This is a genomic window from Streptomyces sp. JLBT605, from assembly GCF_058215555.1.
Genome location: NZ_CM177087.1, coordinates 3,181,792 through 3,296,113 on the forward strand (window position 1 = coordinate 3,181,792; position 114,322 = coordinate 3,296,113).

General features: G+C 71.6%; 99 protein-coding genes, 5 tRNA genes and 4 pseudogenes (2 of these 108 running past the window's edge). 63 read left to right on the plus strand and 45 right to left on the minus strand.

From position 1 onward, the window contains the following. Both AC4BDD_RS13735 and AC4BDD_RS13740 read right to left on the minus strand, forming a co-directional pair. Positions 1-665: the beginning of a family 2 encapsulin nanocompartment cargo protein terpene cyclase gene (locus tag AC4BDD_RS13735; protein WP_490691287.1), read on the minus strand. Its footprint begins 1,726 nt before the window's first position; 665 of the gene's 2,391 nt are visible here — the first part of the coding sequence; its start codon is at positions 663-665; its stop codon lies beyond the left edge, outside the window. 171 nt (positions 666-836) lie between these two features. Further along, entirely contained in the window at positions 837-1,223 is a 387-nt protein-coding gene (locus AC4BDD_RS13740; protein ID WP_490691288.1) for a VOC family protein, read from the minus strand. A 144-nt stretch (positions 1,224-1,367) separates the two neighbouring features. Between AC4BDD_RS13740 and AC4BDD_RS13745 the strand changes: the two genes are divergently transcribed. From AC4BDD_RS13745 to AC4BDD_RS13755, 3 genes are all read left to right on the plus strand, one after another. After that, positions 1,368-2,021: a TetR/AcrR family transcriptional regulator gene (locus AC4BDD_RS13745; protein WP_490691289.1), complete on the plus strand. Its 654-nt coding sequence runs from the start codon at positions 1,368-1,370 to the stop codon at positions 2,019-2,021. A gap of 118 nt (positions 2,022-2,139) precedes the next feature. Then, on the plus strand, positions 2,140-2,733 hold the full coding sequence (locus tag AC4BDD_RS13750; protein WP_490691290.1) for an HhH-GPD-type base excision DNA repair protein: 594 nt from the start codon (positions 2,140-2,142) through the stop codon (positions 2,731-2,733). A 131-nt stretch (positions 2,734-2,864) separates the two neighbouring features. After that, positions 2,865-4,397 carry a M28 family metallopeptidase gene (locus AC4BDD_RS13755; protein WP_490691769.1) on the plus strand — a complete coding sequence of 511 codons (1,533 nt, stop codon included), beginning with the start codon at positions 2,865-2,867 and terminating at the stop codon, positions 4,395-4,397. A gap of 71 nt (positions 4,398-4,468) precedes the next feature. On the opposite strand, the gene AC4BDD_RS13760 is transcribed toward AC4BDD_RS13755, so the two are convergent. Next, on the minus strand, positions 4,469-5,872 hold the full coding sequence (locus AC4BDD_RS13760; RefSeq protein ID WP_490691291.1) for a helicase HerA-like domain-containing protein: 1,404 nt from the start codon (positions 5,870-5,872) through the stop codon (positions 4,469-4,471). 88 nt (positions 5,873-5,960) lie between these two features. Here AC4BDD_RS13760 and AC4BDD_RS13765 point away from each other — a divergent pair, with 88 nt between their 5' ends. Both AC4BDD_RS13765 and AC4BDD_RS13770 read left to right on the plus strand, forming a co-directional pair. Further along, the gene (locus AC4BDD_RS13765; protein WP_003986294.1) at positions 5,961-6,257 is read left to right on the plus strand and encodes a type II toxin-antitoxin system VapB family antitoxin; all 297 of its coding nucleotides are present in this window, start codon (positions 5,961-5,963) and stop codon (positions 6,255-6,257) included. Positions 6,258-6,436: 179 nt separating this feature from the next. Then, positions 6,437-7,072: a LytR C-terminal domain-containing protein gene (locus tag AC4BDD_RS13770; protein WP_490691770.1), complete on the plus strand. Its 636-nt coding sequence runs from the start codon at positions 6,437-6,439 to the stop codon at positions 7,070-7,072. Between the two features lie 202 nt (positions 7,073-7,274). On the opposite strand, the gene upp is transcribed toward AC4BDD_RS13770, so the two are convergent. Next, positions 7,275-7,910, minus strand: a complete 636-nt coding sequence (gene upp, locus AC4BDD_RS13775) for a uracil phosphoribosyltransferase (RefSeq protein ID WP_490691292.1) — start codon at positions 7,908-7,910, stop codon at positions 7,275-7,277. Between the two features lie 182 nt (positions 7,911-8,092). Between upp and AC4BDD_RS13780 the strand changes: the two genes are divergently transcribed. From AC4BDD_RS13780 to AC4BDD_RS13795, 4 genes are all read left to right on the plus strand, one after another. Further along, positions 8,093-8,275, plus strand: a complete 183-nt coding sequence (locus AC4BDD_RS13780; RefSeq protein ID WP_490691293.1) for a hypothetical protein — start codon at positions 8,093-8,095, stop codon at positions 8,273-8,275. Positions 8,276-8,424: 149 nt separating this feature from the next. After that, on the plus strand, positions 8,425-8,949 hold the full coding sequence (locus AC4BDD_RS13785) for a tRNA adenosine deaminase-associated protein (protein WP_490691294.1): 525 nt from the start codon (positions 8,425-8,427) through the stop codon (positions 8,947-8,949). A 105-nt stretch (positions 8,950-9,054) separates the two neighbouring features. Continuing rightward, positions 9,055-9,555, plus strand: a complete 501-nt coding sequence (gene tadA / locus AC4BDD_RS13790; RefSeq protein WP_490691295.1) for a tRNA adenosine(34) deaminase TadA — start codon at positions 9,055-9,057, stop codon at positions 9,553-9,555. A gap of 60 nt (positions 9,556-9,615) precedes the next feature. Then, positions 9,616-9,702: transfer RNA gene (locus AC4BDD_RS13795), tRNA-Ser, on the plus strand. Positions 9,703-9,768: 66 nt separating this feature from the next. Here the strand turns inward: AC4BDD_RS13795 and AC4BDD_RS13800 are convergent. Next, on the minus strand, positions 9,769-9,951 hold the full coding sequence (locus AC4BDD_RS13800; protein ID WP_490691296.1) for a hypothetical protein: 183 nt from the start codon (positions 9,949-9,951) through the stop codon (positions 9,769-9,771). Between the two features lie 499 nt (positions 9,952-10,450). Between AC4BDD_RS13800 and AC4BDD_RS13805 the strand changes: the two genes are divergently transcribed. After that, positions 10,451-10,687 carry a hypothetical protein gene (locus AC4BDD_RS13805; RefSeq protein ID WP_490691297.1) on the plus strand — a complete coding sequence of 79 codons (237 nt, stop codon included), beginning with the start codon at positions 10,451-10,453 and terminating at the stop codon, positions 10,685-10,687. A 45-nt stretch (positions 10,688-10,732) separates the two neighbouring features. Here AC4BDD_RS13805 and AC4BDD_RS13810 read toward each other — a convergent pair whose 3' ends face one another. Beyond that, a complete protein-coding gene (locus tag AC4BDD_RS13810; RefSeq protein WP_490691771.1) occupies positions 10,733-11,389 on the minus strand; it encodes an alpha/beta hydrolase in 657 nt (218 codons plus the stop codon). 210 nt (positions 11,390-11,599) lie between these two features. On the opposite strand from AC4BDD_RS13810, the gene AC4BDD_RS13815 reads away from it, so the two are divergent. The 5 genes from AC4BDD_RS13815 to AC4BDD_RS13835 all read left to right on the plus strand — a co-directional run bounded on the left by AC4BDD_RS13815 (position 11,600) and on the right by AC4BDD_RS13835 (position 14,987). Further along, entirely contained in the window at positions 11,600-11,734 is a 135-nt protein-coding gene (locus tag AC4BDD_RS13815; protein ID WP_490692015.1) for a hypothetical protein, read from the plus strand. A 53-nt stretch (positions 11,735-11,787) separates the two neighbouring features. After that, positions 11,788-12,081, plus strand: a complete 294-nt coding sequence (locus tag AC4BDD_RS13820) for a Dabb family protein (RefSeq protein WP_490691298.1) — start codon at positions 11,788-11,790, stop codon at positions 12,079-12,081. Between the two features lie 201 nt (positions 12,082-12,282). Further along, positions 12,283-13,086 carry an RNA polymerase sigma factor SigF gene (locus AC4BDD_RS13825; RefSeq protein ID WP_490691772.1) on the plus strand — a complete coding sequence of 268 codons (804 nt, stop codon included), beginning with the start codon at positions 12,283-12,285 and terminating at the stop codon, positions 13,084-13,086. A gap of 187 nt (positions 13,087-13,273) precedes the next feature. Beyond that, positions 13,274-14,104 carry an RNA polymerase sigma factor SigF gene (locus tag AC4BDD_RS13830; protein ID WP_490691299.1) on the plus strand — a complete coding sequence of 277 codons (831 nt, stop codon included), beginning with the start codon at positions 13,274-13,276 and terminating at the stop codon, positions 14,102-14,104. Positions 14,105-14,159: 55 nt separating this feature from the next. After that, complete coding sequence (locus AC4BDD_RS13835) at positions 14,160-14,987, plus strand: hypothetical protein (protein ID WP_490691300.1); 828 nt, start codon at positions 14,160-14,162, stop codon at positions 14,985-14,987. 34 nt (positions 14,988-15,021) lie between these two features. Here AC4BDD_RS13835 and AC4BDD_RS13840 read toward each other — a convergent pair whose 3' ends face one another. Beyond that, positions 15,022-15,225 (minus strand): hypothetical protein, encoded by a 204-nt coding sequence (locus tag AC4BDD_RS13840; RefSeq protein ID WP_490691301.1) that lies wholly within the window; start codon positions 15,223-15,225, stop codon positions 15,022-15,024. Positions 15,226-15,419: 194 nt separating this feature from the next. Between AC4BDD_RS13840 and AC4BDD_RS13845 the strand changes: the two genes are divergently transcribed. Further along, positions 15,420-15,950, plus strand: a complete 531-nt coding sequence (locus tag AC4BDD_RS13845; protein WP_490691302.1) for a MarR family winged helix-turn-helix transcriptional regulator — start codon at positions 15,420-15,422, stop codon at positions 15,948-15,950. A gap of 69 nt (positions 15,951-16,019) precedes the next feature. Next, a pseudogene (locus tag AC4BDD_RS13850) lies at positions 16,020-17,514 on the plus strand (MDR family MFS transporter); the annotation flags it as partial. Between the two features lie 374 nt (positions 17,515-17,888). Here the strand turns inward: AC4BDD_RS13850 and AC4BDD_RS13855 are convergent. The 5 genes from AC4BDD_RS13855 to AC4BDD_RS13875 all read right to left on the minus strand — a co-directional run bounded on the left by AC4BDD_RS13855 (position 17,889) and on the right by AC4BDD_RS13875 (position 21,277). Next, entirely contained in the window at positions 17,889-18,782 is an 894-nt protein-coding gene (locus tag AC4BDD_RS13855) for a TetR/AcrR family transcriptional regulator (protein WP_490691303.1), read from the minus strand. A 44-nt stretch (positions 18,783-18,826) separates the two neighbouring features. After that, the gene (locus AC4BDD_RS13860) at positions 18,827-20,356 is read right to left on the minus strand and encodes an MFS transporter (protein WP_490691304.1); all 1,530 of its coding nucleotides are present in this window, start codon (positions 20,354-20,356) and stop codon (positions 18,827-18,829) included. Positions 20,357-20,626: 270 nt separating this feature from the next. After that, a tRNA-Met gene (locus AC4BDD_RS13865) sits at positions 20,627-20,700 on the minus strand. A gap of 141 nt (positions 20,701-20,841) precedes the next feature. Further along, positions 20,842-20,914, minus strand: a tRNA-Arg gene (locus AC4BDD_RS13870). 272 nt (positions 20,915-21,186) lie between these two features. Continuing rightward, positions 21,187-21,277 (minus strand) — tRNA-Ser (locus tag AC4BDD_RS13875). 404 nt (positions 21,278-21,681) lie between these two features. Between AC4BDD_RS13875 and AC4BDD_RS13880 the strand changes: the two genes are divergently transcribed. Next, on the plus strand, positions 21,682-22,182 hold the full coding sequence (locus AC4BDD_RS13880) for an SSI family serine proteinase inhibitor (protein WP_490691305.1): 501 nt from the start codon (positions 21,682-21,684) through the stop codon (positions 22,180-22,182). A 189-nt stretch (positions 22,183-22,371) separates the two neighbouring features. Continuing rightward, positions 22,372-28,236 (plus strand): response regulator, encoded by a 5,865-nt coding sequence (locus AC4BDD_RS13885; protein WP_490691306.1) that lies wholly within the window; start codon positions 22,372-22,374, stop codon positions 28,234-28,236. 90 nt (positions 28,237-28,326) lie between these two features. On the opposite strand, the gene AC4BDD_RS13890 is transcribed toward AC4BDD_RS13885, so the two are convergent. After that, entirely contained in the window at positions 28,327-28,917 is a 591-nt protein-coding gene (locus AC4BDD_RS13890; RefSeq protein ID WP_490691307.1) for a TetR/AcrR family transcriptional regulator, read from the minus strand. A 97-nt stretch (positions 28,918-29,014) separates the two neighbouring features. Between AC4BDD_RS13890 and AC4BDD_RS13895 the strand changes: the two genes are divergently transcribed. Next, a complete protein-coding gene (locus AC4BDD_RS13895) occupies positions 29,015-30,361 on the plus strand; it encodes an MFS transporter (protein ID WP_490691308.1) in 1,347 nt (448 codons plus the stop codon). 93 nt (positions 30,362-30,454) lie between these two features. On the opposite strand, the gene AC4BDD_RS13900 is transcribed toward AC4BDD_RS13895, so the two are convergent. Further along, on the minus strand, positions 30,455-32,104 hold the full coding sequence (locus AC4BDD_RS13900; RefSeq protein ID WP_490691309.1) for a long-chain fatty acid--CoA ligase: 1,650 nt from the start codon (positions 32,102-32,104) through the stop codon (positions 30,455-30,457). A 287-nt stretch (positions 32,105-32,391) separates the two neighbouring features. Between AC4BDD_RS13900 and AC4BDD_RS13905 the strand changes: the two genes are divergently transcribed. Then, a complete protein-coding gene (locus tag AC4BDD_RS13905) occupies positions 32,392-32,937 on the plus strand; it encodes an SRPBCC family protein (RefSeq protein ID WP_490691310.1) in 546 nt (181 codons plus the stop codon). 110 nt (positions 32,938-33,047) lie between these two features. Here the strand turns inward: AC4BDD_RS13905 and AC4BDD_RS13910 are convergent, their stop codons facing one another. From AC4BDD_RS13910 to AC4BDD_RS13930, 5 genes and pseudogenes are all read right to left on the minus strand, one after another. Further along, a complete protein-coding gene (locus AC4BDD_RS13910; RefSeq protein ID WP_490691311.1) occupies positions 33,048-33,578 on the minus strand; it encodes a SigE family RNA polymerase sigma factor in 531 nt (176 codons plus the stop codon). A 161-nt stretch (positions 33,579-33,739) separates the two neighbouring features. Next, complete coding sequence (locus tag AC4BDD_RS13915) at positions 33,740-34,645, minus strand: DUF1906 domain-containing protein (protein ID WP_490691312.1); 906 nt, start codon at positions 34,643-34,645, stop codon at positions 33,740-33,742. A 185-nt stretch (positions 34,646-34,830) separates the two neighbouring features. After that, a pseudogene (locus AC4BDD_RS13920) lies at positions 34,831-35,991 on the minus strand (lipid-transfer protein); the annotation flags it as partial. A 113-nt stretch (positions 35,992-36,104) separates the two neighbouring features. Next, positions 36,105-36,533, minus strand: a pseudogene (locus tag AC4BDD_RS13925) (MaoC family dehydratase); the annotation flags it as partial. 17 nt (positions 36,534-36,550) lie between these two features. Beyond that, positions 36,551-37,546, minus strand: coding sequence for a bifunctional MaoC family dehydratase N-terminal/OB-fold nucleic acid binding domain-containing protein (locus AC4BDD_RS13930; protein ID WP_490691313.1), 996 nt, complete (start codon positions 37,544-37,546; stop codon positions 36,551-36,553). A 560-nt stretch (positions 37,547-38,106) separates the two neighbouring features. On the opposite strand from AC4BDD_RS13930, the gene AC4BDD_RS13935 reads away from it, so the two are divergent. Both AC4BDD_RS13935 and AC4BDD_RS13940 read left to right on the plus strand, forming a co-directional pair. Continuing rightward, positions 38,107-38,466 (plus strand): hypothetical protein, encoded by a 360-nt coding sequence (locus AC4BDD_RS13935; protein ID WP_490691314.1) that lies wholly within the window; start codon positions 38,107-38,109, stop codon positions 38,464-38,466. Positions 38,467-38,473: 7 nt separating this feature from the next. Continuing rightward, positions 38,474-40,786 (plus strand): hypothetical protein, encoded by a 2,313-nt coding sequence (locus AC4BDD_RS13940; RefSeq protein ID WP_490691315.1) that lies wholly within the window; start codon positions 38,474-38,476, stop codon positions 40,784-40,786. A gap of 1,067 nt (positions 40,787-41,853) precedes the next feature. Here AC4BDD_RS13940 and AC4BDD_RS13945 read toward each other — a convergent pair. Further along, entirely contained in the window at positions 41,854-42,627 is a 774-nt protein-coding gene (locus tag AC4BDD_RS13945) for a GntR family transcriptional regulator (RefSeq protein WP_490691316.1), read from the minus strand. 856 nt (positions 42,628-43,483) lie between these two features. Here AC4BDD_RS13945 and AC4BDD_RS13950 point away from each other — a divergent pair. The 3 genes from AC4BDD_RS13950 (at position 43,484) to AC4BDD_RS13960 (ending at position 45,514) form a co-directional block, all read left to right on the plus strand. Beyond that, positions 43,484-44,236: a GntR family transcriptional regulator gene (locus AC4BDD_RS13950; RefSeq protein ID WP_490691317.1), complete on the plus strand. Its 753-nt coding sequence runs from the start codon at positions 43,484-43,486 to the stop codon at positions 44,234-44,236. Between the two features lie 152 nt (positions 44,237-44,388). After that, positions 44,389-44,880 (plus strand): hypothetical protein, encoded by a 492-nt coding sequence (locus AC4BDD_RS13955; RefSeq protein WP_490691318.1) that lies wholly within the window; start codon positions 44,389-44,391, stop codon positions 44,878-44,880. 280 nt (positions 44,881-45,160) lie between these two features. Continuing rightward, positions 45,161-45,514, plus strand: a complete 354-nt coding sequence (locus tag AC4BDD_RS13960; RefSeq protein WP_490691319.1) for a hypothetical protein — start codon at positions 45,161-45,163, stop codon at positions 45,512-45,514. Between the two features lie 67 nt (positions 45,515-45,581). On the opposite strand, the gene AC4BDD_RS13965 is transcribed toward AC4BDD_RS13960, so the two are convergent. The 4 genes from AC4BDD_RS13965 to AC4BDD_RS13980 all read right to left on the minus strand — a co-directional run bounded on the left by AC4BDD_RS13965 (position 45,582) and on the right by AC4BDD_RS13980 (position 49,707). Continuing rightward, complete coding sequence (locus tag AC4BDD_RS13965; protein WP_490691320.1) at positions 45,582-46,310, minus strand: HNH endonuclease; 729 nt, start codon at positions 46,308-46,310, stop codon at positions 45,582-45,584. 11 nt (positions 46,311-46,321) lie between these two features. After that, positions 46,322-47,599: an AAA family ATPase gene (locus AC4BDD_RS13970; RefSeq protein WP_490691321.1), complete on the minus strand. Its 1,278-nt coding sequence runs from the start codon at positions 47,597-47,599 to the stop codon at positions 46,322-46,324. Positions 47,600-48,157: 558 nt separating this feature from the next. Further along, entirely contained in the window at positions 48,158-48,916 is a 759-nt protein-coding gene (locus AC4BDD_RS13975) for a glycosyltransferase family 2 protein (protein WP_490691322.1), read from the minus strand. Positions 48,917-48,918: 2 nt separating this feature from the next. Further along, a complete protein-coding gene (locus AC4BDD_RS13980; RefSeq protein ID WP_490691323.1) occupies positions 48,919-49,707 on the minus strand; it encodes a GntR family transcriptional regulator in 789 nt (262 codons plus the stop codon). A gap of 413 nt (positions 49,708-50,120) precedes the next feature. On the opposite strand from AC4BDD_RS13980, the gene AC4BDD_RS13985 reads away from it, so the two are divergent. From AC4BDD_RS13985 to AC4BDD_RS14030, 10 genes are all read left to right on the plus strand, one after another. Further along, a complete protein-coding gene (locus AC4BDD_RS13985) occupies positions 50,121-50,489 on the plus strand; it encodes a hypothetical protein (RefSeq protein WP_490691324.1) in 369 nt (122 codons plus the stop codon). Between the two features lie 91 nt (positions 50,490-50,580). Further along, the gene (locus AC4BDD_RS13990) at positions 50,581-50,877 is read left to right on the plus strand and encodes a hypothetical protein (protein ID WP_490691325.1); all 297 of its coding nucleotides are present in this window, start codon (positions 50,581-50,583) and stop codon (positions 50,875-50,877) included. Further along, positions 50,874-51,713: a DUF2637 domain-containing protein gene (locus AC4BDD_RS13995; protein ID WP_490691326.1), complete on the plus strand. Its 840-nt coding sequence runs from the start codon at positions 50,874-50,876 to the stop codon at positions 51,711-51,713. Before AC4BDD_RS13990 ends, AC4BDD_RS13995 begins: the two co-directional genes overlap by 4 nt. Before the next feature lie 76 nt (positions 51,714-51,789). Further along, entirely contained in the window at positions 51,790-53,934 is a 2,145-nt protein-coding gene (locus tag AC4BDD_RS14000; RefSeq protein WP_490691327.1) for a cell division protein FtsK, read from the plus strand. A 140-nt stretch (positions 53,935-54,074) separates the two neighbouring features. Then, on the plus strand, positions 54,075-54,326 hold the full coding sequence (locus tag AC4BDD_RS14005; RefSeq protein ID WP_490691328.1) for a hypothetical protein: 252 nt from the start codon (positions 54,075-54,077) through the stop codon (positions 54,324-54,326). 47 nt (positions 54,327-54,373) lie between these two features. After that, on the plus strand, positions 54,374-54,568 hold the full coding sequence (locus AC4BDD_RS14010; RefSeq protein WP_490691329.1) for a hypothetical protein: 195 nt from the start codon (positions 54,374-54,376) through the stop codon (positions 54,566-54,568). Between the two features lie 14 nt (positions 54,569-54,582). Beyond that, entirely contained in the window at positions 54,583-54,816 is a 234-nt protein-coding gene (locus tag AC4BDD_RS14015) for a hypothetical protein (RefSeq protein WP_490691330.1), read from the plus strand. A gap of 90 nt (positions 54,817-54,906) precedes the next feature. Beyond that, positions 54,907-56,706, plus strand: coding sequence for a DnaB-like helicase N-terminal domain-containing protein (locus tag AC4BDD_RS14020; protein WP_490691331.1), 1,800 nt, complete (start codon positions 54,907-54,909; stop codon positions 56,704-56,706). Between the two features lie 275 nt (positions 56,707-56,981). Then, entirely contained in the window at positions 56,982-57,197 is a 216-nt protein-coding gene (locus AC4BDD_RS14025; RefSeq protein WP_490691332.1) for a helix-turn-helix transcriptional regulator, read from the plus strand. Further along, positions 57,191-58,606, plus strand: coding sequence for a tyrosine-type recombinase/integrase (locus AC4BDD_RS14030; protein ID WP_490691333.1), 1,416 nt, complete (start codon positions 57,191-57,193; stop codon positions 58,604-58,606). The genes AC4BDD_RS14025 and AC4BDD_RS14030 overlap by 7 nt, the downstream gene beginning before the upstream one ends. A gap of 136 nt (positions 58,607-58,742) precedes the next feature. On the opposite strand, the gene AC4BDD_RS14035 is transcribed toward AC4BDD_RS14030, so the two are convergent. Then, positions 58,743-58,829, minus strand: a tRNA-Ser gene (locus AC4BDD_RS14035). A 43-nt stretch (positions 58,830-58,872) separates the two neighbouring features. Beyond that, positions 58,873-60,741, minus strand: a complete 1,869-nt coding sequence (locus tag AC4BDD_RS14040) for a S1C family serine protease (protein WP_490691334.1) — start codon at positions 60,739-60,741, stop codon at positions 58,873-58,875. Between the two features lie 330 nt (positions 60,742-61,071). Here AC4BDD_RS14040 and AC4BDD_RS14045 point away from each other — a divergent pair, with 330 nt between their 5' ends. From AC4BDD_RS14045 to AC4BDD_RS14055, 3 genes and pseudogenes are all read left to right on the plus strand, one after another. Continuing rightward, positions 61,072-61,905 (plus strand): glycerophosphodiester phosphodiesterase, encoded by an 834-nt coding sequence (locus AC4BDD_RS14045; protein ID WP_490691335.1) that lies wholly within the window; start codon positions 61,072-61,074, stop codon positions 61,903-61,905. Positions 61,906-62,028: 123 nt separating this feature from the next. Next, positions 62,029-62,682: pseudogene (locus AC4BDD_RS14050) on the plus strand (ATP-binding protein); the annotation flags it as partial. A 293-nt stretch (positions 62,683-62,975) separates the two neighbouring features. Beyond that, entirely contained in the window at positions 62,976-63,956 is a 981-nt protein-coding gene (locus tag AC4BDD_RS14055) for a DUF5926 family protein (RefSeq protein ID WP_490691336.1), read from the plus strand. 704 nt (positions 63,957-64,660) lie between these two features. Here the strand turns inward: AC4BDD_RS14055 and AC4BDD_RS14060 are convergent. Next, the gene (locus tag AC4BDD_RS14060) at positions 64,661-65,431 is read right to left on the minus strand and encodes a bifunctional DNA primase/polymerase (protein WP_490691337.1); all 771 of its coding nucleotides are present in this window, start codon (positions 65,429-65,431) and stop codon (positions 64,661-64,663) included. Between the two features lie 702 nt (positions 65,432-66,133). Between AC4BDD_RS14060 and AC4BDD_RS14065 the strand changes: the two genes are divergently transcribed. Both AC4BDD_RS14065 and AC4BDD_RS14070 read left to right on the plus strand, forming a co-directional pair. Then, complete coding sequence (locus AC4BDD_RS14065) at positions 66,134-67,777, plus strand: PP2C family protein-serine/threonine phosphatase (RefSeq protein ID WP_490691338.1); 1,644 nt, start codon at positions 66,134-66,136, stop codon at positions 67,775-67,777. 178 nt (positions 67,778-67,955) lie between these two features. Beyond that, complete coding sequence (locus AC4BDD_RS14070) at positions 67,956-69,434, plus strand: aminopeptidase P family protein (RefSeq protein ID WP_490691339.1); 1,479 nt, start codon at positions 67,956-67,958, stop codon at positions 69,432-69,434. Between the two features lie 194 nt (positions 69,435-69,628). Here AC4BDD_RS14070 and AC4BDD_RS14075 read toward each other — a convergent pair whose 3' ends face one another. Further along, a complete protein-coding gene (locus tag AC4BDD_RS14075) occupies positions 69,629-70,078 on the minus strand; it encodes a MarR family winged helix-turn-helix transcriptional regulator (protein WP_490691340.1) in 450 nt (149 codons plus the stop codon). Positions 70,079-70,206: 128 nt separating this feature from the next. Between AC4BDD_RS14075 and AC4BDD_RS14080 the strand changes: the two genes are divergently transcribed. From AC4BDD_RS14080 to AC4BDD_RS14095, 4 genes are all read left to right on the plus strand, one after another. Then, positions 70,207-71,331 carry an SMP-30/gluconolactonase/LRE family protein gene (locus AC4BDD_RS14080; protein WP_490691341.1) on the plus strand — a complete coding sequence of 375 codons (1,125 nt, stop codon included), beginning with the start codon at positions 70,207-70,209 and terminating at the stop codon, positions 71,329-71,331. A 179-nt stretch (positions 71,332-71,510) separates the two neighbouring features. Further along, positions 71,511-71,846 carry a hypothetical protein gene (locus tag AC4BDD_RS14085; RefSeq protein WP_490691342.1) on the plus strand — a complete coding sequence of 112 codons (336 nt, stop codon included), beginning with the start codon at positions 71,511-71,513 and terminating at the stop codon, positions 71,844-71,846. Positions 71,847-71,918: 72 nt separating this feature from the next. Next, the gene (locus AC4BDD_RS14090) at positions 71,919-72,275 is read left to right on the plus strand and encodes a PRC-barrel domain-containing protein (RefSeq protein WP_490691343.1); all 357 of its coding nucleotides are present in this window, start codon (positions 71,919-71,921) and stop codon (positions 72,273-72,275) included. Between the two features lie 80 nt (positions 72,276-72,355). Then, positions 72,356-72,523, plus strand: a complete 168-nt coding sequence (locus AC4BDD_RS14095) for a hypothetical protein (protein ID WP_490691344.1) — start codon at positions 72,356-72,358, stop codon at positions 72,521-72,523. Positions 72,524-72,603: 80 nt separating this feature from the next. On the opposite strand, the gene AC4BDD_RS14100 is transcribed toward AC4BDD_RS14095, so the two are convergent. The 3 genes from AC4BDD_RS14100 to AC4BDD_RS14110 all read right to left on the minus strand — a co-directional run bounded on the left by AC4BDD_RS14100 (position 72,604) and on the right by AC4BDD_RS14110 (position 75,005). Next, positions 72,604-73,062 (minus strand): carboxymuconolactone decarboxylase family protein, encoded by a 459-nt coding sequence (locus tag AC4BDD_RS14100; RefSeq protein ID WP_490691345.1) that lies wholly within the window; start codon positions 73,060-73,062, stop codon positions 72,604-72,606. A gap of 89 nt (positions 73,063-73,151) precedes the next feature. Next, positions 73,152-74,357 (minus strand): hypothetical protein, encoded by a 1,206-nt coding sequence (locus AC4BDD_RS14105; RefSeq protein WP_490691346.1) that lies wholly within the window; start codon positions 74,355-74,357, stop codon positions 73,152-73,154. Between the two features lie 147 nt (positions 74,358-74,504). Beyond that, a complete protein-coding gene (locus tag AC4BDD_RS14110; protein ID WP_490691347.1) occupies positions 74,505-75,005 on the minus strand; it encodes an ATP-binding protein in 501 nt (166 codons plus the stop codon). Positions 75,006-75,298: 293 nt separating this feature from the next. On the opposite strand from AC4BDD_RS14110, the gene AC4BDD_RS14115 reads away from it, so the two are divergent. From AC4BDD_RS14115 to AC4BDD_RS14160, 10 genes are all read left to right on the plus strand, one after another. Next, positions 75,299-76,237 carry a hypothetical protein gene (locus AC4BDD_RS14115; protein WP_490691348.1) on the plus strand — a complete coding sequence of 313 codons (939 nt, stop codon included), beginning with the start codon at positions 75,299-75,301 and terminating at the stop codon, positions 76,235-76,237. A 135-nt stretch (positions 76,238-76,372) separates the two neighbouring features. Further along, the gene (locus AC4BDD_RS14120) at positions 76,373-77,119 is read left to right on the plus strand and encodes a YcnI family copper-binding membrane protein (RefSeq protein WP_490691349.1); all 747 of its coding nucleotides are present in this window, start codon (positions 76,373-76,375) and stop codon (positions 77,117-77,119) included. A 90-nt stretch (positions 77,120-77,209) separates the two neighbouring features. After that, the gene (locus tag AC4BDD_RS14125; RefSeq protein ID WP_490691350.1) at positions 77,210-77,887 is read left to right on the plus strand and encodes an SCO family protein; all 678 of its coding nucleotides are present in this window, start codon (positions 77,210-77,212) and stop codon (positions 77,885-77,887) included. 125 nt (positions 77,888-78,012) lie between these two features. Further along, positions 78,013-78,426, plus strand: a complete 414-nt coding sequence (locus AC4BDD_RS14130) for a copper chaperone PCu(A)C (RefSeq protein WP_490691773.1) — start codon at positions 78,013-78,015, stop codon at positions 78,424-78,426. 14 nt (positions 78,427-78,440) lie between these two features. Then, positions 78,441-80,639, plus strand: coding sequence for a copper resistance CopC/CopD family protein (locus tag AC4BDD_RS14135; RefSeq protein ID WP_490691774.1), 2,199 nt, complete (start codon positions 78,441-78,443; stop codon positions 80,637-80,639). After that, a complete protein-coding gene (gene efeB / locus AC4BDD_RS14140; RefSeq protein ID WP_490691351.1) occupies positions 80,636-81,997 on the plus strand; it encodes an iron uptake transporter deferrochelatase/peroxidase subunit in 1,362 nt (453 codons plus the stop codon). The genes AC4BDD_RS14135 and efeB overlap by 4 nt, the downstream gene beginning before the upstream one ends. A 234-nt stretch (positions 81,998-82,231) precedes the next feature. After that, a complete protein-coding gene (locus AC4BDD_RS14145; protein ID WP_490691352.1) occupies positions 82,232-82,933 on the plus strand; it encodes a TetR/AcrR family transcriptional regulator in 702 nt (233 codons plus the stop codon). Between the two features lie 101 nt (positions 82,934-83,034). Further along, positions 83,035-83,970, plus strand: a complete 936-nt coding sequence (pheA, locus tag AC4BDD_RS14150; RefSeq protein WP_490691353.1) for a prephenate dehydratase — start codon at positions 83,035-83,037, stop codon at positions 83,968-83,970. A gap of 621 nt (positions 83,971-84,591) precedes the next feature. Then, entirely contained in the window at positions 84,592-85,917 is a 1,326-nt protein-coding gene (gene serS / locus AC4BDD_RS14155; protein ID WP_490691354.1) for a serine--tRNA ligase, read from the plus strand. Further along, positions 85,914-86,729: an HAD family hydrolase gene (locus AC4BDD_RS14160; RefSeq protein ID WP_490691355.1), complete on the plus strand. Its 816-nt coding sequence runs from the start codon at positions 85,914-85,916 to the stop codon at positions 86,727-86,729. The genes serS and AC4BDD_RS14160 overlap by 4 nt, the downstream gene beginning before the upstream one ends. 59 nt (positions 86,730-86,788) lie before the next feature. Here AC4BDD_RS14160 and AC4BDD_RS14165 read toward each other — a convergent pair whose 3' ends face one another. Continuing rightward, positions 86,789-87,826, minus strand: coding sequence for an Lrp/AsnC family transcriptional regulator (locus AC4BDD_RS14165; protein WP_490691775.1), 1,038 nt, complete (start codon positions 87,824-87,826; stop codon positions 86,789-86,791). Between the two features lie 242 nt (positions 87,827-88,068). Between AC4BDD_RS14165 and AC4BDD_RS14170 the strand changes: the two genes are divergently transcribed. From AC4BDD_RS14170 to AC4BDD_RS14185, 4 genes are all read left to right on the plus strand, one after another. Then, entirely contained in the window at positions 88,069-89,763 is a 1,695-nt protein-coding gene (locus AC4BDD_RS14170) for an MFS transporter (RefSeq protein ID WP_490691356.1), read from the plus strand. Continuing rightward, positions 89,760-90,659: a LysR family transcriptional regulator gene (locus AC4BDD_RS14175; RefSeq protein ID WP_490691357.1), complete on the plus strand. Its 900-nt coding sequence runs from the start codon at positions 89,760-89,762 to the stop codon at positions 90,657-90,659. Before AC4BDD_RS14170 ends, AC4BDD_RS14175 begins: the two co-directional genes overlap by 4 nt. After that, complete coding sequence (locus AC4BDD_RS14180) at positions 90,656-91,606, plus strand: aminoglycoside phosphotransferase family protein (protein WP_490691358.1); 951 nt, start codon at positions 90,656-90,658, stop codon at positions 91,604-91,606. The genes AC4BDD_RS14175 and AC4BDD_RS14180 overlap by 4 nt, the downstream gene beginning before the upstream one ends. Positions 91,607-92,161: 555 nt before the next feature. After that, positions 92,162-92,356: a hypothetical protein gene (locus AC4BDD_RS14185; RefSeq protein WP_490691359.1), complete on the plus strand. Its 195-nt coding sequence runs from the start codon at positions 92,162-92,164 to the stop codon at positions 92,354-92,356. A gap of 102 nt (positions 92,357-92,458) precedes the next feature. Here the strand turns inward: AC4BDD_RS14185 and AC4BDD_RS14190 are convergent, their stop codons facing one another. The 6 genes from AC4BDD_RS14190 to AC4BDD_RS14215 all read right to left on the minus strand — a co-directional run bounded on the left by AC4BDD_RS14190 (position 92,459) and on the right by AC4BDD_RS14215 (position 97,549). Further along, entirely contained in the window at positions 92,459-93,460 is a 1,002-nt protein-coding gene (locus tag AC4BDD_RS14190; RefSeq protein WP_490691360.1) for an asparaginase, read from the minus strand. Positions 93,461-93,549: 89 nt separating this feature from the next. Continuing rightward, entirely contained in the window at positions 93,550-93,894 is a 345-nt protein-coding gene (locus AC4BDD_RS14195) for an MmcQ/YjbR family DNA-binding protein (protein ID WP_490691361.1), read from the minus strand. Between the two features lie 48 nt (positions 93,895-93,942). After that, positions 93,943-94,671: an ABC transporter permease subunit gene (locus AC4BDD_RS14200; protein WP_490691362.1), complete on the minus strand. Its 729-nt coding sequence runs from the start codon at positions 94,669-94,671 to the stop codon at positions 93,943-93,945. Between the two features lie 13 nt (positions 94,672-94,684). Next, positions 94,685-95,602 (minus strand): ABC transporter ATP-binding protein, encoded by a 918-nt coding sequence (locus tag AC4BDD_RS14205; RefSeq protein WP_490691363.1) that lies wholly within the window; start codon positions 95,600-95,602, stop codon positions 94,685-94,687. Beyond that, on the minus strand, positions 95,599-96,543 hold the full coding sequence (locus AC4BDD_RS14210; RefSeq protein WP_490691364.1) for an ABC transporter permease subunit: 945 nt from the start codon (positions 96,541-96,543) through the stop codon (positions 95,599-95,601). The genes AC4BDD_RS14205 and AC4BDD_RS14210 overlap by 4 nt, the downstream gene beginning before the upstream one ends. Further along, entirely contained in the window at positions 96,530-97,549 is a 1,020-nt protein-coding gene (locus tag AC4BDD_RS14215; protein ID WP_490691365.1) for an ABC transporter ATP-binding protein, read from the minus strand. The genes AC4BDD_RS14210 and AC4BDD_RS14215 overlap by 14 nt, the downstream gene beginning before the upstream one ends. Positions 97,550-97,818: 269 nt before the next feature. On the opposite strand from AC4BDD_RS14215, the gene AC4BDD_RS14220 reads away from it, so the two are divergent. From AC4BDD_RS14220 to AC4BDD_RS14230, 3 genes are all read left to right on the plus strand, one after another. Continuing rightward, a complete protein-coding gene (locus tag AC4BDD_RS14220) occupies positions 97,819-98,766 on the plus strand; it encodes a M24 family metallopeptidase (RefSeq protein WP_490691366.1) in 948 nt (315 codons plus the stop codon). A gap of 112 nt (positions 98,767-98,878) precedes the next feature. Further along, a complete protein-coding gene (locus AC4BDD_RS14225) occupies positions 98,879-100,627 on the plus strand; it encodes an SDR family oxidoreductase (protein WP_490691367.1) in 1,749 nt (582 codons plus the stop codon). A 256-nt stretch (positions 100,628-100,883) separates the two neighbouring features. After that, positions 100,884-101,978, plus strand: coding sequence for a MerR family transcriptional regulator (locus tag AC4BDD_RS14230; RefSeq protein ID WP_490691776.1), 1,095 nt, complete (start codon positions 100,884-100,886; stop codon positions 101,976-101,978). Here the strand turns inward: AC4BDD_RS14230 and pspAB are convergent. The 3 genes from pspAB to AC4BDD_RS14245 form a co-directional block, all read right to left on the minus strand. Continuing rightward, positions 101,908-102,492 (minus strand): PspA-associated protein PspAB, encoded by a 585-nt coding sequence (gene pspAB, locus AC4BDD_RS14235; RefSeq protein ID WP_490691368.1) that lies wholly within the window; start codon positions 102,490-102,492, stop codon positions 101,908-101,910. The genes AC4BDD_RS14230 and pspAB overlap by 71 nt on opposite strands. 4 nt (positions 102,493-102,496) lie before the next feature. Then, positions 102,497-103,402 (minus strand): zinc metalloprotease HtpX, encoded by a 906-nt coding sequence (gene htpX / locus AC4BDD_RS14240; RefSeq protein ID WP_490691369.1) that lies wholly within the window; start codon positions 103,400-103,402, stop codon positions 102,497-102,499. A gap of 138 nt (positions 103,403-103,540) precedes the next feature. Then, positions 103,541-104,452 (minus strand): LLM class flavin-dependent oxidoreductase, encoded by a 912-nt coding sequence (locus AC4BDD_RS14245; RefSeq protein ID WP_490691370.1) that lies wholly within the window; start codon positions 104,450-104,452, stop codon positions 103,541-103,543. Between the two features lie 127 nt (positions 104,453-104,579). Between AC4BDD_RS14245 and AC4BDD_RS14250 the strand changes: the two genes are divergently transcribed. Further along, a complete protein-coding gene (locus tag AC4BDD_RS14250; RefSeq protein WP_490691371.1) occupies positions 104,580-105,461 on the plus strand; it encodes a Cof-type HAD-IIB family hydrolase in 882 nt (293 codons plus the stop codon). A 27-nt stretch (positions 105,462-105,488) separates the two neighbouring features. On the opposite strand, the gene AC4BDD_RS14255 is transcribed toward AC4BDD_RS14250, so the two are convergent. The 4 genes from AC4BDD_RS14255 to cydB all read right to left on the minus strand — a co-directional run. After that, positions 105,489-107,210: a M23 family metallopeptidase gene (locus AC4BDD_RS14255; RefSeq protein ID WP_490691372.1), complete on the minus strand. Its 1,722-nt coding sequence runs from the start codon at positions 107,208-107,210 to the stop codon at positions 105,489-105,491. Between the two features lie 187 nt (positions 107,211-107,397). After that, positions 107,398-109,173 carry a sensor histidine kinase gene (locus AC4BDD_RS14260; RefSeq protein ID WP_490691373.1) on the minus strand — a complete coding sequence of 592 codons (1,776 nt, stop codon included), beginning with the start codon at positions 109,171-109,173 and terminating at the stop codon, positions 107,398-107,400. 9 nt (positions 109,174-109,182) lie between these two features. Next, positions 109,183-113,490, minus strand: a complete 4,308-nt coding sequence (gene cydD, locus AC4BDD_RS14265) for a thiol reductant ABC exporter subunit CydD (RefSeq protein ID WP_490691374.1) — start codon at positions 113,488-113,490, stop codon at positions 109,183-109,185. A 13-nt stretch (positions 113,491-113,503) separates the two neighbouring features. Continuing rightward, positions 113,504-114,322, minus strand: the 3' portion of a protein-coding gene (gene cydB, locus AC4BDD_RS14270; protein ID WP_490691375.1) for a cytochrome d ubiquinol oxidase subunit II. It continues 183 nt past the right edge of the window; the window shows 819 of its 1,002 coding nt (coding positions 184-1,002); its start codon lies beyond the right edge, outside the window; it ends in the stop codon at positions 113,504-113,506.

Here is a 114,322-nt window from a genome sequence, read left to right on the forward strand (position 1 = left end):
GAGAAGGTGTCCTTCAGGACGCGCAGCGGCCGGGAGGCGGCCACCGCCTCGGGCACCTCGGCGCCCGCCGCGTACTCGACGAGGCCGGCGGACCAGGGGGCGCCGCCCACCTTCCGCCGCATCTCGATGTACTCGACCGGATTGGGGATCCGGCCCGCGTTGATGTTGGAGAGCTCCCAGAGGGATTCGTTGAGCAGGTTCTCGGTGCTCTCGGCGAAGCGTGCCCGCCAGCCGGCGGACATGCCGGGCACGGTCCGGGCCCACAGGTCGGCGAGCCCCGCCTCGACGGGGTTCCTCGGCTCGGGGACGGGTGTGGACAGGTCCATCGGCATGAAGGCCGGCAGCCGATCGAGATACTCCTTCCCACCCGCGCGGTCCTGGGTGCGCTTGAAGACTTCCAGGAAGTGGTCGTCGAAGAAGAACACCCACACATACCAGTCGGTCACCAGGGAGAGCGCTGGGCCGTCGCAGTCCGGGTGGGTGTAGGCACAGAGCAGGGCATAGTCATGGGAATCGAGGTCGCTCTCCTCCCAGATCCCCGATCCCTCCAACATGCCCTGCCGGCGGGCCCACTTCTTCGAGTGCTCGCGCGCCTCCTCCAGATGTGGATTGAGGCGTGCGGGGTACGGCATATAGAAACTCGGCAACGTAAACGGCTGGCTCATCGGCATCCGGACCTTCCCAGAACTCGCCGCGCTCTCTGCGGCGAGCGCCGACGACCTCAGACGACGGGGTCAGCGCTACCCCGTGATTCACCTGACCAAGCCGCACACGCACTGTTTCAACCTGTCCGAGTGAAGCGGCGGGACAAGAGTGGACACGGCCGGCGCCGCCGGTCAGGTCGCCGGGGTCACCCACTCAACCAGCTCGACCATGACGCCGTTGGGGTCGGTGACCATGAACAGCCGCTCTCCCCACGGCTCTTCGCGGAGCGGCAGGGTGATCGGCACGCCTTCGGAGCGCAGCCGCTCCTCCTCTTCCGCGAGGTCTTCGACCGTCAAGGCGATGATCACACCCTGGGCTCGCTCCTCGCGGATGTCCTCCGGGAGGACCTCGATGCCCCGCCGCAGCAGCACGATGTTCACAGCCGCGTCATCCCGGCCGAGCGAGGCGAAGCCGTCCGCCTCCATCTGTATGCCGAAGCCGAAGTGCCGGGTGAAGAACTCGACGGAGGCGCTGACGTCCTCGACGGTGAGCGAGATGGCAGCTGAAGTGACGCGCATACGGGCTCCTCGGGATGTTCTCGGTTCGACTCTTGCGTTTTCTTGTGTCGGACCTAAACTTAGATCGGGCACACCGTGGCGTCAACATAAAATGAGGTCCGACCCAGAATTTTTCGATCACGAACGAGGAAGGAGGCGGAGAGCATGAGCGAGGACGTCCCCCGCGGTGCCGGTGGCCTGCGGGAGCAGAAGAAGCGGGCCACCCGGCAGGCCATCTCCGACCAGGCCACCCGGCTCTTCGTCGAGCGCGGCTTCGACGCGACGACCATCGCCGACATCGCGGCCGCCTCCCGCGTCGCCAAGATGACCGTCACCAACTACTTCCCGCGCAAGGAAGACCTGGCCCTCGACCGCCATGAGGAGTTCGTCTCCCAGCTGGCGAGCACCGTCACCGACCGGTCGCCCGGCGAGTCCGCGCTCGCCGCGCTGCGTCGCGCGTTCCTCTCCGCGGTGGACCGCCGCGATCCCGTCATCGGCTTCTCCGGACCAGTGTTCGCCCGGATGGTGGCCGACAGCCCGACGCTGACGGTGCGGCTGCGCGATCTGCACGACCAGCGGGAGCGGGCACTGGCCGAGGCCCTCGCCGCCGAGACGGGCGCGGAGCCGGACGCCATCGTGCCGCGGGTGGCGGCCGCCCAGCTCGGCGGGGTTCACCGGGTGCTCTTCGCCGAGCTCCAGCAGCGCACCCTCGCCGGGCGGAGCGACGACGAGACGGCCACGGAGCTGGAAGCGCTGGCCCGCACCGCGTTCGGCCTGCTGGAGCCGGCGCTCGGCGACTACGCGATACGGACGGTCTGATCCGGCCCCTGGGACAGGCTGAGTGGCGGGGGTCGGGAGGCGCGTCGACAATGACCGTCAAGGGAGGAGCGGCCAGCGAGAGAGCGCCCGGGGGAGAGGACGGAGGAGCGGATCGCCCATGGACACCGCCGTTCGGCTCGCCCAGCAACCGGAGGCCGATGAGCTGCTCGGCAGCAGTCCGCTCGCCCTCCTCACCGGCATGCTCCTCGACCAGCAGATCCCCATGGAGTGGGCGTTCACCGGCCCGTACACCATCGCGCGGCGGTTGGGCCGGGACGATCTGGACGCGCATGAGATCGCGCTCTACGACCCGGACCGGTTCGTCGCGCTGCTGTCGGAGAAGCCTGCCGTGCACCGCTACCCGGGTTCGATGGCCAAGCGAGTGCAGCAGTTGTGTCAGTACCTGGTCGACAGTTACGGCGGCGACGCGGCCGGGGTGTGGCGGGATGTCAGCTCCGGCGAGGAGTTGCTGGCACGGCTGAACGCGTTGCCCGGCTTCGGCAAGCAGAAGGCGCAGATCTTTCTGGCGCTGCTGGGCAAGCAGTTCGGGGTGCGTCCGAAGGGGTGGCGGGAGGCGGCGGGGCCGTACGGCGAGGCGGGTTCCTATCGTTCGGTCGCCGACATCACCGGGCCGTCCTCGCTGGACAAGGTCCGGGCGTACAAACAGGAGGTGAAACGGGCGGCCAAGCGTGCGTCCACCAAGCGGGATTGACCGCACCCATGGATCTCCGGCCGCGGCTGCGGCAGGATGCCAGCGATCCGGGGCGCCGCCGTGCGCCCGTCCCTTTGCTGGGAAGGACCCTGTCTGTGGACATACGTACCCTGCCGCCCGCCCGCCGCGCGATAGCCGCCCTGGCCGCCGCGGCGCTCGCCACCCCGCTGCTGCTCGCATCCGGAGCGACCGCCTCGGCCAGCGAGTCGTCGCACGACAAGGATCCGGGGAAGCGAGCCGCGCGGCTGGCGCGGCAGCTGGTGAAGAAATCCTCCGCGGACGATGCGCGGGCGCATCTGGAGAGATTCCAGGCCATCGCGGACGCGTCGAAGGGCAACCGAGCCGCCGGCTCGCCCGGGCACAACGCCTCCGCCGCCTACGTCTACAAGCTCCTGAAGAAGGCCGGATACCAGGTCGCCTACGACCCGTTCGAGTTCGTCTACACCGAGACCCTGGCCGAGAAGCTGTCGGTGGTCACCCCGACCCCGCGCGATGTGTCGGTCAAGTCGATGACCTACACCAAGAGTTCGCCGGTGGGCGGGGTCAAGGCCGCGGTGGCCGCCGTGCCGGTCGACGCCACCACCGGCTGCGAGGCTTCCGACTACGCCTCCGCCACCTTCACCGGGAAGATCGCGCTGATCAAGCGCGGCGGGTGCACCTTCGCGCAGAAGCAGGCCACGGCGGCGGACGCGGGCGCGGTCGGCGCGATCATCTACAACAACACCGCGGGCGCGCTCTCCGGCACCATCGGCGACCCGAATGCCGGCCGCATACCCACCGGCGGGGTGACCCAGGCGGACGGTGAGGCACTGGTCGCCGAGGCCGGGCGCGGCGAGGTGACGGTCAATCTGGAGGTCCGGGAGTTCCAGGAGAAGCGCGTCACCAACAACGTCATCGCCGAGACCAAGGGCGGGGACGCCGACCGGACGGTGATGCTCGGCTCCCACCTGGACTCGGTCTCCGCAGGCCCGGGCATCAATGACAACGGCTCCGGCTCGGCCGGCCTCCTCGAGGTCGCCCTGGAGCTGGCCAAGACGCACAAGAAGCCGGCGAACAAGATCCGCTTCGCCTGGTGGTCGGCGGAGGAGCTGGGCCTCCTCGGCTCCGAGGCGTACGTCGACGAGCAGACCGAGGCACAGCGCAAGCAGATCGCGCTCTACCTCAACTTCGACATGATCGCGTCGCCGAACTTCGGTCAGTTCGTGTACGACGGCGACGACTCGGACCACGCCGGCGCGCCCGCGGGCCCCGAGGGGTCGGCGCAGATCGAGAAGCAGATCAACGACTTCCTCGACCGCCAGGGCCGGCCGCACGAGGGCACCGACTTCACCGGCCGCTCCGACTACGGGCCGTTCATCGCCGTGGGCATCCCGTCGGGCGGCACCTTCACCGGCGCGGAGGGCGTCAAGACCGAGGGCCAGGCCGCGAAGTACGGCGGCACGGTGGGCAAGGCGTACGACGAGTGCTACCACGCCGCGTGCGACAACCTCTCCAACATCAACATGCCCGCGTTCGACATCAACATCGACGTGATCGCCAACGCCGTCGGCACCTATGCCTACGACCTGAGCTCGCTGCGCGAGCCGGTGCAGTCGGTGCCCACCGAGGGCGACGCGGGCAGCGGCGGCGGCCTGCACGACGACCACGACCGCGTCACGGAGTGACGGTCTGACCGGGTGATCGAGCCCATCCGGTTCATGTGATCCGCGGGCGCTGCGGCGGGGTGTACCTCGGTTCAGCGCCCGCTCGGCTCCTGATCCACAGCCTGTGCATAACGCGCGCGGAGCGGGGAGCCCGCGACCACGCGCGCCAGTTCCCGCGCATCGAGCGGCCCCGTCAGCGACTGCGGCGGGCGGAGCCGGACCGCCGCGACCGGGGTCGGCGGGCCCTGTTCGCTCAGCACGGTGACCACCGCCTCGCCCGGGCCGAGCCCGGTGAGCAGCGCCGTCAGCTCCTCAGCCGAGAGGGCCTCAGCCGAGGGCGACTCGGCTGAGGGGGACTGGGCTGGAAGGTCGCCGGTCGGCCCGTCGGTCAGCCGGAGGAAGGCCCGCGCGGTCGCCTGGAGCGTCGCGGTGTCCTCCGCCGCCCGGGCGGGCAGCGCGTGCCGCATCCGGTTGCCGAGCTGTTCCAGCACATCCGCCGGGACCTCGAGCGGCGACCGCGTCACCAGGAAGACCCCCACGCCCTTGGAGCGGATCAGCCGCAGCGTCCGGACGAGCGACTCCAGGAACGCCTCGGACGCGCCCTCGAACAGCAGGTGCGCCTCGTCGATGAAGAAGACGAGCTTCGGCTTCTCTCCATCGCCACCGCGCACCTCGGGCAGACGGTGGGCCAGATCGGTCAGCAGCCACACCAGAAAGGTCGAGAAGAGCAGCGGCTTGTCCCGGACGGCGGGCAGTTCGAGTACGGAGACCAGCCCGCGCCCTCCCCCAGGGTGGGATACCGAGGCGTCGTGGGACTCCCAGGAGGCGGTCCGCAGCAGCTCCCTGACGGTGTCGAACGCCGGTTCGCCGAAGCAAGGGTCCGCGCCCTGCTGCTCGCACGCGGTCAGCGAGGCCATGATCGCCCGGGCAGCGGCCCCCGGGAGCCCGTCGGCGAGGACCGCGCGCAGGTCGCCGAGATCGGCCGGCTCCCGCCCCCTGGCCTCGGCGTGACGGAGGACCAGCGCCAGCGACCGCTCCTGGACTCGGTCGAGACCGAGGGCCCTGGACAGCAGCAGCGGGCCGAATCCGGTGACCGTGGCGCGCAGTGGGACACCGACACCGATGCCGCCCAGCGCGTAGAACTCGGTCGGAAAGCCCAGCCCCGTCCACTCCTCGCCGACCTCGGCCGCGCGCTGTTCCACCGTCTCGCCCCCGGTGCCGGGCGCGGCGATTCCGGAGAGATCGCCCCGGATGTCGGTGAGGAAGACCGGGATGCCGTGGGCCGAGAGCCGCTCCGCCATGAGCTGGACGGTCCTCGTCCGGCCGGTGTCCTGGTCGCCGGCGACCAGCCCGTGACGGGCGAATGCGGACAGCGGGATCCGGATGGGTGCGTCGACATGGGCGACGCCCTCCCAGAGCAGCGCGCCGAGATCCACGGCGGGCCCGGCGCAGGCGTACCCCGCCGCGATCGCGGCGGGCGAGCGGTTCTCGGTCATACGTCGCTCCCGGTTTACGACTGTTTGCCACCTTCGCACTCCTGCGCCGTGGCTGCGCCGGAACCCTCTTGACCGGTAGGCTTTCCGTGTGATCTTCAAGCGCATCGGAAACGGGCGGCCGTACCCCGACCACGGCCGGGAAAGCACCCGCCAGTGGGCGGATGTTGCCCCACGCCCGGTACGTCTTGACCAGCTGGTGACGACCAAGCAGCAGCTCGACCTGGAGACGCTGCTCGCCGAGGACTCGACGTTCTACGGGGATCTCTTCGCCCATGTGGTGAAGTGGCAGGGCGATCTCTATCTGGAGGACGGATTGCACCGCGCCGTGCGGGCCGCGCTCCAGCAGCGCCAGGTGCTGCACGCCCGCGTGCTCGAGCTGGGCTGAGATCACCCGCGCACCTCCAGTGCGCTGGTGCGGGTCACCCCGGACCACCCGGACAGCCCCGTCATTCCCGCACCTTGTGCCTCTTTCGGGTTGCCCCGACTCAAACCGTTGATCGTTTAGTAGGCATAAGTGGCGTGCGGCATTACGCTGCGCTCATGAGCATGCTCACGCCTCCTGGAATGGGCGGAAAGTACCGCATCACGGGCAATCGCTACCCGCGTATGCGCCGACCCCGGGGTCGGCGCAGAATCGTGCTCGCCGCCGTCGGCGCGGCCCTCGCACTCGGCCTGGCCGGCTGGGGAACGCTGCAGCTCATCGACGTGTTCTCGGGTGACGACGGCAAGGCGAAGGCCGCCGGTTCGCGCTCCTCGGACTGCCCGAAGACCCGCGGGAAGACCACCCCGGCGAAGGGCTCTGCCCCGAAGGCACCGGCCAAGGCGCTGCCGAAGCCCGCCGACATCACCGTCAACGTCTACAACGCGACCAAGCACTCCGGGCTCGCCAAGGAAACCGCCGAGGAACTGAAGAAGCGCGGCTTCAAGATCGGCGAGTGGGGGAACGCCCCGGCCGCGTACGACAAGAAGGTCAAGGAGACCGGGCTGCTGCTGGGCGCCCCGACCGCCGGCAACGGCGCGTTCGACGTGCTCGGCGCCCAACTCGCCGGTGCCCGTATCAAGAACGAGGACCGCGCCGGCAAGGAAATCGACCTGATCATCGGCGACCGCTTCACCGACCTGACCAAGCCGAAGGACGCCAACCGGGCACTGGCCGCGCTGACCGCACCCGCGCCGAAGCCCTCCCCGGGCCACTGCTGAGCGGCGCTGTTGAGGAGTCGGCCGCGGTGCCGTGAGCGACCCGGACCAGGCCGGGTCGCGGCCCCCTGACCGCGCCGCGTCCCGCACACGGGCCGCACCGGCCCCGGCCCGGCCCGCACCACGAACCGCGCCGCACGCCCACCCCGGCCACAACGAAAGCGGCACCGCGCCAGGCGGTGCCGCTTTGGTCTGAGTGGACGCCTCAGCCCGCGGCGCCGTACATCCGGTCGCCCGCGTCACCGAGGCCCGGGACGATGTATCCGTTCTCGTTGAGCCGCTCGTCGACGGACGCGGTCACCACGGTGACCGGCGTGCCCGCCAGCTCGCGCTCCATCACCTCGACGCCCTCGGGGGCCGCCAGCAGGCAGATCGCGGTCACGTCGTCCGCGCCGCGCGAGATCAGCTCGTTGATCGCCGCGACCAGCGTCCCGCCGGTCGCCAGCATCGGGTCCAGCACGTACACCTGGCGGCCGGAGAGGTCGTCGGGCATCCGGGTGGCGTACGTCGACGCCTGCAGCGTCTCCTCGTCGCGGATCATGCCGAGGAAGCCGACCTCGGCCGTCGGCAGCAGCCGCACCATGCCGTCGAGCATGCCCAGACCGGCCCGGAGGATCGGCACCACCAGCGGACGGGGCCGCGCCAGCCGGACGCCGGTCGTCGCCGTCACCGGGGTCTGGATTTCGACCTGCTCGGTGCGCACATCGCGAGTGGCTTCGTAAGCGAGCAGGGTGACCAGCTCGTCGGCGAGCCGCCGGAAGGTGGGGGAGTCGGTGCGCTGGTCGCGCAGCGTGGTGAGTTTGTGCGCCACCAGCGGGTGGTCGACGACGTGGATCCGCATGACAACGACATTAACCGAGCTTTCGGGGCGCAGCGCCCGCCCGGCACCGTCGGCGGCCCCGGCCCGCATCGTCCGCGATTCACCCTGACGGTGGCATCGAACCACCGATTGGGGGGAAAGTGGGCACATACACCCGGAGGACTTCCCGGGCGGAGACCTCGGCCCGAGGTGGTGTATGGCGCATGGTGAACCAGGACGGATCCAGCGACGAGACGGCCCGGATGGAGGCGGAACGGCGACGCCGCCGCGCTCAGTTCCTCCGGGAGCTCAACGAGGCCAAGGAGCTGCGGGACCGGGTGCAGCCCCGGCGCGCCCGCAGCGCCCGGATGCGTCAGGCCATGCGCATGCGGACGTTTCGGTGGTAGTACGCCCACCGTGAGGCACATCTCCCCTGACTGGGCCACGACGCAGCGCGGAAGACCTCTCGCAACGCCGTTGTTTCTGCCACGATTCCGAATGGGCGGGGCGTTGCCCCGTTGGCCCCGGCACGCCTATGACCAGTGGGAGAGTCACGGTGTACTTCGCCGCACTGCTCGCGCGCACCGAAGACGGGTGGCAAGCGAGCGATACAGAGCTCGACAACGTTGAGACCCTGACAGACCTGATCGACGTGGCCCGTTCGGCCGCGGTCGACGACGACACGGTGCTGGCCCTCATCGAGCAGGAAGACACGTGGTTCGGGGTGGTCCGCCTCGACGGCGAGGACGACCCGCGCATCTACGTGTCGGACGCGGCCGCGGCCGCCCGCAGCTCGTACGGCGCCCTGCTCACCGATGAGCTGCTCGGCAAGGACGAGGACCACGGCGACGACCTGGACAGCCTCGACCTCGACGGCACCGAGGAGGGCGAGCCGGAGGCCGACGAGGACGACGGCGGCGCGACCGGCCAGGGACGGGCCCCGCAGGGCCCGCTGGGCGACCTCGCCCTGCTGGCCGACCTCGGCGTCGACGAGAAGGAGCTGCTGTCGCTGGACGGCGACGCACTCAGCGCGATCGCGGATGCGCTGGGCTGCACGGACGTCCTGGAAGCGGTGCGCTGACCGGGCGCGGCGCGCGTCGCGCCCGCACCCCCGCCACCGCTCGGGCGGGGCGGTCCGGCGGCCCCGGACTGCCTCACCCGGACTGCCGTCGCCCACACTGGTGTCATGACCGCTCCCGCACCCGCGCCCGCTCCGGATCCCGTACGCGACCCCTGGCGCGAGCCGATGCGGCTCGCGCTGGCGGAGGCGGCTCGAGCTCCTGAGACGGGCGATGTGCCGGTGGGCGCGGTGGTGCTGGGCCCGGATGGCACGGTGCTCGGCCACGGCCGCAACGAGCGCGAGGCCACCGGCGACCCGACGGCGCACGCCGAGGTCCTCGCCCTGCGGGCCGCGGCGCGGCGGATGGGGGAATGGCGGCTCTCCGGCTGCACCTTGGTGGTGACCCTGGAACCGTGCACGATGTGCGCGGGAGCGGCCGTGCTCTCCCGTGTCGACCGGGTGGTGTACGGCGCGGTCGACGAGAAGGCGGGCGCGGCCGGCTCGCTGTGGGACGTGGTGCGCGACCGGCGGCTCAACCACCGGCCCGAGGTCATCCACGGAGTGCTCGCCGAGGAGTGCGCGGGACTGCTCACCCGCTTCTTCCGTGACGCCTCCGGACGGCCCTGATCCGCGGCCCGTCCGGAACCGATTTCGGAGCACGGCCACCCGTCCGCTAAGCTCTCTCTCGGTAGCGTGTCCGAGCGGCCTAAGGAGCACGCCTCGAAAGCGTGTGAGGGGGCAACTCCTCCGTGGGTTCAAATCCCACCGCTACCGCTCTGAAGAGGTAACACGAAGGGCTCCACCCGTCTGGGTGGGGCCCTTCGTGGTCTTCGGTCAGGGCTAAACCAGGGAGCCGGTCACGCCGGACACGGCCGTGATCGGCTCGAGCAGCCGCACCGAGTGCTCCTCAGGGACCCCGACCGAGAGAGCGGGCCCCTCCGGAACCATCGTGAACGTGACGTAAGCCGCTGCCGTCTGCTGATCTTCGGCGCTTGCGAGCGTCGAAGTGCCTTCGTCGGTCATCTCTGACCCTTCACTCTTACCCGTACCAGGCGCTGCTCGCCTAGGTGGGAACCGGGTTTGGGTGTCGCACTTCGATCACCTCCTTATCGCCTCGCCTGATTCACGGCAGCGCTCGCGCGGCGCTACTTGGCCCCTAAGGAACTGTTCAGCGCTCCTCCTTTCGAGGTCTCGCGTCTCCGCCCGGGCGGGCACCGCACCGCCGGAATCGGCGCTACGCGGCCTCCGGCACCGCATTCCGGTCTCCCCCTCCCCCTTTGGGGGTCGACCAGAGCCAGGCCGAGGCCGGCCGCGTGCGCTTCACACGGCACGGGACGGCACTCCCGGGCGCGAGCAGCTCGGCCAACCTTGGCCGGTGCCGCTCTGCTCACAGAGCGTACCGCACAGGTGCATTTCTGCACCAGCATGGTTCAATAGAGGTGTTCAGAGGGTGCTTCCATTCCCTCGCAGAGCTGACAAGGCGTACGTCGTCGCAGGTACGCGCAGAAGGAAGGACGCCCCCATGCCGCAGTCGGCCGGCCCGTCGCCCACCATGGCCAGCGAGCGCTACTCGGTCACGCTCGTCCCGCCGGCGGTACAGGCCATCGCCGAGCTCACCGAGAGCACTGGCCTGAGCAAGACGGATGTGATCAACCGAGCGGCCCAGATCTACGCGTTCCTGGAGGCGCAGAAGCGCGAAGGCAGGGACATCCTGCTCCGGAATCCCGACGGGACGCTTGAGCGCCTTCACATCGTCTGAGCGGCGCACCGACTCTGGCGACACACTGCCGTCGCCGCCTCGGTTTCAGCGGGCGGAGGCGCCCCGAGCCAGTGCGTCGGCCACCACCCGGGGCAGCGGGGCCAGGTCCAGGAGGCCGGTGACGGTGTCCGTGGTGAGGGTGTGCCAGGCGGCCGCCCGGCGCAGCATCGCGTGATCGCCACCGCGCATCAGCACGGTGCACGCCTCGGCGCCGGCCCCTCTGGCCCGTACCGCGAAGTCCGCGGAGGCCCGGGGGTCGGTGATGCGGTCGCGGGTGCCGTGCAGCAGGACCACGCGCCGGTCGCACAGTTGGGCCACCGGATCCTCGGGCGGGCACCAGGGGGCGAGACCGACCACCGCGCGGACCAGCGGGTGACCGCCGGCGCGCAGCGCGGCGCGGCCGCCCATCGAGTGGCCGACCAGCACGACCGGGATCTCCCCGAACCGCTCGGCGAGTTCGTCCAGGGCCTGCTCCGCGTCGCGGGCGGCGTCGTCCCGGCTGCCGTTCCAGCCACGGTGGCGATAGCGGACCCGGCCGGTCACCACGTCCTGCGATCCGGCGGCCCGGATGACGGCCCGCTCGAAGGGGAACATCCGCTTGTCCGGGAGGTGCCAGGGCCGCGGCGGGCCCAGGCCGTCGGCGCTGCCGCCGTGCAGCAGCAGCACGGCGGCGCGGGGCGGGGTGGCGGCCGGACGCAGCATCAGGGCGAGGTGGGGGGTGGCCTCATCGCGTACGGACACCTCGGACCTCGCTCTCGTCGCCCTTCTGACCGGCTCCTGATCACGCCTGACAGAATGATCGCATCATCGGCCCGGTTCGGCCGTATGTGTGGATAGACTCACGCGACTGCTCCAAGGGACCGCAGGGGAGACGGCACGGCGATGGCACAGGCGAAGAAGGTAGCGCTCTACATGCTCATCGTCTTCGTGCTGTACACCATCATCAAGACCCCCGAAGAGGCTGCCGACCTGGTCCAGGTAGGGTTCCAGGGCATATCGGAGGCCGCGAAGAGCATCGGTGACTTCATGACCGCGTTGATCAGGTGAGGCAGCTCTCCTGAGCCGGGCAGCCGTCGCCGGTCGCCGCAGGGAGGTACCCAGTGATCCGCCATCTGGTCCTGTTCAAGCTCAATGACGGCGTACGCCGCGACGAGCCGCGCGTGGCCGCCGCCGTGCGGGCGTTCGAGGAGCTGGGCGGGCTCATCCCGGAGCTGGAGTTCTGGGAGTGCGCCTGGAACATCACCGACCGGCCCATCGCCTACGACTTCGCGATCAACTCCGCGGTGGCCGACACCGACGCGCTGCGCCGTTACCTGGAGCACCCGGCCCACCAAGCGGCCGCCGCCCAATGGCGTGAATTCGCCACCTGGATCATCGCCGACTACGAGGTCTGAGCGAAGCGCCGAGCGCGTTCCGGACCCTTCGGACAGCACCCCTCGCCCGTCGGCGGGGGGTGGCTTTTTGCCCACAACACGGCGTTATGCAGTGCTTGCAGACTGTGCGGAGGTCTTGTGATGCTATGACCGCTATTGCCCGAGTATGGACCGCGAAGGGATGGCGGAAACGTGTCGGCCCGTACTGAGCACAGAACGCCCATCCCGAACGAAAGCCGACCTGAACCCAGCACCCCCAAGAGCCGGGGCGCGGACGCCCGCGCACTCACCCAGGTGCTCTTCGCCGAGCTGTCCGAGCTGGAGCCGGGCACCCCCGAGCACACCCGGGTCCGGGACGCGCTCATCGAGGCCAACCTGCCACTCGTCCGCTACGCCGCCGCCCGCTTCCGCAGCCGCAACGAGCCGATGGAGGATGTGATCCAGGTCGGCACGATCGGCCTGATCAACGCCATCGACCGGTTCGATCCGGAGCGCGGCGTGCAGTTCCCGACCTTCGCGATGCCCACCGTCGTCGGCGAGATCAAACGTTACTTCCGGGACAACGTCCGCACCGTCCATGTGCCGCGGCGACTCCATGAGTTGTGGGTGCAGGTGAACAGCGCCACCGAGGACCTGACCGTGCTGCACGGCCGGACCCCCACCACCGCCGAGATCGCCGAGCGGCTGAAGCTGGGCGAGGACGAGGTACTGGCCTGCATCGAGGCCGGGCGCTCCTACCACGCCACCTCGCTGGAAGCGGCGCAGGAGGGCGACGGGCTGCCGGGGCTGCTGGACCGGCTCGGCTACGAGGACCCGGCGCTGGCCGGCGTCGAACACCGGGACCTGGTGCGGCATCTGCTGGTGCAACTGCCCGAGCGCGAGCAGCGCATCCTGTTGCTCCGTTACTACAGCAATCTGACCCAGTCCCAGATCAGCGCCGAACTCGGCGTCTCCCAGATGCACGTCTCGCGGCTGCTGTCCCGGAGCTTCGCCCGGCTACGTTCCGCAAATCGGATCGAACCTTAATCACCCCGAGGGATGCCCATCGCGCAGCTTCCGGGCAAGAATGTCGACTTGGCGCTACAGCGTGTTGCCGACATGTGACATTCTGCAGAAACCGCGTTTGCCGCGGCCCCGCCTCCGGTATTCAGGGGGAGGCTGCGCTCACGCACGGAGCGCTGCTGAGATCCGTCCGCGACCTCAAGGGGGTGGCATGTCCGCAGAACTGGGCAGCTCGAAGGTGCTCACCAACGACGCACCGCACGCGCTTGACGACTGCGACGCCATCGACACCCGCACCCTCTCCCGCACCCTGTTCCTGCGGCTCGCCGCCCTCGACCGGGACAGCGCGGAGCGTACCTACGTACGAGACACCCTGATCGAGCTCAACCTCCCGCTGGTGCGCTACGCCGCGGCCCGTTTCCGCAGCCGGAACGAGCCGATGGAGGACATCGTCCAGGTGGGAACGATCGGCCTGATCAAGGCGATCGACCGGTTCGACTGCGAACGGGGCGTGGAGTTCCCGACGTTCGCGATGCCGACCGTGGTGGGCGAGATCAAGCGCTTCTTCCGGGACACCAGTTGGTCGGTGCGCGTGCCCCGGCGCCTCCAGGAGCTGCGGCTGGCGCTGACCAAGGCGAGTGACGAACTCGCCCAGCGGCTGGATCGCTCGCCCACCGTCACCGAACTGGCCACCGCGCTGGGGGTGTCGGAGGAGGACGTCGTCGACGGACTCGCGGTGGGCAACGCGTACACCGCCAGTTCGCTGGACTCCCCCTCCCCCGAGGAGGACGGCGCCGAGGGCTCGCTGGCCGATCGGCTGGGTTACGAGGACACCGCGCTGGAGGGTGTGGAGTACCGCGAGTCGCTCAAGCCGCTGCTGGCCAAACTCCCGTCCCGGGAGCGGCAGATCATCATGCTCCGCTTCTTCGCGAACATGACGCAGTCGCAAATCGGTGAAGAGGTCGGGATCTCCCAGATGCATGTCTCGCGGCTGCTGACGCGGACACTGGCCCAGCTCCGCGAGGGGCTGATCGCCGACTGAGAGCGGTGGTCGCCGAGCCCTGGATATCTGACGTGCCGTCAGTGACACTGGCCCGATGCGACAGCCGACGCGACGAATCACCGGCCGCCGGGGCGCGAGGCTCTCGCCCCCGGCGGCCGCGCTGTGCGCGCTTCTCCTGTCCGCCGCGCTGCTGAGCGGGTGCGGAAGCGGCGGCGGAGACGGCGAGTTGGCCGTGGGCGCCGCGGGCCCGGCGGACGGCCGGGCTCCGACCGGCGCGGTACCGCCCGGCGGCGGGGTGGCGCTGGTACCGCTCGCCGGCGGGTCGGACAGCGGAGCATCCGGCCGATCAGACCGGGAGCGACCGGGCGACTCCGACGCGCCCCAGCGCCCGAGCCCGTCCGAATCCAGCGGCGCGCACGGCTCCGCGCACGGGGATGACGGCGGCCACGGCGACGATGACGGCGCGGACAGCGGGGCGGCCGACGGCACGGACGGCGGCGATGAGACCCAGCCGAGCCCCGGCCCATCCGGCCGGCCCTCCGGCTCCACCCCGACCCCCGGCGAGACCCCGCGCCCCGGACCATCCGGCTCCCCCAGGCCCACCGAGCCGCCCTCCCCCGCGGACCTCAGCTGGGAGAAGCCCGAGCGGGCGGCGGCCGATCAGCGCTGGTGCGAGAAGGTGTCCCTCACCTTCCACAACTCCGGTGGCACCGCCGTGCGCTCCGGGACGATCACCTTCGGGACGCACGTCATCGGACCACTCGGCATCGACTGGTCCACCATCACCTCCACCGTCGGCCTGCCCGCCCCGATCGAGGCCGGGGCCGAGCGGGAGAAGGGCTGGACGGTGTGCGTGGACGCCTGGCGCGTGCCCCTGGGGATGCACATCGAGACGCGTGACGTCAGCGTCGACTGGCGCTAGTTCTCAGTGACGTCGCCGTCGACCGGCGCTGGTTCTAGCCGAGAGCGAGCCAGGCCACTCCGGCCACGGCCGCGATCGCGACGATCACGCCGATGATCAGGCCGATGCGCGGGCCACTCGAAGCGGCTGCCGCCGCCGGGGCCTCACCCCGGCCGCCCTCGTCGACGAAGGCGCGGAACATCTGCGTGCTGCCCGCCGGGTCGTAGTTGCCGTCGGAGCCGTGGGGGTTGTTCGCCATGGGCCCCGACCCTAGCGAACAAGCGGAAGGTCGCACACCCCCGGGCTGGCGTGGCGCCCGAGCGCCCGCGCCCTGACCCGGCACGGGGCCAGCCTTTGTCGGCAATTTACTCAGCAAAGCCACCATTTCATTTGCCTTCAGCAACCAATTTCTTTTACGGTTGCCCTAAGCAACCGATCGCTAGGAGTCCGCCCGTGGCCGCACAGCAGCAGTACGAGGAGCTGGCCCGACAGCTGAGCGCGATCGGTGCCGTCAAGCGCGGCCTGGCCCGCGTCCTGCCGCCCGAGTGCCCGCCCGGCGCGGCCGTCGCCCTCCTTGTCCTGGACCGCTACGGCGAGATGCGCATGAGCAAACTCGCCGAGCTGCTGGGCGTCGACATGTCCGTGACCAGCCGCCATGTGGCCCATGTCGAGTCGCACGGCTGGATCGACCGGCTGCCGGACCCCCAGGACAAGCGGTCCCGGCTGCTGCGCCTGAACGGCAGTGGCGCGGCGATGCTGGCGCAGATCTCCGAGCACTACGCGGCGGCCCTGGCGAACCGCCTGCGTGACTGGTCCGACGAGGACGTCAGCCGGCTGGCCGAGCTGCTGGCCCGGCTCCGGACGGACTTCGGCGACGCCCGGTCGCGGGCCTGCCGGCCGGTCACCGCCGACGCGGCGCCCGCACCGGCCCCGGCCCTGGCACCGGCCCCCGCCTCCATACCCGCACACCCGCAGCACGCGTAAAGGAATTTCATGGCAACGACCGCACCGGATGACGTCGGACAGCGGCACGGCGGCGGCTCCGGCGAGCCGATGACCCACCGGCAGATCATGGAGGCCCTCTCCGGGCTGCTGCTGGGCATGTTCGCGGCCGTCCTGTCGTCCACCATCGTCTCCAGCGCCCTGCCGAAGATCATGACCGATCTGCACGGCAGCCAGTCCTCGTACACCTGGGTGGTCACCGCCGCCCTGCTGTCGATGACCGCCTCCACCCCGCTGTGGGGCAAGCTCTCCGACCTGTTCAGCAAGAAGCTCCTGGTCCAGGCCGCCCTGGTGATCTACATCGCCGGCTCGGTGGTCGCCGGACTGTCGCAGAGCACCGGCATGCTGATCACCTGCCGGGCCGTCCAGGGCATAGGCGTGGGCGGTCTCTCCGCCCTCGGACAGATCGTGATGGCCGCGATGGTCTCGCCGCGGGAGCGCGGCCGGTACAGCGGCTACCTCGGCGCCACCTTCGCCGTCGCGACCGTCGGCGGCCCGCTGCTGGGTGGCGTGATCACCGACACCGACTGGCTCGGCTGGCGCTGGTGCTTCTACGTCGGCGTGCCGTTCGCCGTGATCGCGCTGCTGGTGCTGCAGAAGACCCTCAAGCTCCCGGTGGTGAAGCGGGACGTCAAGGTCGACTGGGCGGGCGCCTTCTTCATCAGCGCCGCCGTCTCGCTGCTGCTGATCTGGGTCACCCTGGCCGGCGACAACTACGACTGGATCTCCTGGCAGACCTGCGCCATGGTCGGCGGCTCGCTGCTGCTCGGCGCGGTCTTCGTCCTGGTCGAGTCCAGGGCGAGTGAGCCGATCATCCCGCTGCGGCTGTTCCGCAACAAGACGATCACCCTGACCTCGCTGGCCTCGCTGTTCGTCGGTATCGCGATGTTCTCCGGCACCGTCTTCTTCAGCCAGTACTTCCAGCTGGCGCGCGGCGAGTCGCCGACCATGTCCGGCGTCCTGACCATTCCGATGATCGGCGGGCTGTTCATCTCCTCGACCGTCTCCGGGCAGGTCATCACCAAGACCGGCCGCTGGAAGGCCTGGCTGGTCGCCGGCGGCGCGCTGGTGACCGCGGGGCTGGGCCTGCTCGGCACCATCCGCTACGACACCACCTACTGGCACATCGCGATCTTCATGGCGCTGCTGGGGCTGGGCCTCGGCATGATGATGCAGAACCTGGTGCTGGCCACCCAGAACCAGGTCGCCCCGCAGGACCTCGGCTCCGCCAGCTCGGTCGTCACCTTCTTCCGTTCCCTCGGCGGTGCGGTCGGCGTCTCCGCGCTCGGCGCGGTGATGGCCAACCGGGTCACCCACTACGTCAGGGACGGCCTCGCCGACCTCGGGCCCCAGGCCGCCGGAGCGGCGGGCCACGGCGGGACCGGCGGCGGATCCATCCCCGACCTGGACAAGCTGCCGCCGCCGCTGCGCGAGGTGATCGAGAGCGCGTACGGGCACGGTGTCGCGGACGTCTTCCTCTACGCCGCGCCGACCGCGCTGCTCGCCCTCGTCCTCATCGTCTTCGTCAAAGAGGTGGCGCTGAAGTCCTCGTCGGGGCAGCAGCAGCTGGCCGCCGAGGGTTCCGGCCACGGCGGGCCGGCGGCCGGTGCCGCCCGGTCCGGTGCGGGTGACGGCGATGCCGGCGACCGGGCCGGCACCGGCGACCGCGCCCCGGTCGACGCGGCCCTGGCGGGTGCCGGGCGCGGGAGCGAGGCGCCGGGCGGCGCCGAACAGCCCCGCTCGGGCGACTGAGATGAGCCCCGGGGCCGGGGCGCGCGTTGAGCGGAGACGCGCCCTGGCCCCGGTCCGGGACCGGCTGAAGGCCACGGACGGTCCCGGCACACGGTCCGGGCGGCAGCGGGACACCAGGCAGGGGACGGCCTGCCCGCGCCGCCCGGACCGGAGAGCGGCCTCCTGGCCCTAGCTCTGGTCCTGGCCCTGACTCTGGTCCTGGCCCTGACTCTGGTCCTGGCTCTGGCAGAGATACCGGCCCCGGCCTTGGTCCTGGTCGCGCATCACTTCCATGCCGGCGATCACCGCGTCCAGCGCGAAGGTGAAGTCCCGGTCGCGCATCTCCTTGACGGTGGTTCCGGCGCGCGCCTCGGCGGTCATGTTGGACCTGTCCAGGGTGTCCCGGATCTCCGGCCGGCCCTCGATGGCGCTCAGGACGTTGTGGAAGTACTCGTCGATGGTGAAGCCCGCCTCCTGGCAGCGGGCGTTGAGCAGCCCCTCGACGGTGGCGAAGCCGTAGACGAACTGGAAGACGGCGGAGAGCGCACCGGTCCGCATCTCCACCGGCAGCCCACTGCGGGCGAGCACGGACAGCGTGACGTTGGAGAAGGCGAGCGAGCGCGGCCCGATGTTGATGTACTGGCCGATGAGCTGCGGCACCCAGGGATGACGCACCAGCAACCCCCGGTACTCCCAGGCGAGCTGGCGGAGCTGGTCGCGCCAGTCGGCCGACTCGTCCTCCGGGTCGGGCAGGGTGACCTCGCCGTTGACCGCGTCCAGCGCGTACTCCAGCAGGTCGTCCTTGGTGTCGACGTACCAGTAGACGGACATGGCCGTCACGCCCAACGCGGTCGCCAGCCGCCGCATCGAGAACTTCGCCAGACCTTCGGTGTCCAGCAGCCGGACCGTGGTCGCGACGATCTTGTCCAGGTCCAGGCCGGCCGCCTGGTCCTGCCCCTGTCCCTGGTCCTGCCCCTGTTCCTGGGCTTGGCTGCGGGCCGGGGCCGGACGGCGGCGCGGCCCCGGGCGCTCGGAGAACCAGACACTGGTACTCGGACGGCTGGCGCGGCTGCCGCTTGCCATGGCTCGCTCTCCTTCTCCCAGGCCGGCGCGGTGCAGACCCGATGCTATTCCGCTTGCGCCGGTTGTGAAGATCGCTCGGCACGGCGCAGCAGCAGCGCGGCCAGCACACCGCCCGCCAGCACCGCGACCGCACCCACCAGCTGGCTGGTCTGGACGCCGGAGGCGAAGGCGTCGGCGACCGCCGCCCGGTCCCGCGCCGTGCCGGCCTCGCCGACCTCCTTCACCGCCTCGGGCAGCGAGTTCGCTCCGGCGGCGACGGCCGGCAGCAGGGCCACGAAGCGGGAGTTGAGCACCGCGCCCAGTACGGCGACGCCGAGGCCGTTCCCGAACTCGGTGAGCGTGCCGTTGACCCCCGCGCCCACGCCCGCCTTCTCCGGCGGGATGGCCGACATGATGGCGGTGGCCATGGCGGGCATGGACGCGGCGATCCCGGCGCCCATCAGCACCAGGCCGACCAGCATGCCGCTGTAGTCGTCGGCGCCGAGGGTGGCGATGGCCGCCAGTCCGCCGGCTATGAGGCCCATGCCGAGCAGGACGGCGCCGGGGGTGCCGAGCTTGCCCAGCAGCCGGGCGCCGACGCCGCAGAGGTTGAGCACCACGATCACCAGGGCGAGCGGCGCGGTCCGCAGGCCCGCGGCCAACGGTTCGTAGCCGAGGACGAATTGCAGGTGCTGGGTGAGCAGGAAGATCGAACCGCCCATCCCGAAGGCGACCAGGATGCCGCCCGAGACCGCGCCGACGAACCGCCGGTCGGAGAAGAAGGACATGTCCAGCATCGGGTGGGGCGCCTGGCGCTCCCACAGCGCGAAGGCGGTGAGGGCGACGATGCCGACCGAGGCGGCGAGCGTGACCCGGGTGGACGTCCAGCCATGCTCCGGGCCGGAGATGATGGCGAAGACGACGCCGGTCATGCCGATGGTGGAGAGCAGGGCACCCAGCAGGTCGGGCCGGTCGCCCGCCCGGTTCTTGGACTCCGGCACCAGGGCGAGCACGGCCACCAGACCGAGGACGGCCACCGGGATGTTGATCAGGAAGATCGAGCCCCACCAGAAGTGGTCCAGCAGCACGCCGCCGATCAGCGGGCCGGCCGCGAAGCCCAGCGAACTCACCGCGCCCCACAACCCGATGGCCTTGGTGCGCTCGCGCTCGTCGAAGACCTGCACCACGACGGCGAGGGTGGTGGTCATCAGCAGCGCGCCACCGATGCCCATGCCGGCGCGCGCGGCGATCAGCTGCCCGGCGCTGCCGGACAGGCCCGCGCACAGCGAGCCCACCCCGAACAGCGCGAGGCCGAGGGCGAGCAGTTTCTTCCGCCCGTAGCGGTCGGCGGCACTGCCCGCGGTGAGCAGCAGCCCGGACTGGACGAGCGAGTAGGCGTTGACCATCCACTGGATGTCGGCCGTGGAGGCGTCCATCTCCTTGGTGAGCGAGGGGATGGCGACGTTGAGGACGGTGTTGTCGAGCAGGACGGTGAGCTGGGCGAGGCAGATGACTCCGAGGATCAGCCAGCGCTGGGGGTGGCCGGAGGCGTCGCCCGGCGCGGCGGTGGGGGACTCCGCGGTCGTCGCCGTCATGCGATCTCCCTTATACGGTGTACGACTGGTGGACGTCGTACACCGTACAGCTGATCGCTATACGCCGTACAGGGATTTTTCTGCGGACCGGGGAAGAGGGGCCGAGCGTGCCCGGCGAAGCGGGCAGCCGGGGGCGGTTGGCGTTGACGCCGCATCAGATCAGCAGGGCGCGAGGCAGTGGAGCAGCGGGAAGACGGGAATGCCCGGCCGCAAAGGAACGCGCAAACGACCGAGGGCCCGGCATCTGAATGCCGGGCCCTCGGTGATGAGTAGCGGGGACAGGATTTGAACCTGCGACCTCTGGGTTATGAGCCCAGCGAGCTACCGAGCTGCTCCACCCCGCGTCGGTAAACGCAACTCTACGTCAAGCACCCCGCAGATGGGAAATCCATTCCGCCGGGGCCGCCGTCAGCGTTGCCGGCGCCGCTGTGACCGCATACGCCAGAGGCCCCTTCCGATGATCGGAAGGGGCCTCTCAGCTGCTGCGCGCTCGGCAGGATTCGAACCTGCAACCTCTTGATCCGTAGTCAAGTGCTCTATCCGTTAAGCTACGAGCGCTTGGCTTCCCGGCGGTTTTTCTTGCCGGTCGGCGTTGCGGGAACAACATTACATGACCTGCGGCGTCACGCGAAATCCGATTGCCAAACCACCTCTGACCTGGACAAACACCCCCCAGGAACGCCCTGCTCGCGCTCGCGCCAAGATCGCCGGAGGTGGGGCCTGCGGGTCCATCGCCGCAGGGGTGCCCGAGCGGAAACGCGCTTCGGAGAGGCACTCGCGCGGAAACGCGAAGGAGCCCCGGTCGAGAACGACCAGGGCTCCTTCAGAAGCGGAGGCGGAGGGATTTGAACCCTCGATGGGCGGTAAGACCCAAACCGCATTAGCAGTGCGGCGCCATAGACCGGACTAGGCGACGCCTCCAGCACGACACCGGCCACCTCGCGCGAGCGCGATGTACGGCGTGTGTGCAGATGATGGCACAGCCCAGTGGCAGGCCACCAATCGCGTACTACGGTACTAGGCCGCCGGGCGCTGCGGCAAAGGCCATTTCGATGCGTGCCGGGCGAAGCGTGCCGCTCGGTGGGCGGCGGGCGAAGTGTGCGAGGCGTCGATACGTGGCGGTCGCGCCGGAGGCGGCGGCCGTGGGCGACGGCCGGTGGTGGCCGGGGCAGCCCCGATGGCCGCAGCGCGCGCAACGTGCGGGGCGGCGGAGCGTTAAAGCGTCAGGGAGGGCGGTGGGGCCGCGGGGGCCCTGCTCCTCCTCACCCCACTTCCGACGCACCCACGCCCTCACGCACCCACCGCGCACACCAGGAGTACGTGCCATGCCGCTGCTGCGCCGTATCGCCACCGTCACCTCCCTCAGCTGTGTGACCGCCGCCGCGGTGACCGCAGCCGCCATGACGTGCGTTTCCCCGGCGGCCGCCTCGCCGCTGCCGCTCCCCATCCCGGACCGCTACCTCACCCCCTTCGGCCGGGGCCCGCACCTGGAACCGTCCGACCAGCTGGTCGTCACCGTCCTCGGCACCGGCAACCCGGCGCGGGACGGGACCCGGACGCTGGACTGCCACCCGGCGGGCGGCACGCATGCCACCGCGGAGTCCGCCTGCGACCGGCTGGACCGGCTGACGCGCTGGGGACGGGACCCGTTCGCGCCGGTGCCGGCCGGCACGAAGTGCACGATGCTGTACGGCGGCCCGGCCACCGCGCGGGTCGTCGGGACGTGGGCCGGCCGGCGCGTCGACGCCCGGTTCAGCAGGGAAGACGGCTGCGAGATCGCCCGCTGGAACAGGCTCGTGCCGTTGCTGCCGTCGGCCCGTTCGTGACGGAACCCACATGTCCGGGGTGCGGCGAGTCGCACAAGGCCGTGGCATTACCTCCCCCAGATCCCCCGCCGCTCCCGCTTCCGCTGCCCTTAGACTCCCTCCCAGTGGCACTCCGCGGGCGGGCCGACGGACGGGTCGGCAGGGCGGCGGGTGCCGGCAAGGTGCGGTAACCAGGGAGGAAGCGTCGTCGTGAGCAGCAGGCCATCCCGAGGCGCTGCTCGCCTCGCAGCCATACTCGATGCCCTTCCGGACGCCCTGCTGCTGGTCAACTGCAACGGCACGGTCGTCAACGCCAACCACATCGCGTTGGAGAGCTTCGAGACGCCCGGCACCGCTCTCGTCGGCCGTGGGCTGCTCGATCTGCTGCCCGCCTTCGACTCCAAGCGCATCCCCGGTTCGATGCGCCGCCCCGACTCCGAGGACGGCGGCCGCACCCGGCCGACCCGGATGATCGCGCGGCGCACCGACGGCACGCAGTTCCCGGTCGAGGTCACCAGCGCCAACCTGGAGGACGGCGGCACCCCGTACGTCGATCACCACAGCTACACCGGCGACGAGCTGCTGATGCTCGTCGTGCGCGACCTCACCGGCACCCTGGACACCGAGGCCGAACTCGCCCGCCAGCAGCGCCAGACGGAGATGATCCTGCGCGCCGCGGCCGAGGGCGTGGTCGGCGTCGACACCGAGGGCAAGGTCGTCCTGGTCAACCCGTCCGCCGCGCAGATACTGGGGTACCGGGCCAGCGACCTGGGCGGCCGGGAGCTGCACGCGCTGGTGCACCACTCGCGGCCGGACGGCACGCCGTTCCCGTACGAGGAGTCGCCGATCGCGGACACCCTGCGGTCCGGCCGCAAGCACCGGGTGCGCGGTCAGGTGCTGTGGGCCAAGAACGGCAGCCAGGTTCCGGTGGATCTGACCACGGCCCCGGTGCGGGACGGCGATCAGCTGGTGGGCGCGGTGATGACGTTCACCGACCGGCGCCCGTTCGACGAGATGGTGGCCGAACAGACCGAGCGCTACGACACGATGCTCGCCGAGCAGACCGAACGCTACGACACCATGCTGGCCGAACAGACCAGCCGCTACGACAGCATGGTCGCGGAGCAGACCGAGCGCTACGACACCATGCTGGCCGAGCAGACCGAGCGTTATGACGCCATGCTCGCCGAGCAGACCGAACGCTATGAGGCCCAGCAGGCGCTCCACGCCGCCCAGTACGAGTCGCTGGCCGCGCGGAACACCCAGCTGCTGGCGGTGCTCGGGGAGTCGCTGCGCGGGCCGCTGCTCCAGCTCCGCGGCGAGCTGGGCACGCTGGCCGCGGATCCGGCGGGCCAGCTGTGGCCCGAGGCCAACCAGATCCTGCACCATCTGGCCGCCGGATATGCCCGGATGACCACACTCGTCGACAACGTCCTCAGCTTCCAGGCGCTGGACGCGGGCCGCGAGCAGCTCACCCTGCGGAAGGTCTCGCTGGATGGCGTGGTCGCCGCGGGCGTGGAGGGCGCCGTCGAGCTGATCGGCCCGGGCCGGGCGCAGTTCGCGGTGCACGCGCCGCCGATCGAGGCGGAGGTGGATCCGGCGCGGCTGGCGCAGGCGCTCGCCCACCTGATCGCGGACGTGGCCGGGGTCGACTCGACCGGGCACGCGGCCGGTCCGGCCACCGGTGACTCCACGATCGTGGTGGCGGCGGCGCAGCGCGGCGAGGCCGTACGGATCGAGGTGCGCGGGCCCTACCCGGGCGGCGACCCAGTGCACGAGCCGATCGTGCGCGGGGTGGTGCGGCGGCACGGCGGCGTGCTGCAGACCCATGAGGTGCCGGGGACGGGCGGGACCGCCTATGTCCTGGAGGTGCCGGTGGCCGCCGCGGCCGTCCCGGGTGACGGTCCCGAGGGCGCGGCCGACGGCACGGCTGCCGGGACCGGGGCCGCAGGCACGTCCGGCGGGGCTGGGAATCCGGGCGGAGCCGGGGCTTCCGAGGCGGCGGCCGGCGAGACCGACGGTGCGGGGGCCGGTGCCGGTGGTGCCGGTGGTGCCGGTGGCGGTGCGACGGACGGCAGGGCTTCGTCGACGGGCGAGATGAGCGCCGCTTCCGGGGAGCGCCCGGGAGCGGATTCGGACGCCACGGCCGGCGCGGGCGCACCGGTGCCGGCTGCCGCCGCGGCCCCGACGGGCCGCCGGGCGCGCCGCATCGCCGCCGCGGGAAACACCGCGGGTGGCCCGGGCGGTGCGCTCTCCGGCGAGACGTCCGGTGGCGCTGGTGCGGGCGCGTCCGCCGGCGCGGCTGACGGGACCGAGGGCCGGGGGGTCGGAGCTGGTGGCTCCGGTCGTACCCATGGCGAGCCGGTCGTGGCCGGGGCGGGCGCGCACGCCGCCCAGGACGGCCCGGGCGGTGGCGACGGCATGGCTGCGTCGACGGGCGCGGGCGGTACGGACGGTGGCGGGTCGGCCGTCGCCATACCGCAGCCGACCGGGCGGCGGCGGGCGCGCCGGAGCCCGGAGGAGGAGCAGCCGGCCGACGGACCGGCCGGAAGCGGCGAGCCGCACCGGGCGCGGGGCAACCGGCACGGCCGCGACGGCGGTTCTCCCGCACCGGCCGACGGCGGCACGGCCGCCGGGCCCGCCGGGATGCCCACGTCCACCGGCGTGCCCACACCCTCCGGGATGCCCGCGTCCTCCGGAGTGCCCGCGTCCTCCGCGGTGGCCGCGCAGGGCGGGCCGGGCGATGAGCCGTACCCGGCGCCGACCGGCCGACGGGCTCGCCGGAACGCGGCCGGGCGGACGGACGGATCGCAGGGTGCGCAGGGCGGGGCTCCGCGGCCCGGCCGGGCCGTGTTCGCGCTTCCGCCCGCGGCGGCTGATGCCGGGCGGCAGGCCGACGGCGGCCATGGGCCCGAAGCCGTCCAGGACTTCGAGGGCGGGCCGCGGCGGACGGCGGCGCACTCCGGCACGCACGGAGCCGGGATCCCGGGCCATCCGGATGGCCCGGACGGTATGGGCGGCATGGACGGCGCCGACGGTCAGGGGGGCGCGGGGGTCGGTATTCCCGGTGGCCCGGGGGCTGCCGTCTCGGCACTGCCCGCGTCGGCGCAGGCCGAGGCCGTACAGGTGCCGCCGGGGACCGGGCGCCGCCGGGCGCGCCGGGCGCTGACGGAGACGCCCGCGCGCGACGCGGCGGGGCAGGCTGCCGGGTCGCCGGTCGCCGAGGCCGCCGGACACCAGGGTTCGCGGGGAGCGCGGGGCCCCCAGGGGCCGGAGTCCGCGAGCGAGCCGGCGGCCGGGCGTACGCCGTTCGCGCTGCCGCCGGCCGCGGCCGACCGTGCGCCGCAGGGTGGGCTGCCGCCCGAGCTGGGCCCGGCCGGTCTGGTGCCCGCGCAGGGCGGGGCGGCCGACCCGGCCGGCATGTCCGCCGATCGCGGTCAGGCGCCGGGGAGCGGTGAGCGGGCCGGTGGCCGGAATCAGCTCCCGCCCGGTGATCTTCGCGGCCCCTTCCCGGCCGAGGACGGGCCGGATGCCGTCCCCACCGGTGAACTCCGCGGGCCGTTCCCGCCCGGTGGCGGCCAGGGTCCGCTTCCGGCCGGCGGTGGCCGTGCGCCTGTCCCCCATGGCGGAAGGCGTGGGCGGCAGCCGCGGCAGGACGGCCGCGGGTCCGTACCCGTAGGCGATCCTCGCGAGGCGCTCCCGACCGGAGACGGACCGGACTCCGTCCCGGCCGGTGAGCTCCGCGGGCCGTTCCCGCCCGGTGCCGCCCGCGGTCCGCTTCCGGTCGGAGGCGACCAGGGCCCGCTGCCGCGGCAAGACGGCCGCGGTCCCGTACCGGCAGGCGACCCGCGCGAGGCGTTCCCGGCCGAGGACGGCCACGGGCCTGCCGCGCCCGGCGACACTGGCGGACCGTTCCCGGCCGGAAACGGCCGGGGGCCCGTCCCGGCGGGGGACCCCCGGGGGCCTTTCGCCGCTGAAGCGTTCCCGCCCGGCGTGGCCGGTTCGGGCGCGGCCGATCCGGCATCCCAGGGAGCGGCAGCGCCGGATGGATTCACGGCCGACCCGCGCGAGGCCGGGCCGAACGGTGCCCGTACCGGCGGGCCTCAGGGCCGGCGCGCTGCCCGGCCGCTGCCCGCCGCTGCCGCCGACGCGGCCGGGCCGGGCCAGTGGTCGGAGGCTGACGAGCCCGACGACGCCGGCGACTCGGCGCCGCGGTCGGCCGCATGGCCCGTCGCCGGAGACGGTCCGGTCCCGACCGATCCGCAGCCCGCCGGCCTTCGGGCGGCCGGCCGCCGCACCGCGCAGGGCGATCCGGCCGGTGCCACGGAGCCGCAGATCGCACCGGTGCCCGCTCAGTCGCGTTCCGGCGCGCACGCCGCGTTGCCCGCTCAGCCTGCGCTCCCCACGGCACGCGGAGCGGTGGAGGACGCCCCCGACGGCTTCCCTGACGACTTCGCAGACGACTTCGCAGACGACTTCGCTGACGACATGGCCAGCGGCGCGGCGGTGGGGCTCGCCTATGAGCTGCCGCAGCCCCGGTCGGAAGGACGCGCGACTCACCCAGCCCAACCGTCCCATCCGGCACAGCAGTCACACGCCTCGCAGGCGGCGGCGCTGCCGCAGGGCCGGTCGGCCGAGGAGCCGACCGGACGGCGGCGGGCGCGGCGGGCCCTGGCCGAGGAGGCGGCCCGTCAGCCGCTGCCCGAGGCCGTCGGTGTCCCCGAAGGGCCCGACGCCACCGCGAACACCGGCGGTCCGGATGTCTCGGCCGCCGCTGCCCCCGGGCGCCTGGGCAACGGACGGGGCACCGCCGACGATGGTCCCGCCGCCCAGGGCGGACCGGCCGTGCCCCGGCAGCCCGGCGCACTCCCCGCTGCCGCCCCCATGCCGGGCGCGGACGCCTCGCAGGGGCGCGCGATCAGCGTGCGCACCCTGGGCCAGGGCGTGCCGTTCGCCCAGCAGGCCGGTGAACCGCAGGGTCCGCCGACGCCCACCGGTGGCACCGCCGTGCCCGGTTCCGGTCGGCGGCGCAAGCTCGCGGCCCGTTCGGAGCCCGCGGAGGACGGCACTCCGGCCGCTGCGCCGGAACCCGCCGGACGCCGCCGCTCCCAGCCGCAGGACCGCAGCTCCCAGCCCCAGCCCGGCCAAGTCCAGCCCGGCCAGGCCCAGCCTTCACCGCAGCAGCCGGCCGGCCAGTCGTCGCAGCTGCGCGGGGCGCCCGGCGAGCCCGGTCGGGCGTTCGCGATCGGCGCGCCGGACGACGGCGCCGAGGGGCCGGAGCCGCTGGACGGGCCGAACGGCGCGATCGAGGTCATGGACGAGCGGACGCCGCTGCCGCAGGACGACGAACTGCCGCCGGAGCCGCTGGACAACCCGCGTCGGCTGCTGGTGTGGCCGGCGCCGGACATGTCCACCCAGCAGGCGCTGAGCGACCGCGGCTACCGCCCGGTGATCGTCAACTCCCGCGAGGAGGTGGACGCGCAGATCGCCGCGTACCCGGCCGCGCTGTTCGTCGACCCGCTCACCGGGCCGATCACGCGCACCGCGCTGCAGTCGCTGCGCACCGCCGCGGTGGCCGCCGAGGTGCCGGTGCTGGTGACCGCGGGGCTCGGCCAGGCGACCCGGGAGGCGGCCTACGGAGCCGATCCGGCCGTACTCCTCAAGGCCCTCGCGCCGCGGGACAGCGAGCAGCACCCGCCCCGGGTCCTGCTGATCGAGGAGCAGGAAGCGATCGCCATGGCGCTGACCGCGACCCTGGAGCGGCGTGGCATGCAGGTCGCGCGGGCCGGCGCGGACGCGGACGCGGTGACGCTGGCCTCGCAGATGCGGCCGAACCTGGTGGTGATGGACCTGATGCAGGTACGCCGCCGCCGCGCCGGGATCGTCGACTGGCTGCGCGGCAACGGGCTGCTCAACCGCACCCCGCTGGTCGTCTACACCTCGGCCGACATCGACCCCGGTCAGCTGTCGCGGCTGAGCTCCGGCGAGACGGTGCTGTTCCTCGCCGAGCGCTCGACCAGCGCGGAGGTGCAGGCCCGGATCGTGGACCTCCTGGCGAAGATCGGCACCAACTGACGGCACCGACTGACGCCGACGGCTGACGGCGACGGCTGACGGCTGACGGCGCCACCCGGAAGCGACGGCTGAGGTCAGCGACCGGCGGTCTCAGGAACCGTCCGAGCCGGTGAGCCGGCGGGCAGCGGTGCGGACGGACTCCCGCAGCCGGTCCGTGTCCTCGGCCGTGTCGCCGACCAGCATCCGGCGCAGCTGCGGCGCCGCCGTGGACCAGCCCGCCAGTGCGCTGATCATGAAGACCAGGTCCTGCGGCGGGATGTAGGAGCGGATCGTGCCGCGCCGCTGCGCGGCGGCGAAGGTCTCGGCCTTGGCCGTGTAGTGCGCCCGGCGCTGCTCCTCGAGTGGGATGCCCGCGCTGGGGCCGTACTCCAGGCCCTCCCAGAGCAGCAGGCGCAGCAGTTCGGGGTGGGCGACGTGGTAGTCCATCAGCCGGTCGGCGTAGCCGTCGGGGTCCTCGGCGTCGACCGGGACGGCGGCTGCGAGGTCGAGCAGGGCGCGCTGGAGGACCTGGGCGAACAGCTCGGCCTTGTCGCCGAAGTAGGCGTAGATGAGCTGCTTGTTGGCCTTGGCGTCGCGGGCGATGCGATCGATGCGGGCACCCGCGATGCCGTGCGCCGCGAATTCCGCGGTCGCCGCCGCGAAGATGCGGGCCTTGGTCGCCTCGGGATCCCTTGCTGCCATGGCCTCAGGGTAACCAACTAATTGGTTGACAGTGCTCGGCGGTAGGTTGCAGACTCATAACCAACCAGTTGGTTACAACCCAGGAGCAGCAGCCGCCATGCCTCGCGCCAGCGCCGCCTCACCCACCCCGGCTCTTGCCTCCGGCACCGCCGCCACCCCCGGCACCGCCGATCCGGCCCGGAACGCCCCCGGCACCGCCAGGTCCTCCCCGCACACCGCCGCGTCCGCCACGCGCGCACCTGGCGCGCACGGTGCACCTGGCGCACCCGGTGAGCGCGGCGGAGCGCCGCGGGCCGGTCTTCTGCTGACGATCGTCGCGCTGTGCACCGCCGTGACCGCCGCCAACATCTACCTCGCCGCGCCGCTTCTCGACCTGATCGGCCGGGACCTCGGCGTCGGCCCGGCCGCGGCCGGGTGGATCGCCTCGGTCTCCCAGTTCGGCTACGCCACCGGGCTGCTGCTCTTCGCCCCGCTCGGTGACACCGCCGACCGCCGCCGCCTGGTCGGTGGCCTCTCCGTCACGGCCGGCGTGGCGATGGCCGTCGCCGCGCTCGCGCCCGGGCTGCCCGCGCTCGCCGCCGCACTCTTCGTCGCCTGCGCCGCCACCGTCGTACCGCAGCTGCTGGTGCCGCTGATCGCCGAGCGGGCGCCCGCCGAGCGGCGCGGCCGGCATGTCGGGGCGGTCGTCGCGGGCCTGTTCCTCGGCATCGTCGCGGCCCGGGTGCTGGGCGGGCTGGCCGGTCAGGCGTACGGCTGGCGCGCGGTCTTCTTCGGCGCGGCCGGGCTGACCATCCTCACCGGGCTGATCACCGCCGCGCTGCTGCCCGCCGAGAACCGGCCCCGCCTCAGGGTGGGCGCGCTGCGCGGTGTCGTCCGGGTGCCGCGGCTGCTCGTCACCTCGCCCGAGCTGCGCCGCGCCTGCCTGCGCCAGGGCGGGATGTACGGGGCGTGGAGCGCGCTGTGGACGGCCCTGGTGCTGCTGCTGACCGGCGCCCCGTACCACCTCTCCACGGCGACGGCCGGGCTGTTCGGCCTCTTCGGACTCACCTCCAGCCTGGTCGCGCCGCTGTCCGGCGGGCTGGTGGACCGCTTCGGCACCCAGCGGGTGGTGGCCGCCGCCTACGCCGCGGCGGCGGTGGCGGTGCCGCTGTTCTGGCTCGGCGGGCGGCAGCTGTGGGCGCTGTGCGTGGCGGCGGTGCTGCTGCACGCGGGCCTGGTGGCCGGCCAGGTCGCCAACCAGACGCGGGCCCTGACGTCCACCGACACCCCGGCCACGGCCAACACCGCCTATGTGTCGGCGGCGTTCGTCGGCGGGGCGGTGGCCTCGGCCGTCGCCGCCCCGGCGTTCGAAAGCTGGGGCTGGAACGGCGTCTGCGCGGTCGCCGCGGCCTGGCTGCTGCTGGGCTGGCTCTCGGCGGCCCGGCGACCGGGACGTACCGGCTGACGTTCCCGGGAGGAGGCGGGGTTGGTCCGGCCGAAGTCGGCACCGGCCGGATCAACCCCCGCGCCCTTCCGTTCAGTCGACTCTGGTGACGTCTCAGTCGACCCGGGTGACGTCCAGCTCCCCGTCCGCGTACTGCTTGCGGATCACCTTCTTGTCGAACTTCCCGACGCTGGTCTTGGGCACCACCGGGATCAGCGCCCACCGCTCGGGGAGTTGCCAGCGCGCGATCCGCTCGGCGAGGAACGCCTTGAGCTCCTCGTACCGGACCTCCGCGCCCTCCTTGAGCACCACGGTGGCCAGCGGCCGCTCGCCCCACTTCTCGTCCGGCACGGCGACCACCGCCGCCTCCGCGACATCCGGGTGCGCCATCAGATGGTTCTCCAGGTCGACCGAGGAGATCCACTCGCCACCGGACTTGATGACGTCCTTGGCCCGGTCGGTGAGCGTCAGATAGCCGTCCGGCGAGATGGTGCCGACGTCGCCGGTGCGCAGCCAGCCGTCCTCGCTGAACTTGTCCTCCGGGCGGAACGGGTCGCCACCCGCGCCGCCGTAGTACGCGCCCGCGATCCACGGGCCGCGCACCTCCAGCTCGCCCGCCGACTCCCCGTCCCAGGGCAGGAATCCGCCGCCGGGCGCGGCGAGCCGCGCCTCCACGGAGGCCGGGAAGCGGCCCTGGGTGGCGCGGTAGGCCCATGCCTCCTCGCCGGTGACGCCGGCCGGCGGATGCGCGACCGAGCCGAGCGGCGAGGTCTCGGTCATGCCCCAGGCGTGGATGACCCGCAGCCCGTGCCGCTCCTCGAAGGCCCGCATCAGGGCCGGGGGACAGGCCGCACCGCCGATGATCACGCTGCGCAGCGACGACATGTCGCGGGGCTTGGCGTCGAGTTCGGCGAGCAGCCCCTGGAAGATGGTCGGCACGGCGGCCGCGATGGTGGGCCGCTGGGTCTCGATCATTTCGGCGAGCGGGGCGGGCTGCAGGAAGCGGTCGGGCATCAGCAGCGAGGTGCCCGCCATGAAGGAGGCGTGCGGTGTGCCCCAGGCGTTGACGTGGAACATCGGGACGACCGGCAGCATGATGTCGCCGGCGCCGAGCGCGAACGACTCCGCGGTGTTGACCTGGAGCGAATGCAGATAGACCGAGCGGTGGCTGTAGGCCACGCCCTTGGGATCGCCGGTGGTTCCCGAGGTGTAGCAGAGCGCCGCGGCGGTGCGCTCGTCGAGCTCCGGCCAGTCGTAGTCGGTGGGCCGGCCCGCGATCAGGTTCTCGTAGTCGTGGACGTGCGCCCCGGCGCCCTCCAGCGGCGCGCGGTCCCCCGGGCCGCTGACGATGACGTGCTCGACGGAGGTGAGCCGCGGCAGCAGCGGGGCGAGCAGCGGCACCAGCGAACCGTTGACGATGATCACCCGGTCCGCCGCGTGGTTGATGATCCAGGCGAGCTGTTCGGCGGGGAGCCGGAGATTGAGGGTGTGCAGCACGGCGCCCATGGAGGGGATGGCCAGGTACGCCTCCAGGTGCTCGGCGTTGTTCCACATCAGCGTCGCGATCCGCTGATCGCCCACCACGCCGAGCTCGTCGCCGAGCGCGTGCGCCAGCTGCGCGGACCGTGCCCCCACCTCCGCGTAGGTGCGCCGCTGCGGCTCCGCACCGGTCCACGTGGTGACGGTGGACCGGCGGTGCACCGTTGACCCGTGCCGCAGGATGCGGCTGATGGTCAGTGGTACGTCCTGCATCGTGCTCAACACCGGGGAGCCTCCCGAGGGGCGGTTTACGCGCGAGTAAGGTTGCCGCTGATTGTGCTGCCGTACCAGCTGGTATGTCACTACCCGAGGCCGGTTTCGGCCGCCCTCGCCCCCGTTGGCCGCACCGGCCCGCCGACCCCGACAGCCAAGTAATTCCTTGGGGGTTGACAAGGAGATCAAAGGATTGACCGGCCCATTGCGGTTTGTGATCATCGATGGCGCGAACGCGTCCAGGATGTACCAGCCCCAGGATGTCGTCAGTCCCAGTCAGTCCCCCGGGAGGGATCACCATGCACGACAGCATGCGGTTCGCCGACGCGCCCACCACCCACGCCGAGATCCATGTCGCGGCCGCCCCGGCCCGGGTCTGGGAGCTGGTGACCGACATCGAGCTGCCCGCCCGGCACAGTCCCGAGCTGCACCGCGTCGAATGGCTCGACGGCGCCACCGGCCCGGCGCTGGGCGCCCGCTTCGCCGGTTTCAACAAGAACCCGAAGCTCGGCGAGTGGCGGACCGTCTCACAGGTCGTCGAGTTCGCGCCGGAGCAGACCTTCACCTGGTGCCCCATGGACGCGGACGGTCGCTACGGCGAGCCCACGACCGACCCGGCGAAGCCGATCGCCTCCTGGAGCTTCACCCTCGCGCCCGAGGGGAACGGCACCCGGCTCCGCCACTCGGTGACGATCGGACCCGGGCAGTCCGGAGTGACCGTCGCCATCAGGCGCTGGCCCGATCTGGAGGAGAAGATCGTGGCCGGCCGGCTCGCGGACCTGCGCGCGGCCATGGAGACCACCCTCGACGGCATCAAGCGCCTCGCGGAGCAGCCCGCCGACTGATCCCCGTTCCGACGCCCGGTTCCGACGCCCCGTTCTTACCCCCCGTTTCGCTCTCTCCGCGTGCCGGGGCCGGCCCGGCGCTGGGCGCCCGCCGCGCTCCTCGGTCGCGATCAGGCCGCGTAGCTGAGCTCCGGGTCCTCGCGCAGCTTGCCCAGCGCCCGGGAGACGGCGCTCTTGACCGTGCCGATCGACACTCCGAGCAGCTCCGCGGTCTGCGCCTCACTCATGTCCTCGTAGTACCTGAGGACGACCATGGCCCGCTGCCGGTCGGGCAGCCGCAGCACCGCCCGCCACATCGCGTCACGCAGCAGCTGCTCCTCGGCCGGGTCCGGCGCCGGGACCGGATCCGGCTCCGGCAGCTCGTCGCAGACCAGCTCGTCGACCCTGCGCTTGCGCCACTGCGAGGTGCGGGTGTTCACCAGCGCGCGGCGGACGTAACCGTCCAGCGCCTGGTGGTCCTCTATACGCTCCCAGGCCAGAAAGGTCTTGGTCAGCGCGGTCTGGAGCAGATCCTCCGCATCGCAGACGTTGGCGGTGAGGGAACGCGCGGTGCGCAGCAGGACCGGTCCGCGTGCCCGGACGTACGAGCTGAACGACGGGAACACGGCAGTGGAAGCGCTGGTGCACACGGGCGTGGTCATGCCCCCACGCTATGAGCGTGAGGCCCGCGAGGGATCGGCCGCAGGTGCCGAAGCGGACTCCGCCTCTGGTTGTACGTGGGGGTGCTGGCACCACCTCCTGCGGTTGGAGGAGGTGCCCCACCACTCAGGGATGCCCCGGAAGGGAGGGCGCCGGCAAGACCTCAATCGAGGATGGCGACCGGGGCGTCCACCTTGTTCCGGTCGATGTGCATCCTGCGCCCACCGTACTTCTCACTGACATTGCCCGCGTACTGATGGATGCGGCGGTGTGGATGCCAGGCCGCGTCCGCCAGCGACGGCTCCCCGTAGAGCGCGGGGTCCCTGTGCCAGCGGGCGAACCACATCACCGACGGCAGATCGTGCAGCCCGGACCGGCGGGCGGTCTCCAGATGGCGCACCCCCGAGTCGGCGCTGCTGTAGAAGCCCGGGAAGTAGCCGTGTGAGCGGACCTCGCGGTTCCAGCCCCGGATGAAGGAGAGCGTGGTGCGCGCGCAGCCGGTGCTCTTCCGGTTGTAGGCCTCCATGTCGAGGTAGAGCGCGCTGCGCTTCACCATGCCGAGCTCCTTCGCCCGCAGCACGGCGTCACGCCCCTCCCTGCGGCCCTGCTCCCAGGGGTCTCCGCTGATCCGGTAGCGCCGCTTGTGCTTGTTGCGGACGCAGGGCGACTGCGAGCCCACATAGACCGGCAGCAACTCGAAGCCCAGCCGCTGCGCACTCAGCGCCCAGGCCCGGGAGAGGTTCGGCTGCCTGGGGCAGGCCCGGCCGCGGCCGCCGAAATAGATGCCGAGGGCCCCGTACGGCGAGCCGCGCCAGGCCGCCAGGGTGGTGAGCGAGGGGGCGTGGCAGGTGTCGAACGCCCAGCCGTCGAAGACCGCGGCCCCGTAGACGCGGGGATCGGGCAGATCGGGTGTGTCAGGCAGCGCTCCGGCGGTACGGGGCGCCCGCGCGGGTGCCGGGCGGGCCTCCGCGGGCGTGGGCACCGGCAGCACGACGCCCGCCGCCAGGCAGGTCAGCGACGCGATGAGGCCGACCGTATATCTGATGTCCTTCTTGTCATGTCGGTCCATAGGCCGAGTGAAGGCGCCGGACGCCGGACCGCCGCGCCTGACACGCGGGGCATCCGCGCGGTTCAGCCGTCTGCCCCGCCGGCGGGCGCGGTGTCCCGGGCGCGGCCGGAGCCGGGGTTTCGGCCGGGTCCGGGGCTCGTGCCGGAACCCGGAGCGCGACCGGGCGCGGGACCCGGGGCGGCGGAGTCCGCGCTGAGGATCAGTCCGGACGTCGGCACTCCGGTGCCCGCGGTGACCAGGGCCCGGCGGGCACCGGCCACCTGGTTGACCGCGGTGCCGCGCAGCTGCCGCACGGCCTCGGCGATCCCGTTCATCCCGTGCAGATACGCCTCGCCCAGCTGACCGCCGTGCGTGTTGAGCGGCAGCGCGTCCGCGGCCACGAACCCGGCGCCCTCACCCCGCCCGCAGAATCCGAACTCCTCCAACTGCATCAGCACGAATGGCGTGAAGTGGTCGTAGAGGATGCCCACATCGATGTCGGCGGGCGTCAGCCCGCTGTTCCGCCACAGCTGCCGCGCCACCACCTCCATCTCCGGCAGCCCGGTCAGCCCGTCCCGGTAGAAGCTCGTCATCTGCTCCTGCGCACGACCCGCGCCCTGCGCCGCCGCGCTGATCACCACAGGACGTCTGCGCAGCGTGCGGGCACGCTCCACACTGGTCACCACGATCGCCTGACCGCCGTCCGTCTCCTGGCAGCAGTCCAGCAGCCGCAGCGGTTCCACGATCCAGCGCGAGGCCGCGTGATCGTCGAGAGTGATCGGCTTGCCATGGAAATAGGCGGCCGGGTTGGTCGCGGCATATCGCCGGCCGGTGACGGCGACATGGCCGAAAACCTCCGGCGTGAGCCCGTACGCATACAGATAGCGCTGCGCCGCCATGGCCACCCAGGAGGCTGGCGTGAGCAGGCCGGACGGCAGCGCCCAGCCCAGCGCGGCGCCTTCGGCGGACGCTTCGCGCCGCTGCACGCCGGAACCGAAGCGGCGGCCGGAGCGCTCGTTGAACGCCCGGTAGCAGACGACGACGTCCGCGACCCCGGCGGCGACGGCGAGCGCCGCCTGCTGGACGGTGGCACAGGCCGCGCCGCCCCCGTAGTGCACCCGGGAGAAGAAGGTCAGCTCACCGATGCCGGCCGCCTGCGCGACGGTGATCTCCGGGCTGGTGTCCATGGTGAAGGTGGTCATGCCATCGACATCGGCGGGCGCCAGACCGGCGTCCTCCAGCGCCGCCTGGACCGCCTCCACCGCCAGCTTCAGCTCGCTCCTCCCGGAGTCCTTGGAGAATTCCGTCGCCCCGATCCCGACGATCGCGGCCCGGCCGGCAAGGCCGTCCGCACGGCGCGCCGTCACCGCCCCTCCTCCTCGGCCCCGCCCGATCCGCCCGCGCCGCCGGGACCAGCCGAACCGCCAGTGTCGCCGGGACCAGCCGAACCGCCCGCGTCGCCAGGCCCGGCCCGTCCCCGCGCCTCGCGCCGGAGGGCGACCGTCACGGTGCCGGTGACATGGCTGCCGATCCCGTTCCGCCCGACCACCGCGACCTCCGCCAGCACCTCGCCACCGCGCTCACCGGCCCCATCAGCCCCCGTGACGCCAGTTATCTCAGTGACCCGGCCGGTGAGCGTCATGGTGTCGCCGGGATAGTTCGGCGCCCCGAGCCGGATCGACAGCCGACGCAGCTCGGCGCCGGGCCCGGCCCAGTCGGTGATGTACCGGCCGACCAGCCCGCCGGTGGTGAGGATGTTCATGAAGATGTCCGGCGCGCCCTTCGCCCTGGCGGCCTCCACGTCGTGGTGAACGTCCTGGTAGTCACGGGAGGCGAGCGCGCCGGAGACGATCAGCGTCCGGGTCACCGGGACCACCAGCGACGGCAACTCCTCCCCGCCGCGCGGCAGCTCGCCGCTGCCCGCGGTCACCGCGACCCCCGGAAGACAGGCAGCTCCAGTTCCTCGTCCACGCGCAGGAACTCCAGCTCCACCGGCATTCCGATCCGCACCTCCCCGTACGGCACCCCGACGATGTCGCTGATCATCCGTACTCCCTCGGCGAGTTGGATCAGCCCCACGGCGTACGGCGGGTCGAAGGCCGGGAAGGGCGGGTGGTGCATCACCACATAGCTGAACACCGTGCCCCGCCCGGAGGCCCGCACGGTGTCCCAGCGCTGCCCACCGCAAGCGTTGCACCCCGGCAACCAGGGGAAACGGAGCGTTCCGCACCTCGCGCAGCGCTGGATCAGCAACTCGTGCCGGGCGACGCCCTCCCAGAACCCGGCATTGTCCCGATTCACCACCGGCCGCGGCCGGCGCGGCGCCCCTTCGGCCGGAGCCACTCCCGGCGCCCCAGCACGGGCCGGGCCCGCACCCGCCGCCGGAACGTCCGTGACCACCTCCGGAGCCTCCTTGACCACCTCCGGAGCCTCCTTGAGGACCGCCGGGGCGTACTTGAGGATCCGGAATCGATGCCTCCCCGCCAGTTCCCCGTCGGCCCGCACGTCCATGCGGGTGGTGACGAAGTACCCGGAGCCCAGCTTGGTGCGCTTCCGCTGCGACACCGACTCGATCACCACGTCGAAGGCGATCCGGTCCCCGGGCCGCAGCGGACGCAGATACTCCTGTTCGCAGTCGGTGGCCACGACCGAGGTGCACCCGGCCCCGTCGAGCAGCGCGAGGAGCTCGTCGTACTCCGCCGACCGCCCCGCGTGGCCGGACAGCCCGCCCATCGTCCAGGCCTGGAGCATGGTGGGCGGCGCGACGGCTGGGTAGCGGGGGTGGGTGTCCCCCATCGCCTCGCACCAGTGCCTGATCATCGGCTCGTTGACCAGGTCCTTGCCCACCCCGCCGCGCACCGCGGCGCACCCCTCGAACCCCCGCAGCCGCTCGTACACGTCGTCGGTCGGCTCTTCGGTCATCGACGCCCCCAGGTCACTGGTCGTCGGCACCCCAGCCGCTGGGGCCGGGGCCTCCGCACCACCCGGCAGATTTTCCTGACTATCCGTCAGATCATTCAGTGCTGTCAAGACACGACCGCGCGGTGGCACCCGAGTGCCACCGCGCGACCTGACCGTCCTACCTCACCTGATCCCTCAACTCATCGCATCACCACGGCTCCGTCGACTCCTGTCAGATCGCCCCTCCGCGTGCTGCCGTCCTTCAGCGCCCCAGACGCGTCACGACGTCGCGAAGGGAGAATTGCCCACAGAATCCCGGCACATCCCCCCGAGCGCCCCGATTCCCCCGCACGTATGACGATCCGGTTCTCAAACCTCCCGCACCCGGTCACCTCAGCCTCTTGAGCGGCCCGCGACCAGCGCCCCCACCCCGCACCCTCCAATCCCCGCAACCGCCTGACGCCGCCCACCGCCCCCTCATACGGTGGGCATACGACTACAGCCGGTTACCCAGGGGGGATGCGGTGTCGTTCGAGGACGAGTGGGGGCGGGCACGCCAACAGGCGGAAGCCCGCGCGAAGATGAGACTGAACGGTACGGGCGGCGGCACGTCGGCCGCCGACCTCACCGTGAGACGGAACGACCTCGGCGCCGTCGGCAACGAGGCCTACAAGCTGCACACCTCCATGGCCGAGAACGGCGGCCACGCCAAGCAGGCTTCGGCCCTGGCAGCCACGGCGCTCACCCAGAACAACTTCGTCTCCGGCACCGCCCTGCGCAAGGTCAACGAGAACTGGGTGACCCAGATGGACACCCTGCTGGAGGCCTGTGCGCGCATCTCCAACCATCTCGACTACACCAAGGCGGCCCACGCCAAGGACGAGCAGGACATCCAGGGGAACTTCGCCTCGGTCTCCAAGATCACCGAGTACTGGAAGTAGGCAGCCGGTGAAGTACGAGGACGTGATCCACGCACCGGTGGGCCGGTTGAAGACCGCCGTGACCGACTGGGGCGAGCTGGCCCGCCGGCTGGAGACGATGGCGACCGATGCCCGCGACGGCATGCAGGCCAAGGCCGACCGCGCCGACTGGACCGGCGTCAACGCCGACGTGACCCGACAGTTCATCCGCAGCACCGCACGGGAGTTCGCTGACGCGGCCAAAGCCGCCAAGGGCATCAAGCTCCTCCTGGAAGACGCCCACAGCAGCTTCGAGAAGGCTCGGGACGAACTCATCCGCATCAGGGACAAGGACGGCCCGGAGGCCGGGATCCGGGTGGACGGCCACGGCAAGGTGACGCGCGCCTACCCCCTGGAGAACGACCCGACCGCGCGCCATGACCCGGATTACGCCACGGCGTTGGCCAAGGAGAAGTCGGCCGCCGATGCCTGGCAACGCAAGATCGACCAGATCGTGGACAACTGCTCTGACGCGGACGAGTCGCTCAAGCTCGCCCTGGCGGCCAACAGCAAGGAGGCGCACGACTTCACCGCGCCCACGTACACGTCCCTGGACCAGGAGGAAGCCACCCGCGCGGCCCGGCTCTTCTCCGAAGGCTCCGACATCAGCGATACCGAGCTTGCCCAGCTCGATGAACTCCTGCTCGACAACAGCGGGAGCATGGCCTTCTCCAAGCGCTTCTACCAGCAGTTCCAGCCGGAGAAGGCGCTCACCCTCTACGCCGATCTCGCCACGTACTCCAGTCAGTATGGCGAAGACAACAAGAAGAGGCTGGAGGGCGTACGGAAGCTCCAGCGAGGTCTGGGCCTGAACCTCGCCAGGGCCTCCCACGACGCGGAGTTCACCCGCCAGTGGGGCCCGGCGTTACGGAAATCAGGCACCCAGCCGCTGACTCAAACCCAGGGCACCGACCCCAACGACGCGCCATACGGCTACCAGGTCCTCGGCGGGATCCTCCGCTACGGAGACTACGACCCGAAGTTCCTCAACCCGATCGCCGAGCATGTGACCCAACTCCACGCCGACGATCCGGACAGGTTCAACCCAGGCCACCAGAGCGCCACCTACAAGACCGCCTTCAACCCGAACGGCAAGAACGGCGCTGGCTATGACCCGGTGAACTCGGTCCTGGAGGCCCTGGGCCACAGCCCCCAAGCATCGAAGCAGTTCTTCTCCGAAACCCCAGTCCTGTACAACGAGGACGGCTCCCTCGCCAAGAACGGCGAATCAGACCTGGGCGGTGACATCGGCGGGAGTTATCTGAACTACTTCGCCGACGAGGACTACGCGTCCTTCCCCGACACTGACCAGTCGGACTCGACCGCTGCGAAGTCGGCCGACGGCCAGACGTCGAAGGCGCTGGGCCACGCGCTGGAGTCGGCGACGCTGGGACATGCTTGGGATGATCCGAAGCCATTGGTGCGCAACGAGAAGGCCGCCGATCTCATGGACGAGGTGATCGGGATCTATGGCCACGATGCCGAGCTCCTGAAGAGACAAGAGGCCCTTTCGGAAAGCCTTGGCAGAATGAGCGCTGGATATATGGGTGACATCGACTGGGCCATCGATGACCGGGAGTACACCAGCATCTATGCCCCCAAGAGGGACTTCGACAAGCACCTTTCCTCTGATCGAGATCAGGTCAGAGAGTTCCTGAGTGCCCTCGGGCAGCATCCTGATGCCTATGCGGCTGTTAGCCAGGCACAGCAGATCTACACGACGAGCCTCCTGGAGCATCCCTTCGATGCGAACAACTCCGACGACAAGGGCTACGTTCGCTCGGCTGTGGCGATCGGCGCAGAGGTCCAGGGACACCTTGACGAATCGCGAGCAAATCAGATCGAGGCCGAGGGAGTGAAAAAGCTGGAGGATTTCGAGAGGGCTGTGGCGAAACAGGCGGCGTGGACAGAATTCGGAGTAACGGCGACCGTCGCAACAGGAACACTACTCATTCCCCACAATCCTGCAGCCACCGGGGTCACAGCCTTCGCCGTCCCGCTCGCGACAGACGTAGGCAGCGAATTCATCAATCACTGCATCGGTCAGATCATCGGCGATGGCAGCGAGGCAGAAATCGACAAGAAGAAGGAGCAAATCGAAGAACTAAGCCATGAGGAGCAGACAAAGGTCTACCGGGGAGGCGAACAGAGAGCAGAAGCGCCACTGCGAGACTTCATGCGACGTCAAGGCATCGACGTGCGGGATGATCTAGGGCGAACCTTGCTGGGAGACGTTGACGGCGGGTACGGCAAGGGGAACGACCGCGCAAAGCAGCAAGGCCATGACCCGGTGACCGAGTGAGATTGGGTATCGCGAAAAGTGCATACGGCCAGCACCAGTCAGACTCTCTGCGTCATTCTGCTCCTCGGCACCAGCATCTCCGCGTGCAGCAGCAATGACAGGACCCAGGACTCCCGGGTTTCAGCAAGAGAGCTCTGCAGCGGCGCCCTCGTTTACGCAGCCGACACCCTTGAAAAGGTAAGAGGCGTCAAGGAATTCGCCAACCGCGATCAAGATTTCCTGGATAAGTCGGTGAAGATGATAGGGGAGACCCGCGAAAGAGGAGACCGCTCCTCCATGACTTCCGGGACCTGCGGCGTCTATGACGGGAAACCCGAACTAGGGCATACGAACATCCGTTCAGGCTACTACGCCCCCCGGGACGTAAAAGACCCCGCGTCTCTTCCGGGAGGGAGTGACCGATATGGCATCGGAAAATATGCGGCAGCGGGATTCTGGGACTCTCGACTCTATTTTGAGTGCATTAGCCCGCATGTGAAGGGCTCAAAAAATGACCCCGCGCGGATTCGGATCACGGTGGACCATTCGGATACTTACGATGGCCAGTATCCAGGGTTACGCGAAGACAACATCAAGTTGGCGTACTCCGCCGCCCTTGCCCTAGCCCGCAAACTCGAGTGCGAGAACGACGGCGGCCTCCCCGACCCGCTCGTCCTCAGGCGCGTCACCTAGGCCCGCATCGCCAGGAGCAACAGCCAAGGGGTGCCCCGGCATTCGGGGCACCCCTGGTGTGTGCAGGCACTTCATGACCTCGGCGGAGGCTGTGGGATTTGAACCCACGGTGACATCGCTGCCACGACGGTTTTCAAGACCGCGCCGCTCCAGACGCCCGGTCCGGCCCTGAACTGCAAGAACACCGGGCGCTACAAGGGAACTGCGTCGATCCTGACCGCAGGTTGGCCGCATGCCCCCGCCCCCTTGCCAGAGCGACCGCTCGCGGCCGGCGTCGACAGCGCCACTTTCGAGACCGACTATCCACACGACGGCTGGACCCGGCCCAGTGATCACAGCAAAGGCGGCCGGGCCGATCTGACTTCGATCGGCCCGGCCGCGGGAGAATCCGTAGATCAGAGCTGTTGCTGGTGAGCGCCACTCAGCTGGGTGGTGTACACCCCCATGACGCGGTCACCGGCCATGGTCAGGTCTGCGACCTCTACCACCTGGCCGCGCACGCCGATGGACTTCCGCTGGGCGACCAGGAGCGACACCTCGGGAGCCAGGTCGAACTCCTGGGCTTCCGCGTCGCTCGGCGGGCGCGCCGAGACGCGTTCCTCGATGCGGTCCACCTGAATGCCCGCCTCCCTCAGCCATGCATGGCAGGCGTCCCCCCAGGGCGAACGTCCGGCGGTGGGCGCCATGGTGATGTCCTCCACCATCGAACGGACGAGATACGAGTGCACGACGCTGTAGAGGCTGGAGTCCTCGGCGCCGTGGGCGCGATAGACGAACTCCAGCAGCCGCGCCCCGACAGGCACCCCCAGTCGCGCCGCGAGCTGGACGTTCGCCGCTGCCTCAGAGCAGCTCACCGACACCCTGACAGCGGGGTCGGTGATCCGTGGCTCATGGGCTGCGGGTGCTTGCTCCGGAACGGTGAGGGACCAGTACCGGTCGTTGGCGAACTCGATCTGTCGTCGCCGCCCGAGCACGAAGGTGCCGCTCCCGTGCCGCTTCTCGATCAGGCCTTCGTCCTGGAGGAGATCCATCGCCTGCCGCAGTGTCGGGCGGCCCACCTTGTACTGCACCGCGAGGGCGGTCTCCGCCGGCAGTCGCGCTCCCTGCTCAATCGCACCGGCGTTGATCATCTGCCGGATCTCGGCGGCGATCCGTTCGTACCGAGCCATGCGCGTCACTGCTCCTTCTCGGGTGCTGTACGGGGGCTGTTCTGGTGGCAGGGGCAGTCGCAGCGGACCGCCATGATCAGCGGCCCTTGTTTCGACGGCGGGATAGGCGAGAGCCGCACCTCGTGCGGGCCCGGACACTGCTGGTGCTCATCCGCGTACTCCGGCCATTCGGTGGCTAGCTGGCAGTAAGGAAGCAGGTCGGCAGGTCTCTTCGAGGGGTCAGGCACGTTCCCGCCGGCCCTCGCGTCGGATCACGGCAGCGGTGGGCGCGGGGTCCCCGTCCCGATGCCTGGCTGCCAGAGAGCACTTGGGACAGAAGTAGCCGATCCAGCCCGGGCCTGATGCGCCGTGAGCTACCACGGTGGTGGGATCGTTCGTCGGTTTCTGGCAGCGATGACACGTCTGTGTCCTGGGGCGGGCGGTAGCGTCGTCCATGTCGTCAGCTCCTTGGGCTGTCGGCCGTCCCCCGGGCGGTGCCGGCCGCCGCGGGGGCCTCTCCTGGTTCGCTGACCCTCAGCTCGGCCGCATCGACGGCCGGTGGCACATGCCCGGTCCCGATGACCGCCCACGCGACCCGCCTCCCGCTCCTGCCGCTGTGGCCGAACCGATCGGCGCTCTCTAACGCCGCGAGAACGGCACGGAAGTGGACCGGCGACAACGAGTCCGGGAGGTCGGTCTCCACTCGGATGTGATCCCGGTGTTCGGTCAGGCGCGGGACACATCCGGCAGCGGACAGCCAAGCCTTGATCTCCTGCGCTCGGGATGCAGGTGCGGGCATGGCTGTCCTCCGTCGTGACGGAATCACTGAGGGTAAAGCTAGTTAACTAGATTAGAGCTAGTGGACTAGATTTGCCACATGCCTGAGCAGCCGCCTTACCTCGCAGTTGCTGACCGACTACGCGAGCGCATCGCCAGCGGCGACTGGTCGCCGGGCGATCGACTGCCCTCCCGGGCCCACCTGGCGGCGGAGTACGGCGTGGGGGACAACGTCGTCCGGCGGGCGCAGGAGCTGTTGATCGTCCAGGGCGTTCTCCAGGGCCGGGCAGGCTCGGGAACCTACGTAGCCGAGCCCCGCGAACGGCTGCGCATGGTGCGCTCGGGCCACCGCGAGCAGAGCGGCGGCTCACCCTTCCGCGTCGACATGGCAGGTCTCGGCAAGAACGGATCGTGGGAGCACCGCACCGAGGCCAAGGTGCCGGCGCCCGCGGACATCGCCGCCCGGCTCTGCATCGCCGAAGGCGACCTCTGTGTCCGCACGACGTACGAGTTCCTGGCGGCCGACAAGCCCGTGCAGATGTCGACCAGTTGGGAGCCCTACGACCTCACGGGCGGCACCATCGTCGTCCTCCCCGAGGCCGGCCCGCTCGCCGGCCGTGGTGTGGTCGAGCGGATGGCGGAGATCGGCGTCGTCGTCAGCCATGCGGTCGAGCAGCCGGAGCCGCGGCAGGCCACGGCCGAGGAGGCGAACCTCCTGGGCGTGCAGAAGGGCGCGCTGGTGACCCACATCCGGCGCACGTATCTCAGCGAGGACGGCCGGCCGGTCGAGACGGCCGACATCGTCATCCCTGCCGCGTACTGCGAGATCGTCTACGAGATCCCTCTGGGGTAGCACCTTTGACCCATCGCTAGCCACGGAGGGGAAGAGTCGGCACTCGCGTGCTGGCGAAGCTTGCGGGGGACTTGTTGGACACGATCGCTCAGCTCGTAACAATCGCGGCCGTCATACTCGGCGCCTTAACTACCTACGCTACGAATGAGCTCATGGAGCGAAGCAGGCGGAAGGCAGCACTCCGCACCCGCTGGGACAGCCAGAAGCTCGATGCCTACGCCAGCTTCATCGGCCGCGTCAGGTCCTCGATCCATGCGGCGAAGATGCTGTACGAGGCCCGCGAGGGGATGCGGACGCTGGCCCGCAGCGAGCGCGAGCTTTCGGAAGACCTGACGACCGCGGGGTTCGAGCAGGCCCTGGCCTTTGAGCGCGTGATGCTGCTCGCGGCGGACGAGGTCATCGAGGTCGCGCACGCGGTGCAGGAAGCGATGGCCGCGATCGGGTGGCAGGCTCAGGGCGTGGTGGAAGGCACCTTGCCGGAGTGGCGGGCGCGGCATCTGGCGGCCTTCGAAGCGATCAATCGCTTTCATGAGCTGGCCAGGCGTGACCTTGGCGTGAGCGGCCAGTTCGACGGCCAGGAGCACACGGCGCGCGGGCTGCTGCTCCCGCAGTCACGATCTGAGCGTGAGAGCGATCGCTCATAATGCAGGGCGCCGAGGGTCCTGCGTCGCCCGGAAGACTAAACGGCTCCGGAGGCCCTGTGCCTGTCCGCCATCCTGGCAGGCCAACGCCTTCTTGCTGCTTGGCGGGGCTTGATCCGTCCACGAAGAGTCCGTGGCCCCGGAGTCGGCCCGTCGTCTAGCCTGGCTCCGCCTGCGTCGGCCGGCCAGTTGTAGACCCGCAGCACCGGCCCGTTGTGGAGGGGGCCAGCCCGTTCGAGCCGGGCCAGGTGGGCTGACATCATCCCCCGTCGGAGGGAGGGGCATGAAACGAGACCAGATAGCCGCCCTCCTTGTGAACAGCTCCGAGGTGGCATCGAAGGCCCGTCATGCCCTGCTGAATGGTGGGGCGGCTGTGGTCTGGCCGGGGACGTCCCCCGCTGACTCGCTCGCCCGCATCTACAAGCGCCGTCTGAGGCTGACGCGCCGAACGGGCCAGGAGACGCGTGGATTGGAGCACGCCGTCGAGCTGCTGAGCGCGTATGGCCGACCGGTTCGGCTCGGCCAGATCGACTCACTGGACGGCCTCTGGATCTACATGCTCTTCGTGTCGGAAGACGCTCGGTCACTCATCGCCTGCACCGCGGTCATGCCCTCTCGACCGACAACTGCTTTGTAAGTTCAATCACGGGAGCTGTGCCCCATGGTGCGCATCGTCAGTCAGGAAAGTGACTGATCTGAATTGCTTAGGAACTGCACGATTCCCGGACGAATCTCCTCCAGATCGAGGGGAATCGAAATCTCAATTCTGAGAAGCGTGCTTCTTCTTTGCCTTCTCGGCGGGCAAACCATTCTCCGATGCCGTGCTCGTCTTCACGGACCTCTCTTAGGAGTTTACCCGTGGAATCTTTTGGTGTGGCGCTTGAAAGGAGGGCGTCAACGGCTTCGTAGTATCGCGCGATTACGCGCCGTCTCCCCTCAACCACAGCCTCGTGATTGATGCAAGATATGACCTCAACCGTTGATTCGCCTTTTGGATCAAAATCCTCTTCTAGGAACCTGGCTGCCAGATACCCCGTCTTGGTGTCTAGGATCAAGAAGTCCCAGGGGTCTTCCCTCGCAGGATTGATGATCAATGGTTTCCCCTGTGCGTCCCTAGGGAACCTCGCCCCTTTCTTCCTGTTGCACTCTGGGCATACCAAAATGAAGTTTTCCCAAGTAAAAGACTGGGAGTAGTCAATCGCGATCGGAGTAAAGTGATCAATGTCAGCGGAGCGAGAGTCGCAGCAATATACGCAGCGCTGACGCTGGCCGTTCATTCTTTTCAGTGCATCGAGTACTGGTCGGCTCTTCACTGATCTGCGATAGCTATTCCACTCCGCCCTTGCCATCTCTTTGTTTGTGACCTTCTTTCGCCTTATTGCGAGGTCGCGGCGCGTGGAAAAGTCAATCTCGACTCTGTGGATTCTCCTCATTTGGCTGCTCATCACTCCGCTTCGGTGAAGAGTGAGAGCTGCTCTAGCTCGCTGGATTCGTCATTTGTCAGCCTTCCAGCGAGCTGTTTCGCACGCAGGCGGGAATGCCTCCTGTTGGCCTCAACGGCCCGCGGAGACCGTGTATGACTCATCCCAAAAGCAGGCGTTAGGAGAATCTGATCCGGCTTCCCAGCGATTACCCGATTGAAGTCATCTGAGGCGAGCCGGAACGGCTGACCTTGGCCAGGTTGGGGCATGTGGTACACCCTGCCCCTGTCGGCTGCTTGGCACACGAGCGGGCTGTGGGTCGTGACTATGAATTGAACCAGCGGGAAGTGTTTCTTCAGCCAGAATCCAATTTCTCGCTGCCAGGCAGGGTGCAGGTGCGAGTCCACTTCGTCGATGATTACTACGCCTGGGCGATTGATGTATGTGGACCCGTCATCGCGTTTCTTGGTCAAAGCTGTCGTCCCGTACACGTCCACCATGTGACGGAAGATGTCGATCAGCATTGCAAGTGCCGATCGATACCCTTCACTCATGTCCGCGAGGGGCATTCGCCGGCCAGCGGAATCTTTAAGCCAGATCCCCTCGGAATTAACCTCGCTAACCGCCATTCCCTGACGCAAGAAGTCGTCATTAAGTAGCTCGAGGAGATTTTCCAGGGCAACCTTTTCGGATTCTTGCTGCTCTAGCTTCTTGTAGTTTAGCTGTTTAACCCACTGTTCGCATTCCGCGAGAGTTGCGTCCTCCTTGAAAAGGGTGGCGAATCGCGGTACTCGGCCGGGAATCACCATCAGGCGCTGGGCGTCTGGCGAGCTTCCGTACAAGCGGCGAAAAGGGCCGTACCCAAGTGCAAACCACCCTTGCGTGCCTGGAGCCCATGGGCCGTTGAATGCTCCCTTCTTCTTGTTCCTGTACACGTCTACGGAGGAAATTGCCCATGCGCTTGTTTCGCGAGAGAATCCAATCTCGGCCCAAAATGTATTTTGGACTGGAAAACCTCCCTTTGCGGTGCGGTCCCACTCCCTGTAGGGCTTAATCTCGACGGAGATCGTTCCAGACTCTTCGCCTTCTGTTACCCATCCTCGGGTGTCTGTGAGGAGGACGCGAGAATCGTCCGGCCCTAGAATCGCCATGCAGATGGACTTTAGGAGGGCTGTCTTGCCTGATCCGTTGTCGCCGGTGATTACTGCCCAGCCCGCGTGCTCTCCATCCATGCCGGAAAAGTCAAGGTCTGCACTCTCAAAGCCTTTGATGTTCTTGAGTACTACTCTTTCGATATACAAGGCGGTTCTCCGATATCATCCACAGCTCGTGCAGCAGGGCTCCTCTGAGCAGCATAGGGACAGGGCTGCCCCACTGGCAGGAGTACGGAGTAGGAGATTCACCCATGAGGTCGGCGGAGCGGCTTTGGCCGTTGTCCTGCCCGGTTTGGGGTCGAGCATGATCAGGGGCCGTACGCTGGCCAGGCAACTCGGGCAGGCTTGCCCCTGCCCGCAATGTGTCCGAGTGGCTCCCTGATCTTGCTCGACGCGGGACCCGAATCGGGGAGGTGGGTAAAGCCGTGGAGCCGACCCCCAAGTCACGACGGACCTCTTGTCCTCAGCCAAGGTGCTTGCTGCTGCCGCGCGGCTGGGCGGACCGGGCTGGAGCGGGGCGGAGACAGGAGTGGCGGCCCGGGGAGCCGGGCCGCGCGCGGTGAGCGGCAGCGAGCCGCCTTGAACCTGTAGAGGAAGTTGTCACTCAACGGTTCAGACTGAACATCGCAGCCTCATCATTCATGGCGGTCGGAGCAGCTGGCGGCGTCTCGCTGGATCGCACTGACGCGTGATCGACCCATTTCGTCAGTGGTCTGCGTACCGCCAGCCGTCCAGCGCCGCCAAGACCCGTGCCCGAGCCTCCACCACCGCGAACCGCGCCTCCTTCTCGCTCGCCTGCGTGTGCGCGGGCTGGCTGGTCACCTGTCCCGGCCACTTCCGGTACAGCAGGCCCGTCTCCGCGCTGAACCAGCCGCGGCTGACCGCGCTCAGGGCAAGCAGGAGACCGGTGTCCTCGGACGCTGGCAGGGCCATCCAGCCGCCGAGGGCCAAGAGTAGGTCTCGGCGCATGAAGAGGGTCGCGGGGTGGACCTGGGCACGGAAGTTGTGGGCCTTCCAGTGCTCCAGGACGGCGCCTCGCTCGATGACTCCCTGCGGGGGGTCCTGGTCGAAGCCGACGGTGGAGCCGTCGGGCAGCAGGTCGAGGACGCGGGAGGTTGCCCAGCCGATGCCGGGGTTGTCTTCCAGGGCGCGGAGGTCCCGGGCGAGTGAGCCGGGGGTGAGCATGTCGTCGGCGTCCAGGACCTTGACGTACTGGCCGGTGACGCGGGACAGGGCCATGGTGCGAGCCATCGCGGCGCGGCCGGCGCGGCCCTGGCCGAAGCTGATGCGCGGGTCGTCCGGTACGAGGGGCGCGACCGCGTCGGTCTCGCCGTCCTCCTGGATGACCCACTGCCAGTCCCAACCCTCCGGCAGCTCCTGCTCGACGAGGGACTTGTAGGCGGACGGCAGGTACTCCGCGGCCGGGGCGTGCACCGGGGTGATGACGGAGATCAGGTTGGTCATCGTCACCACCTGGCCAGGGGGGTCGTGAAGACGAGTTCGGTGCGGTCGCCGGGGAGGACGACGTCGGCGACCTCCACCACCCGGCCCTCGATGTCGATGCAGGTCTTCCGGAGGACGATCACGGAGACGCCCTTCTGGATGCCGAGCTCTTCGCTCTCCTCCGCGGTCGGCGGGCGAGCGGTGAAGTGCTCCACGACGCGGTCGAGCTCTATGCCGACCGTGAAGAGCTGGTTCTGCGTGCCGCCGGGCCACGGCTCATTGCTCGCGTCCAGGAGGTCCGGATTTCCGGCGACCAGGTCGTGGATCAGGTACGAGCGCGAGACGTTGAACGGCGCGTCTTCCTCTTGCGAGTGGGTGCGGTAGATCCGTTCGAGAAGCCGTGTGCCGACCGGGACGTCGAAAGCGGCGGCAAGGTCCTCGTTGGCCTTCACCTCGCGGAACTCGGCGTGGAAGACCAGGTCAGAGACGGTCAGGCCGGTGTCGTGCTCGGTCGCGCCAGTCGCTTTGCGCTTCTCCTCAGGCTGCCGCGCCCGGTCCTTCTCCCACTGGTGCCGGCCGTTGTCCCGGACCACCCGCTGACGCGGCTTGCGGACGAAGTTCCCGACGCCGTGCCGCTTGTCGATCAGCCCTTCCGTCAGCAGCTCGGCCAGCGCCTCACGGATCGTCGGCGTACTGGTCTTGAACTGCTCGGTGAGCGCCTTCTCGGACGGCAGCTTCGCGCCGGGCGCTAGCTGGCCTGTGCGGATGTCCTGACGCAGCGCGTCAGCGATCCGCTCGTATCGCTTGGCCATGGGAGATCACCGTCCGGAAGACCGTTGTCGGGGCACCCACAGCTTAAGTCCTCAAGAGGTGTTGACGACAACAGCTCTTCGCCTCTACGGTCTTCCCAACTCCTCAAGAGGTCTTGAGGTCAAGATGTCTTGAGGAGTTGAGTGTGTGGTCGCTCCATGCCTGTCTCCGCAGGTAGGAGGGCTGCGATGGCGCCCGGAGGACTCCCTGAGAAGAGGCCAAAGGCAGCGCTCGGTCTTTGAAAACTGCATGGCACGGCGCCTGGCAAGCAGACCGTGCCCCGAAGAAATCCGGTGCGCCGCCGCTCATCAGGCGGCGGCACCCCCGTCCCGCGCTGCTGCGGGACGACCCGCCCGGCCCCCTGGGACGCAGGGGGCCGGGCGTCCATTCAGAGCTTCCAGGAAAGGAGATCTTGATGCTTCTCGCCATCGGCGACATCGTGCGTGTTCGCCAGGACCGGTCGATCGGTGAAGTCACCGGCATCGCCAAGGACCGTGACGCCAGCCTGGTGAGCGTGCGCGTCGCGGGCGGGGTGGTCTGTGTTGCGCTGCCGTCCGAAGTCGAAGTCGTGGCCCGAGGCTACAAACCCCACAGCGCCAGCCGCTCTCTGGCGGCCGTGCTCTGCCTGATCACCGGGATCCTCACCGCTGCGATGACCAGCTTCGCCGTCCGGGACGAGGGCGGCGGCCTGCTCCTGACGACCTTCGTGGCCGTCGCGTCGACCTGCTTCGTCAGCGGCTTCCTGGCCAATCTCTGCCTCCGGCCTCGCCGGATCCGCATCTGACCTTGCTCAGCCCGGTTCGGCGGTCCTCCCGTGCAAAGGACATCGCCGCCGACCCGGTCTCCCTGCCCATCGAGATCAGGAGAGCACGTTGATGAAGGACTTCATCGGCAACTACGAGGGCATCAGCGGCGACGACATGCCTGAGCTGCACCTTGGCACTCCGTCGGAGCTCTGGCTCGGCGTCATCGGTGAGAGCGCCGAGGAGCGCGCGGCCCGGCTGGACGCGGGCCGCGACATCCTCGCTGACAACCCGGACCTGATCGACCTCGTGACCCGCATGGTCAGCGAGGCGATCGAGGCGGATGCCGTTGATCTGCTCACCCCGCCCCCGTCGCCTTGCCGCACTGGGGGCTCGATCCGCACCACCCGTAGGGAGGTGCTCGCGTGAAGAACCCGAAGACCCTGCTCGTCATCGCCCTTGTGGCCGTTGTGGGGATGGCGTTCCGGGTGTCCTGGAACGCCCTGCGCGACATCGCCGAGACGGTCGGCGCGGACCCCACGGCCTCGCTGCTCTACCCGTTCGTCGTGGACGGCCTGATGGCCCTCGCCCTGGTGGCCACCCTCGCGCTCACTGGTAGGGACCGGGACTTCGCCCTGCGAGTGCTGGCCGGCTACACCTTGGCCTCGCTCGTCCTCAACTATGTTCACGGCCTGGCCCCCGGCGAGCGTCGCCTGGCCCTCGCGCAGTGGGGCCCCGCCAACTGGCTCCTGGTCCTGCTCGCGACATCGCTGCCCGTGGGGTCGATCTTCTTCGGCTCCGACCTGGTCGCCAAAGTCCTCCATCACCGCCCTCAGACCGTACGCGATGACGCGCACACCGCCGCGAGCTCATCGCGAGCGGCCGTTGATGGTGAGGAGACGCGGCGTACGGGGCGGCGTACGCACGCCGTTCCCTACGCCGCGTCCGGCCAGGTCAGCCCCCGTACGCCCCGCCCCGAAAAGGGGCTCTCCGCGTCCTCCGTACGGCCCCGTGACAAGGGCGTTCGGAGGACCGGCAGCAAGGCGTACGACGAGGCGGAGATGGAGCGTACGCGGCAGCGCGCCGAGCAGACGTACGCCGACTCGCTCGACGCCGGATCGCCGATCGGCCCCGCCGCTCTTGGGCGGGAGTTCGGGTTCAGCGAGGGCTGGGGGCGCAAGCGCATCAAGGCCGTGGAGGCCCGCCGTGCCCACGCGGGCGACCGAGCTGCGCTGGTGCCGGCCGGAGCAGCAGCCCAGCAGTGAACGCGGTGCCCGGTGCTCCACCGACGACAGCGACGCACCGGGCCCGCTCCTCCCACAGAAAGGAGCACGTCGCATCGTGTCTGACAGCACCGCCTCCGACCAGCCCCACGACCTCGCGGACGAGAACGCCGCGGTGGTCGACATCAGCAGCAAACGCGCTGGCAGCGCGAAGGAAGCGCTGTCCATCCGTGCCGGCGAAGAGGCCGTGGCGGTGGACGGCCCGCAGCCCGAGGAGCTGGGGTTTCTGAGCCGGGTGATGGGTGCCAAGCGCCGCCCCGTCGTCCCAGCCTGGTTGAAGTCCCGGCAGGAACTGGAGTCGGCCGCCCGCTGGGTGGCCGGGCACTACAGCCACATGGTGGCGTACCACGCCCTGCGCTCCCCGGTGTACGTCGGCCGCTTGGCGCTGCAATGCCCGCGCGGCGCCGCCCGCTTCATGGGCGGCACGGCCCGATGGATGTCGGACAAGGAGGGCGAGCCGGTGCGGCTGGCCGCCGTCCACCGGGAAGACGCGGCCGAGTACCTGAGGCTGTGCCACCAGCGAGACGGCCGGGTACGACTCCGCACCTTGATCGTGCTGCTGGCCTCGGTGGTCGGCATCGGCGCGGCCCTCGCGCTCTACGTCCTGGCCCCACACTGGCTCCAATGGATCTCGGGCGCCGCCCTGGTCCTGGCCCTCGGGTCTCTCGGTACGGAGGCCGATCAGCCAGTCGCCAGCCGGGCCGTGGAGATGCCGAAGGTCCAGCGGCTCACCAGCGACATCGTGCTCCGGGCGCTGGCTTCGATCAGCATCTCTCAGATCAACCAGGCCGTGGCCAAGGGCCGCGACGCGTTGGTGTTCACGGCGCCGATCACCCGGGACGGGCCCGGCTGGCTCGCCGAGGGAGACCTTCCGTACGGCGTGACGGTCTCGGACGTGATGGACCGCCGTGACCGGCTCGCCTCCGGACTCCGGCGGCCCCTCGGCTGCGTGTGGCCCGAGGCAGTGCCGGACGAGCACACCGGCCGCCTGCGGCTCTGGGTCGGCGACCAGGACATGAACAAGGCCAGGCAGCCGAAGTGGCCACTCCTGGCCGGCGGCCCGATCGACCTCTTCAAGCCTGCCGCCTTCGCCACCGATCAGCGTGGCCGCTGGGTGGCCCAGTCCCTGATGTACATCTCGGGGATAATCGGTGCTGTCCCCCGCATGGGCAAGACGTTCCTGCTGCGGCTTCTGCTGCTCATCGCCTCGATGGACCCGCGCGCAGAGCTGCACGTCTTCGACCTCAAGGGCACGGGTGATCTCTCGCCGCTCGCGCGGGTCGCCCATCGGTACCGAGCGGGCGACGAGGACGAGGACATCGAGTACGCCCTGGCCGCGCTGCGGTCGCTGCGGGAGGACCTGCGGCGGCGGGCGAAGGTGATCCGGAACCTACCCAAGGACATCTGTCCGGAGTCCAAGGTCACGTCGGCGCTGGCAGAAAAGAAGTCGCTGGGGCTGCACCCGATCGTGGTGGGTGCGGACGAGTGCCAGGTCTGGTTCGAGCACCCCACCCACGGTGCTGAGTTCGAGGAGATCTGCACCGACCTGGTCAAGCGCGGCCCGGCCCTCGGGATCACGCTGTTGCTGGCCACCCAGCGGCCGGACTCCAAGTCGCTGCCGACCGGCATCAGCGCCAATGCCACTGTCCGGTGGTGCCTGAAGGTCATGGGGCAGATCGAGAACGACATGGTGCTGGGCACCGGCTCGTACAAGCGCGGCGTCCGGGCGAACATGCTCGCCTGGACCGACAAGGGCATCTGCTACTTCGTCGGCGAGGGCTCCGATGCCCGGATCGTGCGCGCTGTCTACGTCGATGCGCCCACCGCCGACGTCGTGTCGGTGGCCGCGTACGAGCTCCGCAAGGCCGCGGGCACCCTCTCCGGCCACGCCCTCGGCGAGGAGCCCGAGGTCGACGCCGTCAGCTCGTACGACCTGCTCGCCGACATCCTCGCGGTCATCAAGCCCGAGGAGCCGAAGGTGTGGAACGAGACCGTCGCGTCCCGGCTCGCCGAGCTGCGGCCCGAGGTCTACGGCGGGTGGGAACCCGAGCAACTCACCGCCACCCTCAAGCCGTACGGCGTCCCCACCGGCCAGGTGTGGGGCAAGACCCCGGACGGCAAGGGCGCCAACCGGCGCGGCATCGAACGCGCCAAGGTCACCGCCGCCATCGCGAAGCGTGACGGGCAGCGGAAAGCGGGCTAGTCCGCTATCGCCGCTGGACCTAGCGGCTCCCCCTGCTAGGTCTAGCACCCCCGCTAGCGCTACAGACACGCTCTCATCAGGTCGTTAGCGCCTAGCGGCCTGGCCTTCGCACACCCTCCAATCGGCCCAGGAGGCCCTTCATGACCCCTGCGCTACTCGCTAACGGCACTCTTTTCGTCGTCACTGCGGGTTACATCATGCTCTGCGCATCCAGCCCATTCGGCAACTGCCGCAAGTGCAAGGGCTGGGGCTACGCCGTCAAGGCCGACCGCCGGGGACGCCTTCACCGCGGCAGGTACTGCCGCCGCTGCCAGTCCACCGGCAAGCGCATACGCGTCGGCCGCCATCTGTGGAACCTCACCCGCCGCATCCACCACGACGGCACCCGGTGAAGCCACGCCCCCTCCACCACTCTCAACGCAAGGAAGGAAGGCCGCCTGTGACCGTCTCCGCCTCCGTGGTGCTGCTGCTGGGCATCGCCGTGGTGTTCCTCGTCAAGCACCGGGCCATGGGTGCCGGTGCCGCCATCGTCGCCATGCTGCTCGGCTTCTACCTCGCCGACACCGAAGCGGCCCCCGCCATCAACGACCTCACCAACTCCGTCGTCACCGCCGTCGGCAACGCCGCCAACTGATCAGGAGACCAGCCATGCCGCAGACTCTGCCCACCATCAGCCCCTCGTCCGCCGGCGCACTCCGCGACGCCCTCGCCGCCAGCGCCCGGGGCGAACTGCCCGCCGTGGCGTACGCGCTGATGAGCATCGACCCGGCGTCGTGGGAGGTCATCAAGGGCCGCTTCGCCGACCTCGGTATCGACATGGGCTCGCTGCTCGCCGCCCAGCCGGGGCTGCCGATGGCTGTCGGCACTGCCGCGCGGCCGTAAGTACGCCCGAGGCGGCGGTGCTCCCGTGCAAGGACATCACCGCCGCCCCGGTCTCCCCGCCCGTCCGAAGACAGACAGGAGACGCACATCATGACAGCCGAGGCCGTGCCGCCGCAGCACGACCAGGCGCGGCACCACTTCGGCGGGCCGGGGGCCGGCCTGGAGTGGTTGCCGCCGCAGGATCTCGACGCGGAGCAGTGTGTGCTCGGGGCCATGCTGCTGTCCGCGGCCGCCATCGACGAGGTGGCGGAGATCATGGATCCGGCGGACCACTACCGGCCAGCGCACGAGACGATCCACCGAGCGATCCGCGCGATGCACGACCAGGCGCATGCCGTCGACCCGATCACCGTCACGCACTACCTGAGCGAGCGGGACGAACTGGTCAGGGTCGGTGGCGCGAGCTATCTGCACACCCTTGTTCACGCCGTGCCCACCGCCGCCAATGCCGCGTACTACGCCGAGATCGTGCGCGAGAAGGCCCAGCGCCGGCGCCTCATCGAGGCCGGGGTACGAATCGCTCGGACGGCCGCGACCCCGGGTGCGGACTCTGAGGAGATCCGCGCGGCAGTCCTCGCCGAGGTGGCCGTACTGACGGCCCCGGAGGCCGCCGAGGACTCCCCCGCCGACGCTCCCGCCGGTCCGCCGAACCCGCTCTACGACCCTGCCCCCGGCATCCGGCGCCCGCACCGGCCGGGCCCGACCCCGCACCCGGATGTGTTCTGCGGGTGGGTCGGCGAGACGGTCCGGGAGTTGGACGCGACCACCGAGGCCGACCCGATCGCGGTGCTCGCCAACTTCCTCTCGGCGGCCGGGGCGGTCATCGGCCGTCGCCCGCACGTCATGGTGGGCAACGACCGGCACCCGTGCCTCATCTGGGCCCTCACCATCGGCCCTACCTCCTCCGGCCGCAAGGGATCCGCCACATCCACCGCCCGGCGCGTCCTCGCCGAGGCCCTGCCCGACTTCTTCGGGCCCGAGCACACCCCGCGCGGGCTGAACTCGGGCGAGGGCCTGATCGAGTACGTCAAGGACGACGACAGCGAGGAGGCGAAGCCCGCCAGCGTCGACAAGCGGCTGTGGGTCGTGGAGTCGGAGTACGCGGTCACGATGAGCCGCGGCCGTCGGGAGGGCAGCAGCCTGCCCGGCGTTCTCCGCCAGGCGTGGGACGGCGACTCGCTCGGGTCGATGGTCCGCGACTCACTCAAGGCCACCGACCCGCACATCGCGATCCTGGGGCACATCACCCCGGACGAGTTCCGGGCCAAGATGCAGGACTCGGAGATGGCGGGCGGCACCTACAACCGCTTCCTGCCGATCTTCTGCCACCGCAACCTGATCCTCCCCGGCTCACGCGGTGCCAGTCCGGAGCTGGTCGCCAACCTCGCCGCCGGGTGGCGCACGGTCCTCGCCGACGCCGCCCGGGTCGGTGAGGTCGGGTTCAGCCCGGACGCCTGGAGCCTGTACTGCGACGAGGTCTATCCGGCGCTCAGCGACGACTCAGCCGGCGGGGTGGTCGCCCAGTTCACGGCTCGCGCCGCGCCGTACGTCCAGCGGGTCGCCATGGTCTACGCCCTGTGCGACCACACCGACACCATCGCCGAGCACCACATGCGCGCCGCCTGGCACCTGCTGAACTACGCCCGCGCCTCGGCCGTGGACCTGCTCGGCAACGCCAGTGGCGATCCCAGGGTCGACAAGCTCGCGGCAGCCGTCCGGGCGGCAGGCGCCGACGGGCTCACCGGAGAACAGGTCCGGAAGCTGTTCAAGAACGCGGTGAAGGCCGAGCGTGACCGCCTGGTGGCCGCCCTGCTTGTCCTGCCCGGCTACTCCCGAAGCCAGCGCCCCACACGGGGCCGGCCTACCACCGTCCTCACCTACACAGGCTGAGGACGGTAAGGGCGGAAAGAGCGATAAGACGGCTGAGCTGCGGAGACTTCCGGCCGATAAAGGCCCCGGCAAGTGGGGTGCTAAGGGCTCCGCGATCAGCGGCTCTGGCTTACCGCCTCGCTTCCCACAGCCCTTATCGAGTCCGCGTAGCCGCAGCTCAGACGGCTTATCGCCCTTACCGGCCATATCACCTTGAACGCCAGCGCGGCGGCACTCCCGTGCAAAGGACATCGCCGCCGCCTTGGTTCTCCCTCCCGACACGAGCAGGAGTCCCCTTGGCTGAGAAGAAGCGCACTCGCCAGCCCGGCAACACGTCGGCGCTGACACTGCCCGAAGTGCTCGCCGAGCTCCGCATGTCGCGCACGGCCTTCTATCGGATGCGCGCGCGAGGCAAGGCACCCAAGTGCATGAAGCTGCCCAACGGTCAGCTTCGTGTCCGCCGCGCCGACCTCGAGGCATGGCTTGCCAGTTGCGAGGTGCCCGCATGCTGACCTACGACGTGCGCATCTGGGGCATCCGGAAGCGGAACAGCAAGAGCGCCCCGTTCCAGCTCCGGTGGTTGGTCGGCGGTATTGAGCATCAGCAGCCGTTCCAGAGCGAGCCACTCGCCGATGGCCGCCGCGCTGAGCTGAAGACCGCCGTCCGCAACGGCGAGCAGTTCGACACCGACACCGGTCTGCCGGCATCCGAACTCCGTCAGCTCAACTCTCCGACCTGGTACGAGCACGCCTGCGCATACGCGCTGATGAAGTGGCCCAACGCGGCGGCGAAGCATCGTGCGAGCATCGCGGAAGCGCTGGCGAACGTCACCGCGGTGCTGGTCGTCCCATCCAGCAAGAACCGGCCCGACGCCAGGGTGATGCGCTACGCGTTGCGGTCGTGGGCTTTCCAGATGCTCAAGGGTGCGGAGGGCGAGCTGGCAGCGCGGAAGGACATTGAGGCGCCCCCCAACGACGTAGCTCAGGCCCTGGCTTGGGTGGCGCAGCACTCCCTCAAGGTCGCCGACGTGGCCGAGTCCACGAACCTTCGGCTTGCTCTCAGCGCCATCTCCCGCAGGCTGGACGGGCAGGCCGCCGCTGACAACACGATCCGGCGAAAGCGCATGGTCCTGAGCAACGCCCTACGCTTCGCGGCGGAGCGGGATCTCCTGAGCGGGAACCCCCTTGCGCGTATCGACTGGGACCCGCCACAAACGGAAGACGAAGTGGACTTCCAGTACGTACCGGGTCCGCAGCTGGTGCGTGAACTCCTGGAAGCCGTCAAGGCTCAGGGGTCTCGCGGTGAGCACCTGTACGCCTTCTTCGGTTGTCTCTACTACGCCGCGCTGCGCCCGTCGGAGGCCGCGGCACTCAACAAGCGCGACTGCAAGCTCCCACCATCGGGCTGGGGCGAGTTGGTGCTGCGCGGCAGCAGGCCGGAAGTGGGCTCAGGGTGGACTGACGACGGCAGATCGTACGAGGAGCGCGGGCTGAAGCGCAGGGCCCGCCGCGCCACGCGCTCCGTTCCCATCCCGCCCGTGCTCGTCCGGATGCTTCGAGCGCACCTGGAGCAGTACGGCACGCGTCCCGACGGCCGGTTGTTCCAGGCCGCCCAGGGCGGACGGGTGGCATCGACGGAGTACACCAAGATCTGGCAGGAGGCGCGCAGGAAGGCCCTGGCGCCGGAGGATGTCGACACGCCTCTGGCCGAGGTGCCGTACTCCGCGCGGAAGGCAGGGATCTCTCTGTGGATCAAGGCCGGTGTGGATCCCGTCGAAGCCGCCCGGCGAGCGGGTCACAGCGTGGCCGTGCTGTGGAAGTTCTACGCGAGGCTCCTGCGCGAGCAACAGGAGGCCAACCAGCGCATCGACCAGGCCCTGGAGGCCCCGGAGGGAGCTTCCGAAGTCGCTGAGCAGGGCTGACCAGGCTGGCCGCAGGTTGGCCGCACGCACTGGTCAACGGGGGGATACGAGCGGTTCAGGGTGGGACAGGCTGAACACGAAAAGGGGTGTCCGCTTCGGCGGACACCCCTTTTGACGTGGTGCTTTATGACCTCGGCGGAGGCTGTGGGATTTGAACCCACGGTGACATCGCTGCCACGACGGTTTTCAAGACCGTTCCCTTAGGCCGCTCGGGCAAGCCTCCCCGCGCTCGTCCCGTCCGGGCGGCGCGGGATCAGCCTAGCGCGTCAGCTGTCGCCCTCGCGCTCCCCCAAGGTGAGCTGGACAGTGGACTCCTTGCCGCCGCGGCGGTAGGTCAGGGTGACCTGGTCGCCGGGGCGGTGGGTCCAGATCTCGCTGATCAGGGTCGGCCCGCTGTCGATGACGGTGTCGTCGAGCTTGGTGATGACGTCACCGGGCTTGAGGCCCGCCTTGTCTGCCGGGCCGCCGGGGAGGACCGCGGCGGCGCCGTCGGCCCCGGTCGGGGCGATGGTGGCGCCCTCGCCGGCGTCCTTCATGTTGACCGTGGCTTCTATGACCGGGTAGACCGGCCGGCCCGTCCTGATCAGCTGATCGGCGACGTTCTTCGCCTGGTTGATCGGGATGGCGAAGCCGAGGCCGATGCTGCCGGACTGCTGGGCCTGGCCGGGGAAGCCACCGCCGGGACTCGCCGACTGGATGGCGGAGTTGATGCCGATCACCGCACCCTCGGCGTTGAGCAGCGGGCCGCCGGAGTTGCCCGGGTTGATGGACGCGTCGGTCTGCAGGGCGCTCATGTACGAGGAGCTGCTGCCGCCGCCGTCACTGGAGGCGACCGGGCGGTTCTTGGCGCTCACGATGCCCGTGGTGACCGTCCCGGAGAGGCCGAACGGCGCGCCGATGGCGACCGTGGCGTCCCCGACCGAGACCTGGTCGGAGTTGCCGAGCGGGAGGGGCTCGAGGTGGGCCCCGGAGGCGTTCTTCAGCTTGATGACCGCCACGTCGTACCCCTCGGCGCGGCCGACGACCTCGGCGTCGTACCGCTTGCCGTCGGAGAAGGTGGCGGTCAGCTTGCCGCTGTCCGCGGCCGAGGCGACCACGTGGTTGTTGGTGAGGATGTGGCCCTGCTTGTCGTAGACGAAGCCGGTGCCGGTGCCACCTTCGCCGGTGCTGCCCTCCGCCTCGATGGTCACCACGCTGGGCAGTGCCTTTTTCGCTATGTCGGACACCGAACCGGGCGCCCGGCTGTCCGCCTTGGGGTTGCCGGTGGCGGAGATGGTCGTGGAGTCGGTGCTGTCCTGGCGGTCGGCGGCCCAGTATCCGATGCCGCCGCCGATGCCGCCCGCGAGGAGCACCGCCGCCAGGACCGCGGCGACGATGCCGCCGGAGCGCTTGCGCGGCCCCGGTGCCGAAGGGGGCGGCAGGGGGCCGGCTGCCCAGGTGCCCGTGACATCGGCGGCGCCGGGCTGCGGCGCGCCGGCGGCCTCTGCCCACCAGGTGCCGGTCCCCGGGCCGGATCCGGCTCCGGCCCCCGCGTGAGCCCCCGCGCCGACCGTCTGCATGTGGGCGGTCTCGGCTGTGGGGGATGGGGTGGGGACGGGTGCCGGAGCGACCGGGGCCGGGGGAGCCGTGGGCGCGCCTGCCGGCGCGGTGAGGGGGGCGGGGGGCGCGGCGGTCGGGGGCGCCGGAGCTGCGGCTGCCGGAGCCGGGGGTGCCGGGGCCGGGGCTGCCGGAGCCGGGGGTGCCGGGGCCGGGGGCTGATTTCCGGGGGTGGGATCGGGCGCCGTTGCTCCGGGGGTGAGCGCGGGGGGCGCGGCTTCGGGGGCCGGAGACGGGCTCGCCTCCGCGAGGGTCGGCGCGGTGCCCGGCTCGGCGTCCGGCTCGGCGGCGCGCTCCGAGAGCTCGGTGGGACGCGACCCGGTGCCGGGTTCGGGGGCTCCCACCGCGGCAGCGTCCGGTGCGGCCGGGGGCGCGGCCTCCGGTGCGGCCGGCTGGGGGGTGGCCGGTGCGGGCTGGGGCGGGGTCTGCGGGGTCGCCGGTGCGTCGGCGTCCGCCTTGGGCACGGAGTCCGGCGCCGGGGGTGCCGTACGCGCCTCGGGCGCGGGCGGCACGGCGGGGCCCTCGTTCTCGGTGCTCACAGCTCTCTCCTCAGGTGCACGACAGTTTCGGTATGGCCCACGACGCGTACGAGCATCACGGGCAAGCTTTTCCCACGGCGCGTCAGACCACCGTAAGGAGCGACGGCTCAAGAGGCCGCCGTCCTTTATGCGGGCAGGACGATGGGCGTGCGGCACCGCCCGTAGCGGGGTGATGGGGGGGTGGCGGCGGGAGCGTCGCCGGGGCGCGAAGGGTGAGTGAAGAGGGAGGGGAAGGGGGATGGGGGAGGCGATGTCCCGGATACGACGGTGCAATTCGGTCAAATGGGACTGCATCCGCGCGTCCGCGCCCGGCGGTGGCACCATTACGCGGTGACCTACGCAAGCCCGGCCCGGGAGAGTCGCCCCGGACCGCCGCCCATTTCCGTCGTCGCCCACCGAGGGGCGTCCGAGGACGCGCCCGAGCACACCCTCGCCGCCTACATGCGAGCGATCGAGGACGGCGCGGACGCCCTCGAATGCGATGTGCGGCTGACCGCCGACGGGCATCTGGTCTGCGTTCACGACCGTCGCGTCAACCGCACCTCCAACGGCCGGGGCGCCGTCTCCTCGCTGGAGCTGTCGGATCTCGCGGCGCTCGACTTCGGCTCCTGGAAGGGGCAGGCCACCGACCGCGAGGAGCCGGACCGCGACGACCGGTACAGCACCTCGGTGCTCACCCTGGAGCGGCTGCTGGAGCTCGTCGCCGACGCCGGACGCCCGGTGGAGCTGGCCATCGAGACCAAGCACCCCACCCGCTGGGCCGGCCGGGTCGAGGAGCGGCTGCTGGCGCTCCTGCGCCGCTTCGGGCTGGACGCGCCGCCGCCGGGGGAACCCTCATCGGTGCGCGTGATGAGCTTCTCGGCCCGATCGCTCCAGCGGGTGCGGGCCGCAGCACCCGCCATCCCCACCGTCTATCTGATGCAGTTCGCCCTGGCCCGGCACCGCGAGGGACGGCTGCCTCCCGGCGTGGGTATCGCCGGCCCGAGCATCCGGATCGTACGGAACCACCCGGCGTATGTGGTCCGGTGGCAGCGGGCGGGGCACGCGGTCCATGTCTGGACCGTGGACGAGCCGGAGGACGTCGAACTCTGCGCCCGGCTCGGCGTGGAGGCGATCATCACCAACCGTCCCAAACAGGTGCTGTCCCAGCTCGGCCGCCGCTGACACCGCGGGCACATCCGCGTTGGCCATACGGGCCTCGGCCGAGCCGGACGTCCCGTGACAGGCCGGACAGAGCCCCCGACAAGGAGTGCACCGGCGCGTTCGGTGCGTATTCGATCGTGACGAGTGCGTCACCGGATACCAGTTGGCCGGTTTCCTATGCAGTTCTGCCGGGCATTCATCCCCTGGCGTGGGGCAAAGGAGGTCTCGGGGGTGGCGTTGGTGGTGGCACAAGAAGTGCCGACGTCGTCGAGCATGGCCGTACCCCATGGCCCTGCCGGCGTGGGTCGGGCGAGGCGCCGGATGCGCGGTGACCTGCGCAGGACCGGGGTTCCCGAGCCAGTCATCGACGACGCTGTTCTGATTCTTTCCGAGTTGCTCAGCAACGCCTGCCGGTACGGCCGTCCGCTCAGCTGTGACCAGCAGGGACACGGGGATGTGCGCGCCGCCTGGCGGGTCGACGCGGCGGCCCGGCTCACCGTAGAGGTAACGGATGGGGGCGGTCCGACAAGACCGCTTCCGGCCACTCCCTCGGTCACCTCGCGCGGTGGCCGCGGGCTCAACATCATCATCGCGCTCGCCCAGGACTGGGGCGTCCGTGACGGCACCGGCGGCGAGGTCACGGTGTGGGCGCTGCTGCCCACCCGCGAGGGGTCCGCCTCCGCGCGCGACGGGGTGCCCTCCCCGCGTGACGCCTTCGCTACGCGCGTCACTCTCGCGCCTGAAATCTCTCTCGACCTCCCGGCGAGGCTGCGGGCGGATCTCGGAGCGGATCTGGGAGCCGACCTCGCGGCGGAACTCCCGAACGGCCTCTGCGCGGGCCCGACCCGCGAGTCCGCGGGCCTGCCGCGTGAGCGGGCGCGCGAGCTGCCCTGGGACCGGAAATCCGGACGCGGTACCGGCCGGGGGTGCGACGCGGGGTCCGACCCGGGCTTCGCCGATCTCGACGGACCGGCATGACCGACGAGGTTCGGCCAAAGGGCTAGGCTCGCGCCCGTACTTGCCGTGCGGGCTGTCCCAGGACCGTCCGTACGGGCCGCCACGAGCCGTACCGACCGGGAGACAGCCACACCATGGCCAAGAAGCGCCGCCCCCAGACCAAGGCCGCAGGAGCACGGGTCAGCGCCGGAGCCGCCGACGCCAACTATCCGGTGGTGGGGGCCCGCGAACCCTGCCCGTGCGGTTCCGGCCGCCGGTACAAGGCCTGCCACGGCCGGGAGGCCGCGCACGCCGCGACCGAGCTGGTGCAGCGCCCCTTCGAGGGCCTGCCCGGCGAGTGCGACTGGGTGGCACTGCGCGAGCTGGTGCCCGCCGCGACCGTCGAGCTGCACCTCAAGGACGGCCTGCCGGAGGGGGTTCCGTCGGTCACTCTCGCCACGGTGCTCCCGATGGCCTGGCCGGCGCTCCGCCGCGACACCGGCGCCGTGCTGCTGGGCCTGCAGAACGACACCCCCTCCGGCGACATCAGCCGCGACCTGGCGGACACCCTGCGGCGGGCGCTGACCGCCGAGCCGGGTACGCCGGTCGCGGCCGCGCGGACGTCCGCCGACGACGTGCGCCTGCAGGATCTGCTGGACGCCGACAGCCCGTTCACCCCGGTCGTCCACGAGGGCTTCGAGTTCTGGCTGGAGAACGCGGACGCCGCGACCGGTGAGGTCGCCGCCTCGCTGGAGCGGGCGAACGCGGCCGCGGTGCCCACCAAGCGGCTCAGCGGCGTGACCGCGGCCTACTGGTGCCGGACGCCGGAGAAGAACCACCTGCGCTGGGTGATGTCCCACCCGGAGGAGAAGCTGCTGGACGCGCTGGCGCGGCTGCACGCGGCGGGTACGTCCTCGCTCGGCGAGGGCACCCGGCTGGTGGGCTCCTTCCGGGCGCACGGGCTGACGGTGCCGGTCTGGGACCTGCCGACGACGATGACCGCGGAGGACGTCGAGAAGCCGGCGGTGGAGTTCGCGGAGCGGCTGGCGGAGGCGCTGGCCTCCGACGTGCCGCTGACCGCCGAGGAGCGGCGGGCGCGCGGCGGGCTCACCAATCGCCAGGTGACTCTGAGCTGATACTTGCCTCAAGAGTGATCCAGGACGACAAAAAACGACGGCGAGAGCGTGACTCTGCTCACAACTCCCGCCAATGTCCTGGAATTGGGCGTCCGGAAATCCGCGATCGAATTTGCGAACCGCCAATCTCTTGTTACCGTTCTAGGAGCCCGGTCGCTGGTGCATCCCCCGTCGCCAGCGACCGGGCGTTTCCATGCCCGCATGCGGCCACACCGGCGGGCTGCCCGCTCCGGCGAACCGCCCCCCGACCCGGGCGAGTTGCCCGCGTCCAGCGCCGACCGCCCCGTCGACGGGGCCGTCCCGGCCGCCGCGCCGGTCCGATCGGATAGCGCTCACCGGCTTCAATTCAGCGCTTTGGCCATCCCCCGCCCTGGTGTTCCGGGCGCGCTCCTTCAGTTCGATCCCGACTTCGATCCCGACTTCGAGCGGACTTCGAGTCGACTTCGACCGAAGTTCGAGTCGTTCTTCGAGATCTCTTCGAACTCGCTTCCTTGCTTCGAACCCCACTTCATCGATCTTGACGTCAGGGTCCTGCTTTTCGGTTCCCGTGCCGTTCCCGCCGTGTTTCGCGCGGCCTCGCGGGGCCGGTCCCCAGGGCGCGGGGGCGCTACGACAGGGCACACGACGGCAGCTGTGCGCTGCCGTCGAGGGGCGTCATCCGGACATTCACCGATCGCGCCTCAGAGCGTGCCTCCGCACACGCCTCAGTACGCGAGCCTGCTGCCGCCGCCGGGCGCGCTCGCGCTCGCCTCGACCAGCGCCTCCACCACCGTGGCGACCTGCGGCAGCCACGGCGTGCCCGCCTTCCGCTGGGGGGCCCGCTCCCAGCGCACCCGGCCGGCCCCGGTCTGGGACGGCGGCAGCGCCAGATAGCCGCCCTCGCCGTGGAAGCGGAGCGAACTGGGCACCCAGTCCTGGCTGTGCAGCAGTTCGCCGAGCTCTTCGAGGTCGTACGGGGCCACCAGCAGCGACCAGCGGGTGGGGGTGGCGACGACCGGGCCGACTCGCACGCCCGCCTGGTCGAAGGCGGCCAGCGCGCGCGCCGCCGCGACGGCGGGCAGGCTCACCGCGCAGGGGGCGCGCCCCCCGGTGGCCAGGATGATCGGTGCGCTGGGCCGGTTGGTCCACCACCAGCGCACCATGCGGGCATCGGTGGTCGCCGCGAGCAGGCCGGGGTCGAACGGGTGCGCGCCGGGCACCACGCAGTCGGCGTGCGGACAGCCGCACGCACCGGCACGGGGGCGGCCGCCGGGACGGGAGCCGTCCACCCGGGCACCGGTACCGGCGCGCGAGTCGGCGTCCGCGCGCGAACCGCCGGGACGGGGACCGCCACCGCCGCCGGGCTGCATCCCCACGCCGGGAAGCACGGGCCACTGCCACTCGGTGGCGCAGGTGAGCGCCGCACGGAGCAGCACCGGACCCCTGCTCTGCCGCAACAGTGGGAACTTGCGTCGCCTTCCGGGCATATCGCGCATGAGCGCTCGTCCTTTCCGTAAACGCCGAGGGCCGTATCCATAGCGACAGGCATTGCTGGGCATTTCAGGGCACTACGTGGCACATCGTGGCGCTTCTCGGAGTCATCAGTCGGACCGTCACACCACGCGGATCACAAGTCACTGCGCGTACAAGGCAGCGCATCACGCCGCAGGCCGAGCGTGGAACGTGGCGGGGGGTGGCGCGCGCATGGCGCTTGCCGCCCGCCTTGCGCTACCCCGCCACTCGGGGATGGGCACGGCCGGCGCCGACTGAGACGCTCGACGCGGCCGCAGGGTTCCAGCGTGGCACCAACTGGCCCTGCCCTTCTCCGATTACGTACCCACTGGAGTGGATATGACGCGCTGTCGAAGGACGCCAGTCGACCGTAAACCGGAAGCACGCTGACTCTTTTTCAGCCAACTTCGATTCGTCACAGACACTGACAACCTCACCAGGACAATGCTGGACATCGCCTCATCGGTGCGTGTACATCTGGAGGAAGTAGCGACGCAACACGACAGGGGGTTTGCGATGCTATGGAGCAGTACGCGCGGTCCGGTCGAGCGCGCGACAGCACAGGAAAACAGGCCGCAATCTCCATCAAATCAGGGCAGAACAACCAGTCTGCACCGGGTGGAACCCCCCATGGCGACGCCTTGTGGCCAAGGCAGACGGCCATGACCCCCCACCACCCGCCGAAAGTGGCTGGAATCGACCCCTCGGTTCCCTCTCCTGCGCACACTGCGGACCCGATCACCCCCGCCGCCGCGCCGCCGCACCCACCCGGCGCCCTCTTCCTCGACCGGCTGGCCGGCTGGGTGTCGGACCTCACCACGCTCCACGAGCTGACCGAACGACTCGTCCGCACCACCACCCTGGACAGCGCCCTCCACGAACTGCTGCGGGCCGGAGCCGCCCTCGTCGGCGCCCGCCGCGGTCTGGTCGCACTCGAACCGGCCGACGGCCTCGGCCCGGTCACCACCATCGGACTCGGACTCGGCCGCGCAGACCTCGGCCACATCGAGACGATCCCGCGCGGCACCGCCTCCGCCGGCCATCTCCTCGACGGACTCCCCGCCCCGCACGCCCAGCGCCCCGAGGTGGTCCACCCCGACCTGGCGAGCGAGGCCGACCTCGACCCCCGGCACCGCGAGGTCGCCGCCCGGCTCGGCTACGCCGCCAGCTACGCGGTGCCGCTCGACCCGCTCGGCGACCCCGGCGCCGAGGCGCCGCCAGGCATCCCAGGCCCGGCCCCCGGCCTCGGCACGGCCCCCGTGCCCGCCGCGCCCACCACCACCGGGACCGGCATCGCCCCCGGCGTCGGGCTCACCGCCGGGGCCGCCCCCGGGATCGGTTACGGTCCCGATCACGGCCTGGGCGTCGGTCTCGGACAGGGACCCGGCCACGGCCTCGGGCACCGGTACGGCTCGGGCCATCCCGCCGTCCCGCCCCCGGCGCGCCCGGTCCGTATCGACGAGGGTTCCGCGACCCCGGGGCGTCTGGGCGGGGCGGTCTGGCTCTACGACGAGCCGACCGAGCCGGTCGAGCGGCAGCGCCATCTGCTCGGCCTCTACTGCCGATACGCCTCCGAGCACCTGGCCCGGCTGCTGGAACTCACCCGCGCCCGCGAGACCGCCGCCACCCTCCAGGAAGAGCTGCTGCCCACCCGGCTGCCCCGGATCCCCGGGGTCCGCCTCGCCGTCCGGCATGTCACCGGGCCGGACGGCGGCGGTGACTGGTACGACGCCCTGGCGCTCCCCGAGGGCGCGCTCGGCCTCGCCGTCGGCGCCGTATCCGGCTCCGGGCCCAGCGCGGTGGCCGCGATGGGGAGGCTGCGGGCCTCGCTGCGGGCGTACGCCGTGATGGAGGGCGAGGATCCGGTCGCCGTCCTCTCCGACCTGGAGCTCCTGCTCCGCCTCACCGAGCCCGCGCGCACCGCGACCGCGCTGTTCGCCTACTGCGAGCCCGCGCTGCGCAAGATCGTGCTGGCCGGGGCCGGGCACTGCCCGCCGCTGATCGTCGGCGAGCGGCGCACCGAGTACGTGGAGACCTCGCTGTCCGCGCCGCTGGGCATGCTCTCGTGCTGGGAGGCGCCCAGCATGGAGATCGAGGCCGCCCCGGGAGAAACGCTCCTTTTGTACAGCGACGGGCTGCTGCACCGCACCGGCGACGAGATGGACCGCGCCTTCTCGCGGCTGCACGCCGCGGCGGCCGGAGTGCCCAGAGCGTTGCGCCGCGACCCGGACGCCGTCGTCGACCATGTGCTGCGCACGGTTCTGCCGGAGGGGCTCGGGGCCACGGACCGCACGGAGGACGTCGTCCTGCTCGCCGCTCGCTTCGACTGACCGGTCGGCTGAACGGCCGGCTGACCGGCCGGCTGAACGGTCGGCCGACCGGACCGTCCACCGCCGAAGCCGGCCGTCCGCCCCAGCTCTGCCCAACGGTCTGCCGGGTACGTCACACCCTTCCCGGACCGCGGCCCGGCCCACCTACGATGGACCAGGTCCAGTTCGAGGAGGAATCGTGACCGAGGAGCCGACGGCGGAAGTCCCGGAGACCCCGGAGACCCCCGAGGAAGCACCGATCAAGCAGCGGAAGAACGGCCTCTACCCAGGCGTCTCCGACGAGCTCGCGGCGAACATGGAGTCCGGCTGGGCCGACACCGAGCTGCGTGACCTGGAGCCCGTCGAGCAGGCCACGCACACCGCCCGCCGGCGTGCCGCGCTCTCCGCGCGCTTCCCCGGCGAGCGCCTGGTCGTGCCCGCGGGCAATCTGCGGACCCGCTCCAACGACACCGAGTACAGCTTCCGCGCCTCCACCGAGTACGTGTACCTCACCGGCGACCAGACCCAGGACGGCGTGCTCGTCCTGGAGCCCACCGGCGCCGAGGGCCACACCGCGACCCTGTACCTGCTGCCGCGCTCCAACCGCGCCAACGGCGAGTTCTGGCTGGACGGCCAGGGCGAGCTGTGGGTCGGCCGCCGCCACAGCCTGGCCGAGGCCGAGCAGCTGCTGGGGCTGGAGTGCCAGGACGTGCGCGAGGTCGCCGACACGCTGCGTGCCGCGACCGGCCCGGTCCGGGTGGTGCGCGGTCACGACGCCGGGATCGAGGCGGCGCTGACCGACAAGGTCACCGCCGAGCGCGACGAGGAGCTGCGGGTCTTCCTCAGCGAGCTGCGCCTGGTCAAGGACGAGTGGGAGATCGGCCAGCTCCAGGCCGCCGTCGACTCCACCGTGCGCGGCTTCGAGGACGTGGTGAAGGTCCTCGACAAGGCCGAGGCCACCTCCGAGCGCTATATCGAAGGAACGTTCTTTCTGCGCGCCCGGGTCGAGGGCAACGACATCGGCTACGGCTCCATCTGCGCCGCGGGCCCGCACGCCACCACCCTGCACTGGGTGCGCAACGACGGCCCCGTCCGCTCGGGCGAGCTGCTGCTGCTGGACGCGGGCGTGGAGACGCACAGCCTCTACACCGCCGACGTCACCCGCACCCTCCCGATCAACGGGCGCTTCAACGAGCTCCAGCGCAAGATCTACGACGCGGTGTACGAGGCCCAGGAGGCCGGGATCGCGGCGGTCAAGCCGGGCGCGAACTACCGGGACTTCCACGACGCGGCCCAGCGGGTGCTCGCCACCCGGCTCGTCGAGTGGGGCCTGCTCGGTGAGCTCGACGTGGAGAAGGTGCTCGAGCTGGGACTTCAGCGCCGCTGGACGCTGCACGGAACCGGCCACATGCTCGGCCTGGACGTGCACGACTGCGCGGTGGCACGCACCGAGACCTACGTGGACGGCGTCCTGGAGCCGGGCATGTGCCTGACCGTGGAGCCGGGCCTGTACTTCCAGGCGGACGACCTGACCGTCCCCGAGGAGTACCGCGGCATCGGCGTTCGGATCGAGGACGACATCCTGGTCACCGAGGACGGCAACCGGAACCTCTCGGCAGGGCTCCCGCGAACCTCCGACGCGGTCGAGGCGTGGATGGCGGACCTGCGCAAGGGCTGAGGCCCGCCCAGCGACTGACGGTGGCCCGCACCCGGCTCCTTCGAGCCCGGGTGCGGGCCATCGCGCGTTTCGGGGTACCGGTCCGGCGCGTTCGCGGCACGGGCCACCGCGCGTTCGCGGGACGGGTCGGGCGCGGCAGCCGGGGCGGGTCGAGCCTGGCGGCCGGGGCGGGTCGGGCGCGGCGGCCGGGGCGGTCAGTCGCCGGCCGTGGGGCGGACCGCCTCCAGAACATCCACGCAGCGGGCGAGCAGCGCGATCAGGGTCTCCCGCTCCTCGTCGGTGAACTCGGCGGCCAGCGCGCGCTCGACGCGTACCGCGCGGGCGTCCGCGTCCGCCATCACCGCGCGCCCCGCCTCGGTGAGCCGGGTCTCCAGGACGTTGCCGTGCCAGGCGTGCGGGGTGCGCTCGACCAGGCCCCGCTCCTGGAGGTTCTTCAGCACCGTGTTCATGGTGGGCGGGGTGACGGCGCAGGCACGCGCCAGGGCGGCGGCCGAGATCCCCGGGTTCTCCGAGAGGAAGAGCAGCGCGGCGTACTGCGGCACCGTCAACCCGGCGGGCTTCAGCGCCGCGTGCTTGGTGGCGTGGAGGGCCTGCTGGGTTCGCTTGACGTACGAGCCGAGGCGCTCGGAGGCGGGCATCGTCATCCTCGCATCGTAATGAGACCTTTCTGCCCTCATCGCCGTTAACACCTTGCTGATCATTAGTACTCTAACTATCGTGAGGCTCGTTACGACTCGCTTGATCGTTTGAGAGCTCGGGAGAAGAGACCTCCATGCCTCACGTTCCGCACCGCCACCGCACCTCCCTCCGCCCCCGCTTCCGCGCTGCCGCCGCCGGGGGCTTGGCGCTGGCCGCGCTGCTGACCCTGGCGCCCGGCGCGCTGGCCACCGGCTCGGCCGACCCGGCCGGCGCTGCCCGGCCCGCCGCCCCTGCCCATCCCCGGCCGGCCGACACCGCCGCCCGGATCTCCACCGCCCACGTCCTGCCGGGCGACCGGGTCTATCCGGAGGGCATCGCGGCCGATCCGGACACTGGCGCGCTGTACATGACGTCGTTCACCACCGGGGCCGTCTTCCGGGCCACCCCGGGCCACCGCGCCGCGGAGGTCTTCCTGCCGGCCGGCACCGACGGACGGACGACCGCGGGCGGGCTGAAGGTGGACCGGGCCGGCCGGCTCTGGGTCGTGGACCAGGCCGGGCTGTCGGTCTACGACACGTCGACGCGGCGGCTGCTCGCCCGCTTCGAGCCCGCGGCGCCTCCGGCGTCCGGCAGGTCCGATCGGTCCGACGGGTCCGACGGGTCCGAGGCGCCGTGGCTCAATGACGTGGCGATAGCACCGGACGGCAGTGCCTACGTCACCGACAGCCGGCTCGGCGTGGTCTACCGCGTCACCCCGCGGCAGCTGCGCGCGGCCGAGGCAGCCGGCGGCCGGGCCCCGCTGCGGGCCCGCTACGACCTGCGCGGCGCGCTGGACCCGCACCCCTCGGACGCGTTCGCGCTCAACGGCATCGTCGCCGACCCCTCCGGCCGCTATCTGCTCACGGTGGACATGACCGGCGGCGATCTGTACCGCGTCGACCTCGTCTCGAGCGACCTCGACCGGGTCGACCTGCGAGGCGCCGACCTGGTCGACGGCGACGGGCTCGAACTGCGCAACGGCACCCTGTGGGCCGCGCACAACCGGAGCAACAGCATCAGCCGCTGGCGCCTGACCGACGACGGCCGCACCGCGCGCCTGGAGCGGCGGGTCACCGATCCCGCACTCCAGATCCCGACCACCCTGGTCCGCCGGCACGGCCGGATCCTGGTCGTCCGCTCGCAGTTCGACAAGGGCGGGCCGATGGGCCCGGGCACCCCGGAAGGCCCCTTCACGGTCGCCGCGGTGGACGGCATCTGACGCCCGGCCACGGAGGTCGGCGGCTCTGAGGCCGGTCCCGGAGGTCGGTGGCATCTGACGCCCGGCCGGCGGAAGTCGGTGGCGCCTGGGGTCCGGGCGCCACCGGCTGTCCGACGCGGCGTACGCCCGCGGGCCCCGGAGTACGCTTCGAATAGCCCCGTCCAGGGAGGTGAGACGCGATGGAGACCTTCCTCACCGTGGCCGTGATCCTGGCGATGATCGCCATCGGGGTGCTCTTCATCGAGCTGCTGAACGCCCAGCACAACGAGCGGATGGCGGCCTACCGCCACGAGGCCGGCCCGCCGGGCCGGGGCGGCCAGGACGTACCCCCCGAGCCCATCGAAGCCGGCGCCCGACCCTGGCAGACGCCCATGCGCCGGGCCCACCGGCGGCATCTGCCGCGGCTGCGCCACCGCCACCTCCGCATCGGCCACCGCTACCGGCTCGGCCACCGCTTCGGTACGGCCGGCCACCGGCACCACAGCCACTCGGGCCGCCCCGGCCGTCCGGCGTAACCGCCCGCCGTGGAGTGGCTGCCTGTCGGCCGCCGATGGAGGATGAAGACAGCGGACAGGTGGAGGCGAGCCGTGTTCGAGGCCGATGACATCCGAGAGTGGCGTGACCACGACGTGGTCGACATGGACGGCAGCAAGATCGGGAGCCTGGAGTCGATCTACGTGGACACCGCCACCGATCTGCCTTCCTTCGCGACCGTCACCGTCGGCCTGCCCACCCGGCGCCGCCTGGCCTTCGTGCCGCTCGCCGGGGCCACCGTGGGCCCTGGCTATCTGAAGGTCACCTACCCCAAGGAGCAGGTGAAGGGCGCGCCCTCGATCGGCACCGACGACATCCTGCCCGCCGAGGACGAGCCGACGGTCTTCGCGCACTACGACCTGAAGTACCAGACGGGCGCCGGCGGCGAACGACGCCTGGCCCGTCGCTGAACACCCGCGAGCCGAGGGAGCCGGCCCACCGGCGCACGCGGCCGGCCCGCCAGGGGCCCGGAGGGATCGAGGAGGACGAGATGGCGTTCTTTCTGCTCCTGCTCCTCATCGCCATCGTGCTCGGACTCATCGGCGTGGCCGCCGCGGGTCTGGGCTACCTGCTGGCCATCGGGGTGCTGGTCCTCCTCGTCGACCTGGTCTACCTCGCCGTCCGGCTTCAGCGCAGCGGCCGCCGCCCGCTGCGCTGAGCCGACCTGAGCTGCGCTGAGCTGAGCCGACCTGCGCACCGGCCCGGGCCGGTCAGGCGCCAGGCCCCGTCCCCGGCCGGTCAGCCCCAGGTCGCCCCCGCCGGCTCCCTGATCGCGGTGTTCAGGCGGTTGAAGAAGTTGGTCGTGGCGATCCACAGGATGAGGGCCGCGATGCCCTTCTCCTCGTAGTGGCCGGCCACCTCGTCCCAGATCTCGTCCGACACCGCGTCCGGCCGGTCACTGAGCCGGGTCATCGCCTCGGCGAGGGCCAGCGCGGCGCGTTCGGCGTCGGTGTAGCACGTCGCCTCCCGCCAGGCCGCCAGCGACCACAGCCGCTCGTCCGTCTCACCCGCCTTCTTGGCACCCAGCGAGCCCGAGCTGACACACGCGCTGCAGCCGTTGATCTGGCTCGCCCGCAGATGGACCAGTTCCAGCGTCGTCTGCGGCACCCCGCCCTGGCTGGTGGCCTTCTGCAGGCACTCGACGGCCTCCATGACCCCCGAGAGGATCATCGCCGGGTTCTTCATACGTGCTTCCATGGCCGCCGCCTTTCGAAATCGTCCAGGCACCGGACACCCGCGCCGTGCCTGCGCGTCCCACGGCTATCACGGAACGTGAGCGATCCGGCTCACCGACGGACCGGAAAGGGCGTTCGACGCGACAGCCCGTCGGCGGACCTGCCGCCGCCGTTCCCGCGCAGCCGGTCGATCAGGAGGGGCAGCCCCACCACGACGATCAGCCATACCGGGACGTACAGCCGGTCGCCCTCCATCGCCACCGGGTGGGCCGCGGTCGCCAGCACGCCGGTGGCGCCCACCGCGATCAGGCACAGGGCGATGGGCACGGAGCGCGTCATGGCGCCCCAGACGGCCAGCGCCAGCAGGAAGGGCAGCGAGGGGGCCAACGCCTCTCGCTGCAGCCACTGCCACCAGTAGTTGACGTTGAGCTCGAGCAGCCGGCGCCAGGGGTCGGCGACTTCGGCATACGTCCAGTGCAGGGCGAAGGTGTCCTGAAGCGAGTCCTCCAGCCCCGGCAGGCGCAGCAGCTTGCTCATCGCGAAGGCGAGAAGGGACTGACAGAGCGACAGGGCGAGCAGTCGGCGCGTGCTCTTGCTCCGGGCCTCCGGGACGAACAGCCAGGCGATGGCAGCGGCCGCCACCAGGCACGGCGCCAGGAGGACGAAGCTCGAGTACTTGACGGCCAGGCCCAGGGTGAAGGCACCCATGGAGAGCAGCGTCCCCGCCACCCAGCGCTCCTGATACAGCCACACCGCGGCGAGCAGTACGGCTGTCATGAGGGCGACCACCGGGCCCTCCGTCAGCGGCCGGCTGCCCCACAGGCCTATCGGGGTGACGTAGTAGAGGCACTGGCCGAGCCAGGCTGTCGAAGGCGGCGCACGCAGCGCGCGCAGGAGGACCAGGACCAGCAGCCCGCCGAGAGCGGTGAAGCCCACGGCGACGGCGATCAGCCCGGCCTTTGGCCCCAGGAGCCAGACGAAGGGCGCGGCCATCACCGGATAGGCGGGGCGGGCGCGGAAAAGGGCCTCGTACCGGGCGTTGCCCGGATTGAGGCCCTGCGCATACCGGTCCAGGCAGTCCTGGTACTCATGGCGGCGCACCGGCGCCCGGAACTCGATCTGGTGCAGCATGCGGTTGCGCTGGAGCATCGCCGCCGTGTCCGCGCAGTACGCCCGCAACGCCTTGCTCTGCGCCTCCCGGTGGGGTTCGCCCAGGAACTCGTAGGCCGAGCGCGCGTAGCGGTAGGAGTCATTGGCGAAGCGGGTGCCCGGATAGGCGAAGACGTGCAGCAGCACGAAGACGGCGGCCGTCAGCAACGGAATGCTCCTGCGTATTCGACACACAGCAAGCACCTTAAATCCCCGCAAACAGGACATCACTTCGGGTCGTCCATACGGGTGCCGCCGGCGCGCTCCGATCAGGACGCCGTGACGTCAGGACAGGTGACTCCAGGACAGGTGGCGTCAGGACGCCTTGAGCAGGGCGTCCTCGCGCCATTTGAGGATCTTGTCGAAGCTGACCACCGCGCCGTGCCGGCCGGAACGGTTGCGGTAGCGGACGTGGTCGGTCAGGGCCTCGATCAGGAACAACCCCCGCCCGTGTTCTGCCTGGGCGGGGGCTGGTTGCTGGAGGGTGGGCTGGCAGTCGGGCGCGGGGCGGGCCCCGGGAGGCGCCGGGCGGCGATCGCGCGGGGCCGGGGTGTGGGCGAAGCCGGGACCGGAGTCGGTGACCTCGATGCGACAGGTGTCGCCGTCGATGAAGGCGGTGACGCGGTAGGCGTCGCCGGCGCCCTCGGCACCGCCGTGCTCGACGGCGTTGGCGCACGCCTCGGTCAGTGCCAGGGACAGGTCATGGCAGATCTCCGGGTCGACGCCGGCCGTCTCCATCGTGCCGAGGAGGAGCCGGCGGGCCAACGGCACGCTCGCAGCCTCACGTCGCAGATGGAGAGACCACCAGATGCTCATGCTCCAGCCTCCCGACCACGGCTCGACATATCGATACGTATTGCCGGGCACCATGGTCCGTAAGCGTGCGCCGGACGTGACTCCGCTCATTCGGCGGACGCGCCGCGTCAGGCCACCGGTGTATGGGGGACGTACACAGGGCCGTACGGGTGCATACGCGCCTGAACTGCGCCGTTCACGCTCCGGCGCACCACCGCGCGCGGGCGACCGGACCGGGCGCCCCTCCCCCTGCCTCCGGCGCGGGGACCCCAGCCGTAGGGGACGCCGGGCTCCGGTGGGATGATGACGCCGCCATGCATGTCCTGCCGTCGCCCGACCGCCGCGCCTCAGGGAGCCTCGCGCCCCTGCGGTCGCTCGGGCGTACCGGCGCCGGTGCCGTGCGCGCCGGGATGGGGTTCCGGATGGTGCGTGCCGCCGTCTTCACCGCGGTCTGCGTGGTGCTCTCGGCCGGCGGGCACGCGCTGGCGTCCTGCGCGCCGGTCCCGCTGTGGACGCTGGCCGCCGGCTGCCTCGCGGTGTTCGCGGTGGTGGTGGCCTCGGCGGGGCGCGAGCGGACGCTGCCCCAGATCGCGGGGGCGCTGGCGATCGGCCAGCTCGCCCTGCACACACTCTTCGCCCTGGGGCAGCACGGCACGGCGATGGCCGCCGCCGGGCCCGCGCCGGGGTCCGGTGCGGGCTCCGGCTCCTACGGCCGGATGATCCAGCTCGCCTCCAAGCTGCTGTGCGACTCCGGGCCCCAGCGGCTCACGCCCCTCCGGGCCCGCCGGATCGTGACCGACGCCGGGCTCGACCCGGCCTCCGGCGGGGCACAGGCCGCCTCCGGAGCGCATGGCGCCCACGCCGGCCACGCCGACGGCTACGCCGACCGGATCGGCCAGACCTGGCACGCGGTCGCCGCCCCGCACACCTCACTGATGGACGCCCTGCTGCCCTCGCCCGTCATGGTGCTGGGCCATCTGCTGGCGGCGCTGGCGGCCGGCTGGCTGCTGCGCCGCGGCGAGGCGGCGCTGTGGCAGTTGGTGCGCCTGTCGACCGACGGGGTCTGCGTCCGGGCGCTGCGCACCGCGCTGCGGCTGGCCCGGGCGCTGCGCACCCGGCTGCTGGGCGAAGACCCGGCGGACGGGGTGCGGGTGGTGCGCGCGGACGGCCGGGGAGTGCCCGAGCCGTGCTCGGTGGCGCTCCAGCACAGCGTGATCCGGCGGGGTCCGCCGCGCTTCGCGCTCGCGGCCTGACCGGCGCGGCAGCATCACTCCAGCGAGATCACGGATACGTGGAGGCGGAGGGCTGACGCGGCGTCGCCGCACGCGCGCCAACCGACCCACGTCACCGTCTTTTCGGATCTTTCACTCTCTCTGGAGTCCTCTGTCATGAACGCCATGCGTCTGCGCCGCCTGCCCGTCGTCGCCGGGATGGCCGCCGGGGCCGTCGTCCTGCTCTCCGCCGCCCCCGCCTTCGCGCACGTGAGCGTGCAGCCCGGCCAGGCCGAGAAGGGCGGCTACAGCGTCGTCAACTTCAAGGTCCCCAACGAGCGGGACGACGCCTCCACGGTCAAGCTCGAGGTCACCATCCCGACCGATCACCCGCTCGCCTCGGTGATGCCGCAGCCCGTCCCCGGCTGGGACGTGAAGGTCACCAAGTCCAAGCTGGACAAGCCGATCGAGATGCACGGCAAGAAGATCAACGAGGCGGCCTCCAAGATCACCTGGACCGCGCAGAAGGACGGCATCGAGCCGGGCACCTTCCAGCAGTTCCCGGTGTCGATGGGCCAGCTGCCCGAGGACGCGGAGAAGCTCGTCTTCAAGGCCCTCCAGACGTACGACAACAAGGAGGTCGTGCGCTGGATCGAGGAGCCGAAGGAGGGCGCCCCGGAGCCGGAGAACCCGGCTCCGGTCCTGACGCTGGTGGAGCCCGCGGAGGGTTCCGACCACCACGGCTCGGGCGCGCCCTCGTCCGGTGACAAGGACAAGGCCGACAAGGGCGAGGAGAAGACCGAGGCCGCCGACAGCGGGGACAGCAGCGACACCACGGCCCGGGTGCTGGGCATCGCGGGCATCGTCGTCGGCATCGCGGGCGGTGCCTTCGGTGTGATCGCCGGCCGTCGCCGTTCCGCCTGACGTCCACCCTCGATCGACCTTCGCCGGTCCCCGGTCGCTCATCGATCGGCCGGGGCCGGCCCCTGATCAACCTCACTGGAGAAGCACTCCATGCGCACCAAGATTCTTGCCGCCGCGCTGACCGCCGCGGCCGCGCTCTCCCTCACCGCCTGCGGCTCCGACGACGGCAGTGGCAAGGCCGGCGGACAGGGCGGCGGCGACTCCGTCGCCGAGGTGTCCGGCGCCAGGCAGCGGAGCTCCGCGATCGTCCTCGACGACGACCCGAAGACCAAGCCCGACCTGGTGCTGACGGACACCGAGGGCAAGAAGTTCGACCTGCTGAAGCGGACCAAGGGCAAGCCCACCCTGATCTACTTCGGCTACACCTACTGCCCCGACGTCTGCTCGCTGGTGATGAGCAACATCGCCATCGCGCAGCAGAAGATGTCCCCCGAGGACCGCAAGAACCTCTCGGTGATCTTCGTGACCACCGACCCGGCCCGGGACACCCCCAAGCGGATGCGCTCCTGGCTGGACGGCCAGGGCGGCACCGACTTCGTCGGCCTGACCGGCGACTTCGACACCATCCAGGCAGCTGCCAAGCCGCTGGGCATCCTCGTCGAGAAGCCCAAGAAGAAGAAGGACGGCAGCATCATCGTCAACCACGGCGCCCAGGTGCTCGGCTTCTCCCCGAAGGACGACAAGGGCCACTGGATCTACACCACCGAGACCACGGCCGAGACCTACGCCAAGGATCTGCCGAAGATCGCCAAGGGCGTGAACCCGTGACCGGGCGGAAGACCGGGGACACCGGAGAGAGCGGCGGGCCGGCCGGCGGAGCGCGGGACGGGGCGCGGGCGACGCAGACCCGGTGGTACGCGGCCGCCGCGGTCGCCGTCACCACCTCGCTCGGCCTGGTGCTCACCGCCTGCGCGTCCGACGACGACAAGGAAGCCTCCGGCCCCGAGCTGTCGGTGAGCGGCGCGTACATGCCGCAGCCCGCGATGCCCGACATGGCCGCCGGCTTCCTGACCCTGCGGAACACCGGCGGCACCGCCGACCGGCTGACCTCCGTCACCACCCCGCTCTCGGATGACGTCACGCTGCACGCCACCAAGGGCACGCGGATGGAGCAGGTGTCCGGGATGGACATCCCGGCCGACGGCGAACTGCGGCTCGCCAGCGGCGGCAGCCACCTGATGCTCGGAAAGCTGGCCCACAAGCCGAAGGTCGGCGAGAAGGTCCGCTTCACGCTCCACTTCGCCGACTCCGGCCCCATCCGGATCGACGTCCCGGTCAAACCGACGACGTACCGACCCAAGGACTGACGCCGATGACCTCCCTGGCCCCCGCCACCCGGCGACCGCTGCCGCGCCGACGGCCCGTGCCGGCCCCGGACCCGGACCGGCGCCGGCCGTCGCACCGGCGCCTGCTGTCCCACCGGCGGCTGCTGTCGCTGTGCGGAACGCTGCTCGCCGCGCTGCTGTGCGTGCTGGGTCTGGGCGCGACGCCCGCGGCCGCGCACGCCGCGCTGACCGCCACCGACCCGGCCGAGGGCTCGGTGCTGCAGACCGCGCCGGAGCGGGTGACGCTCACCTTCTCCGAGGGGGTGCTGCTCTCCGACGACTCCGTGCGGGTGCTGGATCCGCGCGGCAAGCGGGTGGACTCCGGTGAGCCGAGCCATGTGGCGGGCAAGTCGTCGACCGCGTCCGTGGCCCTCCACTCGGGCCTGCCGGACGGCACCTTCACGGTGGCCTGGAAGGCGGTCTCGGAGGACAGCCACCCGGTGGGCGGGGCCTTCACCTTCTCCATCGGGGCGCCGTCGAAGACCACGGTGTCGGTGCCGACGAGCGCGGAACCGGACGACACGGTCGACCTGCTCTACGGCATCGCCCGGTACGCCGCGTACGCGGGCTTCGTGCTGCTGATCGGCGGCTGCGTCTTCGCGGGGGTCTGCCGGTCCTCGCGGCCGGTGGAGAAGGTCGCCGCGGGGGGCTGGGTGACGCTCTTCGTCGCCACCCTGCTGCTGTTGCTGCTGCGCGGCCCGTATGTGAACGGCGACGGTGTCGGCGCGGCCTTCGACCTCGGCGGACTGGACGACGTGCTGTCCACCAAGCCGGGGTCGGCGCTGCTGTCCCGGCTGCTGCTGCTCGGCGCGGCGGCGGTCTTCGTGGCGGTGCTCTTCGGCTCGTACGCCCGCCGCGCGGCACACGCCGGGACGGGGACGGCGACCGGGTCGGGGTCCGGGTCTGGGGACACGTCGGCTTCGGGGGACGGCTCCGGGGCCGGGGGCGACGACGCACGGGTCCGCCGGGATCTGGCCGTCGGCCTCGCCTGCGGCGGTGCGGTGGTCTCGGCCGGACTCGGCGCCACCTGGGCGATGGCCGAGCACGCCTCGGTCGGCATCCAGCCCTGGCTGGCCATGCCGGTCGATGTGCTGCACCTGCTGGCCGTGGCGGTCTGGCTGGGCGGACTGGTGTCCCTGCTGGTGACGCTCCGCTCCGGTGAGCCGGTTCCGGCCCCTGCGGTACGCCGCTTCTCGCGGATGGCGTTCGGCTCCGTCCTCGTCCTCGTCGCGACCGGCCTCTACCAGGCATGGCGGCAGGTGGGCAGCTGGGGAGCGCTGACCGACACCGAGTACGGGCGGCTGCTGCTGATCAAGGTGTCGCTGATCACCGTGCTGGTCGGCATCGCCGGGGTGTCCCGTCGCTGGACGGCCCGCCTCACCGACCCGGCACAGGTGTCGTCGGACGCGCCGGACGCCCAGCGCACGCAGGGCGCGAAGGTCACGAAGGGCGCGAAGAACAAGGCGACCGGGACCGGCCGGCCCGCGGCCGCGCGCGCCCGAGCCGCGGCCGGGGGCAGGGGAACCGTCACGGCGGATCAGGCGGACCAGGCGGATACGGCGGACACGCCGACCATCACCGGCTCGGATTCCGGTGGCTCGGACACCGGCGATGGCGGGGCCGACTCGGTCCGGGCCGCCCAGCTCGCCCGCCAACGGGCCGCGGTGGACAAGACGGCGGCACTCCGCCGCCGCGACAGCGACCCGCAGCGGGGCGCACTGCGCCGTTCGGTGCTGGCCGAGACCGCCGTGGCCGTGGTCCTGCTGGCGGTGACCACCCTGCTGACCGGGACCCAGCCGGGGCGGGCGGAGACCGAGCAGGCGGCCGCCCGGGGCAGCGCCCCCGCCGCCGGGCCGGTCACCCTGAAGGTCCCGTACGACACCGGGAACAAGAGTGGACGCGGCACCGCCGAGATCACCCTCGACCCGGCCCGCAAGGGCGACAACCAGGTGCATGTGTACCTCACCGACCCCGCCGGCCGGCCGGTCGACGTGGCGGAGCTCAAGCTGGCCTTCACCCAGCGCAAGCAGGACATCGGCCCGCTCACCGCGACGCTGGACCATCTCTCCACCGGACACTGGAGCGCGTCCCGCTTCCAGCTGCCGGTGTCCGGTGCCTGGCAACTCTCCATGACCGTACGGACCTCCGACATCGACCAGGTGACCGAGGTCAAGACCGTGAAGGTCGGCCCGTGACGCAGCAGAACCAGCGACAGCCCCAGATGAAGCGGAACAAGCAGCAACCGCGGAAGAAGCAGGACGAGCACCAGCGGCCGAGCACCCAGCCGAAGCGGAAGCCGACGCCGCCGGAGGACGAGCAGCGGCCGGCGCTCTCCCGCCGCCGGCTGCTGGGTACGGCCGGTGCCGTCGGCGCGGCCGGTCTGGTGGCCGGTGGCGCGGCCGGGGCGGCCGGCGCCGAGGCACTGCGGGACGAGCCGCCGACCAGTCTCAGCAGCGTCGGGTCGACCTCCGTCGCCTTCCGCACCGAAGGGCCCCAGCCCGGCATCACCACCCCGCTGCAGGCGTGCGGCCATCTGCTGGCCTTCGACCTGGCGCCGGGGGCGGACCGCAAGGCGGCGGCCGCGCTGCTGCGCCGCTGGTCGGCGACGGCGGAACGGCTGATGGCGGGCGACCCGCAGGCCGGGGAGGCGGACACCGGCATCGCGCTGGACGCGGGCCCCTCCTCGCTGACCGTCACCTTCGGCTTCGGCCGGACGTTCTTCGGCCGGACCGGGCTGTCCGGCCGGATGCCGCGGGCGCTGGCCCCGCTGCCCGACTTCTCGGCCGACGCCCTGGACGCCAAGCGCAGCAACGGTGATCTGTGGGTGCAGATCGGGGCGGACGACGCGCTGGTCGCCTTCCACGCGCTGCGCGCCCTCCAGCGGGAGGCGGGGGACGCGGCGCGGCTGCGCTGGCAGATGAACGGCTTCAACCGCACCCCGGGCGCCACCGAGCGGCCGATGTCCGCCCGCAATCTGATGGGGCAGGTCGACGGCACCAACAACCCCAAGCAGTCCGACCCGGACTTCGACCGGCGGGTGTTCGTGCCCGCCGGCGGAGAGCCGGAGTGGATGGCGGGCGGCTCGTACGCCGTGGTCCGGCGCATCCGGATGCTGCTGGACTCCTGGGACAACCTGTCGCTGACCGAGCAGGAGCAGGTGATCGGCCGCCGCAAGTCCGACGGTGCGCCGCTGTCGGGCGGGACCGAGACCACCCCCGTCGACCTCGGCAAGCTCACCCCCGAGGGTGCGCTGGCCGTCGCGGGCGACGCGCATGTGCGGGTCGCGGCACCGGAGACGAACCAGGGCGCCGCGATGCTGCGGCGGCCGTTCTCGTACCACGACGGATTCCGGGAGGACGGGGCGCCGGACGCGGGCTTGCTGTTCATCGCCTGGCAGGCGGACCCCATGAAGGGGTTCGTGCCGGTGCAGCGGAAGCTGGACCGGGGCGACGGCCTCTCCCGCTTCCTGCGGCATGAGGCGAGCGGGCTGTTCGCGGTGCCGCCGGCGCCGCGGCCGGGCTCGTACGTCGGGCAGCCGCTGCTGGAGGGTTGAAACTGGAGGGGTTAGAGGTGTCCGGGGGGTCTCCGCGGTGTCGCGGCGTCCCCCCGGACAGCTCCCAGCCCCCTCAAGCGCCGGGCGTGCTCCGGTGCGCCGGGACAGCCGCTCCGTGCGCCCCCAGGGCACCGGGCGCTCCCAGCGAAGCGGCAGTCGGCAAGGGACACCGGCATAAAGAACCGGTCAACCGGTAAGTCCTCTCTCCAAGCCGATCGAGCGAGGGGGGAACAGGTGGCGGGCACGGCCAGACGTCCCACCGGGAGGTACGCCGGCCGATCGGCGCAGGAGCGGCGGGCCGAGCGGCGGCAGCGGCTGCTCGACGCCGGCCTGCGGCTCTTCGGTGACACCCCGGGCTACCGCGCCACCTCGGTGAGCGCGCTGTGCGAGGCGGCCGGGCTGTCCACCCGGCAGTTCTACGAGGAGTTCGGCAGCCTGGAGGAGGTGCTCGCCACCCTCTATCACCAGGTCAACGACCACGCGGAGCGGGCCGCCCTCGGCGCCCTCGCCGCCTCCCACGGGCTGCCGCTGGCCGAGCGCGCGGGTGCGGTCTTCCGCGCGTACGCGGCGGCCACGACCGGCGATCCGCGCCATATCCGGATCGCCTTCGTGGAGATCCTCGGAGTGAGTCCCCGGCTGGAGCGGCAGCGGCTGATACGCCGGAGCCGCTGGGTGCGCCTGCTGTGCGTGCACGCGGCCGAGGCGGTCGAGCGGGGCGAGGCCGCGCCCCGGGACTTCCGGCTCTCCGCCAGAGCCTTCATCGGCGCGGTCAACGGCCTGCTGCACGACTGGACCGCCGGGCAGGTCGACGCCACCCTCGACGAGGTAGTCGACGAACTGGTGCTGATCCTGATCGGTCTCGCCCGCCCACCGGGCCGGCCGCTGACGACCGTCGCGGGAGGAGGCGGCGGGGACCACTCCGAGCCGTGCCTGTGAAGCCGGCGCCGCCCGTTCCACAGCTCGGACGGTCCACCACGCCCCCAGCCGCGCGTGGGTATCGTGGGTCGCTCCTTCAGATCGCAGGGGAGTCCACCGTGATGTCGGCCAGCAGCTACACCTACCTCGGCCCCGAAGGAACCTTCACCGAGGCCGCGCTGCGCACCCTGCCGGAGGCCGCCACCCGCGAGCTGATCCCGATGGTCTCCGTCCCGGCCGCGCTCGACGCCGTCCGGTCCGGCTCCGCCGCTGGGGCCCTGGTGCCGATCGAGAACTCCGTGGAGGGCGGCGTCACCGCCACCCTCGACGAACTCGCCACCGGCGAACCGCTGATGATCTACCGCGAGGTGCTGCTGCCGATCGCCTTCGCCCTGCTGGTGCGCCCCGGTACGACGCTGGCGGACGTGAAGACGGTGACCGGTCACCCGGTGGCCCAGCCGCAGGTGCGCAACTGGCTGGCGGCCAACCTCCCCGACGCGCAGTGGGAGTCGGCGGCCTCGAACGCGGACGGCGCCCGGCTGGTCCAGGAGGGGCGGTACGACGGGGCGTTCGCCGGTGAGTTCGCGGCCGCCCGGTACGGGCTGGAGCCCCTGGTCTCGGAGATCCACGACGCCCCCAACGCGGTCACCCGCTTCGTGCTGGTCGGCCGCCCGGCCCGCCCGGCCGCGTGGACCGGCGCGGACAAGACCTCGGTGGTCATCTGGCTCGGCGACGACCATCCCGGCGCCCTGCTGGAGCTGCTCCAGGAGTATTCGGCGCGCGGGGTGAACCTGATGCGGATCGAGTCGCGGCCGACCGGCGAGGGCATGGGCCGCTACTGCTTCTCGGTGGACTGCGAGGGGCACATCAACGACCGCCGGGTGGGTTCGGCGCTGATGGGGCTCAAGCGGATCTGCCCGAAGGTGCGTTTCCTGGGCTCGTATCCGCGCGCGGGCGTCCAGCCCTCGGAGGTGGGGGCCCTGCGGGCCGGCACCTCCGACGAGGAGTTCGTGGCGGCCGCGGAGTGGCTGGCCCGCTGCCAGGACGGCCGGGCCTGAGCCGAGCGGCCCGCGGCCGTTCGTTGTCCCCAGCCACCCGTTGTCCCCAGCCACCGCCAAGTTATCCACAGGCGGCATCCCGCCGCTGGGGATAAGTCGACAGATCAACCCGACATCGTCGACAGATCGCCAAACTCACTCCATCGATGTCCACAGCCCGGTCGGTTGCCACCGTCAGCCGAATTGCGGCGATCAACCCTTTAGAGTCATCGAAAGTTAATCATTCCCACTCGAAAGAGTGCGAGTCCATGGTTTGATCCGGGAATCCAGCGGTCATCACCACCAAGACGGAATGATCAATTCCGGAATCCACAGATCCCACACACAGGCTGTGGATAACTAACCGGGAGAGCCGATCCCCTGTGGACAACCCGTGGTCGCCACCCGCGTCCAACTCCTCCCGAGCACAAGGGAGTACGCTCGGGGCCGGTCAGCACCACCCTCCCCGCATGCCCCTTTTCAGCGAATGCGCACGAATTCTTTGACGGCGCCCGACAGGGCACCCGTCCGACGGAATTCACCGGCTTTCCTGGCCGTCACCTAAATGCGCAAAAGGGACAAATGGCAACACAAGGGGATATCGGGTCGAGGTCCCGGACGCCGCACCGGTAACCTGGTGGAGTGATTGACCTTCGCCTGCTCCGTGAGGACCCCGACCGTGTGCGCGCCTCCCAGCGCGCCCGTGGAGAGGATGTCGCGCTCGTCGACGCGCTGCTCTCCGCCGACGAGCGGCGCAGGTCCTCCAGCGTCCGCTTCGACGAGCTGCGTGCCGAGCAGAAGTCGCTCGGCAAGCTCATCCCCAAGGCCGCCGGCGACGAGAAGGCCGAGCTGCTGAAGCGCGCCGGCGAGCTGTCCGCCGCCGTCAAGGCCGCCGACGCCGAGCAGGACGAGGCCAAGGCGGAGACCCAGGCCCTGCTGCTCAAGCTGGGCAACCTGGTCCACCCCGAGGTCCCGGTCGGCGGCGAGGACGACTTCGCGGTCCTGGAGACCATCGGCACCCCGCGCGACTTCCAGGCCGAGGGCTTCGAGCCCAAGGACCACCTGGAGATCGGCCAGGCTCTCGGCGCCATCGACGTCGAGCGGGCCGCCAAGGTCTCCGGCTCGCGCTTCTACTACCTCACCGGCGTCGGCGCGCTGCTGGAGCTGGCCCTGGTCAACGCCGCCATCGCGCAGGCCACCGAGGCCGGGTTCATCCCGATGCTGACCCCGGCGCTGGTCCGGCCGCACGCCATGGAGGGCACCGGCTTCCTCGGCCAGGCCGCGGAGAACGTCTACCACCTGGAGAAGGACGACTACTACCTGGTCGGCACCTCCGAGGTCCCGCTCGCCGCGTACCACATGGACGAGATCATCGACGCGGACAAGCTCCCGCTGCGGTACGCGGGCTTCTCGCCCTGCTTCCGCCGCGAGGCCGGCACGTACGGCAAGGACACCCGCGGCATCTTCCGGGTCCACCAGTTCGACAAGGTCGAGATGTTCTCCTACGTCGCGCCGGAGGACGCCGAGGCCGAGCACCGGCGGCTGCTGGAGTGGGAGAAGCAGTGGCTGACCAGCCTGGAGCTGCCGTTCCAGGTGATCGACGTGGCCACCGGCGACCTGGGGGCCTCGGCCTCCCGGAAGTTCGACTGCGAGGCGTGGATCCCGACCCAGGGCAAGTACCGCGAGCTGACCTCCGCTTCCAACTGCGACGAGTTCCAGGCGCGGCGGCTGTCGGTCCGGGTCCGTGAAGCCAAGGACGGCAAGCAGCACGTCCGGCCGCTGGCGACGCTCAACGGCACGCTCTGCGCGGTCCCCCGCACCATCGTGGCGATCTTCGAGAACCACCAGCAGGCCGACGGCTCCGTTCGGGTCCCGGAGATCCTCCGGCCCTACCTGGGCGGCCGCGAGGTCCTGGAGCCCACGGCCAAGCCCACCGGCTCCACCAAGCCGGCCAAGCCCACCGAGTGAGCGCCGCCGCCCCGCTCCCGTACCGGCTGATCGCGACGGACCTCGACGGGACGCTGCTGCGTTCCGACGAGACCATCTCGCCGCGCACCCGTGCGGCGCTCGCCACGGCCACCGCGGCCGGTGCCGCCCACCTTGTGGTCACCGGCCGGGCGGTGCCCTGGACGCGCCACATCCTGGACAGCCTCGGATACCAGGGGCTCGCGGTCTGCGGCCAGGGCGCCCAGCTCTACCACGCGGGTGAGCACCGGCTGCTGACCTCGGTGACGCTGGACCGGCAGCTCGCCGGCCTGGCGCTCGCCAAGATCGAAGCGGAGGTCGGGCCGGTCTTCCTGGCGGCCAGCCGCGACGGCCTGGACGGCGAGGTGCTGGTCGGACCCGGCTACCGCACGCTCGGCGGCGACCTGCCGTACACCCCCTTCACCGATCCGGCCGAGGTGTGGGCCGCACCCCTCACCAAGCTCTACATCCAGCACCCCGAGCTGCCCGACGAGGAGCTGGTCAAGGCCGCCGTCACGGTGGCCGGCAACCTGGTCGGCGTCACCATGGCGGGCGCCGGCATAGTGGAGTTGCTGCCGCTGGGCCTCAGCAAGGCGACCGGGCTGTCGCTGGCCGCCCGCCGCCTGAGGATCAAGGCCGCCGAGACGATCGCCTTCGGCGACATGCCCAACGACATCCCGATGTTCGGCTGGGCCGCGCACGGCGTGGCGATGGCGGACGCGCACCCGGAGCTGAAGTCGGTGGCCGACGAGGTCACCGCGTCCAATGACGAAGACGGCATCGCCCTGGTCCTGGAGCGGCTGTTCGGCCGGTGAACCGGCCGCCCGTCGGCCCGGCGCGCCTCAGCCGGGCGCGCGCGTGAGCCGGGCGCGGGTCAGGCGTGTGGCCTGCGGGCGTGCGGGGGCACCGGAAAGGGTCCGGGGCCCTTGACGGTCCGGATCCTCGGTGCCGTCTCCATGCTCTGCACGGCGGGCAGCGCGGCGACCCGCGTCGTCACATACGTGTACAGCGACCGCACATCGGCGCAGACCACCGAGGCGAGGAGATTGTGCGGCCCGGTGGTGGCGCAGGCGAAACCCACCTCGGGATGCGTGGCCAACGCCTCGCCGGTCGCGACGAGTTCGGACGGCGGCACGGACAGATACAACAGCGCGGTGACACCGAGACCGAAGATCCGGTGGTCGTAGTCGACGTCGAAGTAGAGCGTGCCGTCGGCCAGCAGCTCCGCCATCCGACGGCGTACGGTCGACTGGGACCAGCCGGTGACGGCCGCGAGATCGGCGGGCCGCGCCCGCCCGTCCCGCGCCAGCTCCGCCAGCATCCGCTGGTCCCCGGCGGTGAGCGGGCCACCCGCCGCGCTCGCCCGAACGTGCCCGGCCCCGCGACGGGTCCCGAACCCGTCCCCACCCCCATCTCCGTTCCCGTCTCCGTCCCCGTCTCCGGTCAGCCGCGCGACCTGATCCGCGCTGAGCGTCCCGGACTTGCTGACCAGGCTCTGCGCCCCGCCGAAGAAGGTGTGCAGCAGCAGATGCGCGGTGACGCCCACCACGCGCGGGGTGCTGGGCAGCGTCCGCAGCAGCAGCGCGTCGCTGTCCTGGTCGCTGGCGGCGCGGGTGACGGCCGCGATCTCGGTGCCGCCGGAGAGCATGCTCACCCACGCGGTGTCCGGGCGGCGGGCCAGCGCCTCGGCGACGGAGGTCGCGGCGTCCGGGGTGCACTGCACCCTGACCATCCAGACCACCTCACCCAGCAGTTCGGGCTCGGTCAGCCCGAGCACCCGGATCGCGCCGGTGGAGCGCAGCCGGGTGTAACGGCGGGCCACGGTCTGGTCGGAGACGCCCAGCACCTCGCCGATCCGGCTGAACGGGGCACGGGCATCGAGCTGGAGGGCATGGACCAGCTGTCGGTCCAGCTCGTCGAACCCCCGATCGTGGCCCCGGTGGTGCCCCCGGTCGTGGCCCCCCTCGTTTCCCCGTTCGTGCCGCCGCGCCGACTGCTCCGCGGCGCCCTCCCCCGTGTCGGATTTCACCAAACCACGCTAACCCGATGTCGGATAGCGCCGCGCGGACCGGGCCTGAGTGGCTACGCCGCCCCCGCGGATCGCACAGTCACCAGGTCCCCCCGCACCACCTCATCCGACGTACGGAGTTCCGCATGCGCACGAAATGGTGGCCGCTCGCCGCCATCACCCTCGGCAACTTCATGCTGCTGATCGACGTCACCATCGTGAACACCGCGCTGCCGCACATGGCGCACGGCCTGGACGCCTCCTTCACCTCGCTCCAGTGGGTGATGGACATCTACGCCCTGGCGCTCGCGGCGCTGCTGATGGCGGCCGGGTCCGCGGCCGATCTCTTCGGCCGCCGCCGGCTCTACCTGGTCGGCCTGGCCGTCTTCGCGCTCTCCTCGCTGGCCTGCGGACTCGCCCCGGACACCGGCACCCTGATCGCCGCGCGTGCCGCGCAGGGCGTGGGGGCGGCCGCCATGTTCGCCACCAACACCCCGCTGCTGATGGCCACCTACTCCGGCCGGGACCGGGGCGTCGCCTTCGGCGTCTGGGGCGGCACGAGCGGCGCCGCGGTGGCGGTCGGCCCGGTCCTGGGCGGCCTGCTCACCGAGTACGCCGACTGGCGCTGGATCTTCCTGGTCAACCTGCCGCTGACCGCGCTGGCGATGTGGATCACCATCCGTACGGTCGCGGAGTCGCGCGGGGCGCCGGGGGCGCGGATCGACGCTCCGGGCACCGTCGCGTTCACCCTCTTCGCCGGCGCGCTGACCTACGGGCTGATCCGGGGTGGCGAGGAGGGCTGGGGCGACACCGTCTCGGTCGCCGCACTCGTCGTCGCGGCGCTCGCGCTGCTCGTCTTCGTCCTCGCCGAACGCCGGGCCCGGCAGCCGCTGCTCGATCTCGCGCTGCTGCGCCGACCGTCCTTCGCGGTGCTGATGGCGGCGGCGCTACTGCTCCAGGCCGCGGCCTTCCCGTACTTCACCTACGCCGGGATCTGGTTCCAGTCGGTGCTCGGCCTCAGTCCGGTACAGGCCGGCCTGGCGGTGACCCCGCTGGCCGGCGCGACCCTGGTGGTGGGCGCCGCGGGCGGCCGGCTGCTGGAGCGCGTCGCCCCCGGGCGGGCACTGGGCTGCGGGCTGCTGCTGGTCGGCACCGGCTCCCTGATCCATGTCCTGCTGCTGGATTCCGGTTCCGGCTGGGCGGCCCTGACCCCGGGGCTGGTCGTGGCCGGTGTGGGCGTCGGGCTCGGCATTCCGGTGCTGGTCAAGGCGGCGCTCGACTCCGCACCGCCGGAGCGGGCGGGCATGGCCAGCGGCGCCGTGAACACCTTCCGGCAGCTGGGCTACGCGCTGGGCATCGCGGTGCTGGGCACGGTCTTCGCGTCCCGAGTGAAGGACGTGGTGGCGGACGCGGCGACGGACGCGGGCCCGGGCGCCGGAATCCCGTCCGATGAGGTGTCCCGGACGGCCGACGCGATCAGCGGCGGCCACGCCCAGGCGGTGCTGGACAACGCCCCGCCGGGACCGGCCCATCGGGCGGCCGACTCGCTGGTGCACTACGCCTTCGCCGCGGGCCTGGACCGGATCTGCCTGATCTCCGGCCTCGTCGCGCTGGTGACCGGGGTGGTGGTCCTCGCCGTGGTCCGCGGCAAGCCGGGCCAGGACGGGCCGGTGCACGTTCCGGCGCAGGCCGGGCTGGACGGAGTGACCCAGGACGGGCCGGCGCAGGCCGGGCTGGACGGAGCGACCCAGGACGGGCCGGCGCAGGCTGGATTCGGCCAGGCCGGACCGGGGCAGCCCGCGGCGGGGCATACCGCACCACTCGCTAACGTGGATCGGTGACTCTCGACGATCTCCGCGCCTTTGTCGCCGTCTGCGAATCGGGCAGCCTCAGCGCCGTCGCCCGCGAGCTGGGCTGCACCCAGTCGGCGGTCAGCCAGCGCGTCAAGCGGCTCGAACGCGAGCTGGGCATCAAGCTCTTGGAGCGTCAGCCGCGGGGCGTCGCCCCCACCCAGGCCGGCCGGGTCCTGCACCGTTCGGCGGCCGAGGGCCTGGGTGGGCTCGACCACGGGCTGCGCCGGCTGCGCGACATGCGGCAGGGCGACGGCGGGACGGTGCGCATCACCACCGGGGCGACGACGGTGCGGCACTTCATGTCTGCCGGGGTGGTGGCGTTCCGGCAGCGGCACCCGCACGTCAGCCTGGAGTTCCAGACGGAGAATTCCAGCCGGGCCTGCCTCGCCGCGCTCGCCGCCAACACCGCTGACCTGGCCTGGATCACCATCCGGCCGCCGGTGCGCGGCGTGGAGCAGCGGGTGGTCACCGAACTGCCCTGGGTGCTGGCGGTCCGCACGGACGACCCGCTCGCGGAGCGCACCGAGATAGGCCCCGGCGACCTGAGCGCGATCCGCCTGATCCGACTGCCGGAGAACTCGTTCTCCCGGTTGTGGCTGGACGAACACCTCACCCGCCCGGGCTGCGAGCCCGTCTCCACCACCAGCGTCGCTGACTGGGACACCGCCATCCTGCTGGCCGAACTCGGCCTCGGTCACGCGGTGGTGCCCGCCCTGCCCGGCTGGGCCGACACGCCCCGCCGCGACCTGCGGCTGATCCCCATCCCCTCACTACCGCCGCTGGCCGCCGGGTGGGCGGTGCGCCAGTGGGACACGCTCAGCCCGGTGGCGGCCGCCTTCGCGCAGACGGTGGCCGCGAGTCTGACAGGAGACGCCCCCGCATGACCGGTACCCGGATACCCATCTCCGCCATCCCCGCCATCCCCGAGCAACTGGCCGAGTACTACGCCGATTACGACGACGGCCCGGAGTGGATGGCCGCCCTGCCGGACCTCATCAGCGAGCACTTGGAGCGCTGGCAGCTGCGTCCGGACGGCGCCCCGTCGCATGGATACGCCGCGCTGGTACTGCCCGTCCGGTGCCAGGACGGCACCCCGGCCGCGGTCAAGTTCCAGCAGGTGACCGACGAGACCCGGGGCGAGGCGGACGGCCTGCGCCGATGGGCGGGGGACGGCGCGGTCCGGCTCCTCGACCACGACCCGGCCTCCGGGACCATGCTGCTGGAGCGGCTGGACGGCGCCCGCTCGCTCGCCTCGGTGCCGGACGTCGAGGAGGCGCTGCTGACTCTGGCCGGGCTGCTGGGCCGGCTGGTGGCGACCCCGGCCCCGCCCGGGCTGCGCAGTCTCGCCGAGATCACCGACGCGATGCTCGCCGACGTCCCCGAGGCACTGCCGGAGCTCGGCGACCCGGACGAGCGGCGCCTGCTGGCCAGTTGCGCGGCGGCGGTGCGGGAGGTGCGCGACGAGCCGGGCGACCGGCTGCTCCACTGGGACCTGCACTACGAGAACGTGCTGGCCTCGCTGCCCGGCACGGGCCGGGAACCCTGGCTGGCGATCGATCCCAAACCCCTGTCCGGTGACCCGGGTTTCGATCTGATGCCCGCGCTCGCGAACCGCTGGGAGGAGGTCGTCGCCGGCTCGGACGTGCCGCGTGCGGTGCTGCGCCGCTTCGACCTGATGACGGATGTCCTCGCTCTGGACCGCCAGCGGGCGCTGCGCTGGACCCTGGCGCGGGTGCTCCAGAACGCCCTGTGGGACGTGGAGGACGGCGAGGACGAACTGCCCGAGGTGCAGGGCGCGATCGCCGCGGCCCTGCTGCCCCGACTCCGCTAGGGGTGTCCGGCGGGGCCGGCGGTGCGGGACTCACACGGCAGGACGCCGCCCCTCCGTGGGACGGGAGGGACGGCGTCGAGTCTCGCCGGTACGCGCCGCGCGGCCGGGGGTCAGCCGGCCAGGTGCGGGGCGCCGTCCCGGCTCGTCCTTAGCGTCAGACGAGCCAGCCCACGAAGTGCAGGACGGCAGCGAGCGCGTTGGTGAGGATGTTCATGGTTCTCCTTGGGATCACGCCATGTGTGGGACCAAATCCCCGGCGGCGACAGGGACGTTTACGCCGCACACCGAGGGGCTATGACGGTCTGCAGCCCGTCACTCGCACAACGTAATCATCACCCGATGAACAGACTCGCGGGTAGCTTTTTCGATCGACGTCACCCGTTCCGATGACCTATCGGGCACGCGTTCGAGAATCTCTGTTTCCCGTGTGTTTCATCGCACCCGGGCGCGAGGGTGGAATGGGACGTACCGGGGTAGGGGCCGGATACGGGCGTTTTCGATGCCGCCGTCGGCTCTGAGGGATACGGTGAGCTGACACACCACAAGGGGGGACTCATGGGCACGGTACTCGTCGCATTGATCGCGGTGGCGCTGGCTTCCATCGCCATGACCGTCGTGCTGTCGCGTCGCGGCCGGAAGAGCGGCGCGGCGCACGTTCCCGGTGGGCGCTCGCCGGTGAGCCTGGTCGAGGTGTCGCCGTACCCCAAGGAGGGGCTCGGCCACGTCCACCAGGACCGTTTCAGCTTCTGACCCGCTCAGTCCGGCTCTGATCGGGTCGGCCCGGCTCCCTTCACGTCCGGCTCGGGCCTGACCGGGCCGGACGGCGCGCTCCGCCACACGCTCCGGCTCGGCTCAGCCGTGGCGCGTCAGCGCCTCGGCGACGGCCGCGCGATCGGCGCCCGTCGCCAGCAGCAGCCGGATCAGAGTGCGCGCCTTGTACGGGTCGAGCAACCCGGCGTTGAGCAGGCCGCGCCGCTGGAGGTCGGTCTCCGAGCCGACCGCGCCATAGGTCTGCCGGAGCACCGAGCCGCTGCCGCAGCGGGAGGTCAGCACCACCGGCATGCGTTCGGCCAGTGCCCCGAGCACAGGCGCGAGCGCGGCGGAGACGTGTCCGACGCCGAACCCCGCCACCACCAGACCCTGATGGGTCTCGGCGAGCCCGTCCAGCAGCGCGCCGTCGTCGTCGAGGGTCGCGGTGTACAGCGCCACCCGGGTCGCCGCGAGCCGCGACCGGTCGAGGCCGGGTGTCGGATACGGCTGATACCGCGGTGGTGTGGTCAGGATCCGCACCCGGCCTTCGATGACGTGCCCGATCGGGCCGACGTCGGGAGACGCGAAGGTCGCGGTGCTGGTGCTGTGCGTCTTGCGCACCCAGCGGGCCGCGTGGATCTGGTCGTTGGCGACCACCAGCGCGCCGAGACCGCGCGCCTCGGCTGAGGCGGCGACCCGGGCCGCGGCCAGCAGGTTCGCCGGTCCGTCCGGCCCGGCGAGGGTCGGATTCCGCATCGCGCCGGTGAGGACGAACGGCGCGTCGTGCGGCCACACCAGGTCGACCAGATACGCCGTCTCCTCCAGGGTGTCGGTGCCCTGGGTGACGACCACCCCCGTGGCGCCGGCCGCCACCGCGCGCGAGGCGCTCCCGACCAGGTCGAGGATCTGGTCGTACGTCAGGCTCGCGCTCGGCACCGCCTGTGTGTCCTGGACGTCCAGCGGGACGCCCAGCTCGGCCAGTCCGGGGACGGCCGCCGTGAGTTGGGCGCCGGTCAGCCGGGTGACCACACCACCGCCCTGGCTGTCCCGCGCGACACCGCCCATCGCGATCGTCCCACCGAGGGTGAACAGTGCGACCGTCACTCAACCGACCCTTCCGCTCGCCAAGGACCACCCGGAACACCGTTGTCCCGGGGCCGCCGTCACCGTACCGGGCAGGCCCCGGCGCCGGGTCAGTCCGGGGCGGAGAAGCTCTCCAGCAGGCGCGGCGGGGCGGCCTGCTTCCAGGAGTCCACCAGGATGTCGCGGAGTTCGGTCATGTCCTCCAGCGCGGCCAGCCGCACCCGCACCCAGTGGGAACTGGCCTCGTGCGGCGGCACCCAGAACTTCTCCGGCTCCGCCGCGATCAACTCCGCGCGCTCGTGCATGGGGCAGCGCACGGCGAACGACGTCTCGTCGTCCGGGACCGTCACGAACATCTTCCCGGCGACCCGGAAGGTGGGCATCCGCCATGCCTCCTTCTCCACCGTCTCCGGAAGCGAGAGCGCGATGCGACGGACGTCATCGGAATCGATCATGCCCCTACTTAAACACCAGTTCGGAGAGGCCGATGGCAGAAAACGCCGTCACTCCTCTGCGGCCAGGGTCAGCGAGCGCAGCTTCCGGCCCGCGTACCAGGTCGCGGCGCAGGTGACGGTGGTCAGCAGCACCACGGCCGCCGGCAGGCCGACATCGGAGGTGATCACATCGCCGTGCGCGATCTTCTGGGCCAGGGCCAGCGACCACTGCTGGACGCTGAGGGTGCGGGCACCGGCGACCAGGTTGCCGAAGACCGACTCCCAGACCAGCGCGTAGACCAGGCCGGCCACCACCGCATGGCGGGTCGCGGTGCCCAGCAGGAGGAAGATCGCGCTGTAGGCGATGGAGGCCACGGCCGCGGCCATGGCGTAGGCGACGGCGATCTGCTGGCTGTTGCCGTTGAGTATGAGCCCCGCGAGCAGGGTGGGGATGGCGGAGAACGCCACGGTGACGGTGATCGCCACGATCAGCTTGGTGAAGATGATCGTGGGGCGTTTGACCGGCTTGGCCAGCAGATAGATCACCGAGCCGTCGTCGATCTCCGGCCCTATCGCGCCCGTCCCGGCGATCACACCGATCAGCGGCACCATGGTGGCCAGCGCGAAGCCGCCCAGGACGCCGTCGGCGGTGGAGTCGTCGGCACCGGTCAGCAGGCGCACCGCGACGGCGATGACCAGCAGCAGCACGGGCAGGGTGGACAGCAGGAGCGCCCGGCGGCGGCCGAGCAGGGCCCGGTAGGTGAGCCGGGCGACGGTGGGGTGGTAGAGCGCGGACATCGCTGGGCTCCTTTCAGGCCGCGACGAGGTAGGAGAAGACGCTTTCCAGGGACTCGTCGGAGGGCGAGACGGTGAGCAGCCGGATGTCCAGATCGCGGGCCACCCGCGGCAGCAGCTCGGTGAAACGGGCGAAGTCCACTGCTTCGACGCGGAGTTCCCCCTCGTGGACATCGACCTCGATGCCGGCGGTGGACGGGTCGGCGATCAGCGCGGCGGCGAGCCGCCGGTCGTCGGAGGACCGCACCAGGTAGCGGTGCGGTCGGTCGGTCATCAGGCGGCGGATCCTGCGGAAGTCGCCCGAGGCGGCATGCCGGCCCGCGACCACGACCTCGATGTGCGCGGCGAGCTGCTCGACCTCCTCCAGGATGTGTGAGGAGAACAGCACGGTGCGGCCCTCGGCGCCCATCCGTCGCAGCAGGTCCATCAACTGCATGCGCTGGCGCGGGTCCATGCCGTTGAACGGCTCGTCGAGCAGCAGCACGGACGGCTCGTGCACCAGCGCGGACGCCATCTTCACGCGCTGCCGCATGCCCTTGCTGTAGGTGTCGATCCGGCGCGTCGCCGCGTACTCCATGTCGACCGTGGCCAGCGCCTTCTTGGTGGCGGCGACCGGCCGCTCCAGGCCGTGCAGTTCGGCGTTGGCGAGGACGAACTCCCGCCCGGTGAGGAAGTCGTACATCGCCTCTCGCTCGGGGACCAGCCCGATCTGCCGGTAGGCGTCCTCGTTCTGCCAGATCGGCTGGGAGTCGAGGGTGACACTGCCGCTGGAGGGGGGCAGGAAGCCGCCCATCATGTTGATGAGGGTGGACTTGCCCGCGCCGTTGGGGCCCAGCAGGCCGGTCACACCGGGACCGATCGTCATGCTGACGTCGTTGACCGCGACCACGTTCCCGAACCAGCGGGAGACTTTGTCGATCTTGATTGTTGTCACAGTCCGACCTTTCGGTAGCGGCGCATCAGCAGGCCGTACGAGGCGGCTGTCAGCCCGAGGACGACGAGGAGGTAGACGGCCCCGGTGGCCGCGTCCGGGCCGTACTTGCCGGGGAAGGACGACGTCGCGCCGAGGAACGCGGTCTGCACACCGTCGATCAGGGTGATCGGGGAGAACAGGCCGAGCCAGCTGATGGCCTCGGTGCTGCCCTGGTCGAAGGCGATGCCCTGGACCGCGCTGACCGCGCCGTAGCTGATGGTCAGGACGGCGATGACGGCGGCCACACCGAAGCCTCGGCGCGGTGTGAGCGCGGCTATGACCAGGCCGATACCGGCGAAGAGCAGGGAGAGCAGGGCCACGGAAACCAGTCCTTGCGCCAGCCCCGCCGTCTGGTCGGCGAAGTCGAGCTTGGCGAGCAGGGCACCCGCGTAGAGGATCAGCACGGGCGCGGCGGTGAGCAGGAAGAGTGCGCAGGCCATCGCGGCGAACTTGGCCACGACGTAGTCCACCGTCTCCAGCGGGCGGGAGAAGTACAGCGGCACGGTCTTGAAGCGCAGGTCGCGGGAGACGGACTGCGGTGCCTGGGCGGCGAGGTAGAGGCCTATGACCGCCTGGAGGTAGACCGCGTACTGCTGGTACTCGACCGGCAGCTCCCGGGTGTGGCCGAAGATGGCGACCGCGACGAGGATCGCGGCGGGCACGCACATCCCCCCGAGCAGGATCATCGGCAGGACCTTGGACTTGGCCGAACGGCCGAGGCCATAGGCGCCGCGCAGGCTCTGGACGAACAGCGAGCGGCGGGCGTAGGCGCGGCCCAGACGGGCGCCGTCGTAGTGGCGGTAGCCGATGTTGTGAATGGAGGCTCCGGCGGCACCGGGCGTCCTGGCGGCTGCGGACTGAGCGCTCCCGGTGGTGGTGGCGGCGAGGTCAGGCTGCGTCATGGCTCAGGCCCTCCTTCTCCTGCCGCGGGCTCCGCGACGGGGGCATCTGCCGGGGGTCGTGGTGCGCGCTCTCGGCGTCGTCACGGAAGATCTCGGCGATCCGGTGCCGGCGCTGCTCCATGCGGACCAGACCCACGCCCAGCTCCGCGACCGCGTCCCGCACCACGTCGTACGTCCCCTCGCCGTGCTCCGCCGCGAGGTCGACGAGGAGCAGCATCCCCTCGCCGCGCACCGCCAGCCCGGCCGCGGTCAGCCTCTCCAGCAGGGCGTCCTCGCGGTCGGTGACCTCCACCGCGAGCGAGGCGGTGGCCTGCGTGAAGTCGCTGGTGGAGCTGGACCGGAGCAGCTTGCCGCCGTCGATGACGACGACGTGGTCGCAGGTGCGCTCCAGCTCGCCGAGCAGGTGGGAGGTGACCAGGACCGAGATGCCGAAGTCGGTGTGCACCCGGCGGATCAGCGCGAGCATGTCGTCCCGGCCGACCGGATCGAGGCCGTTGGTCGGCTCGTCCAGCAGCACCAGCTGCGGGTCGTGGACGAGTGCCTGGGCGAGCTTGACGCGCTGCTTCATGCCGGTGGAGTAGCCGCCGATGGGGCGGTACCGCTCCTCGTACAGCCCGACGTGCCGCAGGGTGTCCGCGGTCCGCTCGCGGGCGGCGGCCGGTGGCAGCCCTGACATCCGGGCCATGTGCACGACGAACTCGGTCGCCGAGACATCGGGCGGCAGGCAGTCGTGCTCGGGCATGTACCCGACGCGCTCACGGATGGCGCTGCCCTCGGTGGCCACGTCCAGACCCAGCACGCGGGCCCGGCCCTCGCTGGCGGGGGACAGGCCGAGGAGGATCTTGATGAGCGTGGATTTGCCGGCCCCGTTGGCACCCACCAGGCCGGTCACGCCCGGAGTGATGTCAACGGAGAGCCGGTCGAGGGCGGTCACCCTCGGGTACCGCTTGCTCAGGCTTTCGGTCGCGATCACAGTCACGCATTCGACGCTAGTGGCGCGGACCACATCGGTCGTCAGACCAGACGATGGGATTGAGCTACCTCTCAGGGCGGACCTACCCGTAGGGGCAGGGGGGCGTGCGCCCCCGAGAGCCCGAGTTACCGCGGGTATCCATAGGGCTGTCGGAACCCTTGACGCAGCCGCGGGGGATTGTCACATTCATCAGTGTCAAGTTGGCGGCGGAGGCCGCGGACGGTCGCGTACGGCTGCGGCGTCCGCGACCGGTCGCCCGAATCGACGTGCTCAGCGATGAGCGGATGGGCGGGGTGGGCGGCATGAGCACAGCGGGCAGTGGATCGGCGAGCGGCACGGCTTCGCCGAGTGGCACGTCCTCGACAGGCACGGTCGCGGCCGGTGGCCCCGGTGGCTCGGCAGCGCGCCGGAGCATCGGTGGCAGCCGGGCACTCGGCGCGGACCTGCGCGGCTTCCGGGACGTTCAGCGGCTGAGCTACGAGTGCGCGGAGGCGGTGGCCGCTCAGCTGCGGCCCGGGGTGACCGAGCGGGAGGCGGCCCGGATGCAGCGGGAGTGGCTCCGGGAGCGCGGCGTGCGGGACTGGTTCCACCTGCCGTTCGCCTGGTTCGGGGACCGCACCGCCTTCACCGGTTTCCGGATACCGCTGCAGTTCTTCCCGACCGATCGCGCGCTGGAACCGGGGATGCCCTTCATCCTCGACATGGCGCCCGTCTTCAAGGGCTACACCGCCGACATCGGCTACTCCGGCTGCCTGGGCCTGAACCCGGTGCACGACCGGCTGCTCGCCGATCTCGAGGCCCACCGCGAACTGATCCTGCGCGAGGTGCGCGAGCGCCGCTCGCTGCGCGAGATCTACCAGGACGTGGACCGGCTGATGGTGCGCCAGGGCTACGCCAACCGGCACCGCGCCTATCCGTTCGGCGTCATCGCGCACATGGTGGACCGGGTGCCGGAGCGCCGCTGGTCGCCCCGGCTGTTCGGGTTCGGCGTGCAGAGCCTCAAGGGGCTGGCGTCCGACGCCCTGCACGGCCACCGCGAGGGCTGGTCGCCGCTGTGGAGCCCGTACCGGTTCTCCGACCACCCGCCCCAGCCGGGCCTGTGGGCGGTCGAGCCGCACCTGGGCTTCCGGGGCACCGGCGCGAAGTTCGAGGAGCTCCTGGTCGTCACCGACTCGCGGGACCCGCAGGAGAGCGCCTTCTGGCTGGACGACGACCTGCCGCACGTACGGCGCTGGAAGGGCATCAGCTGAACGACCGACCGGCCGGGCCGAGGCCGGCCGAGCGGCGCGGCAGACCATCCCGGGACGAGATCCGGGGAGCGAACGAGAAGGAGAGGTCCGCGTGATGGCGGGAGCGGCGGGCATGACCGAACGCCGGGTCCGGACGGGCGAGGTGGAGCTGTGCGTCACCGAGCTGGGCGACCGGGAGCGGCCGACCGTGCTGCTGGTGCACGGCTATCCGGACAGCAAGGAGGTGTGGACGGAAGTCACCCAGCGGCTCGCCGACCGCTTCCATGTCGTCGCGTACGACGTGCGGGGCTGCGGGCGTTCGACCGCGCCCGCGCCGCTGCGCGGTGGTTTCACCCTGGAGAAGCTCACCGACGACTTCCTGGCCGTCGCCGACGCGGTCAGCCCGGACCGGCCGGTCCATCTGGTCGGCCACGACTGGGGCTCGGTGCAGTCCTGGGAGTTCGTCACCGTCGGGCGTACCGAGGGGCGGATCGCCTCCTTCACCTCGATCTCCGGGCCCTCGCTGGACCATTTCGGGCACTGGATCAAGCGGCGGGCGACCCGGCCCACCCCGCGCCGGGTGGGCCAGTTGCTCGGCCAGGGCGCCAAGTCCTGGTACGTGTACGCCCTGCACACCCCTCGGCTCCCCGAGGCAGTCTGGCGCGGACCGCTCGGCAAGCGCTGGCCCCGGATGCTGGAGCGCCTGGAGCAGGTGCCCTCGGGGGACTATCCGACCTCGTCCCTGCCCGATGACGCGGCGCACGGCGCCTGGCTCTACCGGGACAACGTGCGTCAGCGGCTGCGGCACCCGCGTCCCGACCCCTTCGCCCACGCCCCGGTGCAGCTGATCGTCCCCACCGGCGACGCCTTCCTCTCCGAGCGGCTCTACGACGACCTGGAGCGCTGGGTGCCGCGGCTGACCCGGCGCACGCTCGCCGCCAAGCACTGGGTGCCGCGCACCCGGCCGGACCAGCTCTCCGACTGGATCAGCGAGTTCGTCCTGTCCGTCGAGGACAGCGGCGGACCGGCCGCGCGGCCCGGGCCCGCGAAGCCGTACGCCGACCGGTTCGGCGGGCAGCTGGTGCTGGTGACCGGCGCGGCCAGCGGCATCGGCCGGGCCACCGCCTTCGCCTTCGCGGAGGCGGGCGCCAGGGTCGTGGCGGTGGACCGGGACGCGGACGGCGCGGCCCGCACGGCGGAGCTGTCCCGGCTGCTGGGCGCGCCGCGTGCGTGGGCGGAGACCGTGGACGTCACCGACGAGGAGGCGATGGAGAAGCTCGCCGACAAGGTCACCACCGAGTACGGCGTGGTCGACGTCCTGGTGAACAACGCCGGGATCGGGCTGGCCGGCTCGTTCATGGACACCACCACGGACGACTGGCGCAAGGTCCTGGACGTCAACCTGTGGGGTGTCATCCACGGCTGCCGGGCCTTCGGGCGGCGGATGGCCGAGCGCGGGCAGGGCGGCCACATCGTCAACACCGCCTCCGCGGCCGCCTATCTGCCGTCGAAGACGCTGACGGCCTACTGCACCTCCAAGGCGGCGGTGCTGATGCTCAGCGAATGCCTGCGGGGCGAGCTGGCAGCAGCGGGCATCGGCGTATCGGCGATCTGCCCCGGCATCGTCAACACCGGCATCACCGCCACGGCCCGCTTCGCCGGGGTCTCGGAGGAGGAGCAGAAGCGCCGCCAGGAGAAGGCCTCCCGGCTCTACGGCAAGCGGAACTACCCGCCGGAGAAGGTCGCGGAGGCGGTGCTGCGGGCGGTGGCACTCAACCAGGCCGTCGTCCCCGTCACCCCCGAGGCACGCGGCGCCCGCGTCCTGGGCCGGATATCGCCGAAGGCGCTGCGCGGGCTCGCCCGGCTCAACCTTCCGATGTGAGGCCACCAGGGCGCCAGAACACGAGGACGCGAAGACACCAGGACACATGGCGCGAACGGCCGGACGCAGGGCCGCCGCCGCGATGTCCAGCCGGTCGCGGCGGCCGTACCATCCCTCGCACGAGGTCGCCGCGCAGGTCGCCGCCCGATCCGGCCTGCCGCCGTCCCGCAACGCCTCGGCCGCGACGGGGGCGGCGGGCCCCGGCATCTGTGAAGGAGCTGCCCCCTTGTCCGATCAGTCGTCACCACCGCCACCGGTGCCCTCCCCCGCGGCCGAAGCCGGTGCCGGGGCGGGACCCGAGTACCGGATCGAGGATCTGGCACACCTCAGCGGGGCCACGGTGCGCACCATCCGCGCCTACCAGGATCGTGGGCTGCTGCCCCGGCCCGAGCGACGCGGCCGGGCGAACGTCTACGGCGACGCGCACCTGGCCCGGCTCCGGCAGATAGCCGAGCTGCTGGAGCGGGGGTACACCCTGGCCAGCATCAAGGAGCTGCTGGAGGCGTGGGACGAGGGGCGTGGGCTGGCCGGGGTGCTGGGCCTGGTCGCCGAGGTCGACGGACCATGGAGCAGCGAGGAGCCGCTCCCGCTCACCCGCGCCGAGCTGGCCGAGCGGTTCGGCGGCACCGCCGACGACGAGGCGATCGGGGACGCGGTCGAGCTGGGCGTGCTGGAGCCGGTCCCCGACCGCCCGGACGAATATCTCGTGCCCAGCCCGGCCGAGCTGTCCGTGGCCGCGGAGCTCCACGCCGCGGGCGTGCCGCTGTCGGCGGTCGCCGATCACCTGCGGGAGCTGCGCGGCCAGGTCGAGCACATCGCCGGACGCTTCCTGGAGTTCACCACCGAGCACGTCTTCCAGCGCTATCTCGATCACCCGCCCACCGAGGCCGAGGTCGCCGAGGCCGCGACCCTGGTCCGCCGGCTGCGCCCACTGGCCCAGCAGACCGTGGAGGCGGAACTGGCCCGCGCCATGCGGACCCTGGCCACCCGGTATGTGCGCCACCAGCTGACCGAGATCGCGTCCGCCGACTGGGCTGTGGGGCCGCAGCGGGCCGGGGCGGCGCCGCCCTCGGCCGAGGCGGTACGGCTGCCGGCCCGTACGGTTCAGGCGGTCCGCGCGCTGGTGGGCGGTGAGCACACCGCGGAGTTCATCGCCGCGGCCGCCGACCGCGAGGTGTGCGCCCGCACCATGGACGCGCTCGCGTCCGGAGCTGCCCCGGTGAGCCGCACGGACCCGGCGGGGCTCGGCGACGCGGCGGACCTCGGCGACGCGGCGGGGCTCATAGCCCCGGCGCGCCCCAGACCGGGAACCAGCGGGACAGGTCCTGCTCGATCCGCAGATCGTCCTTGAGCAGTGACCTGATCTGGAGCTCCAGCGCGTTGTCCCGCTTCTCGGTGGCGCCCGGCAGCGGGGCGAAGGGGTAGAAGGTGCCGCGCTTGTAGAGGTAGACCAGCGCCAGGACGCGCCCCCGGGCGTCCCGGAAGACCATCAGAGAGCAGAGCAGCTGCGGGCCGAAACCACTGTCCTGAAGGCCGGTGTTGACGGCGTGCAGATCATTGACCAGGGCCGCGACGTCCTCGGGCGGCTGCCGGGCCAGCAGCCAGGTGTAACCGTAGGCGTCCTCGTGGAACTCCACGGGCACCCCGCCGCGCTCCGTGTCGGCATCCAGCAGGGACCGGACGTCCTGCCGCAACTGCTCGAAGGCACCGCCCTCGACGCTGGCGAAGCAGACCGACCCCTGGCCGGTCGGGGTGAAGCCGGCCCCGGCTTCCAGGGTGATGGCGGCGGAAGGCAGTCCGAACAGCTGGTCCAGGTCGGGGCGTACCGGCTTGCTCCGGCCGAGAATGGCGTCCAGGAGTCCCACCGGCTCAGCCCCTTCCGAGCTGGACGGAGATCCGGCCGAGCTGGTCGAGGCGCTGCTCCAGCGTCGGGTGGGAGGAGAACAGTCGCGCCATGCTCTCGCCGGAGAGCGCGGGGGCGAAGAAGAACGCGTTGTACGGCTCGGCCTGGCGCAGGTCGCGGGTCGGGATCCGGGCCATCTGCCCGGTCACCTTGGTGAGCGCCGAGGCGAGCACCGAGGGGCGGCCGGTCAGCAGCGCGGCGGAGCGGTCGGCGGACAGCTCGCGGTAGCGGGACAGCACCCTGGTGAGCAGGAAGCTGATGGCGTAGACGACGGCGCTGACCAGCGGAATGATCAGCATCAGGATGGCGGTGTTGCTGTCGCGGTTGTTCCCGGCACGGCTGAAACCGCCCCACAGGGCGACCCGGGTGATCATGCCCGCCAGCACACCGAGGAACGAGGCGATGGTCATCACCGCGACATCGCGGTGCGCCACATGTGACAGCTCATGCGCCAGGACGCCCTCCAGCTCGTCCGGCTCCAGCCGCCGCAGCAGCCCGGTGGTCGCGCAGACCAGCGCGTTGCGCTGATTGCGTCCGGTGGCGAAGGCGTTCGGCACATCGCTGTCGGCGATCGCCACCCGGGGCTTGGGCATGTCGGCGAGCGCGCAGAGCCGGTCGACCGCGCCGTGCAACTCCGGCGCCTGCTCGGGAGTCACCTCCCGCGCTCCCATACTGAACGCGGCGATCCGGTCGCTGAACCAGAACTGGGCGATGAACATCCCGCCCGCGAGCAGCAGGATCAATGGCCAGGAGCCGCGCAGCAGCGCCATCAGCACCCCGACGAAGACCACGTAGAGCAGTCCGATCAGGAACATGGTGCTGACCATGCGGGTGGTCAGGCCCCGGTCAGGGGCGAATCGGGTACGCGCCATCAGTACCGACCTCCACCCTCGATTCTGCACCTTTCCCGGGCCCGGCGACCGAGCTCGCCGAGGCAGCTCGATCGCCGGACGGCGAGCGGCGGGTGCCGGCGGGTGCCGGGCCTCAGCCGGCAGGCGCCGGGGTGGTGGCTAGCGGGCGCCGAGCTGGCTGAGACCCTCCGTGGCGATCGCCTCGAAGACCTTCAGGTCGGTGCCGAAGTCGGAGTCCGGAATCGGCCAGTGCAGCACGATCTCGTCGATGCCCAGCTCCGCGTGCGCACCCGCGAAGTCCACGAAGGCGTCGACCGACTCCAGCGGCCCGTTCCGGTCCGGGGTGAACCCGGTCAGCATGATCTTGTCCAGCTCGGCGACATCCCGTCCCGCCTCCGCGCAGGCCGCGCCCAGTCCCGCGATCTGCCGGGCGATCGCGGCCCGCGACTCGGCCGGGGTGCCGGTGTCGGCGATCTTCGGATCGCCCGTGGTCACCCACGCCTGGCCGTACCGCGCGGCCAGCCGCAACCCGCGCGGCCCGGTCGCGGCGATCGCGAACGGCAGCCGGGGCCGCTGCGCACAGCCGGGGATGTTCCGCACCTCCTGCGCGGAGTAGTACGTGCCCTCGTGCGTGACGACCTCGTGGGTCAGCAACCGGTCGAGCAGCGGCACGAACTCGCCGAACCGGTCGGCCCGTTCGCGGGGCTTCCACGCCTCCTCGCCCTCGCGCAGCAGCGCGAAGGCGTCGAAGCCCGAGCCGCCCGCCCCGATGCCGAGCGTGACCCGGCCCTCGGAGATGTCGTCCAGAGAGATCAGCTCCTTGGCGAGCGTCACCGGGTGGCGGAAGTTCGGCGACGTGACGAGGGTGCCCAGGCGAAGGCGGGTGGTGGCGGTCGCGGCGGCGGTCAGGGTCGGGACGGCCCCGAACCACGGCCCGTCCCGGAAGGACCGCCACGAGAGGTGGTCGTAGGTATACCCGGCGTGGAAGCCCAGCTCCTCGGCTCGCTGCCACACCTCACGCCCGCCATCGGCCCAGCGGCGGACGGGAAGGATCACAGTGCTCAGACGCATGGACACGAGCCTATGCCGTGGATGCGACCAGCTCACGTCACCCAGCGTCACCGCCCCGGCGGGCGGGCGGCGGGGTTGGCTCATACGCACACCTGTGCGCACGCCCGTGCGAGGCATATGCGGGAAGATGGGTGCCGTGACCCCAGTTACCGAGCAGCCCGAGACTCTGGCCGTGGATCGTACGGCTGCCGCCACCCCCCGGCTGATCGCCACCGACCTCGACGGCACGCTGCTGCGCGATGACAAGTCGGTCTCCGACCGGACCCTCGCCGCCCTGGCCGCCGCCGAGGACGCCGGCATCGAGGTCTTCTTCGTGACCGGCCGCCCGGCCCGCTGGATGGACGTCGTCAGTGACCATGTGCACGGTCACGGCCTGGCCATCTGCGCCAATGGCGCGGCCGTCGTCGATCTGCACGACGGCGGACGGCTGATGGAGGTCTACCCGCTGGACGCCGGCGACGCCCTTTCGGTGGTGGACGCACTCCGCGACACCGCGCCCGGGGTCTCGTTCGCCGTCGACCGGACCACGGGCGTCCACTACGAGCCGCACTATCCGCCGTTCCGGACGGACCCCAGCGCCATGGTCGCCCCGGTGGAGAAGCTGCTGGCGGACGAGGGGGAGTTCATCGACGCGCCGATCCTGAAACTGCTGGCCCACCACCCGGAGCTGTCCCCCGACGAGTTCCTCGACGTGGCCCGCCTGGCGGCCGGCCACCACGGTTCCTTCACCCGCTCCAGCCCGACCGCCCTGCTGGAGATCAGCGGCCTCGGCGTCAGCAAGGCCAGCACCCTGGCCCGCTGCTGCGCGGAGCGCGGCATCTCTCCCAGCGAGGTGGTGGCCTTCGGCGACATGCCGAATGACCTGGAGATGCTGAACTGGGCCGGCACCTCCTATGCCATGGCCAACGCCCACCCGGCGGTGCTCGCCGCGACCAGCCACCGGACCGAGGGCAACAACGAGGACGGCGTCGCCGTCGTCATCGAGCAGCTCCTGAGCGCCCGGCCGTAGCGGTAGCCGCAGCTGTAGCCGAGCTGGTCAGACGCGTACGCCGTGGCGGCGCAGCCACCGCACCGGGTCCATCGCGGAATCGATCTCCCGGGTCCGCCGCGCCTCGAAGTGCAGATGCGGACCGGTGGCGTTGCCGGTGTCACCGGAGAGCGCGATCCACTGCCCGCCCCGCACCCGCTCCCCCGGCTGCGCGAGGATCGTCGACAGATGCGCGTACTGCGTGAAGTCACCGCCGGGATGCCGGATCAGCATGCTCATCCCGAACGGCCCGGCGCACCCCAGCGAGACGACCTGACCGGGCCCGACGGACCGCACCGGGGAACCGACGGGCACCGCGAAGTCCTGGCCGGTGTGCCGATGCGCCCAGCGCGGCCCGGAAGACCCGAATCCGGCGGAGAGCGCGTACGAGGCGAGGGGCGGGCCCCAGAGCGGACGACGCCCGCCGCCGCGTCCCGGCCCGGCGTCGCGTGCGGGCCTCCCGGCCGCGGCCTTCCCGCCCCCCGCCCGGGCCCGCACCGGGGTTCGCCGCGGATGCCGGTGCCGGTGGCCGTCATCGGTCGTGCGCGGGCCGTGTCCGGCGGCGGAATCCGGACGGCCCGAGTCGGGTGCGGCGGGGGATCCGAGTCCGGTGGCGGAGGCGGCATCCGCCCTGGGTGCGATGACGCCCCAAGCTCCCGGGATCCGCGGGCCGGCCAAGCCGCGCGCCCCGGCTCCCCGGTCGTCGCGGGGGCCGGGCGGTACGACGTCCGGCAGCACCACGCCCGGCAGGAGCCTCCGGGACAGCGGGCTCAGCAGCGGCCGAAGGACGCCGAGCGGCCGCCCGCGCAGCCAGGGCAGCCGACCGGAACCGGCGCGGCCCAGCGCAAGGGTGTCCCCCAGGGGAAGGGCAGCACCCCGCAGACGGCTGTCGCCCCCGAAATGGCTGCTGGAGCGGCTGCCGGAGGGGCCGTCACTCCAGGCAGTGCCGTCATCGCCCCCGGCGCCGTTCCCCCACAGCCGGAGCGTGTCCCGCGAGCCGGCGCGGTCGCGCGCCCCGGCCGCGCCCCGCGACCTGCCAAGGGGGAGGAGCGCCCGCCCGCCGGCCCGCGCCTGCCGCACGAGCGCGCCCGGAAGGGTCAGGCAGTGGCCGCGGCGCATCGCCTGGGCGGACATCCGCCGCAAGTCCTGCCGTGCCCCGGCCAGCCGCCGCTCGGCGGCCCGCCGCACGTCGCCCAGTCGGAGAGCGTGTGCGGCAAGCTCCCGCGCGGCGGCGCTCCTGGCCCGCTCGCGCCGGGCGAGGCGCCGGGTGTCCGCCTCCGCCCGGCCGAGGCGGCTGCCCAGCGCACGGTCTCCGGCCGCCCGCGCCCGGCTGCCGGGGTGGAAGGCGTCGAAGGAGCGCAGGGCGTACGGCAGGGCCCCGGCGCGGTACTGCTCCCGGGCCAGCCGCGCCGCCGCCTGCCGTAGCAGGACCACCGTGTGACGCTTCCGACGCAGCTCATCCGCGAGCCGCTCAGCTTGGCCCTGCCGGGTCCTGGCCCGGCTCCACTCATGGCCGTACCGCCGCTGCGCCGAGGCCACGGTCAGCTGCAGCCGCACCACATCGGCGCCCACCTGGGCCGACCGCCCGGCCGCCCGCTCCGGACCGGGCCGCGGCCCGCCATCCTCGGCGAGGGCGGCGGCTCCGGGCACGGACAGCACACAGAGCAGCGCCAGGCCGAGGGGGCAGGCGGTACGGACAGCGAAGCTGCGTCCGCGGAACGGAAGACGCACAGGGGGGATCGTCACCCGGCGTGCGCGCCCGCCACGCCAGCCGCGCCCGCATGGCGGCGTAACCCACGCCGTTCGGAGTACGAGATTCCGCCAACCGCGCGCCCGCCCCCGCCCGCGCGCCGTCGATACACGCACCCCTGCCCGCGCGTCGCTGATACACGTGCCGCCGATACACGTGCCGCTCCCCCTACAGCGGCGCCTCCCAGATCACCGCCGTGCCGCCGCCGCCCTCCCCGAGGCCGGGTCCATACGTGCAGGATCCGCCCAGCGCCTCCGCCCGGCGGGCCAGGTTCCGCAGGCCGCTGCGGCGGCCGCCCGCCGGAATGCCGACCCCGTCATCGGCGACCGTCAGCCGCACCGCGTCGCGGCCGTCCGGCAGCGTCGCGCCCGCGTCGACCGTGACCTCGATCCGCTCCGCGCGCGCATGCCGGAACGCGTTGGACAGCGCCTCCCGCACCGCCGCGATCAGGTTCTTCGCCGTGAGGTCGCCGACCCGGGTGTCGACCGCCCCGTAGAACGTCACCGCGGGCTGGAAGCCCAGCGGCACAGCGGCCGTGCCGATCTCGCGGAGCACCCGGGTCCGCAGCCCGGACGGCGCCTCCGCCGGGGTCTGCTGGAGCGCGAAGATGGCGGTACGCACCTCGTGGATGGTGGCGTCCAGCTCGTCCACGGCCCGGCCGATCCGCTCCCGCACCTCCCCCGCGGCCGCCTGGCGCTGCGCGCTCTCCAGCATCAGACCGGTCGCGAACAGCCGCTGGATGACCAGGTCGTGCAGGTCACGCGCGATCCGGTCGCGATCCTCGTAGACCGCCAGCCGCTCCCGGTCGCGCTGCGCCTCGGCGAGAACCAGCGCCATGGCGGCCTGCGCCGCGAACTGCGTGGCCAGCGTGCGTTCGGTCTCCGTGAAGGGACGGCCGCCGCGTCTGCGCGGGGTGGCCAGAATGCCGAGTACCCGGTCTCCGCCGCACAGCGGCAGCATCATGCTCGGGCCGTAGCGCTCCCAGATGCCGGCGGTCATCCGGGAATCGGTGGCCGAGTCGTCGACGAAGACCGGTTCACCGGCGAGCAGGTGCGGCACGAGGACGGCCTGCGGGGGGATGACCGTGCCGATCAGCCCGGCTGGGTCGGCGGCGTGGGCGGCGACGATCTCCAGCCCGCCGCCCTCCTCGGGCACGAGTACGATCCCGGCCGCGGAACCGGCGAGGCGGCGGGCCTGCTCCGCGACCACGGTCAGCGCGTCCTCCGCGTCGCCGGAGAGCAGGGCGGTGGTGACGGCCACCGAGCCGTCGATCCAGCGCTCCCGCTGACGGGTGGCCTCGTACAGCCGGGCGTTGCCGATCGCGATCCCGGCCTCGGTGGCCAGGACCTTCACCATGCCCAGGTCGGAGCGGCTGAAGTCGGCGCCGCCGCGCTTGCCGGTCAGATACAGCTCGCCGAAAAGGCGGCCCTGGACCCGGATGGGCACCCGCAGCCGGTCGGCCGACGACGCGCCGGGGAACGGGTCGACGGGCAGGCCGGCGGACAGGTCGGCGAGCCGGTCGGCCGACGCCTCCGCGGCGCGCTCGGCGAGCAGGGTGGCGACGCGCTCGCGCTTCTCCTCGGGCACCCCATGGGTGATGACGTCGGCCAATCCGCGCCCGGTCGAGTCGAACACCCCGATGGCGGCCTGCTGGGCGTCCACGAACTCGGCGGCGGTGCGGGCGATCCGGCCCAGCACGGTGTGGATGTCCAGCTCACTGCCGATGGTGCGCATCGCCTCCAGCAGCTCCGGCACCCGCCAGGTCAGCTCGGTGGACATGCCCCGCAGGCCCCGGGTCGCCTCGGTGGCGGCGTCCAGCGAGTCCGGAGCGTGTGCGTCCGCCGGTTCCAGCCGATCCTGCGGGACCTGCGGGACCTGCGGATCCAGCCGACCCTGTGGGTCCTGTGGGTCCTGTGGGTCCTGCGGTGTTGCCGTGGCTGCCATGCCCCGAGATTAATAAGCGCCATTTGCCAGAGAAAGCAGCCTCTTGTCCTGTGAGGACGTGGCTGTGGATACGGCCGGGGATGCGGCTGTGGACACGGCCGGGGATGCGGCTGTGGACACGGCGGCCACCGCGCCCGTCAGTCGCTCGGTCGCCCGCTCCCGCTCCCACATCCGCCGGAACGGCCCATCCACCGCCACCAGTTCCTCGTACGTCCCGCGCTGCACGGTCCTGCCCCGGTCCAGCACGATCACCTCGTCCACCGCACCGGCCAGCCCGGCCAGCCGGTGGGTGATCAGGACGGTGGTACGCCCCTCGGTCGCCGCCAGCAGATCGGCGGTCAGCGCGTCGGCGGTCGTCAGGTCGAGGTGCTCGGCGGGTTCGTCGAGCAGCAGCACCGGGAAGTCGGCCAGCAGCGCGCGGGCCAGCGCCAGCCGCTGCCGCTGGCCGCCCGAGAGCCGGGCGCCGAATTCACCGACCGGCGTGTCCAACCCGTCCGGCAGGCCGTCCACCCACTCCAGCAGGCGTGCCGCGCCCAGCGCCGCTCGCAGCCGGGCCTCTTCGCCGACCGCTTCGCCGCCCCCGTCCCCGTCCCCACCGGCGTCACGGGCCTGGTCATCGGCTGCCGGGCCGCTCGGCGGAAGTGCGGATGCGGATGCGGATGCGGATGCGGATGCGGGTGCGGGTGCGGGTGCGGGTAGGGCAAGCCGGAGGTTCTCGCGCAGGGTGCTGTTGAAGAGGTGCGCGTCCTGGGCGCACAGGCCCACCAGCCGCCGCACCCCGTCGCCGTCCAACCCCGCCGCTTCCCGGCCGCCGAGTGTGTACGTACCGGACTCGGCGTCCAGGAAGCGCAGCAGCACCTGGGCCACGGTGGACTTGCCCGCCCCCGAGGGGCCGACGACGGCGACCCGCCGACCGGCCGTCAGCTCCAGGCGGAAGTCGTCCAGCGCGGGCGTGCGGCGGCCCGGGTAGCGGGCGGTCAGATTGCTGACGACCAGCGGGAAGGGCGAGCCGGGGGCCTGGCCGGTCCCCTCGATCACGGGCGGCGGCGCGTCCAGCACCTCGTCCACCCGCTCCGCCGCCCGGCGCACCCGCTGCCGGTACTGCACCGCCGACGGCAGTCCGGCGACCGCCTCGAACGCGGCCAGCGGGGTCAGTACCACGACCGCCAGCCACACCCCGGGCAGCCGCCCGTCCGCCACCGCCCGCACCCCCACCCAGGCCGCGGCGGTCACGGTCAGCCCGCAGGTGAGGGCCGACAGGCCGCTGCCGAGGGCGGTGGCGGCGGCCGCACGCCGGGCGAGCCGGGTGAGAGCCCCGTCCGCCCGGCGCACCGCGTCGAGGCGGCGCGGCAGCGCCCCGGCGACCGTCAGCTCGGGCGCCCCGCCCAGCAGGTCGACGACCTGCGTGGACAGCGCCCCGCGGGCCGGGGCCAGCTGCCGCTCCGCACGGCGCGCGACCGCCCCGGAGACGGCCGGGACCACCAGTCCGGCCGTAAGCAGACCGGCGGCGAGCACCGCCCCGGCCTCCGGCAGCAGCCAGCCGGTGAACGCCACCGAGGCGGCGCCCACCATCACGGCCGCGCCGACCGGCAGCAGCCAGCGCAGAAAGTAGTCCTGCAACGCGTCCACATCGGCCACCAGGCGGGAGAGCAGATCACCACGCCGGGTCGCGCGCAGCCCGGCCGGGGCCAGCCGCTCCAGCCGCCGGAACACCGCGACCCGCAGATCGGCCAGCACCCGTAGCGCGGCGTCATGCGAGACCAGCCGCTCGGCGTACCGGAACACGGCCCGCCCGATGCCGAAGGCGCGGGTCGCGGTCACCGCGACCATGAGATAGAGGACGGGCGGCTGCTGGGAGGCGCGTGAAATCAGCCATCCGGAGACGGCCATCAGCCCGACGGCGCTGCCGAGGGCGAGCGCGCCGAGCAGCAGGGCGAGCGCGAAGCGGGAGCGGCGGGAGCGGGCGGCCGCCCGCAGCCCCGCCAGCCCGCGCCGTCCCGGACGCGCGGCCTCCGGATGGTCAGCCCCCGGCAGCGGCCCGTGCCCATCCCCCGCAGGGGCGGACCCCGCGCCGTCGGCCCCCGCACGGTCGGCCCCGGGCATCGCCCCGCGCCCGGCCACGGGCAGCGGCCCGCGCCCGTCCCCCGTACGCTCGGCTTCCGCGCGGTCGGCCCCGAGCAGCGGCCATCGCTCGGCCCCCGCGCGGTCGGTCCCCGGCACCGGCCCGCACGCGGCCCCCGCACGGTCAGCCCCCGTACGCCCGGCCCCCGGCAGCGGCCCGCCCTCGGCACCCGCACAGTCAGCCCCGGGCAGCGGCCCGCGGTCGGCCGGGACCTGCGCTCCCGTGGCAGCGGGCGTACGGGCGGGCACGTGCGCACTCGGGCCCGCAGCCGGGTCCGCAACCGGGCCCGGAGCCGGGTCCGCGGCCGGGTCCGCACCCAGCCGTATCACCCGGTCGGCGACGGCGAGCAGGGCGGGACGGTGAACCACCATCAGGACCGTTCGCCCGGCGGCGAGACGGCGGACGGCGTCCACGATGCCCGCCTCGGTCTCCCCGTCCAGACTCGCCGTCGGCTCGTCCAGCAGCAGCACCGGCCGGTCCGCCAGGAACGCCCGGGCGAGCGCGACCCGCTGCCGCTGGCCGGCGGACAGCCCGGCCCCGCCCTCGCCCAGCTCCGCGTCGATCCCACCGGGCAGCGCCTCGGCGAACTCCAGCGCACCGGCCGCGCCCAGGGCCTCCCGTACCGCCGCGTCGTCCGCGTCCGGCCGGGCCAGCCGGACGTTCTCCGCGAGCGTCCCGGCGAACAGGTACGGCCGCTGCGGCACCCACGCCACCTGCCGCCACCATCCGTCCAGCGCCGTCTCCGCGAGATCCGTCGGCTCCGCCGGAGCCGTACGCTCCGCCGGAGCCGGAAGCCCGATGAGCACCCGGCCGCGTGCGGGTGCGACGAAACCCAGGACCGCGTCGAGCAGGGTGCTCTTGCCCGCCCCGCTCGGGCCGACGATCGCCACCGTCTCCCCGGCGCGTACCTCGAAGGACGTCTCGGCGAGGGCCGGTTCCGTGCGGCCGGGCCGCATGACCACCAGCCCCTGGACCGCCAGGGTGACCGCTCCCTGGGACTTCGTCCGGGGGGCCCCGCAGCCGCTGAGCCCGTCCCCCGGCGTGCCACCCCCGCCACCGTCTGCCTGGGCCGTCTCCGCCGCGCGGCTCACGCCGCCATCCGCCTCGGCCACCTCCGCCCCGCGGCCCGCGCCCCGCTCGATGACCGAGAAGACCTGGTCCGCGGCGGCCAGCCCCTCCGCCGCCGCGTGGTACTGCGCGCCCACCTGCCGCAGCGGCAGATACGCCTCGGGGGCGAGGATCAGCACCACCAGGCCGGTGAAGAGGTCGAGTTCACCGTGGACCAGCCGCATGCCGACGCCGACCGCCACCAGCGCCACCGACACCGTGGCGAGCAACTCCAGCGCGAAGGAGGAGAGAAAGGCGATCCGCAGCGTGCGCAGGGTCGCCCGCCGGTATTCAGCGGTGATCGCACGGATCGAGGCCGCCTGCGCCTTGGCCCGTCCGAAGACCTTGAGCGTGGGCAGTCCGGCCACCACATCGAGGAAGTGGCCGGACAGCTGGGACAGCAGCCGCCACTGACGGTCCATCCGACTCCGGGTGACCCAGCCGATGAGGATCATGAACAGCGGAATCAGCGGCAGTGTCCCGGCGATGATCAGCGCGGAGACCCAGTCGGCGGTGACGATCCGGGCGAGCACCGCGACGGGAACCACCACCGCCAGTCCGAGCTGCGGCAGATAGCGGGCGAAGTAGTCGTCGAGGGCGTCGATGCCACGCGTGGCCAGCGCGGTCAGTTCCCCCACACTGAGCGCCCCGTCGGCGCCCGCCCCAGCCGCCCCGGCGGTTCCGGCGCCCGCCGCGCTCACCCCGACCACCCCAGCAGCCCCGCTCACCCCGGCCGCCCCGGCGGTTCCAGCATCCGCCCCGCTCGCCCCGGTGACCCCGGCGGCCGCGCTCTCCAACAGCCTCATGCGCAGCTCGGACTTGACCGCCGCACTGGCCCGGTGGGCGGCCAGCTCGGTCAGCCAGGAGACCGCCGCTCGGCCGACCGCCACCGCGGCCAGCAGCACCAGCGGACGGGTCAGGTCACCCGCCGTCGATCCTCGCTGGAACGCCCCGACCACCACCTCGGCGATCAGCGCGGCCTGGGCGACGACGAGCCCGGCCCCCGCCAGTCCCAGTGCCACCGACGCGGCGAGGAAGCCACGGGTGGCTCGGGCGTGGCGGAGCAGGCGGGGGTCGACGGGTCGCATGGTGCGAGGCTCCTCAGTGTCCGGTGGGGATGTGCTGCACGCCGATCCGCTTGCGGAACACCCAGTACGTCCACGCCTGGTAGGCCATGACGAGCGGGGTCATGAAGCCCGCGACCCACGTCAGGATCTTCAACGCGTACGGGCTGGACGCCGCGTTGTCGACCGTCAGGCTCCACCGCGGGTCCGACGAGGACGGCATCACGTCCGGGAACAGCGCGAGGAAGAGCATGCCGACCGCCGCCGCGACGGCGACTCCGGAGAGCGCGAAGGCCCAGCCCTCCCGGCCACGCGCGTTCATGGCCAACGCCGCGGCCAGCGCGGCCACCGCGACGACGAGCGCGACCAGACTGCGTGCGTTGCCGCTGTCCGCCTGGGTCCAGGCCAGGAAGGCCGCCGACAGCGCCACCGCGCCCAGCCCCAGCGGCCCGGCCAGCCGGCGCGCCCGCACCCGGATGTCGCCGACCGTCTTCAGCGCGGCGAAGACCGCGCCGTGGAAGGTGAACAGCACCAGCGTGGTGACGCCGCCGAGCAGCGCGTAGGGGTTGAGCAGGTCGCCGACGTCCCCGGCGTAGTTCCCGTCGGCACCGATCGGCACGCCCCGCACGATGTTCGCGAAGATCGCCCCCCACAGGAAGGCGGGGATCAGCGAGCACCAGAAGATCGCGTGTTCCCAGTTGCGCTGCCAGCGCTCCTCGGTGCGCTTGTGCCGGTACTCGAAGGCGACGCCGCGCACGATGAGGCAGACCAGGACGGCCAGCAGCGGCAGGTAGAAGCCGCTGAACAAGGTGGCGTACCAGTCGGGGAAGGCGGCGAAGGTCGCGCCGCCGGCGGT

Excerpts from the sequence above, each read along its gene's own strand:
- AC4BDD_RS14250 (WP_490691371.1), top strand. The coding sequence starts at position 104,580 with ATGGGTGCCGTGACCCCAGTTACCGAGCAGCCCGAGACTCTGGCCGTG.
- AC4BDD_RS14075 (WP_490691340.1), bottom strand. The coding sequence starts at position 70,078 with ATGACGATGCCCGCCTCCGAGCGCCTCGGCTCGTACGTCAAGCGAACC.
- AC4BDD_RS14060 (WP_490691337.1), bottom strand. The coding sequence starts at position 65,431 with ATGCGCGATATGCCCGGAAGGCGACGCAAGTTCCCACTGTTGCGGCAG.
- AC4BDD_RS13800 (WP_490691296.1), bottom strand. The coding sequence starts at position 9,951 with ATGACCGACGAAGGCACTTCGACGCTCGCAAGCGCCGAAGATCAGCAG.
- AC4BDD_RS14180 (WP_490691358.1), top strand. The coding sequence starts at position 90,656 with ATGACCGGTACCCGGATACCCATCTCCGCCATCCCCGCCATCCCCGAG.
- AC4BDD_RS13960 (WP_490691319.1), top strand. The coding sequence starts at position 45,161 with ATGAAACGAGACCAGATAGCCGCCCTCCTTGTGAACAGCTCCGAGGTG.
- AC4BDD_RS13745 (WP_490691289.1), top strand. The coding sequence starts at position 1,368 with ATGAGCGAGGACGTCCCCCGCGGTGCCGGTGGCCTGCGGGAGCAGAAG.
- AC4BDD_RS13815 (WP_490692015.1), top strand. The coding sequence starts at position 11,600 with ATGCTCATCGTCTTCGTGCTGTACACCATCATCAAGACCCCCGAAGAG.
- AC4BDD_RS14120 (WP_490691349.1), top strand. The coding sequence starts at position 76,373 with ATGAACGCCATGCGTCTGCGCCGCCTGCCCGTCGTCGCCGGGATGGCC.
- AC4BDD_RS14110 (WP_490691347.1), bottom strand. The coding sequence starts at position 75,005 with ATGAGCATCTGGTGGTCTCTCCATCTGCGACGTGAGGCTGCGAGCGTG.
- AC4BDD_RS13935 (WP_490691314.1), top strand. The coding sequence starts at position 38,107 with ATGAGACTGAACGGTACGGGCGGCGGCACGTCGGCCGCCGACCTCACC.
- AC4BDD_RS14245 (WP_490691370.1), bottom strand. The coding sequence starts at position 104,452 with ATGCGTCTGAGCACTGTGATCCTTCCCGTCCGCCGCTGGGCCGATGGC.
- AC4BDD_RS14195 (WP_490691361.1), bottom strand. The coding sequence starts at position 93,894 with ATGATCGATTCCGATGACGTCCGTCGCATCGCGCTCTCGCTTCCGGAG.
- pheA (WP_490691353.1), top strand. The coding sequence starts at position 83,035 with ATGTCGGCCAGCAGCTACACCTACCTCGGCCCCGAAGGAACCTTCACC.
- AC4BDD_RS13830 (WP_490691299.1), top strand. The coding sequence starts at position 13,274 with ATGTCCGCAGAACTGGGCAGCTCGAAGGTGCTCACCAACGACGCACCG.
- AC4BDD_RS13770 (WP_490691770.1), top strand. The coding sequence starts at position 6,437 with ATGGGCGGAAAGTACCGCATCACGGGCAATCGCTACCCGCGTATGCGC.
- AC4BDD_RS14260 (WP_490691373.1), bottom strand. The coding sequence starts at position 109,173 with ATGGCAGCCACGGCAACACCGCAGGACCCACAGGACCCACAGGACCCA.
- AC4BDD_RS13750 (WP_490691290.1), top strand. The coding sequence starts at position 2,140 with ATGGACACCGCCGTTCGGCTCGCCCAGCAACCGGAGGCCGATGAGCTG.
- AC4BDD_RS13780 (WP_490691293.1), top strand. The coding sequence starts at position 8,093 with ATGGTGAACCAGGACGGATCCAGCGACGAGACGGCCCGGATGGAGGCG.
- AC4BDD_RS13985 (WP_490691324.1), top strand. The coding sequence starts at position 50,121 with ATGCTTCTCGCCATCGGCGACATCGTGCGTGTTCGCCAGGACCGGTCG.
- AC4BDD_RS13740 (WP_490691288.1), bottom strand. The coding sequence starts at position 1,223 with ATGCGCGTCACTTCAGCTGCCATCTCGCTCACCGTCGAGGACGTCAGC.
- AC4BDD_RS14085 (WP_490691342.1), top strand. The coding sequence starts at position 71,511 with ATGGAGACCTTCCTCACCGTGGCCGTGATCCTGGCGATGATCGCCATC.
- AC4BDD_RS14125 (WP_490691350.1), top strand. The coding sequence starts at position 77,210 with ATGCGCACCAAGATTCTTGCCGCCGCGCTGACCGCCGCGGCCGCGCTC.
- AC4BDD_RS13955 (WP_490691318.1), top strand. The coding sequence starts at position 44,389 with ATGGAGCGAAGCAGGCGGAAGGCAGCACTCCGCACCCGCTGGGACAGC.
- AC4BDD_RS14170 (WP_490691356.1), top strand. The coding sequence starts at position 88,069 with ATGCGCACGAAATGGTGGCCGCTCGCCGCCATCACCCTCGGCAACTTC.
- tadA (WP_490691295.1), top strand. The coding sequence starts at position 9,055 with ATGACCGCTCCCGCACCCGCGCCCGCTCCGGATCCCGTACGCGACCCC.
- AC4BDD_RS13975 (WP_490691322.1), bottom strand. The coding sequence starts at position 48,916 with ATGACCAACCTGATCTCCGTCATCACCCCGGTGCACGCCCCGGCCGCG.
- AC4BDD_RS13990 (WP_490691325.1), top strand. The coding sequence starts at position 50,581 with ATGAAGGACTTCATCGGCAACTACGAGGGCATCAGCGGCGACGACATG.
- AC4BDD_RS13915 (WP_490691312.1), bottom strand. The coding sequence starts at position 34,645 with ATGGACCGACATGACAAGAAGGACATCAGATATACGGTCGGCCTCATC.
- AC4BDD_RS14095 (WP_490691344.1), top strand. The coding sequence starts at position 72,356 with ATGGCGTTCTTTCTGCTCCTGCTCCTCATCGCCATCGTGCTCGGACTC.
- AC4BDD_RS14210 (WP_490691364.1), bottom strand. The coding sequence starts at position 96,543 with ATGACGCAGCCTGACCTCGCCGCCACCACCACCGGGAGCGCTCAGTCC.
- AC4BDD_RS13895 (WP_490691308.1), top strand. The coding sequence starts at position 29,015 with ATGCCTCGCGCCAGCGCCGCCTCACCCACCCCGGCTCTTGCCTCCGGC.
- cydD (WP_490691374.1), bottom strand. The coding sequence starts at position 113,490 with ATGCGACCCGTCGACCCCCGCCTGCTCCGCCACGCCCGAGCCACCCGT.
- AC4BDD_RS14080 (WP_490691341.1), top strand. The coding sequence starts at position 70,207 with ATGCCTCACGTTCCGCACCGCCACCGCACCTCCCTCCGCCCCCGCTTC.
- AC4BDD_RS13805 (WP_490691297.1), top strand. The coding sequence starts at position 10,451 with ATGCCGCAGTCGGCCGGCCCGTCGCCCACCATGGCCAGCGAGCGCTAC.
- AC4BDD_RS13890 (WP_490691307.1), bottom strand. The coding sequence starts at position 28,917 with ATGGCAGCAAGGGATCCCGAGGCGACCAAGGCCCGCATCTTCGCGGCG.
- AC4BDD_RS14225 (WP_490691367.1), top strand. The coding sequence starts at position 98,879 with ATGACCGAACGCCGGGTCCGGACGGGCGAGGTGGAGCTGTGCGTCACC.
- AC4BDD_RS14030 (WP_490691333.1), top strand. The coding sequence starts at position 57,191 with ATGCTGACCTACGACGTGCGCATCTGGGGCATCCGGAAGCGGAACAGC.
- AC4BDD_RS14055 (WP_490691336.1), top strand. The coding sequence starts at position 62,976 with ATGGCCAAGAAGCGCCGCCCCCAGACCAAGGCCGCAGGAGCACGGGTC.
- AC4BDD_RS14100 (WP_490691345.1), bottom strand. The coding sequence starts at position 73,062 with ATGGAAGCACGTATGAAGAACCCGGCGATGATCCTCTCGGGGGTCATG.
- AC4BDD_RS14005 (WP_490691328.1), top strand. The coding sequence starts at position 54,075 with ATGACCCCTGCGCTACTCGCTAACGGCACTCTTTTCGTCGTCACTGCG.
- AC4BDD_RS13835 (WP_490691300.1), top strand. The coding sequence starts at position 14,160 with ATGCGACAGCCGACGCGACGAATCACCGGCCGCCGGGGCGCGAGGCTC.
- AC4BDD_RS14185 (WP_490691359.1), top strand. The coding sequence starts at position 92,162 with ATGGGCACGGTACTCGTCGCATTGATCGCGGTGGCGCTGGCTTCCATC.
- AC4BDD_RS13980 (WP_490691323.1), bottom strand. The coding sequence starts at position 49,707 with ATGGCCAAGCGATACGAGCGGATCGCTGACGCGCTGCGTCAGGACATC.
- AC4BDD_RS14200 (WP_490691362.1), bottom strand. The coding sequence starts at position 94,671 with ATGTCCGCGCTCTACCACCCCACCGTCGCCCGGCTCACCTACCGGGCC.
- AC4BDD_RS14020 (WP_490691331.1), top strand. The coding sequence starts at position 54,907 with ATGACAGCCGAGGCCGTGCCGCCGCAGCACGACCAGGCGCGGCACCAC.
- htpX (WP_490691369.1), bottom strand. The coding sequence starts at position 103,402 with ATGGCGCGTACCCGATTCGCCCCTGACCGGGGCCTGACCACCCGCATG.
- AC4BDD_RS13910 (WP_490691311.1), bottom strand. The coding sequence starts at position 33,578 with ATGACCACGCCCGTGTGCACCAGCGCTTCCACTGCCGTGTTCCCGTCG.
- AC4BDD_RS13945 (WP_490691316.1), bottom strand. The coding sequence starts at position 42,627 with ATGGCTCGGTACGAACGGATCGCCGCCGAGATCCGGCAGATGATCAAC.
- AC4BDD_RS13880 (WP_490691305.1), top strand. The coding sequence starts at position 21,682 with ATGCCGCTGCTGCGCCGTATCGCCACCGTCACCTCCCTCAGCTGTGTG.
- AC4BDD_RS13860 (WP_490691304.1), bottom strand. The coding sequence starts at position 20,356 with ATGACGGCGACGACCGCGGAGTCCCCCACCGCCGCGCCGGGCGACGCC.
- AC4BDD_RS13950 (WP_490691317.1), top strand. The coding sequence starts at position 43,484 with ATGCCTGAGCAGCCGCCTTACCTCGCAGTTGCTGACCGACTACGCGAG.
- AC4BDD_RS13930 (WP_490691313.1), bottom strand. The coding sequence starts at position 37,546 with ATGACCGAAGAGCCGACCGACGACGTGTACGAGCGGCTGCGGGGGTTC.
- AC4BDD_RS13965 (WP_490691320.1), bottom strand. The coding sequence starts at position 46,310 with ATGAGGAGAATCCACAGAGTCGAGATTGACTTTTCCACGCGCCGCGAC.
- AC4BDD_RS13855 (WP_490691303.1), bottom strand. The coding sequence starts at position 18,782 with ATGGCAAGCGGCAGCCGCGCCAGCCGTCCGAGTACCAGTGTCTGGTTC.
- AC4BDD_RS13810 (WP_490691771.1), bottom strand. The coding sequence starts at position 11,389 with ATGCTGCGTCCGGCCGCCACCCCGCCCCGCGCCGCCGTGCTGCTGCTG.
- AC4BDD_RS13760 (WP_490691291.1), bottom strand. The coding sequence starts at position 5,872 with ATGACCGAGAACCGCTCGCCCGCCGCGATCGCGGCGGGGTACGCCTGC.
- AC4BDD_RS13905 (WP_490691310.1), top strand. The coding sequence starts at position 32,392 with ATGCACGACAGCATGCGGTTCGCCGACGCGCCCACCACCCACGCCGAG.
- AC4BDD_RS13840 (WP_490691301.1), bottom strand. The coding sequence starts at position 15,225 with ATGGCGAACAACCCCCACGGCTCCGACGGCAACTACGACCCGGCGGGC.
- upp (WP_490691292.1), bottom strand. The coding sequence starts at position 7,910 with ATGCGGATCCACGTCGTCGACCACCCGCTGGTGGCGCACAAACTCACC.
- AC4BDD_RS14220 (WP_490691366.1), top strand. The coding sequence starts at position 97,819 with ATGAGCACAGCGGGCAGTGGATCGGCGAGCGGCACGGCTTCGCCGAGT.
- AC4BDD_RS14115 (WP_490691348.1), top strand. The coding sequence starts at position 75,299 with ATGCATGTCCTGCCGTCGCCCGACCGCCGCGCCTCAGGGAGCCTCGCG.
- AC4BDD_RS14015 (WP_490691330.1), top strand. The coding sequence starts at position 54,583 with ATGCCGCAGACTCTGCCCACCATCAGCCCCTCGTCCGCCGGCGCACTC.